The 111,441-nt window shown below is 47.5% G+C and carries 89 protein-coding genes (1 of these 89 cut by a window edge); 42 read left to right on the forward strand and 47 right to left on the reverse strand.

What is annotated here, in order from left to right; genetic code table 11:
- From gldE to F0P94_RS17675, 4 genes are all read left to right on the forward strand, one after another.
- Positions 1–28, forward strand: the final stretch of a protein-coding gene (gene gldE, locus F0P94_RS17660; RefSeq protein WP_191907092.1) for a gliding motility-associated protein GldE. The gene continues 1,304 nt to the left of window position 1, outside the view; 28 of the gene's 1,332 nt are visible here — the last part of the coding sequence; the start codon falls outside the window, past its left edge; its stop codon occupies positions 26–28.
- The gene (gldD, locus tag F0P94_RS17665) at positions 3–644 is read left to right on the forward strand and encodes a gliding motility lipoprotein GldD (protein WP_150905529.1); all 642 of its coding nucleotides are present in this window, start codon (positions 3–5) and stop codon (positions 642–644) included. The genes gldE and gldD overlap by 26 nt, the downstream gene beginning before the upstream one ends.
- Before the next feature lie 82 nt (positions 645–726).
- On the forward strand, positions 727–1,239 hold the full coding sequence (locus tag F0P94_RS17670) for a hypothetical protein (RefSeq protein ID WP_150905531.1): 513 nt from the start codon (positions 727–729) through the stop codon (positions 1,237–1,239).
- Between the two features lie 186 nt (positions 1,240–1,425).
- Positions 1,426–2,058: an HD domain-containing protein gene (locus F0P94_RS17675; protein WP_150905533.1), complete on the forward strand. Its 633-nt coding sequence runs from the start codon at positions 1,426–1,428 to the stop codon at positions 2,056–2,058.
- Between the two features lie 23 nt (positions 2,059–2,081).
- Here the strand turns inward: F0P94_RS17675 and F0P94_RS17680 are convergent, their stop codons facing one another.
- The gene (locus tag F0P94_RS17680) at positions 2,082–3,761 is read right to left on the reverse strand and encodes a T9SS type A sorting domain-containing protein (protein ID WP_150905535.1); all 1,680 of its coding nucleotides are present in this window, start codon (positions 3,759–3,761) and stop codon (positions 2,082–2,084) included.
- Positions 3,762–4,348: 587 nt separating this feature from the next.
- Here F0P94_RS17680 and recG point away from each other — a divergent pair.
- Positions 4,349–6,445 (forward strand): ATP-dependent DNA helicase RecG, encoded by a 2,097-nt coding sequence (recG, locus tag F0P94_RS17685; protein WP_225307272.1) that lies wholly within the window; start codon positions 4,349–4,351, stop codon positions 6,443–6,445.
- A gap of 385 nt (positions 6,446–6,830) precedes the next feature.
- On the opposite strand, the gene F0P94_RS17690 is transcribed toward recG, so the two are convergent.
- A complete protein-coding gene (locus F0P94_RS17690) occupies positions 6,831–7,037 on the reverse strand; it encodes a hypothetical protein (RefSeq protein ID WP_150905537.1) in 207 nt (68 codons plus the stop codon).
- Between the two features lie 311 nt (positions 7,038–7,348).
- Between F0P94_RS17690 and F0P94_RS17695 the strand changes: the two genes are divergently transcribed.
- Positions 7,349–8,809, forward strand: coding sequence for a hypothetical protein (locus F0P94_RS17695; protein ID WP_150905539.1), 1,461 nt, complete (start codon positions 7,349–7,351; stop codon positions 8,807–8,809).
- A 110-nt stretch (positions 8,810–8,919) separates the two neighbouring features.
- On the opposite strand, the gene F0P94_RS17700 is transcribed toward F0P94_RS17695, so the two are convergent.
- Entirely contained in the window at positions 8,920–10,077 is a 1,158-nt protein-coding gene (locus tag F0P94_RS17700) for an NHL repeat-containing protein (protein ID WP_150905541.1), read from the reverse strand.
- A gap of 437 nt (positions 10,078–10,514) precedes the next feature.
- On the reverse strand, positions 10,515–11,837 hold the full coding sequence (locus F0P94_RS17705; protein ID WP_150905543.1) for an NHL repeat-containing protein: 1,323 nt from the start codon (positions 11,835–11,837) through the stop codon (positions 10,515–10,517).
- Between the two features lie 378 nt (positions 11,838–12,215).
- Between F0P94_RS17705 and F0P94_RS17710 the strand changes: the two genes are divergently transcribed.
- A complete protein-coding gene (locus F0P94_RS17710) occupies positions 12,216–12,962 on the forward strand; it encodes a DUF6252 family protein (protein WP_150905545.1) in 747 nt (248 codons plus the stop codon).
- A 282-nt stretch (positions 12,963–13,244) separates the two neighbouring features.
- The gene (locus tag F0P94_RS17715) at positions 13,245–13,754 is read left to right on the forward strand and encodes a DUF6252 family protein (protein WP_150905547.1); all 510 of its coding nucleotides are present in this window, start codon (positions 13,245–13,247) and stop codon (positions 13,752–13,754) included.
- Between the two features lie 88 nt (positions 13,755–13,842).
- Here F0P94_RS17715 and F0P94_RS17720 read toward each other — a convergent pair whose 3' ends face one another.
- The 6 genes from F0P94_RS17720 to F0P94_RS17745 form a co-directional block, all read right to left on the reverse strand.
- Positions 13,843–15,627, reverse strand: coding sequence for an acyl-CoA dehydrogenase family protein (locus F0P94_RS17720; protein ID WP_150905550.1), 1,785 nt, complete (start codon positions 15,625–15,627; stop codon positions 13,843–13,845).
- A gap of 32 nt (positions 15,628–15,659) precedes the next feature.
- A complete protein-coding gene (locus F0P94_RS17725) occupies positions 15,660–16,022 on the reverse strand; it encodes a four helix bundle protein (protein WP_150905552.1) in 363 nt (120 codons plus the stop codon).
- A gap of 37 nt (positions 16,023–16,059) precedes the next feature.
- On the reverse strand, positions 16,060–17,238 hold the full coding sequence (locus tag F0P94_RS17730) for a thiolase family protein (RefSeq protein ID WP_150905554.1): 1,179 nt from the start codon (positions 17,236–17,238) through the stop codon (positions 16,060–16,062).
- Between the two features lie 303 nt (positions 17,239–17,541).
- A complete protein-coding gene (locus F0P94_RS17735; RefSeq protein WP_150905556.1) occupies positions 17,542–19,944 on the reverse strand; it encodes a 3-hydroxyacyl-CoA dehydrogenase/enoyl-CoA hydratase family protein in 2,403 nt (800 codons plus the stop codon).
- Positions 19,945–20,268: 324 nt separating this feature from the next.
- Entirely contained in the window at positions 20,269–20,703 is a 435-nt protein-coding gene (locus F0P94_RS17740; RefSeq protein ID WP_150905559.1) for a MarR family winged helix-turn-helix transcriptional regulator, read from the reverse strand.
- 274 nt (positions 20,704–20,977) lie between these two features.
- Positions 20,978–22,738, reverse strand: a complete 1,761-nt coding sequence (locus F0P94_RS17745) for an AMP-dependent synthetase/ligase (RefSeq protein ID WP_150905561.1) — start codon at positions 22,736–22,738, stop codon at positions 20,978–20,980.
- Positions 22,739–22,891: 153 nt separating this feature from the next.
- Between F0P94_RS17745 and F0P94_RS17750 the strand changes: the two genes are divergently transcribed.
- The 6 genes from F0P94_RS17750 (at position 22,892) to F0P94_RS17775 (ending at position 28,155) form a co-directional block, all read left to right on the forward strand.
- The gene (locus F0P94_RS17750; RefSeq protein WP_150905563.1) at positions 22,892–24,043 is read left to right on the forward strand and encodes a formimidoylglutamase; all 1,152 of its coding nucleotides are present in this window, start codon (positions 22,892–22,894) and stop codon (positions 24,041–24,043) included.
- A 181-nt stretch (positions 24,044–24,224) separates the two neighbouring features.
- The gene (locus F0P94_RS19755) at positions 24,225–24,944 is read left to right on the forward strand and encodes a hypothetical protein (RefSeq protein WP_262714331.1); all 720 of its coding nucleotides are present in this window, start codon (positions 24,225–24,227) and stop codon (positions 24,942–24,944) included.
- A gap of 50 nt (positions 24,945–24,994) precedes the next feature.
- Positions 24,995–25,246: a cytochrome b5 domain-containing protein gene (locus F0P94_RS17760; RefSeq protein WP_150905565.1), complete on the forward strand. Its 252-nt coding sequence runs from the start codon at positions 24,995–24,997 to the stop codon at positions 25,244–25,246.
- Between the two features lie 102 nt (positions 25,247–25,348).
- Complete coding sequence (locus F0P94_RS17765) at positions 25,349–26,203, forward strand: hypothetical protein (protein WP_150905567.1); 855 nt, start codon at positions 25,349–25,351, stop codon at positions 26,201–26,203.
- 115 nt (positions 26,204–26,318) lie between these two features.
- Positions 26,319–27,122, forward strand: coding sequence for an N-acetylmuramic acid 6-phosphate etherase (gene murQ / locus F0P94_RS17770; protein WP_150905569.1), 804 nt, complete (start codon positions 26,319–26,321; stop codon positions 27,120–27,122).
- 466 nt (positions 27,123–27,588) lie between these two features.
- On the forward strand, positions 27,589–28,155 hold the full coding sequence (locus F0P94_RS17775; RefSeq protein WP_150905571.1) for a hypothetical protein: 567 nt from the start codon (positions 27,589–27,591) through the stop codon (positions 28,153–28,155).
- Positions 28,156–28,237: 82 nt separating this feature from the next.
- On the opposite strand, the gene F0P94_RS17780 is transcribed toward F0P94_RS17775, so the two are convergent.
- The 5 genes from F0P94_RS17780 to era form a co-directional block, all read right to left on the reverse strand.
- On the reverse strand, positions 28,238–28,459 hold the full coding sequence (locus F0P94_RS17780) for a hypothetical protein (protein ID WP_150905573.1): 222 nt from the start codon (positions 28,457–28,459) through the stop codon (positions 28,238–28,240).
- A gap of 191 nt (positions 28,460–28,650) precedes the next feature.
- Positions 28,651–28,959 carry a hypothetical protein gene (locus F0P94_RS17785; RefSeq protein WP_150905575.1) on the reverse strand — a complete coding sequence of 103 codons (309 nt, stop codon included), beginning with the start codon at positions 28,957–28,959 and terminating at the stop codon, positions 28,651–28,653.
- Positions 28,960–29,322: 363 nt separating this feature from the next.
- On the reverse strand, positions 29,323–29,526 hold the full coding sequence (locus F0P94_RS17790; protein WP_150905577.1) for a hypothetical protein: 204 nt from the start codon (positions 29,524–29,526) through the stop codon (positions 29,323–29,325).
- A gap of 77 nt (positions 29,527–29,603) precedes the next feature.
- On the reverse strand, positions 29,604–30,917 hold the full coding sequence (der, locus tag F0P94_RS17795; RefSeq protein ID WP_150905579.1) for a ribosome biogenesis GTPase Der: 1,314 nt from the start codon (positions 30,915–30,917) through the stop codon (positions 29,604–29,606).
- Positions 30,918–31,271: 354 nt separating this feature from the next.
- A complete protein-coding gene (era, locus tag F0P94_RS17800; RefSeq protein WP_150905580.1) occupies positions 31,272–32,162 on the reverse strand; it encodes a GTPase Era in 891 nt (296 codons plus the stop codon).
- A 370-nt stretch (positions 32,163–32,532) separates the two neighbouring features.
- Here era and hemH point away from each other — a divergent pair, with 370 nt between their 5' ends.
- Positions 32,533–33,567, forward strand: a complete 1,035-nt coding sequence (gene hemH / locus F0P94_RS17805; RefSeq protein ID WP_150905582.1) for a ferrochelatase — start codon at positions 32,533–32,535, stop codon at positions 33,565–33,567.
- 83 nt (positions 33,568–33,650) lie between these two features.
- Here hemH and F0P94_RS19760 read toward each other — a convergent pair whose 3' ends face one another.
- From F0P94_RS19760 to glmM, 3 genes are all read right to left on the reverse strand, one after another.
- Positions 33,651–33,884 carry a hypothetical protein gene (locus F0P94_RS19760; RefSeq protein ID WP_191907095.1) on the reverse strand — a complete coding sequence of 78 codons (234 nt, stop codon included), beginning with the start codon at positions 33,882–33,884 and terminating at the stop codon, positions 33,651–33,653.
- A gap of 75 nt (positions 33,885–33,959) precedes the next feature.
- A complete protein-coding gene (locus F0P94_RS17810) occupies positions 33,960–35,102 on the reverse strand; it encodes a cysteine desulfurase family protein (protein ID WP_150905583.1) in 1,143 nt (380 codons plus the stop codon).
- A 455-nt stretch (positions 35,103–35,557) separates the two neighbouring features.
- Positions 35,558–36,946, reverse strand: coding sequence for a phosphoglucosamine mutase (gene glmM, locus F0P94_RS17815; protein ID WP_150905585.1), 1,389 nt, complete (start codon positions 36,944–36,946; stop codon positions 35,558–35,560).
- Positions 36,947–37,188: 242 nt separating this feature from the next.
- Between glmM and mazG the strand changes: the two genes are divergently transcribed.
- The 9 genes from mazG (at position 37,189) to F0P94_RS17860 (ending at position 45,700) form a co-directional block, all read left to right on the forward strand.
- Positions 37,189–38,001, forward strand: coding sequence for a nucleoside triphosphate pyrophosphohydrolase (gene mazG / locus F0P94_RS17820; RefSeq protein ID WP_150905587.1), 813 nt, complete (start codon positions 37,189–37,191; stop codon positions 37,999–38,001).
- 506 nt (positions 38,002–38,507) lie between these two features.
- Positions 38,508–39,368, forward strand: coding sequence for a MotA/TolQ/ExbB proton channel family protein (locus F0P94_RS17825; RefSeq protein ID WP_150905589.1), 861 nt, complete (start codon positions 38,508–38,510; stop codon positions 39,366–39,368).
- A gap of 21 nt (positions 39,369–39,389) precedes the next feature.
- On the forward strand, positions 39,390–40,004 hold the full coding sequence (locus F0P94_RS17830) for an ExbD/TolR family protein (RefSeq protein WP_150905591.1): 615 nt from the start codon (positions 39,390–39,392) through the stop codon (positions 40,002–40,004).
- Positions 40,005–40,008: 4 nt separating this feature from the next.
- Positions 40,009–40,548 (forward strand): ExbD/TolR family protein, encoded by a 540-nt coding sequence (locus F0P94_RS17835; protein ID WP_150905593.1) that lies wholly within the window; start codon positions 40,009–40,011, stop codon positions 40,546–40,548.
- The gene (locus tag F0P94_RS17840; protein WP_150905595.1) at positions 40,538–41,356 is read left to right on the forward strand and encodes an energy transducer TonB; all 819 of its coding nucleotides are present in this window, start codon (positions 40,538–40,540) and stop codon (positions 41,354–41,356) included. The genes F0P94_RS17835 and F0P94_RS17840 overlap by 11 nt, the downstream gene beginning before the upstream one ends.
- 282 nt (positions 41,357–41,638) lie before the next feature.
- Positions 41,639–42,448: an energy transducer TonB gene (locus F0P94_RS17845; protein WP_150905597.1), complete on the forward strand. Its 810-nt coding sequence runs from the start codon at positions 41,639–41,641 to the stop codon at positions 42,446–42,448.
- Positions 42,449–42,685: 237 nt separating this feature from the next.
- The gene (locus F0P94_RS17850; RefSeq protein WP_150905599.1) at positions 42,686–42,940 is read left to right on the forward strand and encodes a hypothetical protein; all 255 of its coding nucleotides are present in this window, start codon (positions 42,686–42,688) and stop codon (positions 42,938–42,940) included.
- Between the two features lie 141 nt (positions 42,941–43,081).
- Positions 43,082–44,041 (forward strand): PstS family phosphate ABC transporter substrate-binding protein, encoded by a 960-nt coding sequence (locus tag F0P94_RS17855; protein ID WP_225307273.1) that lies wholly within the window; start codon positions 43,082–43,084, stop codon positions 44,039–44,041.
- 54 nt (positions 44,042–44,095) lie between these two features.
- On the forward strand, positions 44,096–45,700 hold the full coding sequence (locus F0P94_RS17860) for a tetratricopeptide repeat protein (RefSeq protein WP_150905603.1): 1,605 nt from the start codon (positions 44,096–44,098) through the stop codon (positions 45,698–45,700).
- Between the two features lie 412 nt (positions 45,701–46,112).
- On the opposite strand, the gene F0P94_RS17865 is transcribed toward F0P94_RS17860, so the two are convergent.
- The 15 genes from F0P94_RS17865 to F0P94_RS17935 form a co-directional block, all read right to left on the reverse strand.
- Positions 46,113–47,165: an RluA family pseudouridine synthase gene (locus F0P94_RS17865; protein WP_394349691.1), complete on the reverse strand. Its 1,053-nt coding sequence runs from the start codon at positions 47,163–47,165 to the stop codon at positions 46,113–46,115.
- Between the two features lie 118 nt (positions 47,166–47,283).
- The gene (locus F0P94_RS17870; RefSeq protein WP_150905605.1) at positions 47,284–47,913 is read right to left on the reverse strand and encodes an OmpH family outer membrane protein; all 630 of its coding nucleotides are present in this window, start codon (positions 47,911–47,913) and stop codon (positions 47,284–47,286) included.
- A 24-nt stretch (positions 47,914–47,937) separates the two neighbouring features.
- Positions 47,938–48,618, reverse strand: a complete 681-nt coding sequence (locus F0P94_RS17875) for an OmpH family outer membrane protein (RefSeq protein WP_150905607.1) — start codon at positions 48,616–48,618, stop codon at positions 47,938–47,940.
- Positions 48,619–48,635: 17 nt separating this feature from the next.
- On the reverse strand, positions 48,636–51,149 hold the full coding sequence (gene bamA, locus F0P94_RS17880; protein WP_150905609.1) for an outer membrane protein assembly factor BamA: 2,514 nt from the start codon (positions 51,147–51,149) through the stop codon (positions 48,636–48,638).
- Complete coding sequence (locus tag F0P94_RS17885; RefSeq protein ID WP_150905611.1) at positions 51,146–51,889, reverse strand: isoprenyl transferase; 744 nt, start codon at positions 51,887–51,889, stop codon at positions 51,146–51,148. The genes bamA and F0P94_RS17885 overlap by 4 nt, the downstream gene beginning before the upstream one ends.
- A gap of 57 nt (positions 51,890–51,946) precedes the next feature.
- A complete protein-coding gene (gene porG, locus F0P94_RS17890) occupies positions 51,947–52,708 on the reverse strand; it encodes a type IX secretion system protein PorG (protein ID WP_225307274.1) in 762 nt (253 codons plus the stop codon).
- A 51-nt stretch (positions 52,709–52,759) separates the two neighbouring features.
- Positions 52,760–53,683, reverse strand: coding sequence for a DUF6089 family protein (locus tag F0P94_RS17895; RefSeq protein WP_225307275.1), 924 nt, complete (start codon positions 53,681–53,683; stop codon positions 52,760–52,762).
- Between the two features lie 143 nt (positions 53,684–53,826).
- Positions 53,827–54,705 (reverse strand): NAD kinase, encoded by an 879-nt coding sequence (locus tag F0P94_RS17900; RefSeq protein WP_150905615.1) that lies wholly within the window; start codon positions 54,703–54,705, stop codon positions 53,827–53,829.
- A gap of 2 nt (positions 54,706–54,707) precedes the next feature.
- Positions 54,708–56,132 carry a POTRA domain-containing protein gene (locus F0P94_RS17905; protein ID WP_191907096.1) on the reverse strand — a complete coding sequence of 475 codons (1,425 nt, stop codon included), beginning with the start codon at positions 56,130–56,132 and terminating at the stop codon, positions 54,708–54,710.
- Between the two features lie 13 nt (positions 56,133–56,145).
- A complete protein-coding gene (locus tag F0P94_RS17910) occupies positions 56,146–56,811 on the reverse strand; it encodes a CBS domain-containing protein (protein ID WP_150905618.1) in 666 nt (221 codons plus the stop codon).
- Between the two features lie 96 nt (positions 56,812–56,907).
- Positions 56,908–57,666 carry an alpha/beta fold hydrolase gene (locus F0P94_RS17915; protein WP_150905620.1) on the reverse strand — a complete coding sequence of 253 codons (759 nt, stop codon included), beginning with the start codon at positions 57,664–57,666 and terminating at the stop codon, positions 56,908–56,910.
- A 36-nt stretch (positions 57,667–57,702) separates the two neighbouring features.
- Complete coding sequence (locus F0P94_RS17920; RefSeq protein WP_150905623.1) at positions 57,703–58,272, reverse strand: anthranilate synthase component II; 570 nt, start codon at positions 58,270–58,272, stop codon at positions 57,703–57,705.
- A gap of 126 nt (positions 58,273–58,398) precedes the next feature.
- Entirely contained in the window at positions 58,399–59,058 is a 660-nt protein-coding gene (locus F0P94_RS17925) for an outer membrane beta-barrel protein (protein ID WP_191907097.1), read from the reverse strand.
- 54 nt (positions 59,059–59,112) lie between these two features.
- Complete coding sequence (locus F0P94_RS17930; RefSeq protein ID WP_150905629.1) at positions 59,113–59,631, reverse strand: CvpA family protein; 519 nt, start codon at positions 59,629–59,631, stop codon at positions 59,113–59,115.
- Positions 59,632–59,696: 65 nt separating this feature from the next.
- Positions 59,697–60,158, reverse strand: coding sequence for a GatB/YqeY domain-containing protein (locus F0P94_RS17935; protein ID WP_150905631.1), 462 nt, complete (start codon positions 60,156–60,158; stop codon positions 59,697–59,699).
- A gap of 304 nt (positions 60,159–60,462) precedes the next feature.
- On the opposite strand from F0P94_RS17935, the gene F0P94_RS17940 reads away from it, so the two are divergent.
- From F0P94_RS17940 to F0P94_RS17965, 6 genes are all read left to right on the forward strand, one after another.
- The gene (locus F0P94_RS17940; RefSeq protein WP_150905634.1) at positions 60,463–61,194 is read left to right on the forward strand and encodes a pyridoxine 5'-phosphate synthase; all 732 of its coding nucleotides are present in this window, start codon (positions 60,463–60,465) and stop codon (positions 61,192–61,194) included.
- A 152-nt stretch (positions 61,195–61,346) separates the two neighbouring features.
- On the forward strand, positions 61,347–62,390 hold the full coding sequence (gene mnmH / locus F0P94_RS17945; RefSeq protein ID WP_150905637.1) for a tRNA 2-selenouridine(34) synthase MnmH: 1,044 nt from the start codon (positions 61,347–61,349) through the stop codon (positions 62,388–62,390).
- 139 nt (positions 62,391–62,529) lie between these two features.
- Positions 62,530–63,582, forward strand: coding sequence for a selenide, water dikinase SelD (gene selD, locus F0P94_RS17950; RefSeq protein ID WP_150905640.1), 1,053 nt, complete (start codon positions 62,530–62,532; stop codon positions 63,580–63,582).
- Positions 63,583–63,589: 7 nt separating this feature from the next.
- Entirely contained in the window at positions 63,590–64,375 is a 786-nt protein-coding gene (locus tag F0P94_RS17955) for an alpha/beta fold hydrolase (RefSeq protein ID WP_150905642.1), read from the forward strand.
- A gap of 429 nt (positions 64,376–64,804) precedes the next feature.
- The gene (locus F0P94_RS17960) at positions 64,805–65,518 is read left to right on the forward strand and encodes an SAM-dependent methyltransferase (RefSeq protein WP_150905645.1); all 714 of its coding nucleotides are present in this window, start codon (positions 64,805–64,807) and stop codon (positions 65,516–65,518) included.
- A gap of 399 nt (positions 65,519–65,917) precedes the next feature.
- Positions 65,918–67,207 carry a pyridoxal phosphate-dependent aminotransferase gene (locus F0P94_RS17965; RefSeq protein ID WP_225307276.1) on the forward strand — a complete coding sequence of 430 codons (1,290 nt, stop codon included), beginning with the start codon at positions 65,918–65,920 and terminating at the stop codon, positions 67,205–67,207.
- Positions 67,208–67,580: 373 nt separating this feature from the next.
- Here the strand turns inward: F0P94_RS17965 and feoB are convergent, their stop codons facing one another.
- Together feoB and F0P94_RS17975 are read right to left on the reverse strand one after the other, a co-directional pair.
- Positions 67,581–69,737, reverse strand: coding sequence for a ferrous iron transport protein B (gene feoB, locus F0P94_RS17970; RefSeq protein WP_150905647.1), 2,157 nt, complete (start codon positions 69,735–69,737; stop codon positions 67,581–67,583).
- 3 nt (positions 69,738–69,740) lie between these two features.
- Positions 69,741–69,974: a FeoA family protein gene (locus F0P94_RS17975; protein WP_150905649.1), complete on the reverse strand. Its 234-nt coding sequence runs from the start codon at positions 69,972–69,974 to the stop codon at positions 69,741–69,743.
- A gap of 453 nt (positions 69,975–70,427) precedes the next feature.
- Between F0P94_RS17975 and F0P94_RS17980 the strand changes: the two genes are divergently transcribed.
- Positions 70,428–75,665 (forward strand): T9SS type A sorting domain-containing protein, encoded by a 5,238-nt coding sequence (locus tag F0P94_RS17980; protein ID WP_150905652.1) that lies wholly within the window; start codon positions 70,428–70,430, stop codon positions 75,663–75,665.
- A 125-nt stretch (positions 75,666–75,790) separates the two neighbouring features.
- On the opposite strand, the gene F0P94_RS17985 is transcribed toward F0P94_RS17980, so the two are convergent.
- The 3 genes from F0P94_RS17985 to F0P94_RS17995 all read right to left on the reverse strand — a co-directional run bounded on the left by F0P94_RS17985 (position 75,791) and on the right by F0P94_RS17995 (position 81,492).
- On the reverse strand, positions 75,791–78,277 hold the full coding sequence (locus F0P94_RS17985; protein ID WP_150905654.1) for a bifunctional UDP-N-acetylmuramoyl-tripeptide:D-alanyl-D-alanine ligase/alanine racemase: 2,487 nt from the start codon (positions 78,275–78,277) through the stop codon (positions 75,791–75,793).
- A gap of 140 nt (positions 78,278–78,417) precedes the next feature.
- Positions 78,418–80,637: a M43 family zinc metalloprotease gene (locus F0P94_RS17990; protein ID WP_150905656.1), complete on the reverse strand. Its 2,220-nt coding sequence runs from the start codon at positions 80,635–80,637 to the stop codon at positions 78,418–78,420.
- A 240-nt stretch (positions 80,638–80,877) separates the two neighbouring features.
- The gene (locus F0P94_RS17995) at positions 80,878–81,492 is read right to left on the reverse strand and encodes a T9SS type A sorting domain-containing protein (protein ID WP_150905658.1); all 615 of its coding nucleotides are present in this window, start codon (positions 81,490–81,492) and stop codon (positions 80,878–80,880) included.
- A 533-nt stretch (positions 81,493–82,025) separates the two neighbouring features.
- Between F0P94_RS17995 and F0P94_RS18000 the strand changes: the two genes are divergently transcribed.
- A complete protein-coding gene (locus F0P94_RS18000; protein WP_225307277.1) occupies positions 82,026–82,955 on the forward strand; it encodes an EamA family transporter in 930 nt (309 codons plus the stop codon).
- 16 nt (positions 82,956–82,971) lie between these two features.
- Here F0P94_RS18000 and F0P94_RS18005 read toward each other — a convergent pair whose 3' ends face one another.
- The 3 genes from F0P94_RS18005 to F0P94_RS18015 form a co-directional block, all read right to left on the reverse strand.
- Positions 82,972–83,181, reverse strand: a complete 210-nt coding sequence (locus F0P94_RS18005; RefSeq protein WP_150905662.1) for a hypothetical protein — start codon at positions 83,179–83,181, stop codon at positions 82,972–82,974.
- 128 nt (positions 83,182–83,309) lie between these two features.
- The gene (locus F0P94_RS18010; RefSeq protein ID WP_150905664.1) at positions 83,310–85,913 is read right to left on the reverse strand and encodes a DUF5686 and carboxypeptidase regulatory-like domain-containing protein; all 2,604 of its coding nucleotides are present in this window, start codon (positions 85,911–85,913) and stop codon (positions 83,310–83,312) included.
- A 193-nt stretch (positions 85,914–86,106) separates the two neighbouring features.
- Positions 86,107–87,216: a PAS domain-containing sensor histidine kinase gene (locus F0P94_RS18015; protein WP_150905666.1), complete on the reverse strand. Its 1,110-nt coding sequence runs from the start codon at positions 87,214–87,216 to the stop codon at positions 86,107–86,109.
- A gap of 298 nt (positions 87,217–87,514) precedes the next feature.
- Here F0P94_RS18015 and carB point away from each other — a divergent pair, with 298 nt between their 5' ends.
- Positions 87,515–90,328, forward strand: a complete 2,814-nt coding sequence (gene carB, locus F0P94_RS18020) for a carbamoyl-phosphate synthase large subunit (RefSeq protein ID WP_150905668.1) — start codon at positions 87,515–87,517, stop codon at positions 90,326–90,328.
- Positions 90,329–90,672: 344 nt separating this feature from the next.
- Here the strand turns inward: carB and F0P94_RS18025 are convergent, their stop codons facing one another.
- Together F0P94_RS18025 and F0P94_RS18030 are read right to left on the reverse strand one after the other, a co-directional pair.
- Complete coding sequence (locus F0P94_RS18025) at positions 90,673–91,860, reverse strand: efflux RND transporter periplasmic adaptor subunit (RefSeq protein ID WP_150905671.1); 1,188 nt, start codon at positions 91,858–91,860, stop codon at positions 90,673–90,675.
- Between the two features lie 13 nt (positions 91,861–91,873).
- Complete coding sequence (locus tag F0P94_RS18030; protein ID WP_150905673.1) at positions 91,874–96,274, reverse strand: CusA/CzcA family heavy metal efflux RND transporter; 4,401 nt, start codon at positions 96,272–96,274, stop codon at positions 91,874–91,876.
- Between the two features lie 343 nt (positions 96,275–96,617).
- Here F0P94_RS18030 and F0P94_RS18035 point away from each other — a divergent pair, with 343 nt between their 5' ends.
- From F0P94_RS18035 to F0P94_RS18055, 5 genes are all read left to right on the forward strand, one after another.
- Complete coding sequence (locus F0P94_RS18035) at positions 96,618–96,995, forward strand: endonuclease domain-containing protein (RefSeq protein WP_150905676.1); 378 nt, start codon at positions 96,618–96,620, stop codon at positions 96,993–96,995.
- Positions 96,996–97,133: 138 nt separating this feature from the next.
- On the forward strand, positions 97,134–97,880 hold the full coding sequence (locus F0P94_RS18040) for an FkbM family methyltransferase (protein ID WP_150905678.1): 747 nt from the start codon (positions 97,134–97,136) through the stop codon (positions 97,878–97,880).
- The gene (locus tag F0P94_RS18045) at positions 97,877–98,152 is read left to right on the forward strand and encodes a DUF4834 family protein (RefSeq protein ID WP_150905680.1); all 276 of its coding nucleotides are present in this window, start codon (positions 97,877–97,879) and stop codon (positions 98,150–98,152) included. The genes F0P94_RS18040 and F0P94_RS18045 overlap by 4 nt, the downstream gene beginning before the upstream one ends.
- Positions 98,153–98,199: 47 nt before the next feature.
- Positions 98,200–100,650: a YfhO family protein gene (locus F0P94_RS18050; RefSeq protein ID WP_150905682.1), complete on the forward strand. Its 2,451-nt coding sequence runs from the start codon at positions 98,200–98,202 to the stop codon at positions 100,648–100,650.
- 275 nt (positions 100,651–100,925) lie between these two features.
- Positions 100,926–101,885 (forward strand): 1-aminocyclopropane-1-carboxylate deaminase/D-cysteine desulfhydrase, encoded by a 960-nt coding sequence (locus F0P94_RS18055; RefSeq protein WP_150905684.1) that lies wholly within the window; start codon positions 100,926–100,928, stop codon positions 101,883–101,885.
- 161 nt (positions 101,886–102,046) lie between these two features.
- On the opposite strand, the gene F0P94_RS18060 is transcribed toward F0P94_RS18055, so the two are convergent.
- On the reverse strand, positions 102,047–103,210 hold the full coding sequence (locus F0P94_RS18060; protein ID WP_150905686.1) for a hypothetical protein: 1,164 nt from the start codon (positions 103,208–103,210) through the stop codon (positions 102,047–102,049).
- 132 nt (positions 103,211–103,342) lie between these two features.
- Between F0P94_RS18060 and F0P94_RS18065 the strand changes: the two genes are divergently transcribed.
- Positions 103,343–103,963: a DUF4230 domain-containing protein gene (locus F0P94_RS18065; protein WP_150905688.1), complete on the forward strand. Its 621-nt coding sequence runs from the start codon at positions 103,343–103,345 to the stop codon at positions 103,961–103,963.
- Positions 103,964–104,090: 127 nt separating this feature from the next.
- Here F0P94_RS18065 and F0P94_RS18070 read toward each other — a convergent pair whose 3' ends face one another.
- The 3 genes from F0P94_RS18070 to F0P94_RS19765 form a co-directional block, all read right to left on the reverse strand.
- Positions 104,091–104,576: a regulatory protein RecX gene (locus tag F0P94_RS18070; RefSeq protein WP_150905690.1), complete on the reverse strand. Its 486-nt coding sequence runs from the start codon at positions 104,574–104,576 to the stop codon at positions 104,091–104,093.
- Positions 104,577–105,113: 537 nt separating this feature from the next.
- A complete protein-coding gene (locus tag F0P94_RS18075; protein ID WP_150905692.1) occupies positions 105,114–105,773 on the reverse strand; it encodes a DsbA family protein in 660 nt (219 codons plus the stop codon).
- A 373-nt stretch (positions 105,774–106,146) separates the two neighbouring features.
- Positions 106,147–106,815, reverse strand: a complete 669-nt coding sequence (locus F0P94_RS19765) for a hypothetical protein (protein WP_191907098.1) — start codon at positions 106,813–106,815, stop codon at positions 106,147–106,149.
- A gap of 207 nt (positions 106,816–107,022) precedes the next feature.
- Between F0P94_RS19765 and F0P94_RS18085 the strand changes: the two genes are divergently transcribed.
- From F0P94_RS18085 to F0P94_RS18095, 3 genes are all read left to right on the forward strand, one after another.
- The gene (locus tag F0P94_RS18085) at positions 107,023–107,310 is read left to right on the forward strand and encodes a hypothetical protein (protein WP_150905696.1); all 288 of its coding nucleotides are present in this window, start codon (positions 107,023–107,025) and stop codon (positions 107,308–107,310) included.
- Positions 107,311–107,652: 342 nt separating this feature from the next.
- The gene (locus tag F0P94_RS18090) at positions 107,653–109,743 is read left to right on the forward strand and encodes a M3 family metallopeptidase (protein WP_150905698.1); all 2,091 of its coding nucleotides are present in this window, start codon (positions 107,653–107,655) and stop codon (positions 109,741–109,743) included.
- A gap of 221 nt (positions 109,744–109,964) precedes the next feature.
- The coding region (locus tag F0P94_RS18095; RefSeq protein ID WP_150905700.1) for a PKD domain-containing protein at positions 109,965–111,441 on the forward strand (1,477 nt) is incomplete at its 3' end.

The following is a 111,441-nucleotide window of genomic DNA, read 5'->3' on the forward strand; positions in this document are numbered from 1 at the left end:
ACATGTTGCTCCCGATAAAATTTCCTAAGTCCTTCCCCCTAGTTTTTAGTGCCTTTTCCTTACTGTTTTTCTCTGCCTGCGAACCGGAATATACCCCCAAACCCAAAGGCTACAACCGCATAGACCTGCCCGAGCCCAAATACCAGCCGCTAAAGGAAAAGCACCCGTACTATTTCGAATACTCGGCCTATGCCAAAACCCTCCGCGATTCTTCCGGCATTAGCGAGCCGCACTGGATAAACGTGTACTACCCGCGCCACAAAGCCAACGTGCAGCTCACTTACAAAGCCATAAACAACGATCCGAAAACGTTTTATGCCTTGGTAGAAGATGCCCGTAAACTTACCTCCAAGCACGAAATAAAAGCGTACGGCATTGAGGAAGCGCAACTCAAAACGCCTAAAGGCCTTACCGCCTTCGTGTTTGAGCTGGAAGGCGAAGTACCCAGCCAGTTCCAGTTCTACGTTTCCGATACAACCCGCCACTTCCTCCGCGGCGCCCTCTACTTCCGCACCGCCACCGCCAACGATTCCCTGGCCCCGGTTATCGAGTTCATTAAAAAAGACGTGATCCACATGCTGAACACGCTCGAATGGACGGATGTAAAAACGGGAGAAACGCTGGGAAGAACTAGGAAGAAGTAAGAATTAAATTAATGATTGTTATTGCAGCTTTTATATCAACAATGTATTTAATATATTTAGCTGTCTATAACTATTATTAAAAATGAATGCATCAATACCAAATAAAAGCTTGCTATCTTCCTTAATCTGCATCTTAATGATTGGATTAATGTCCTGTAATAAAGAGGATGATAATGAAGTTACCCCATTAGACAAGAAAATCGTATTCGACCTGTACTCTAATAATCCAGGTTATAGCTCAGGAGCAGATACAACTATCTATTCAACAAACGTGTTGATGTTGGACAAGAAGGATTATGCCAATATCACTTCCGCTAAATTGGTTTTAAGTAATCTTTCTACGCAGAGCTATATGGATGGATCTGATATCAATGCAAAAATTATAGTGGACTTGGTTGATCTTACACATAACCAACCAATTCCAGGTTCGGCTATTCAGACCGATAATATTCCTGCTTCAGCAGTTGTTTCTTCAGTAGATTTTCTAAATAACATACCTTCCACACCATTTAACTTAGGTATCAGGATAATTAACCCAGATCCAACAAAGGTTTCCTGGAGATTGTATGCTGCAAGTTTAGTGCTCCAACGATAAGATCCCCAAAATCAACATTCCGTCTACCATCATTGATGCAAACGTCAACAAAGGCACAGGAATTTACTGTAGAGACGTAAAATTTTACGTCTCTACGAATTAACCCGTAAAATCTGAAATTTATGGACAGGATAAGGTTTTAAACCTCCGCCACAATTGCTATTACGATATTAACCTTCCTCAACCATGCCAAACGCTAGCCTGAACCCGGAAAAAGTATGGCGAGAACTAGCCGGAAATTACACCTCAGATCAGGAACTTATCGAAACGCTCTGGCAGGAACTTCAGCAAAATTACAGCGAACAGAACCGGCATTACCACAACCTGAACCACCTCAGCTTTATGCTGGAGCAGGCGAAACGGTACGAGAAACAGCTCAAAAACCCGGATGCCGTTACATTTGCGATCTTCTTCCACGATATAGTTTACAACTCCAGCCAAACCGACAACGAAGAAAGAAGTGCAGCTTTGGCTGAAAAACGCCTACTGGAATTAACCGTTCCGGAGGCAACCATTATGCTTGTTAAAGAAGCAATTCTGGCTACCAAAACCCATGCGCTTCACCTGAATTCCGATATTAATTTTCTGCTTGATTTTGACCTGGCTATTTTAGGTACTGATTGGGAAACGTACCAGGCTTACGCCAAAAGCATTCGGGAGGAATATGCGCACGTACCGGAAGAAGCTTACAAAGCAGGCCGTAAAAAGGTATTGCAGCATTTTTTAGCCATGCCCCGAATCTTCAAAACACCAATTTTTCAAACTTTACTGGAAGCCAGAGCGCACCACAACCTGCAGGCAGAACTGCAAATCCTGTAGCAGCCGGAGAGTTGGCGCTTCCGTTAATTCACCAGTATTTTGCTTCTTACCAGATACTGGCCCGCACCTGAAATTTGCAGAAAATAAACGCCGGGAGTAAGGGTTGGCAGCTTCACCTGCAGCCTTGTAGAGGGCGTGTCCAACTGCCGGCTTTGCAGCAACCTGCCCTGCAGAGTAACGATCTCAACGTTTAAAGTAGTCGCTACTACATGTGGCAGTTCAACGGAAAGCTCCTGGCCTGCCTGAGCCGGTTGCGGATAGATCTTTACTGCGGTAGTTTCGTTTTGCTGCTTAACCGCAATGATGCCCGAATACTCGAATGACGCATCCAGATCCACCATTTTCAACCGGTAGTACGCCAGGCCGGCCGCAGCCCGCGCTTCGAATTTATAATTCCGCACGACATTCGAATTACCTGCTGCGTCTACCGAGCCGATTGCTACAAAATCTACCCCGTTAAGCGACTGCTCCACCAGAAATACCCTGCTGTTCTCTTCCTGGGCGGTCTGCCATTTAAGAATTACGTTGCCATTGCTGGTGCTCCCGGTAAAGCTCAGCAACTTAACCGGCAAAGGCGACATAAACCGGCTGGCGCTGCAAAAAGTAACTTCCTTGCCAATGCTGCTCTGGCTGCTCAGGTTATCGATGTTGCCACTGGTCCTGGACTGGTCACAGATATCGATGTTTCCGGCAAATTTACCGTTGGCAGTAATGGTAGAAACGCCCTTAATCACGTACATGCCACCGTTGCCGGTTATCAGGCCATCGTTCCAGAAATTATTGTAAATGTCAACCAGCCCGCCATCGTTATTTTCAAATTTAGCGCCCTGCTGATTTCCCTGATAAAAATCGCGCATTACCTCTACCGTACCAATATCATTTACAAAAGCCGAACGGTTATCCAGATCGCGCTTAATGGTCATCCTGCCGGAATTATAAACGTAGGAAACCGGATTGGTTTTAAAATCCTGCCCGACACTCATAGCGCCCTTATTGGAAACTTTATTCTTGCCGGAACCGGAATTCACAACCATGCTTCCCAGCATGTTCATTTCGCCCATTGGCTCATTTGAGATAGCTCCCTGGTTAACTGTCACCTGTCTTTCTACGGTAATAACGCCATAGTTCTGCAAAACCGCCTCTATTCCGCCATTCTGCAGTTTAAGCTCTCCCTTAACCGTAGCTACTGCTCCTTCATAATTAATAAAGGTATTTCCATTCTGGTCCAGATTGTTGTTCAACGTCAGGGATCCATAATTATAGATCTGGCTCAAAGAATTGGCGGCAATTGCATTAGTCAGGGTGGCGGTGCCATAATTCCGGAAGGCAGCGTTATTTCCCCAGAAGTTCAGACCGGCGATCTGCAGGGTACCGTTATTCGTCACAACCGAGTTCAGGGTAATGGAAAGTGTATTATTAGCATCCGTCAAGCTACTGTTAGGATCTATAGTAAGCGCCCCGGCAATGTTCTGATTATTGCCTATCGTAAAGCCTTGGTTCAATCTTACCTTATGCCGGATAACCACATTGTCGCACGAAGAAGGTACAATGCCGCCAACCCAAGTAGACGCGGTAGTGAAATCCCCGTCTTTGGCCGAATAGATGGTTACAGGTTTAGAACAACTGGCAACACAGATAAATGGCAGCGATACGTTTAACACTAAAAGCAGCAGAAAGCAAACCCGGTTTACGGCCTTTTTCATTTGTGAATCTGATGATAATATGTTTTCCTACTTCTAAAAAGTGATTGGTTATTCTCTATTTCCCTTAACAGTTACTAAGCAGGCCACACGTACTTAGCAACAAATGAAATATTTAAAAATTTAATATTATTCTTGTTTAAAGATTATTGCGGTTGCAAATCTATAAACTTTAAAACATATAATACAATTAAATAAAATTATTTTTTAATTTAATATGTGAATTATACCATAAACTTTCCAACATGCTTATAAGAAACCTAATTCAAACTTTAATCTTTTCAGATTTTATTCATAAAAAAGCCTTATAAATCCCTATTCAAACTCGTCTGCACGATCAATCAGTACGTATTCAATCTTCTACCGGCACTCGTATCAAGGCACCTTTACAAGCAGCGTTCCTTTTGTTAAAACTTGAAAACCAGTTGCATTTTCGCTAACTTTACAGAGCGTAAAAGATGAGGGCAGAAATGCATTCGTTTTTTTGCTTCAGAAGCATAGCATTTTCTAAGAAGAACTGAGGTTTAAGAAAACTTCTCAGAACGGTGTTTTGTTAAGAGGAACTTTACCAGTAGCATTTTTCTTCCGTTTTGTCGTCTAATTTCTTCCATACCAAAATAGAATTCCTGAAGGGCATGGGGCCGCAACGCGCCGGCCTGCTGCAGCTCGAACTGGGTATTTTCACCTTTGGCGACCTCATTCAGCATTACCCTTTCCGGTATTTAGACCGCACCCAGATTTACAAGATCGGCGAGCTGCACGAAGACCTGCCTATGGTGCAGATCAAGGGCACGCTCAAACGCAAGCAACTTATTGGCGAAGGCCGCAAACAGCGCCTCTCGGCCGTACTCGTGGACGATACCGGCGAAATAGAACTGGTATGGTTCAAGGGCGTGAAATGGCTCGATAAAACGCTGAAGAATTTCACCGAATACCTTGCCTTCGGCAAACCTACTTTGTTCAACAGCAGCCTGAATATGGCGCACCCGGAAATGGAAGATACTGCCGAGCTGAAGCACGAAAGCAGCTTTTTGCAGCCGGTGTACCATACTTCCGAAAAAATGAAGGTCCAGCGGCTCGACTCCAAAGTCCTGAGCCGGATCATGCAGGTGCTGGTGAACATGGCCAAACCGCACATTCAGGAAACCCTGCCGCAAAACCTAATTGACCAGTACAAGCTGATGTCGAAACAGGAAGCCCTGGTAAACATCCACTTTCCGGAGAATGCCGATAAATTACAAGCTGCCCGTTTCCGGCTGAAGTTTGAAGAGCTGTTTTACGTGCAGCTGAAACTGATGCGGCAGAAAGTGGTGCGCAAAGCCGACCTCAAAGGCCAGATCTTTAAAAATACCGGCGCGCTTACCGAGTTCTATAAAAACCACATGGTCTTCGACCTGACCAATGCGCAAAAACGGGTACTGAAGGAAATTCACAAAGACCTGATTTCGGGCAAGCAAATGAACCGCCTCTTGCAGGGTGATGTAGGCTCGGGCAAAACCATTGTGGCTTTTCTGAGCATGCTGATGGCTACAGACAACGGCGCCCAAGCCTGTTTGATGGCCCCCACCGAAATCCTGGCCGAACAGCATTACACCGGCCTGAAAGAGTACGCCGACAAGCTGGGCATTAACCTGGGCAAACTGACCGGCTCCACTAAAAAATCGGAACGCAATGTAATTCACGAGCAGCTGCAGAACGGCCAAATGCAAATGATAGTAGGCACGCATGCGCTGCTCGAGGACGTAGTGCAATTCCAGAATTTAGGCCTTTGTATTGTTGACGAACAGCACCGTTTTGGCGTAGCGCAACGCTCAAAACTCTGGCAGAAAAATCCGCGCATTATTCCGCACGTGCTGGTAATGACGGCCACTCCTATTCCGCGCACCCTGGCCATGACGCTTTACGGGGACCTGGACGTTTCGGTGATAGACGAATTGCCGGCCGGAAGAAAGGAAATTGTAACCGTGCACCGCTTCGACAGCAAACGTTTGCGGGTTTTCGGGTTTATGCGCGAACAGATAAAACTGGGCCGGCAGGTTTACGTGGTTTACCCGCTTATTGAAGGCTCCGAAACCATGGATTACAAAGACCTGACCGACGGCTACGAAAGCATTACGCGCGCCTTTCCGGAATACCAGGTAAGCATTGTGCACGGCAAAATGAAACCCGCCGATAAAGATTTTGAAATGCAGCGCTTCGTACGGAACGAAACCCAGATCATGGTAGCTACTACCGTAATTGAAGTGGGCGTGAACGTGCCCAACGCCAGCGTAATGGTAATAGAAAGTGCCGAACGGTTTGGACTGAGCCAGTTGCACCAGTTGCGGGGCCGCGTAGGCCGGGGCGCCGAGCAAAGCTATTGCATTCTGATGACGGATTATAAGCTGGGGAAGGATACCAAGATCCGCATCGAAACCATGGTGCGCACCAACAATGGTTTTGAGATTGCCGATATAGATCTGAAGTTACGCGGGCCGGGCGACCTGATGGGAACGCAACAAAGCGGGGTTTTGGATCTGTTAATTTCGGACCTTTCCAAAGATGCCAAGATTCTGCAGGAAGCCCGTTTTGCTGCCCAGGAACTACTGGACGAAGACCCTACGCTGGAAAAACCGGAAAACGAAAATATCCGGCTGCACATCCGTTCGCTAAGCAAGAATACCGTTAACTGGAGCCGGATCAGTTAAGCAGAATGGTAAGGTTTCTGGCTGAAAAAGTCAGCCACTCTAGAATATAGCGCAAGCATCCGCTTGTGCTTGCGTAATTACCTTGGTCTGCTATTAGAAAGCACAAGCGGACGCTTGCGCTATATTCTGCCAAAAAATTTATTTCATGAAATCAGGTATTTAAGACTTGGTTTAAATAGATTTTAATAAAATTGCCAGGCTCCGAGGACGGGTTCAGCTATTGAGATAGCCTTAATCATAAAGCGCAAATTCGAAAACAGTTCATGAAAAGCGTAATGCAGAAAACAAAAAATCCGGCTCCAGATCCGTTTGCTAAGTGCAAATGCGGTAAGCTGGAGCCGGATAAATTAAATGGCAAAAAGAATAAGTTAATAATACTCCTTAATTAGTTAAGGTGCAGGGAAGTTTTTTCGAAATGGATAGAAACCGGCGCTTGCTTCACCTCTATTGGCTTAGGAGCCTCCAGATTCTGGGTAAAGAATTCCGGCTGTCCGGCGCCGTCCGGAATGTGAAGGGCGATTGATTGCTCCTGAGCAAGCTTGCTTAACACCACCAAAACGGCTAAAACTAAAACTTTGAGTACAAATTTCATAAGGCTTGTTCACGTAAATTCAACAGAGAGCTATACTGATTCAACTACCTAAAGTTACGTACCGGCGCAAAAATAGTCATAACAGCCAGGTTATCTTTTTGTTAAACAAACTATTTTTTAATTTCTTCCGGCTATCAGCTAAGCTTTGTCTTGTTATTGTTATACTTTTAAACTTCTTATACCGTTTCCAACCTGCCGACCCGGCGCCAATTACCAGCTAAAAATATCCTGAAAACGCAGGTTCATTTCTATCCGTAAAGGCTATCTTTGTACAGACTCTTTTGCCTTCTCTAAATTTATTTATCTGAACTGTGAATTTTAGATTATTAGTGGTTCTTTTCGGTCTGCTTGCCCTGACCGGAACCAAATTCAAAACCTTCGCCCAATCCAGGATCAAGTCTGTTCCTTTTGTGTACGTTCCGGAAGCCTCCGAAGACCGGTACAACCAGCGCCTGAAACATAAAACGCTGGCCATTAACGAAACAGACTTCGTGATCCTGAGCAAGAAAGCAGATTCCGAGTATGCCATCGAGCGTTATGACGCAAATATAAACAAAGTTTGGACATCAGCTATACTTTTAAATCCGGGAGAAGAAATTGAGGCTTTTTCGAAAACTGCCGATGTGGTTTATGTGCTTTCCCACCGCTCCGACAAAAATGTTGGCTCGCAGATCCTCACCGCCCAGCTGGTAGACCTGAAAACCGGGCGGAAACTGGAACAGAAAAAGATTTTCGAAGCCCCTTCCAAAAGCCGCCGCATCGGGGTAAGTGTTTCGGAAGATGGCAGCAAAATTGTCGCCTTCCAGTACCTGATGCAGGAAGACCGCATCAAAGCGATCAGCGCAAGTGTGTATGATGCCCGGCTGCAGAAATTAAAAGACCGCACCTACAACCTCCGCGATATTTCCACGAACTTTTCGGCCGGCCTTAAGCTGGATAACCAGGGAAACCAGTTCCTGACTATTTTGAGCGACGACAACACCAAACTTTCCGTACGGCGCTACATCAACAATTCGGAGGAAGCCAAAGCGATGTCGGTACAATTGGGAGGCATGTTTGGCGGCCGTAAAGTTTATGTTTTCGAGCTGCAATATTTCTTAACCCAGGAAGGCCTGCTTTATGCCGCCGCTACCTGCCTCGATCAGGGAACAGCCGAGTACCATAGCCTGAAAGTGGTAAAGTTCGATTTTACTGCCGGCGAAATGGCTTTTGCGCCGGAATTCAAATTCACCCCGGAATACCTGGCCAGCCTGAATAAATTTTATCCGGACGGCAAGCCGGTAACCCGCCTGGAAGACATCGCACTTTCCCAACTCATTTTAACGCCGGAAAAAGACCTGATCATTATTGCCGAAAAGAAATACATGGAAGGCGGCGAAAACTCGAACTATGTAGCCAGGGAGTTACACCTGTTCACCTACGACGAATACCTGAACCTGGCCTGGCGCTCGGTGATCATGAAAAACCAGGTAGCCCCGTCGGACGAAGGCTTCAGCGGCATTTCGTACCTGGCCTCTTACCACGACGGCGCGCTTAATATTTTAACCCTGGAAACCCTGAAAGGCAAAACAGACCTCTACAGCCGTACCATTAACCCGAAAAACGGTGCCGGCGAAGTAATTGTCCCCCTCGGCCTGAACGTAGCCAACGACAAAGCAGTAGCTTACATCAAAGATTTCACCGCCTGGCTGGGACCCAAAACGTTAATTACGGTAAGCCGGCCGACTAAGAAATCGGCTACGCTGCAGTTGAATAAGATCAGTTTGAAGTAGGTTTTTGTCCGCAGCCTGGGCAACAGAAATCTTAAGCGGTATTACTAAAAAGCCGGTTAACATGTCGGCTTTTTAGTAATACCTGGGTTGCAATAACTGAAGAGAACTACTTAAAGAGACCACTTTTGAATCCGGTGATTATCCATATCGGCGATATAGATGAAACCCTTATTATCTAAATAAACATCACCTGGAAAATTCAGTTGATCGATAGCATTGCCTGCTCCGTTTCCACCTGCCACGGTTATACCCACAGTAGCCCCTGGCGCCCATTTTTGAACCCGGTGATTATATTTATCTGCTACATATACATTCCCTTTTTGATCGATGGCAATTCCTGATGGCCGGTTCAACTGGTTCGCTCCTCCGGCTTCTCCGTTGCCACCTGCAACCGTAGTTCCATTTGTTGCATTAGGGGCCCACTTCTGAACACGATTATTGAAGTAATCGGCAATAAATATATTGCCCACGTCATCTAATACTACATCATGCGGAAAGAATAGGGTATTTGCGCCTGAACCAATACCGTTTCCGGCAGCAACCGTTTTACCGGTACCTGCTCCCGGGGCCCATTTCTGAATACGATCGTTGTTTGAATCGCAAATAAATATATTCCCGGCCGCATCTACATAACCTCTGAAAGGATATTTTAATTGATCAGCGGCGGCTCCAGGGCCATTCCCGCCTGCCACCGTTACTCCGCTTGTAGCCCCTGGCAACCATTTCTGGATCCGCTGATTCTGTTCATCCACCACAAAAATATTTCCCTGAGGATCTACAAATACCCCGTGCGGATAATCAACCTGATTGGCAGCAGCACCGGCACCGTTTCCTCCTGCCACGGTTTCAATAATCTTGAATTTAGCCCTGAATTCCAACACCGTAGAATTAACCGGCAATCCATTGGAATCTAATAAATACGCTTTCAAAGTTTGATTAGGTTCTGAAGCCCCAAGCACCCAGGAGACAGCCGCCATCCCATTCTGATCGGTGGCCACTTTTCCTGAACTTACCGAGCCATTCCCTGCAGTTACTATAAATTCGATATACTTATTCTCCTGGGGTATGCCAGTGGCATTAACTAGTTTTACCTGTAGTAATTCTGCCAGAGGTTTTGCGGCAAAACCAGTTTGATTATCGCCGGAAACTTTGCTTAAACTTAAAGTTGGGGAAGGCTCTGGTTTATCATCTTCACAACCTACCAGAAAAAGTAAGAATAGCGCTGCTATTGCAGGTAAGTAGCTTTTTAAATTTCGGATCAAGCGCATGTAAATTATTCTGTATTTTCGCCAAAATTAACGACATCCCAACAATAACAAAAGTATATTACTGCAGATAAATAATTATTGGCAAAGGAACCTTGCCTGATGTTTTTCATCTAGCTCTTGAGTAAAAGTTTGTGCGTTAGCCCGTTTAAATGATCAGCGCACTTAAAAGGCGGTTTTATATTAAAGCCAAAGCAGTTCTTAACCTGGAGCACATATCAAAGATTTCACCGCCTGGCTGGAACCAAAATCTGATGGCGGTAAGCCGGCCAACTAAAAACCGGCTACGCTGCAGTTTAATAGGATCAGGTTGAAGCAGGCCTTTAGCTGCAGTTGATCGTGTGCATTAAATTATCGAACTCTTAAAAAAAAAGAAACGCCGGCGATTAGTCCGGCGTTTCTTTTTTTTTAAATAAAACTTTGTAAAAGCACCTTAAAATTTACGGCAGCCACTTCTGAATGCGATGATTAAATGTATCTGCTACAAAGATGTTACCGTTTGCATCAACAAAAACACTGGAAGGGCGGCTAACTTGATCTGGAGCCGTTCCAGTTCCCTTTCCGCCGGCTACGGTTACGCCGGTACCAGCTCCGGGTGCCCATTTCTGAATGCGATCGTTATTGTAGTCTGCTATAAAAATATTTCCGTTTGCGTCTACAAAAACACTTGCAGGAGTATTAAGTTGATTTGCAGCAAAGCCGGATCCATTTCCGCCAGCTACGGTTACGCCGCTGGTAGCCCCGGAAGCCCATTTTTGAATGCGATGGTTATCGGTGTCTGCTACAAATATATTTCCGTTTTTGTCTACAAAAACGCTATTAGGAGCACTCAATTGATTTGGAGCAAAGCCATCCCCGTTTCCGCCAGCTACAGTTACGCCCATAGTAGCTCCGGGAGCCCACTTCTGAATGCGATCGTTAAAGTAGTCTGCTATAAAAATATTCCCGTTTGTGTCTACAAAAACACTTACGGGATAATTCAATTGATTTGCAGCAAAGCCTGATCCATTTCCGCCGGCTACGGTTACGCCGCTGGTTTGGCCAGGAACCCACTTCTGAATGCGATGGTTATTGAAATCTGCTACAAATATATTCCCGTTTGCATCTACAAAAACACCTAAAGGGAAATCCAATTGATTTGCCCCAGAGCCTGCCCCATTTCCACCGGCTACGGTTACGCCGCTGGTTTGGCCAGGAGCCCACTTCTGAATGCGATGGTTATCGGTATCTGCTACAAAAACATTCCCGTTTGCATCTACAAAAACGCTGCCAGGATAATTCAATTGATTTGTACTACTACCAATTCCATTTCCGCCGGCTACGGTTACAGCTTTAAATTTTGCCGTAAATTCAGCCACCGTAGAAGAAACAGGCTGGTTGTTTGCATCTAATATATAAGCTTTTACACTTTGGGTACTGGCTGCCATGCCAAGTACCCAGGTCACCTCCGCCTCGCCATTCTGATCGGTAATTATTTTGCTCGTACTTAAAGATCCATTGCCGCTAGCCACAATAAAATCCACGAACTTATTCGCATCCGGAGCCCCGGCCTGGTTCAGTAGTTTTATTTTAATCGGATTAGCTAAAGGCTGTCCGGGAAAGCCTACCTGGTTATCTCCTGAAACCTTTTCTAATTTGAAAACTGGATTGGGCGAGGGAGTTGGAGACGGTATGGAATCCGGTTTGTCGTCTTTACAACCAATAAGAAAAAGAAAGAAAAATGCTGCTAAGGCAGGCAGGTAATTTTTTAGAGTTCGGCTCATACCAATGTCAATTATTCTATGTTTTGCCCAAAATTAAGGACATTTCAACAATAACAAAAGCATATTACTGCAGACGATAATTAATTATTGGCCGAGGAACCTTGCCTGATGTTTTTCCTCTAACCGTTGAGTAAGGGTTTGTGTGGTAGCCCGTTTTAATGATCAGCGCACTTTAATGGTGGTTTTATAGTAAAGCTGGACTTGTTTTTAATCCTGCGGCCTAAATAAAAGATTTTACGGCCGGGTCCAGCACCAAAAACATTGCTTGCAGAAAGCCAACTAGCAAAAAAAGCTGCTTCGCTACAATTGTCTGGAATTACTTTCAAATATTGGTTACATTTACCCGAACATTGAACAAAAGAATTAATTGTAACCTCTATGAAAAACATTTTCCTGCTATGCCTATTCCTGTTCGGAAGCATTCTGGTAAGCTGTAAAAAAGACAAAGACGATCCGAAACCTACTACCGGCAGCATAAAAGCTACCGCTACCCCAGCCGGGGCAGCTACCAACATGCGCCTTACCCGAGACAATACTACGATAGAAATTGCGCCCAACAGTTCCGGCGTTTTTCAGGCCGATAATTTACAGGCCGGCAACTATTCGGTTACGTTTACTCCTGAAATTGGCTACCAGGGGCCGCCAGCCAGCAATATTACGGTTACTGCCGGCAACACCACCGATATGGGCACGATAGGTTTTGTGCAGCCGGGCAGCCAGTTCATCGGCACCATGTCGGCTAGCGTAAACGGCAAAACCTGGAACTCTGCACTACATGGCGGTACAGTAGACGGATCGGGAATGGGTTTGACTATTTCCGGTGCCGCCGTTAGCTTAACGGGTACTACTGAAACAATTATGCTGAACCTGCCAAATATCACTGGTCTTGGCACTTACTCCGCTCCATTCGATGCTTCGGCCGTTTATATGGTAGCTTCGATTACCGGCACCCCACTGACCTGGGTTTCAGGCAGCAATTGCACCATAACCATAACAAATATCGATCAGGTAGAACAGAAAATTTCCGGCACCTTCAGCTTTACGGCCAATCCTGCCCCGGGCTCTTCTGCTTCCGGCAACAAAACCGTAACCAACGGCACCTTCACAAACCTGGTTATTCAGTAAAACAGTAACCTGTAGCAACAAAAAACCGCAGTTTAAAATTAAGCTGCGGTTTTTTGTTGCTATAATATAAAAGAAAGAGGTTTGAATTCGCCCGTATGAGCCGATCCTGTTAAAGTTAAAGCTTTAATATCAGATAGTTGCCGAACCAGTTCGATACCGGGATCCCAGCCGTCTCCACAATTCACCAATTACATTCTTATCTTTTCCTTTAGATTTTCAACCTTAAGATTGCAATAACAACCACTATTAGCTATTATTGCAGTTGTTATTTTATCAGTTATTATGAAAACAAATATTTTACGCTACTGTCTGCTTGCTGCAACAATAATTTTAGCGCCATCCTGTAAAGATGACAAAGAAGACAATAAACCGAGTAACAACACACCGGCTCCGGTGGTACCTTTAATAAGTAAGATAAACGGTGCCAATTGGGCTTCCGACCAGGTAGTGGCTCGCTTTCAAATTATAGGCGGAGAAAAGGTTATTACCGTAACGGCTGCCAGCGGCAACATTACAATGTCTTTAATAGCTCCGGAGGCGGTGGGCTCCTATAATAGCACGACAACTACTGTGTTAAGCGGCACTATTGTGGAGAAACAAGCAACCAGTGAGCATATGTGGACTACCGAAAATGGCGGAGATGCAACAATTGCCATTACCAAACTGGACCGTACCAATAAGAAAGTTTCGGGTACCTTTACCTTTACAGCCAAACCAATGTCGAGCGGCACTGCCCTCGGCGATAAAAAGGTTACCGACGGCTCGTTTACGGATATCACCATCCAGAATTAATTCTTTCAGGAACCAAACTTTTAACCAAACAAAAAGCCGGCTGCTTTCGCAGACCGGCTTTTTAAATTTTACCCAATCCCTTTTTTACTTAAAACGCATAGCGATTTTCAGCAATAAGTTTGGCAGCAACTCTTCTCCGCGCTTCTTTGGCATTGAATAATTCTGAAGTTTTAGTGAAGCGCTTCAGACCAATAAACAGCATTTTCTGTTCGTCGCCTTCGGCCATGGCACCAATCGCTTCCTTGCCGGCCAGGTAAGTCGTATTAATGGCTTCTTCCAGGTACACGCGCAGCATGTCTATTTGCAAGGCCGCCGCTTCTTCGCCCTGGCTTTGTACGATCTTTTCCACGCGCAGCAACAACGATTCGGCTACGTAAGTTTTAATGGCCATATCCGCAATGTTCATGAGCACTTCCTGTTCTTTGGCCAGGCTCATCATGAATTTCTGCACCGCGGTGCCGGCCGTCATTAAAATGGCTTTTTTCAGGTTGCGGATCACTTTTTTCTCCTGGCTGAATAGCGTTTCTTCTTCGTCGCCGAAATCCGGAATGCTCATCAGTTCGTCCTGCACGGCTTTGGCCGGACTCATCAGATCCAACTCCCCTTTCATCGCGCGTTTCAGCAGCATGTCAACCGTAAGCATGCGGTTGATTTCGTTCGTACCTTCAAAAATGCGGTTGATGCGCGAATCGCGGTACGCCCGGTCCATTGGGTAGTCGGCGGAGAAGCCGTAGCCCCCGTAGATCTGCACGCCTTCGTCCACCACGTAATCGAGCACTTCGGAGCCTTCCACTTTCAGAATGGCCGCTTCCACGGCAAACTCTTTGGCCGCACCCAATAAAGCTTCGTTGTAGCCCTGGCCGGCCGCTTTTAGCTCTTCTTCTTTTAAGTAGATGTCGTTGCCACAACGGTACAAGGCTGATTCCAGTGCGTAAATTTTAATAGCCTGCTCCGCCAGTTTATGACGAATAGCACCGAATTTGGAGATCGGAATTTTGAACTGGATGCGTTCGTTGGCATACTGCACGCTCAGATTCGCTACCTTTTTAGCCGCGCCCAAGGTTGCCGCTGCCAGCTTAATGCGGCCTAAATTCAGGATATTGAAGGCAATTAAATGGCCTTTACCGATCTCACCGAGCACATTTTCTTTCGGCACTTTGCAATCGGTTAAGAACACCTGGCGGGTAGATGAACCTTTAATACCCATTTTATGCTCTTCCGGTCCTAAACTCAAGCCTTCGGTGCCTTTCTCCACAATGAAGCCGGTAAATTTATCGCCGTCTACCTGCGCAAAAACAATGAATACATCGGCAAAGCCGGCATTCGTAATCCACATTTTCTGGCCGTTCAACACGTAATGATCGCCCTCCAGCACAGCTTTGGTTTTAGCTGCTAATGCATCCGATCCCGAGCCCGGTTCGGTTAAGCAGTAAGACGCCATCCATTCGCCGGAAGCCAGTTTGGGCAGGTATTTTTGCTTCTGCTCTTTGGTTCCGAAGTACAAAATGGGCAGCGTTCCGATACCCGTATGCGCGGCAAAAGCCACCGGGAAAGAATGTCCGCCGCCGGCCGCTTCGGTTACTAAAAGCGAGGTATTGAAATCTTTGTCGAAGCCGCCGTATTCTTCCGGAATGGAAATGCCGAACAAGCCTAATTCGCCAGCCTTTTTCATCAGGCTTTCCATCAGGCCTTCTTCATGGTTATCTAAGCGGTCCAAAACCGGCGTAACTTCCGAATCCACGAACTGATGCGTGGTTTCCGCCATCATTTTCTGTTCTTCGTTGAAATCTTCCGGGGTAAAGATATCGGCCGCCTGGGTTTCCTTGATGAGGAATTCGCCGCCTTTTAAGGTTCTATTCTGGGTAGTTTCCATGTTTTTGAGACTTAAGATATAAGACACAAGATTTAAGACTTCTCTTTTCTAAGACGATCTTTAAATCCGTTTATCATTTTTTGGATTTTCTGTAATTGTGTTACTAATTCAGCTAAAACTGAATCGTTTATAAAACCGAAAGCTTGAGCAAGAATTAACTGCGTTTCTAGCTCAAAAGCTGAACCTAGGGCAATATTTAAATATTGCAAAAATTCCTTATCTGAATTTCTACCAGCTCCTTCCGCTATATTAGATGGGATAGAAACTGATGCCCTATTTATTTGAGACGTAAGACCATACTTTTCATTTGGAGGGAAATTGGCAGTAACTTTATAAACTGATTTTGCCAATTCCATTCCTTCTTGCCAAATCTTTAATTCTTTAAAATTGTGCATTCCAAAAGTCTTAAGTCTTGTGTCTTACGTCTTAAGTCTATCTCAGCAATTCATAAATACCAGCCACACCCTGGCCGCCGCCTACGCAGGCCGTAACCATGCCGTACTTCTTATTTCTTCTCCGAAGTTCGTGGAAGAGTTGCACGGAAAGTTTCGCGCCGGAACAGCCCAGCGGGTGGCCCAACGCAATGGCGCCGCCGTTCACGTTCAGCACCTCCGGGTTGATGTTAAGCTCGCGCATCACGGCAATAGACTGGGAAGCAAACGCTTCGTTCAGTTCGATCAGATCGAGGTCTTCGAGTTTCATGCCGGCCATTTTCAGCGCTTTCGGAATTGCTTTGATCGGCCCCATGCCCATGATTCTTGGGTCGATGCCTTCGGTGGCGTAGGTAACCATGCGGGCAATCGGTTCCAGGTTCAGTTCCTTGATCATGCGTTCTGACATCACGAGCACAAACGATGCACCATCGGAAGTCTGCGAGGAATTACCGGCCGTTACGCTCCCGTTTTGAGCAAAAACCGGTTTCAGTTTGCTTAGTTTTTCTACGGAAGTATCGGCTCTTGGACCTTCGTCAGTGTCTACTACGTAGCTTTTTGTTTTCTTCTTGCCGTTTTCATCGAGGTAGGTTTCTTCCACGTTTATCGGAACGATCTGGTCTTTGAAATACCCGTTCTGAATGGCGTTGATCGCTTTTTGGTGGGAATTAAAAGCAAACTGGTCCTGATCTTCGCGGCTAACGTTATAATCTTTCGCCACGGCTTCGGCCGTTAATCCCATGCCTAAATAATACTCCGGGTGCGAAACCGAAACCTTGTAATTCGGTACCGTTTTCCAGCCCACGGTGGGTACCAGCGACATGCTTTCCGTACCGCCGGCAATAATACAATCAGCCATACCGGCGGTAATTTTAGCCACCGCCATGGAAATGGTTTCCACGCCGGAGCCGCAGTAGCGGTTCACGGTTTGCCCGGACACGTTGATGGGCAGCGACAACAGCGAAATCATGCGGCCGATCTGCAAGCCCTGCTCCGCTTCCGGAACGGCATTACCGACGATCAGGTCATCGACTCTTGCCGGGTCTAACGAAGGCACTGAAGCGAGCAAATGTTTGATCACATCGGCCGCCAAATCATCGGGACGGGTGAACCGGAATACGCCGCGCGGCGCTTTGCCAACAGCAGTACGAAATCCGGTTACGATATATGCTTGGTTCATTTTTCTTAAATTGTTAATTGTTTATTGCTGATTGTTAATTGAATTCGCTTAGTATATCAGCAGTAACTATTTTTTATTTATGCTTTTATGCTCTTCCGGATTTGCAATCCGGAAGTTTGGAGTTGCGGATCTGTGATCCGCTTTTACCTGCTTTAAGCTGTTGCAATCTATGCCGGCGGCAGTTTTGCGGATTGCAAATCCGCGGCTCCGGTCCTTTCGGATTACAAATCCGAAAGAGCAATTAGCTGAGAGCAGCTTATTACTTTTTTGAGGCTAAAACTATGACGTTTGCAGCCATTTAATTTAATTACGCAGCGGCTTACCAGTGGTCAGAATGCTTTGGATGCGTTCCAGCGTTTTGCGTTCACCGGTCAGCGACAGGAAGGCTTCGCGTTCCAGGTCCAGCAGGTATTGCTCGGAAACTTCGGTTGGAGCCGAGAGATCGCCGCCGCACATGATCCAGGCCAGTTTTTCGGTGATCTTTTTATCGTGCTGCGAAATGTAACCGCCTTCGTACATGGCGTGCGCGCCGGTCAGGAACATGCCTAAACCACTGCGGCCTTCTACTTTAATATTAGTGCGTTGCGTAGGTTTGGTGTAACCGGTTTCGGCTAAACGAATGGCAGCAGCTTTGGCATCGGCGATCAGGCGGTTCTGGTTAATCGAAATTTCATCGCCTGGCCGTAGGTAGTTCATATCCATGGCTTCGTATGCCGAGGTTGCCACTTTCGCCATGCCGATGTTCAGGAAAGCGTTTCGCAAACGGTTCAGCTCCGGGTCGCCTTCTTCGAAACTTGCGGCGGTGCGAAGGGTCATCTCTTTGGTACCGCCACCGGCCGGGATTAAGCCTACGCCGAATTCAACCAGACCAATGTATGTTTCTGCAGCAGCTTGTACGTGGTCGGCGTGGAGGGTTATTTCGCAACCACCGCCCAGGGTTAAACCGTGCGGGGCAACTACTACCGGAATGGCCGAATAACGCACGCGCATCATGGTGTTCTGGAACTGTTTGATCATGAGGTTGATCTCGTCGTATTCCTGTTCCAGCGCGTTCATGTACAGCAAAGCCAGGTTGGCACCGGCGGAGAAATTCGGGGCATCGTTGCCAATCACCAGGCCGCGGAAATCTTTCTCGGCCAAGTCGATGGCTTTATGAATGCCCTGCACCACTTCTGAGCCCATGGTATTCATTTTGGTGTGGAATTCCAGGTTCAGAATGCCGTCGCCAATATCCATGATCGTAGCGCCTTTATTTTTCCAGATTACGTTGTTGCTCCGGTAATTATCCAGGATGATGAAGTTTTCGGTGCCCGGAACCTGGTTGTAGGCTTTGGAAGGAATATCGTAATAGAGACGTTTGCCGCTTTCACTTTTATAGAAGGTTTCGGGACCGTTCTGCAGCATTTCGGTAACCCAGTTCGCTGGCTTATAACCGGCTTTTTCCATGTTGGCTACGGTTTCTTTCACGCCCAGCGCATCCCAAACTTCAAACGGACCCAGATCCCAGCCGAAACCGGCTTTCATGGCATCGTCGATCCGATAGAGTTCGTCGGAGATTTCCGGAATGCGGTTCGAGGCGTATTGAAACAAACCGTAGGAAGTTTCGCGGAAAAAGTCCGCGGCTTTGTCGGAAGCACCGGCAAAAGCTTTCAAACGCGAACGCAAATCTTCGATCGGCTTGATGGTTTCCATGCTCTGGAATTTCACCTTGCTTTTCGGGCCGTATTCCAGCGTGTTCAGGTCTAAAGTCAGAATCTCGGTAGCGCCGCTTTCAGTTTTGGTTTTCTTGTAAAAGCCCTGTTTCGATTTATCACCGAGCCAGTTGTTTTCCACCATTTTCTGCACGTAAGCCGGCAACTGGAACAAGTCGCGGCTTTCGTCTTTTTCTCCGGTCTGGTACAAGCCTTGGGCTACTTTCGCCAGCGTATCCAAACCAACTACATCCAAAGTCCGGAACGTAGCCGATTTTGGGCGACCAATGGCCGGGCCGGTAATTCTATCGATTTCATCTACGTTCAGGCCGAGTTTGTTCATGACCTGCAGGCCCTGCATGATGGCGTAAATACCGATTCTGTTCGCAATAAAAGCCGGGGTATCTTTCGCTAAAACGGTGGTTTTTCCGAGGTACAGATCGCCGTAATGCATTAAGAATTTCACCACTTCCGGATCGGTTTTCGGCGTGGGAATAATTTCCAGCAGTTTTAAATAGCGCGGCGGGTTGAAAAAGTGCGTACCACAGAAGTGCTTCTGAAAATCTTCGGAACGGCCTTCGAGCATAAAATGGATCGGGATGCCGGAGGTGTTGGAAGTGATGAGCGTGCCCGGTTTCCGGAATTGTTCTACCTGCGCAAAAACCTGTTGCTTGATCTTCAGGTTTTCTACCACCACTTCAATGATCCAATCAGCGCTGGCAATGTCCTTCATATTGTCGGTGAAGTTGCCGGTGGTAATGCGTTTTGCGAAATCCTTTTTGTACAGCGGCGCCGGGTTGGAATTGATGGCGGTTTGCAAGGCGGCATTCACGATCCGGTTACGCACCTGCGGGTTTTCCAGCGTCAGGCCTTTTGCCTGTTCTTCCGGAGATAGTTCGTTGGGAGCAATGTCGAGGAGCAGCACCTGCACGCCGATGTTGGCGAAATGCGCCGCGATCCGCGAACCCATGACGCCGGAGCCGAGCACCGCTACTTTATTGATGATTCTTTTCATTGGTAAGATTTTAGTATCTGGATTTTAGATAGTAGACTCTTTAATTTTTTGAATGTGTGCATGTGTAAGGATGGACTCTGAAGGTTAACTGTTTCTGGAAGGTTTAGTTTTGCAATTTGACCCCTCCAAAATCCTTCTCTCCTTTGCCGAGATAGGCTCCCTAATTCAGGGGCGAACTTTTTCTACCTCTGTTGCCAACTTTACTGCAGCTAGCCAACGAGGTCCTTCGCTGTCACGCAGGATGACAGCAAGAAGAAGCTTCTGCCATTTTAACATTTCCTCATTTTCTAAATTTCACATTAGCACATTGAAAAAATTAGCACCTTAATAAATGCTTTTGCTTTCAATTAACCCGTTGATGCGGCTGATGACGCTGAAGAAACAATCGAGGTCTTCTTCGGGGATGGTTTCGCGCACTTTCTGGTTGAATTTTTTTACCGTTTGGCGGGAAACTTCTCGCTTTTGCAGGCCGACTTCGGTGAGCATGATCCTTACCGAACGTTTGTCTTTTTCGTCGGCCATTTTGTAGATGAGGCCTTTTTCCTCCATGCTTTTTAAAATGCGGGTCAGGCTACGGGCTTCCAAACCTAAAAGCGGGGCAATTTTGGTAGCCGGCGTTCCCCCCGCGGGATCGATGTTCAGGAGGACGAAGCCGATGGCAGTGGTGATATCGTGCTTGGCGGCCTGTACGTTGTACATGCGCGAGATGGCGTGCCAACAGACTTTAATGTTGTAATCTACGGTTTCTTCGGGTTTCATAGCGGCAGGTAGCATCAAAAGGTTTATACCAAATATAACGAAAATTTGTTATGCTTGCATACTAAATAAAGAAAATATTTTTTTTGATCAGGATTTTCAGGATTCATTTGATTGCCAGGAATTCCGATAATGATTTTTCGCAAAATGGTTTATCGCAATATGCTAGGGCAGGAACAAGCCCGGCCCATACATGAAATCATAGGACTCATAAAAATCAAATAAATCATAGTTCAGACAAAAAAAACCCGGCGCACACGGCACCGGGCTTTGCTTCTTAACTATACATGCCTTCTATCAGATGGCGGTAATTGGCTGAAATCACTTTCCGTTTTACTTTTAGCGACGGGGTTAATTCGCCGCTTTCGATGGTCCAGGGATTCAGCACCAGTTCGAATTTCTTGATCTGCTCGTATTGGGCAAAACCTTCGTTAAAGCCGGCAATTTCCTTTTTGAATTTCGCGATCACTTCCGGCTTCCGAATCATTTCAGCATCAGTGGTGTAGGGAATTTCGTGGATCTTGCACCAATCCTGCAGGCCAGTGTAAGAAGGTACGATGAGCGCCGACGGGAATTTCTGGCCTTCGCCCACCACCATGGCCTGTTCGATCACGAGGCTTTCTTTGAGCTTGTTCTCGATCTGCTGCGGGGCCACGTATTTGCCGCCCGAAGTCTTGAACATTTCTTTTTTACGGTCAGTAATTTTCAGGTATTTGCCTTGCTCCAGGTGCCCAATATCGCCGGTATGGAACCAGCCTTCGCTGTCGATCACTTCGGCGGTAAGTTCGGGTTTGTTGTAGTAGCCTTTCATCACGCCCGGTCCGCGGGTCAGGATTTCCCCATCCGGAGCAATTTTCACTTCCACGTTATCGATCGGCGGGCCAACCGTGCCGATCACGTTGTTTTCGGGCTCGTGGCGGTTTACGGCAATTACCGGGCTGGTTTCGGTTAAGCCGTAGCCTTCCATTACCCGGATATTCGCCGACCAGAACACGCGCGCCAACCGTGGCTGCAGCGCCGCCCCCCCCGAAACAATAGCAATTACGTTTCCGCCGAGGGCTTCGCGCCACTTATTAAAGATCAGTTTGTTGGCCAGCGCCAGCTGCATGTTGTAGAAGAAGCCCTGGTCTTGCTGCGTATCATATTTCAGGCCTAATTCAAGTGCCCAGAAGAAAAGCTTACGCTTCACACCGTCCAGTTCAAGACCTTTGGCCACGATCTTGTCGTACACTTTTTCGAGCAGGCGCGGTACCGTGGTAAACACGTGCGGCTTTACTTCCTTCAGGTTATCGGCAATGGCTTCCATGCTTTCGGCGTAGTAAATAGAAACCCCGAAACTCATGTATAAATAAAGCAGCATGCGCTCGTAAATGTGGCAAAGCGGCAGGAAACTCAAAGCCCGGTGGTGCTCGTTTACCGGCACGTAAGGCGAAGCGCCTTTCACGTTGCTGATAATGTTGTTGTGCGTAAGCATTACGCCTTTCGGGTTACCAGTGGTGCCGGAGGTATAAATAATGGTTAACAGGTCTTCGGGCGAAATAGCGGCTTTTAAAGGTTCCAGTTGTTGCGGATCTTCGCCTTCGGCCAGTTTTAAAAGCTCTTTCCAGCATTTTGCACCGGGCACGTCATCGAAGGTATAAATTTCCAGAATGCCGGGAATATTGGCCGTGGCCGCCATTACTTTGTTGTACAAATTGCGGTCCGAAACGAATACCACTTTTACTTCGGCATCGTTGAAAATATAGCGGTAATCTTCCTCGGTAATGGTAGGATACATGGGCACGCCCACCGCCCCGACCTGCTGGATCCCGTAATCGACAAACACCCATTCCGGCCGGTTCATAGACACAATGGCTACTTTATCGTTCTTTTTCAAACCCAGCTTCAGCAAACCAAGGCTCACTTTATTGGCCTGATCTATGGTTTGCCGGGTGGTGTATTTCTGCCACTGGCCGTTAATTTTAGAAGCCATGCAATCTGGCTGCGGGTATTTCTGCAACTGAAGCGGGAGAATATCGAAGGCGCGGGTAAAATCCATGGGAAGCGTTGTTAGTGAACTGTGGGTATTCTACTTCTAAATAAAACGAATTTCATTCGGAAAAACCAATATTTAGCGGCTTTTCTGCATTACGTCCTTAGCGGGCATTCCGGTTTTATTTTCTTAAATTTGAAGCTGTCACTTTAGTAACGTATGAACTTAGGAATCCTGTTCCAGCCTTTGCCCGAAGAATTTGAAATTCAGCCCACCAGCGATCTGAAATCGGTAGCGGCGCAAATCGACGGCTTCATTTATAAATTTCCGGACTGGCAGGAGGCCGATATTGCCATCTTCGGCGTAAACGACAACCGCGGAAAAACGGTACATAACACCGGCGAAAACCCCGCCGATGTGATCCGCCGGAGCTTTTATAAATTAAAGAAAGGCACAGGCCGTTACCGGCTTACCGACCTGGGAAATTTAAGCCCGGGCATTACGCTGGAAGAAACGCATTTCCGGATCCGGGAAGTAGTGGAAACCTTAATTGCCAATAACACCATTCCGGTAATTCTGGGCAGCAGCCACGACCTGGACTACGGGCAATTTCTGGCCTATGAAACCTGGGGCCGGCCGGTGAACCTGGTGATGGTAGACAGCGCCCTGGACATGACCGAACACGCCGGCGCGGCCGAAAACCAACTGCACCTGCACAAAATTTTAATGCACGAACCGAATTATTTGTTCAGCTTCAGCCAGATCGGGCACCAGAGTTATTTAACCGAACCGGAAATGATGGCCGTACTGGAAAAACTGAATTTCGAAACCATCCGGATAGGCGAAGTGCACAAAGACCTGCCAAAAACCGAACCGCTGATCCGCCACGCCGACCTGATGAGTTTTGATGTTTCAGCGATCCGTTTTCAGGATGCCCCGGGGTATAGTCCGGCCAATCCGTTCGGCTTAACCGGCGAGGAAGCCTGTCAACTTGCCTGGTACGCGGGCTTGAACGACCAGTTAACTTCCTTCGGGGTTTACGAATACGACCCAACTTCTGACGCCCACGGCTTAGGCGCGAGCACGGTGGCTACCATGGTCTGGTACTTTATTGAAGGCTATTACCAGCGCAAAAACGAACTGGATTTCACGAGTAAAAAATTCACCAAATACCAGGTTGCTTTCCACGACAATCCGCACAAAATGATCTTCTACAAAAGCAACGTAAGCGACAAGTGGTGGCTGGAAGTAGAAAACCTGACGCCGGAAAAAGACAACCACATTGTGCCCTGCACTTACGAAGATTACCTGCAGGCTACCAACGGCGAAGTGCCGAACCGCTGGATCCTTACGCAGGCGCGGATGGGATAATTAATGTGCTAATGGTTTAATGTGCTGATGTGGTAATGGTTGAATTGTTGATTGTTGATTATTGATTGGAATGACTGATAAGTGGCGAGTTCAAAGAATAAACAGCGTAGATGTGAATCATTTTCAAATCTCCAAATTTTCAAATCTTCACATTCCCGCATCTTCAAATTTTCAAATTGAAATGAAATTTCACTTAATACTTTTTCTGCTGTTTTCCCTGCCTTTTTTTGCTTTGGAACTGAAAGCACAGGAAATGCCATGCAAATATCCGCTCAATGTTTCGGCCGATTCGCTGGTGAATTTTGTGAAGCATGACTTTGCAAGACGTACCGGCAAACCACCGCAAATTGATCCGGAGGACTGGCAGATGTACTTTTACGACAATACCCGGGGCATTAATTTTTCGGTTGCTTATGCCCAGGCGCAGGACTTTTTAATGAAGCGGTTAGGAAAGTCGGTTTACTGCAATTACGTAGACCTTACGCTGAACAGCTTCGAGATAAATGCCAACAACAGCGACGAATTCTACCTGACCTTTATGCTGCAATTGCCGGGCCTGGAAAACCCGAAACAGCAGGGGTATATGCAGTACCAGTACGAAGTTATTCCGATCAAATTCACCATGAACCTGCAACCGGATAATTGGCTGTCCATCACCTACCCTACCAACGTTCCGGATTGCGGCGGTCAGCCGGATTGCGGTTTTAAGATCACCAAAGACAAAGCTCTTTCCATGGCGCGGGCCAATAATATTATTACCAATTCCGTAGACTATTTGATCGATACCGACGGGAAAGACTGGCTGCTGAAAACTTCCTCCGACGGCTGGAATAAAATAAACCTGTACCGGATAAACCTGCAGACCGGCGCGATTTCGGATAAACAGGTTTTTAACCGGTAAACTACTTTTTCCTTCAAAACAATAGCATTTTAGCTGCCAACCTTTTCACCTTGGAAACCGAATACGAGCTTTTACCGGAATACACCAAAAACCAACTGGCATTACGCAACGGCCAGGACCGCGACGAGATCTGGGTCGGTTATAAAGGCCTGATCTACGACGTAAAAAAATCGCGTTTGTGGAGCCGGGGCAATCATTACGAACATTGGGCCGGCCAGGACTTAACCGCCGAACTGAAAGACGCCCCGCACACCGAATACGTCTTCGACAAATTCACCGTGATCGGCCGGATTAAAAATTAAATAGTTGCATAGTTAAATGGTTAAATTGTTGATGGCTTTTCTAATAACCTACAATTTTCCCCCTTTAACTATTAAGCAATTTAACAATTTAACCATTTAACAATGATCTTAATAGCAGACAGTGGCTCTACCAAAACGGACTGGCGACTACTTACCAAAGACGGCGAAGTTGGTCAGCTGAAAACAGTTGGCTTTAACCCGGATTACCAGCGCACCGATGGCATTTACCAGGAGCTTAAGGATAGTTTGCTGCCGCAAATGGTAGGCAAAACGCCCGAAAAAGTCTATTTCTACGGAGCCGGCTGCAGCACGCCTAAAAAGGTAAAAGAAGTTTCCGATGCCCTTTACATGGCCTTTCCTACGGCGGAGATTCAGGTAGAGCACGACTTGCTGGCTGCTGCACGCGGCCTTTGCGGCACCGAACCGGGTTTGCCCTGCATTCTGGGCACCGGCTGCAATTCGGCGGTGTATGATGGCGAAAAAATCACGGCCAACGTTCCGTCTTTGGGCTTCTGGCTCGGCGATGAAGGCAGCGGAGGTTTTTTAGGTCGTCAGTTACTTATTTATTTCCTGAACAAAGAATTACCCGCCGATCTGCTGGAGGAATTTGCCCAGGCTTTTCCGGAAGTTAATTACTCGGAAGTGATGGAGCGCGTGTATCGCAAACCCTATCCGAACCGCTACATGGCTTCTTTTGCTACGTTCATCGCGCCGCGCAACAAGCACCCGTTCATTCAGCAATTGCTCCGCGACGGATTTCAGCTGTTTTTTAACCGGCAACTCGGCACCTACCCCGAACACAAAGAGCTGCCGGCCCACTTTGTAGGTTCTATTGCCTATTACAATTCCGATATTTTAAAAGAAGTAGCCGCCAAAAACCAGATCACCATCGGCCGGATCCTCCGAGGCCCCATGGAAGGCCTGATTCAGTACCATCTTCAATTGTTAAATGGTTAAATTGTTTAATTGTTGATTGGTGAGTCAAGAGTACTCCCATTGTTCATTTAATCATTTATACATTCACACATTCTGGCAATAGCATATTAGCACATTAAATAATTAGCACATTAAAATGAGCACCACCGAAACCGCCTCGCACTACGATCACCTGGAAAAAATGTCGGTGCACGAATTGCTGGTTAATATAAACAAGGAAGACAAAACGGTACCCTTAGCGGTAGAAAAAGCCATTCCGCAAATCGAAAAACTGGTAGAAGTTATCGTAGAAAAACTGAGCAACGGCGGGCACTTGTTTTACATCGGAGCGGGCACCAGCGGTCGTTTGGGAATTGTAGATGCTTCGGAATGTCCGCCTACGTATGGTGTGCCTTTCGACCTGGTGCAGGGCATTATTGCCGGCGGCGACGGCGCCATTAGAAAAGCCGTGGAATTTGCCGAAGATGATTTTGAGCAGGCCTGGAAAGACCTTCAGCAAGCTGGTATCACAGAAAAAGATGTGGTAGTAGGAATTGCCGCTTCCGGCCGGACGCCATACGTAATCGGCGGTTTGCAGGCCTGTAATGAAAACGGAATTGCTACTGGTTGTGTGGTTTGCAATGCTAATTCTAAAGTAGCGCAAACGGCACAATTTCCGGTAGAAGCAGTAACCGGACCCGAGTTTGTGACCGGCAGTACCCGCATGAAAGCCGGCACCGCCCAGAAACTGGTACTGAACATGCTTACCACAAGTACCATGATAAAACTGGGCCGCGTAAAAGGAAACAAAATGGTAGACATGCAACTCACCAACCTGAAACTGGTAGACCGCGGCGCCCGCATGCTGATGGATGAGCTTCAGATTTCGCATGAGGAAGCGGCTGCTTTACTGGAACAACACGGGAACGTGCGGGCAGCTATTGAAGCTTATAGAAGCTAGCTTTTTGCTAATTGGAAGGCAACCACCCCCAACCCCTCCTTGAAAAAAGGAGGGGAGCTTTTTTCTTCTCTGCTTTTCACTTTATTTTCTGCTTTACCTTATCCTCTCTATTATAAATTCACAAGTTTCATTTAGGTAGAAAACTTCATTCAACGGTAATCAAGCTCCCCTCCTTTTCAAGGAGGGGCCGGGGTGGTTATCTAACAAAAGGGAATAACGTCCTTTCGCGCGTAGCTCCCGATAAAAATTAATCGTACTTGTATGTCAACGTTAGCACACCAAAACTTGTCTTATAGCTTAATTCTTATCGTGCAGCTTCAAAAGGTTCCTGTATGACGAAGGGAAAAACGCTACTACTTTCAGCTGAAAACTCCGAACGAACTTCCGGATCTAATTCTGTAATAATTCAAATAACAATTCCCTTCCAATAAGAGTAAATAAAACTGCACCTCAAACTTCAGCCTTTATGCACACCATTGAGCCTTTCTATAACTGGATAGAAATTTATTCGGCTTCAGAAGACCCGCGTTCCCCGCTGTACGAAGCCGAGAACGACCTCAATCACTATACCCACGATATTTACGGCTACTACATTCATCCGCAATGGGATGCGATCGGCTCGGAAACCCTGTTCATCAAGATCCTTTTTGCTGATTACGAGGAAGGCTACGTAATAATGGAATTTATAGGAGAATGGAACGATGCTTTGCACAACGACATCATGCACCTGAAACGCAACATTGTGGATCCGCTTGTGCAGGAAGGGATAAAGCACTTTATACTGGTGGGGGAAAACGTTTTCAATTTCCATGGTTCCGACGACAGCTATTACGAGGAATGGTTTGACGAAGTGGAAGAAGGCTGGATCGCCGCTATCAACTTCCCGGAGTTCGTGTTGCGCGAAATGCAGCACTACAACCTCGATTCATACATCAATTTCGGAGGCAGCCTGGAAGAAATCCCGTGGCGTACTTTAGACCCGCGCCGCCTGTTCCTTCGCATCGATAACCTGATCCAGAAACGACTTGCTTAAACTGAAATCATCAAGCATAAAAAAAGGCGCCGTTTCGGGCGCCCTTTTAAGAACAAAACACTTCAACAATTAAACAACAATATTAGTGAGCGGCATTTTGAATGCTGTCGGCTTTCTGCTCGCCGGCATCTTCTACTGCATCAGCGCCAGCTTCGTTACCAGCATTTTCCATTGCATCAGATTGTGCTTCGGCAGACTCTTCTACCTGCTCAGCAGCCTGGTCAGCTTGTTCTTCTTTTTTAGACTCGCAGGAAGCAAATGTAAACATACCGGCGGCAACAGCTAAAAATAATACCTTTTTCATTCGGGGTAATCAGTTAAAATATAAATGGATGATTTTATAAACCCGCTAAATTCCTAAATACAAGAACATTCGGCGGGTTAGTTGCAGTTAATACGCTTTCCTGAAAAAGGTAACCCACCCGGACTAAAATAAAAAAGGCTTCGCTTTGCAGCGAAGCCTTTTACAAACCGGTTAATTCCGGTTAATAGAAATTACTGACCAGTAGTAGTGCCAGTTGTACCAGAAGTAGTACCGGTAGTAGTTGTACCAGTAGTGCCAGTGGTAGTAGTGCCAGTAGTAGTACCATCGGTAGTAGTACCGGTTGTAGTAGTACCAGTAGTTGTACCATCGGTTGTAGTACCAGTTGTGTCGGTCATAGTACCTTCGGTTTCGGTACCCATGTCTTCAGTACCGCCTGTAGTAGACTCGGTAGTAGTGTGTGTTTCTTCAGTTTTTTTAGTTTCGCAGGAAGCGAAAGTGAACATACCGGCAACTACAAGAAGGGATAATGCTTTTTTCATTTTTTGTTTTTTTGTTAAAGTTTAATTGTTCCGTTTTGTTTCTGTTCAGCCCTACAATCGTTAAAAACGTGATTTTTCCGGGCGAACAGTGGTTAATACTAAGAAAAAAAAAAGGTAACCCGGCTTTTTAAAAATATTTCAGACTTTTTTTAAAGGAGCAGAAGCCTGCTTTTCAAGCCGGGAACCTGGCGTTTTTATCTACTTTTCAGGAGTTCACTTTTCATTGGTTAAACCACCTTATAACCCGTAAATAAGAAAGGGATATACCTGCCATAAAACAAAAAGCCCTGCACAAGTGCAGGGCTTTTTGTTTTGCCGGAGCCAGCCAAACGCTGGCTTCCTAAAGCTTTACTAAACTAATAATTACTGAGCTGGAGCAGTTACAGTAGTATCAGTAGTAGTAGTAGTTGTAGCAGCAGTGTCTACAGTAGCAGCAGCAGTGTCAGCAGACATGTCAGTGCTTTCAGTTGTAGTTTCTGTAGTTGTAGTTTCTTCAGTTTTTTTAGACTCGCAAGAAGCGAAAGTGAATAAACCAGCTACTGCTAAAAGAGATAAAACTTTTTTCATTGTGTTGTTTATAAAATTAGATTTAGAGTCGCAAAGGTAAACGAAGTTTTCTAAACCAAACAACACCCTGAAAAATTTTATTTCTTCTTATAGATCACGTTGATCGGAACTCCCTCAAAGCCAAAGTGTTTGCGGATTTTATTTTCCAGAAAACGGGTGTACGATTCGCGGATATACTGCGGCAAATTGCAGAAAAACGCAAAAGTAGGGTTGTGCGTCGGGATCTGGGTTACGTATTTGATCTTCACGAACTTCCCTTTTATGGATGGCGGCGGGTAGTTTTCGATCTCCTTCAGCATCACTTCGTTCAGCTTGGAGGTGGAGATTTTCATCCGTTTGTTTTCGTAAACCTCGATCACTTTCTCGATGGCCTTGTGCACGCGCTGCTTCGTTAGTACCGAGGTGAAAATGATCGGCATGAAATTGTGCGGCGCCAGTTTTTCGTAGATCATCTCTTCGAATTCCTTGGCCGTGTTGGTGCCTTTATCTTCTACCAGGTCCCACTTGTTCACCAGAATTACCACGCCTTTTTTATTCTTGATGGCCAGCCCGACAATGTTCACGTCCTGGGCTTCAATACCGCGCGTGGCATCGATCATAACCACAGCTACGTCCGACTCTTCCAGCGCCCGGATAGAACGCATTACGGAGTAGAACTCGATGTCTTCGTGCACTTTGGTTTTGCGGCGAAGACCGGCCGTATCGATCAGAATAAACTCTTTACCGAAGGATTTGTAGCGCGAGTGAATGGAATCGCGCGTGGTACCGGCAATGTCGGTTACAATGTTGCGTTCTTCGCCTAACAGCAGGTTCACAAACGAAGATTTACCTACGTTCGGGCGGCCCATGATGGCAATTTTCGGAATGCCTTCGTCCGGATTCTCTTCGTCTTCCGTTTTAAAGTGCTTCACTACTTCGTCCAGCAGATCGCCGGTGCCGGAACCGCTTTGCGACGAGATCGGGAAAACCTCTTCGCCTAAACCCAACGCATAAAACTCGCCGGCCTGGTGTCCCCGCTGGAATGTATCGGCTTTGTTGGCTACAATGTAAATTGGTTTTTTGGAGCGGCGGAGTACGTTCGCAAATTCTTCGTCGAGGCCGGTAACGCCGGCTTCCACGTCTACCATAAACAGAATTACGGTGGCTTCGTTAATGGCCAGTTCTACCTGCTTCCGGATCGATTCTTCGAAAATATCATCCGAACCGTGTACGTAACCGCCGGTATCTACCACGGTAAAGTTTTTGCCGATCCACTCAGCATAACCGTAGTGGCGGTCGCGGGTTACGCCGCTTTCATCGTCCATGATGGCTTTGCGTTGGCCAACCAAACGGTTAAAAAAAGTTGATTTGCCGACGTTAGGCCGGCCTACAATTGCTACAATGTTTGCCATTGTGGTAAAAAATTTGGTAATGTTTCAGCCCCTCATTCTTCGTAGGAGTATCCGAATTAAGTAAAATGGTATTCCTGTTGCCTGAAATTCTACAACAGAACCAAGTGTGGGCTTGCAGCCCGGTAATATTTTATTGTCTGAATCAGGATTTTCAGGATTAACAGAATTTTCAGGATTTAATATTTGAAATTCTGTTAATTCTAAAATTCTGAAAATTCTGATTCTGACTTTTCAGGCCTGAAAGCCTAGTATTTTTTACTGCTTATTATAAGGGTTAGGTATCACTTTTATCAGTCTTTTTTACTCTTCAAAGAAAAGTCCTGTGTCTAGCGTCTTGATACTTGTGTCTAAAAATCAACTTCCCTTATACCCAAACCGCGATAACGATTTCGGATCACTGCGCCAGTTTTCTTTTACTTTCACGAAAATTTCGAGGAACACTTTTTTCTGGAAGAAATCTTCGAGATCTACGCGGGCCTGTGAACCTACCTTTTTCAGCATTTCGCCGCCGTGGCCAATGATGATGCCTTTCTGGCTCCGGCGTTCTACGATGATTTCAGCGCGCATCCGGATAATATTTTCGTCTTCCTTAAATTCCTCGATCACTACTTCGCAACTGTAAGGAATTTCTTTTTTGTAGGTCAGGAAGATCTTTTCGCGGATCATCTCGGCCGCAAAGAAACGCTCGGGCTTGTCGGTTAGTTCATCTTTGGGGAAATAAGCCGGGTGCTCGGGCAAATGCTTCAGAATAAGCTCAAAAACCTTGTCGGTATTTTTCTTATTAAGCGCCGAGATCGGGATAATTTCTTCGGCCTGCACTTTGTCTTTCCAGTAATTTATCTTTTCCAGCACCTCATCGGAAGTAGCCTGATCCGTTTTATTGATGAGCAGCAGGATCTTCGCTTTTGATTTCTCGAGGCGTTTGATCACTTCGTCTTCGTCCCATTTTTCGTAGATATCCGTCACGAACAGCACCACATCCGCATCTTCCAGACTGCCGCGCACAAATTCCATCATGCTTTCGTGCAGTTCGTATTTCGGCTGAATAATGCCCGGCGTATCGGAATACACGATCTGGAAATCGTCGCCGTTCAGAATACCCATAATGCGGTGGCGCGTGGTCTGGGCTTTGGAGGTAATAATCGAGAGGCGTTCGCCAACCAGCACGTTCATCAGGGTCGATTTCCCAACGTTGGGTTTCCCGATAATGCTGACAAATCCGGCTTTGTGAGGCGTTTCCAAAATAGTAGTTAATTAGGTTTGAACTTGCAAAGATACGAATTTCGATGGTTCGATTTATCGATATTCGTAGGTTCGACTTTTTTAGAGAAAATGGATAGCGTTTTAAAGCCTGTTTGGACTATGTAGGGACAGGTCGCGACCTGTCCGCACGTTATCTGATTAATTGCCTGAACACGATCTTTAAGATTCAAAAGATTGACAGGATTTTTGATAAGCGGGTAAGGATAGAGATTATATTTGTTTGATAAGATCGGGAATGCGTGATCAGGAATGTGTGCGGACAGGTCGCGACCTGTCCCTACTGTTTTTTGGTGCTGGGTTTGGGGTCAAAACTAAATACCTATCTTTACAGTTTAATCCCGAAAAAGAAAATATGGCAACTACTCCCCTTACGGGCGTTTTACTTATAAATTTAGGCACGCCCGATTCTCCTGAAGTTCCGGATGTGCGCAAATACCTCCGCGAATTTTTAATGGACGGCCGCGTGATCGATATGCCGGCGCCGCAACGTTTTATGCTCGTAAACGGCGTTATTGCGCCGTTTCGTGCGCCGAAATCTTCGAAGGTTTACAAAGAGCTTTGGGACGAACGCGGCTCACCGCTGCTTTACTACAGCCAGGATCAGCAGAAACTGTTGCAGGAAAAACTGGGCAAAGATTATCACGTGGCCTTAGGCATGCGGTACCAGAACCCGAGCATCGAAAGCGCTTTGGAAGAACTCCGGAAGAAAGATGTAGATAAAATAATTGTGATCTCGCTTTATCCGCAATACGCTTCGGCAAGCACCGGCACTTCTACCCAGAAGGTGATGGATATTGTAAGCAAGTGGGAAGTAATTCCGAGCATTTCGTTCATCAACCGTTTTGCCGACGATCCGGGCTTTATCAAGACCATTGCCGCCATCGGCCGCAGTTACATGGAGAAAGAAAAGTTCGATCACTATGTTTTTAGCTACCACGGCATTCCGGAACGGCAGATCTTAAAGGCATCGAACGGCGGCTATTGCCAGCTTTCCGATAAATGCTGCAGCACCTACAACAAGAAAAACCGCTACTGCTACCGCGCCCAATGCTACGAAACCACCCGTCTTGTAGCCAAAGAACTCGGTTTGCGCGAAGATCAATACACGGTGGCGTTCCAATCCCGGTTACAAGCGCGCATCAAAGACCCTTGGATCAAACCTTACACCGACGAAGTAATTGCCGAAATGCCGAAAAAAGGAATTAAGCGCGTGTTGGCCTTCAGCCCGGCGTTTGTGGCCGATTGTTTGGAAACTACTGTTGAAGTTGGGCGCGAGTTCAAGGAAATTTTTGAGGAAGCCGGCGGCGAACACTGGCAATTAGCTGAGAGTTTAAACACGCACCCGATCTGGATCGACACGCTGAAAGATATGGTGCTGCGGAGTTAGTTTCTTAAAGTATAATTGTATAAATCAAAAGACCCGGCATCTTCCGATGCCGGGTCTTTTGATTTTATTTACAGCCAACCTGTTTACTTCATTAAGGTCCCTATTAACATCATAACTCCAGCTAAGATTATTAAAATGAGCGCTTTAAACATATTGCTTGTAGATCGAATGGGAAAGTAAACTCCAAAAAAGATGAGCACCCCTAAAAAAGCAGGTATTAAACCTCCTGCAACTGAGTCATACTCACTTAAAGCTCCACCTAATATTCCACCTGCAACTAAATAGATTGTCAGGAACACATCACTTCTATACACCATCTAAGTAATAAATTAAAGTGAAAGTCCCGGCCTCTTCCGAAGCCGGGACTTTTTTATGCTGAAACGCTATTGTTTCTAAGCGTGAATGTTCTGGTACATTTTGGCCAGCGTAGCGGCAGCGTAATCGATTTCTTCCGGCGTATTGTATTTACTGAAAGAGAAACGTACTGCACCGCGGTTCGGATCTACGCCCAGAGCCTGCAGCACGTGGGAACCGACATTGGTTCCGCTGGTACAAGCACTGCCGCCCGAAGCTGAAATTTTATTGATATCTAAGTTAAAGAGCAGCATTTCGTTCATTTCCGAAGGCGGCAGGCTTACGTTCAGCACCGTATATAAGCTCTTATCCGCAAACTCCGAATTCCCGTTGAACCGTACGTCTTCGATCTGCTCTTTCAGTTTGGTGATCATCCGGTCTTTCAAACCCTGAATGTAGGTTTGGTGTTCAGCCATGTCGCGGTAAGCAATTTCCAGGGCTTTGGCCAGACCGATAATGCCGTACACGTTCTCGGTACCGCCGCGCATGTTACGTTCCTGGGATCCGCCATGAATTAAAGGCTGCACTTTCACATTTGCATCTACATATAAAAAGCCAACGCCTTTCGGGCCGTGGAATTTATGCGAAGAACCCACCAGGAAATTTACCGGCAAGGTTTGCAGGTCGTGTTTGTAGTGGCCCATGGTCTGCACGGTATCGGAATGGAAAACGGCATCGTACTTTTTGCAGATCTCCCCTATCGTTTGAATGTCGTTCAGGTTGCCGATCTCGTTGTTGGCGTGCATCACCGAAACGATGGAGCGCGGATTATTGGCCAGCAATTCTTCCAGGTGATTCAGATCCAGCGTACCGCGTTCGTCGTGCTTCAGGTAGCTGAGTTTTACGCCGTCGTGCTTCTCCAGATTCTCCATGGTGTGCAGCACGGCGTGGTGCTCCATCCGGTCGGTAATGGCGTGCTTGATTCCCAGGGTGCGGGCCGTGCAGGTAATAGCCGCATTATCCGCCTCGGTACCGCCGGAAGTAAAGAAAATTTCGGAAGGCGAAGCGTTTAAGAGCGTGGCTACCGTTTTCCGGGCGCCTTCTATGGCGGCGCGCACCTGCCTTCCGTGCGCATGAATGGAAGAAGGATTGCCGAAATGTTCGAGCATAAAGGGCGCCATGGTATCGAAAACTTCCTTATCTAAAGGAGTGGTCGCCGCATTGTCGAGGTAAACACGCATATATTTTAATTAGAAATTAAAAATTAGAAATTGTTAAATCAGCAATACTGAAACAGAATTTCAAAATGAAAGATTTACAAATATAAGGGTTTCAGTTCTAAATGGTTCCTTTGTTGGCTATTTACTGCCGAAAAGCTACCGTTTTTGTCTGAACTATGATTTATTTGATTCTTATGATTTTCCTGATCCTATGGCGCCATGAATCCAATATGCCATGATTTTTGATTTTCCATTCTAGGATTTTGACTTCCCATTGCAGGATTTTGATTTTTCCCAATTGTACGGGCCGGGCTTGTCCCCGCCCCACGCATATTGATCCCCAAATTATTGCTTCCCCACATCATTCCAAATAGCCAAAACGCTACACAATTAAAGCAAAAAAGCCCGCCACTTTGCAGCAACAGGCTTTCCTAAGTAAAAATTTCTAATTTCTAATTCTTAATTTCTAATTAAAATCAGGCTTTCTCCGAAATTATTTCCTTGATATCGCCGATGATCTTATTCGCAAGATGCTCAGCGGTAGAATTGGTATCGGATTCAGCATAAATACGGATAATAGGCTCGGTATTCGATTTACGCAGGTGTACCCACTCTTTATCGAATTCGATCTTTACGCCATCTATTGTGTTTACCGGTTGCTTTTTGTAGCGGTTCTGCATTTGTACCAGCACCTCGTCTACGTTTATTTCCGGCGTTAATTCGATCTTGTTTTTAGAAATATAGTAGTTCGGGTAAGAAGCCCGCAAACGCGTCATGCTCAGGTTTGCTTTGGCCAGGTGCGTCAGGAACAAGGCAATTCCCACCAGCGCATCGCGGCCGTAGTGCAGTTCCGGGTAAATAATACCGCCGTTGCCTTCGCCGCCGATTACCGCGTTCTGCTCTTTCATCATTTTCACCACGTTCACCTCGCCTACTGCTGAAGCAAAGTACTGCCCACCGGCTTTTTCGGTTACGTCGCGCAGGGCACGGGTAGAAGAAAGGTTGGAAACCGTGTTGCCCGGCTTATTCTTCATAATATAATCGGCCACAGCCACCAGCGTATATTCTTCGCCGAACATGCTGCCGTCTTCGCAGATCAGCGCCAGACGGTCTACATCCGGATCAACTACAATGCCCAGGTCGAACTTGCCTTTTTCCAGCACGCGGGAAATATCGCGCAGGTTTTCCGGCAACGGTTCCGGATTGTGGGCAAAATTACCGTCCGGCTCGCAGTACAGTTTTTCGATCTGGGTTACGCCCAGTGCTTCCAGCAGCATCGGCACGGCAATTCCTCCGCTGGAGTTTACCGCATCTACTACTACCCGGAAATTTTTAGCTTTAATGGCCTCTACGTCTACCAAAGGCAGACTTGTAATGGCTTTAATATGTTTTTTCAGGTAATCGGCAGTAGAATATTTGCCGAGTTTGGTTACCTGTTCAAATTCAAAGTTTTCGCTTTCGCCGATCTCTAATACCAGCTTGCCTTCCTCGTCGTTAATGAATTCGCCTTTATCGTTCAGTAACTTTAAAGCGTTCCACTGTTTCGGGTTGTGGCTGGCTGTAAGAATAATCCCGCCGCCGGCTTTCTTGGCCGGAACGGCTAATTCCACGGTTGGCGTGGTAGATAAACCTAAGTCAATTACATTTATGCCCAAGCCCTGCAGCGTTGCCGCTACCAGCTTGCTTACCATTTCGCCGGAAAGCCGGGCATCGCGCCCAATAACAATCGTGTTGTTCTGCGTGGTTTGCAGCACCCACGTTCCGAAAGCAGCAGCGTATTTTACTACATCAACCGGCGTTAAGGCTTCACCTGCCTTACCCCCGATCGTTCCTCTGATTCCTGAGATTGATTTTATTAAAGCCACGAATTCTTCTTTTAAATAAATTAACTGCAAAAGTAATGATTCAATATCAAACAAGTAAGAAAAACTTAAGCTCTTTTACTTCCGCGCTTAGTTTCTCATTTTCCAGTCGTTAACTTCAGGTTTTCACCATAACATAATGCTTTGAACTGCGCTTCCTGAAACCGCCAAAGCGTACGGTTCATGCCTGAAAAACTACGCACTATTTTCCGGAACCTCAGCCACTTTCCGCTTATATTTGTAAAATGGAAAATACAGTTTTTGCCGATTCTCCCCGCGGCCGCCAGCTCCAGGCGTTCAACCGCCTTTTAGATATCCTCGACGATCTCCGCGAAAAATGCCCCTGGGACCGCAAACAAACCCTGCAGAGCCTTCGCCACCTGACCATAGAAGAAACCTACGAGCTTTCCGATGCCATTATGCGCAACGATATTCCGGAACTAAAGAAGGAACTCGGCGACATTATGCTGCACATGGTCTTCTACGCCAAAATTGCTTCCGAACTGAAAGCCTTCGACCTGGCCGATGTACTCAATGCCCAGTGCGACAAGCTCATCTTCCGGCACCCGCACATTTACGGCGACGCCAAAGCCGAAACCGAAGAACAGGTGAAACAAAACTGGGAGCAATTAAAATTAAAGGAAGGCAATAAATCGGTGTTAGGTGGCGTTCCTGTTTCATTACCGGCACTTGTTAAGGCCATGCGCATTCAGGAGAAAGCCCGTGGCGCCGGTTTCGATTGGGAGAAAAAAGAACAGGTATGGGAAAAAGTAGAAGAAGAACTCTCCGAATTCAAATCTGAATTTAATATGGTTGCGCCGGAAGAGTTGGACCGCGAAAAAGCCACCGGCGAGTTTGGTGACCTTTTATTTTCCCTGGTAAATTTTGCCCGGTTCATCGATATAAACCCGGAAGAAGCCCTGGAAAGAACCAACCTGAAGTTTATCCGGCGCTTTCAGTTTCTGGAAACCGAATCGGCCAAAGACGGTAAAAATCTGCGGGATATGAACCTGGAAGAAATGGACAGTTATTGGGAGAAGGCAAAAAAAAGTGAATAAATACATTCCTTGGAACCAATAAGCAGCTAATTTAAGTTAAAACACTGTAACTCAAGCAGTAAACCTGCTGCCAGTTAACTAAAAGCAGGTTTGAATACATCTTTTTCAGCAAAAAAAGGAAAGAGACTGCAACGAAACCGAACTTTTTTCCATCAGGGAACGGTATAGGGCAGGTCGGAAACCAACAGGCTAGTTCTGCCAGCAAGCAATAAAACGCACGATGAAGAAAATTAGAAATGGGGACCAGAGCAGCATAGCATTATAATTTGTATGCATGCAGAATTATTAAATTAGTATTAAATTTTATAAGTTTATGCCCCAATACCCGATTGAATTTGGCGGAAACTCTGAATTTGATTAGGTTTGTACGGGTAGAATAGGCGACTAAACGATTTAAACGGGGAATTTACCCGGATATTTATGGAAGGACCGCTTGTAGTACCCATAGATTTGAAAAACAAACAACTAAAACAACCAAAACAATTAAACTTTAATTTTTTACAACAATGGAAAAAAAGATTGCAGTAAGCAAAGATGCAACTACAACCACTAACGAAGGCAAATCTAGCGGTCTTTTCGCAACACTTGCTATTCCAATCGCGATTATAGCGTCGATTGCAATTTATATGTTCATTTTAGGTAACCCAGCCAACTTCGAAGGCGGCGACCCGAACAATCACCCACTTCCAGGTAACGTATTAGGCATCGTTTATAAAGGCGGTTTCATTGTACCTATCCTGATCGCCCTGCTTGTAATGGTGTTGGCTTTCGCTATCGAGCGTTACCTTACTATCAGCAAAGCCAAAGGCTCTAAAGGTATTGAAGGTTTCGTACGTACCGTTCGCATGAAACTGAACCAGCACGACATTAACGGCGCTATTGCTGCCTGCGACGCTCAGAAAGGTTCTGTTGCTAACGTAGTAAAAGCCGGTCTGTACAAATACAAAGAAATGGCTGTAGACACCAACCTGCCAAAAGATCAGAAAGTACTTGCTATCCAGAAAGAGATCGAAGAAACTACTGCCCTTGAATTGCCAATGCTGGAGAAAAACCTGGTTATCATTTCAACCATCGCTTCCATTGCAACCCTGGTAGGTCTTATCGGTACGGTACTTGGTATGATCAAAGCGTTCTCGGCTCTCTCCGCCGGTGGTGCTCCCGATGCAGTAGGTCTGGCAAACGGTATCTCTGAAGCCCTTATCAACACGGCCCTTGGTATTACCGGTTCTGCTATCGCTATTATTGCTTATAACTTCTTTACAAGCAAAATCGACGAATTAACCTATTCTATCGACGAGGCTGGTTTCTCTATCATCCAAACGTTTGCTTCCCAGGAAGGAAACACTGTAAAAGCTTACAACGCTTAATCAAGTAACTGCAAAGAAAATATGCCTAAAGTTAAAGTACATCGGACCAGTCCTTCACTGGACATGACTCCCATGGTTGACTTGGCGTTCTTGCTGGTAACATTCTTTATGCTTACCGCAACACCTTCGCAGGAAGAAAAGTTGATTGTCGATACCCCTTCTTCTATTTCGGAAATTAAGCTTCCCGAAAAAGACGTTATAACCATAACAATTGGAGGTGACAACCGCGTTTTTTACGGCGTAGATGGCCAGCCGACCAGATTAAGGCTGCTCGATAAAATGGGCGCCAAATACAACGTGACCTTTACCGACGAGGAAAAGCGATCTTTTGAACTAATGAACAGTTTCGGCATGCCAATGGCAAACCTGAAGTCTTACCTGGCCATGACGCCGGAGCAGCGCAAGAAGGTAGCCCAGCCTGGCATTCCTTACGATTCCCTTACGAATGAATTGGGCGACTGGGTGCTGCAAACGCGTCTTACCAACCCCGATGTGGTAGTGGCTGTTAAAGGCGACGTAAGCACCACCGTACCAACGGTTCAACGGGTTATTGAAGTTCTGCAGGAGAAAAAGGTAAACCGGTTCAACCTGATTACCGACCTCGAAATGAAACCGTCTAACTACAAAAAGAGATAAGAAGATGGCAGAAATACAACCAAAAGGTGACGGCGGCGGCAAAGGAGGAAAGAAACGGGCTAAGAAAATGTCGACCAAAATCGACATGACACCCATGGTAGACTTAGCATTCCTTTTGCTTACCTTCTTCATGCTTACCACCACCTTCAACAAGCCGCAGACCATGGAAATAAACATGCCTGTGAAGACGGAAAACAAGGATGAACAAAACGAGTTGAAGGCTTCTGAAGCGTTGACCGTGATCCTGGGCAAAAATGACAAGATTTATTATTACCAGGGGCTGAACGACGGACAGAACCAACCAGACTTGAAAACCACCGATTATTCGGACAAAGGTATCCGGGAAGTTTTACTTGACCTGAATGCCCGTATCCCGAAATTAACGGTGCTGATAAAGCCGGTGAAAACCGCGCGCTACAAAAACGTAGTGGATATTCTGGATGAAATGAACATTACGAATACCCGCCGTTACGCGCTGGTAGATATGAGCCCGCTTGACGCTAAATTAATGGAAACTGTAACCGGAGCGCCAGATGGAAAATAAGAATTATGCGAACGCTACGCTCGACGACATTGTTTTTGAGGGGCGAAACCGGGAGTACGGAGCCTATGTGCTTCGCCAGGTTTACAACAAGCACGTAACCCGTGGCTTATTCATAGCCATTGCTGTGTTTATCCTTTGTCTGGCCGCACCGGTAATTTCAAAACACCTGTTCCCGGAAGAGGAAGTAGTGCAGGAAATAGTAACTGTTGATGTGAACACGCTGGCAGAACCGCCACCGATCGACAAAGCTACCCCACCACCACCGCCACCACCAGTGGAGCCGCCACCGCCACCAGTAGCCAAAACCATTAAGTTTACGCCACCGGTAGTTAAAAAAGACGAGGAGGTTCGGAAGGAAGAAGTGCCGGATATCGATAAGATTAAGGAAGCCCAGGTGGACGTAAAAACCCAGGAAGGTGACCCGAACGCCAAGCCTGACCTTTCCGGCCTGGAAGGTAACGGTAACGCAGTAGTTCAGGAGGTAGTGGAAGAAGAAATTTTCCTTGCCGTAGAACAACCTGCCGAATTCCCGGGCGGAAATGCCGAAATGTATAAATGGCTGCAGAAAAATATCAGATACCCGGATTTAGCACGACGCAGTGGTATTGAAGGCCGGGTAATGGTACAGTTTGTAGTAGACCAGCAGGGCCAAATCTCCGATATCAACGTTTTACGTGATCCGGGAGGAGGAACCAAAGAAGAAGCTATCCGCGTAATGAAAGCTATGCCGAAGTGGACTCCGCCTAAACAAAATGGCCGCTCTGTAAAACAGCGCATGGTAATCCCGATCAGCTTTAAACTGGGCTAATACAAGCCTGTTAAATAAGTGATCCAATAATGAAAAAGCCCCGGAAAACTCCGGGGCTTTTTTTATGCCCAATCGGCAAACGCATGAGCAGATTAGCATTAGCAAAATAATTTTAGGCCTTATAACAACATTGCCTTAAACACAGGCGTTTTCTATTTAAAGCAGGCAGGTTCTGGGGCAAACAAAAATGCAGGCGTTTACGGATGCGGATAAGTGGGTTTGCAAGGGACTGGCAATGGCGCGATTTCGTTACCTATCTATAACCTTTAACCGATTCGCCAAATGAAAACCATCAACTATGCTTCCGCCTCGCTCGACGACATTGTATTCGAAGGGCGCAACCACGCTTACGGCGCGTACCTGCTCCGTAAAACCTACCACCAGCACCTGGAACGCGGCTTTCTGGCTGCGATATCGGTTTTCATGCTGCTCATTGCTATTCCCCTGGTTAAGAACCAGCTTTTCCCGCAACCTTTTGTCATTGAACCGCAACCTGTTCAGCCCGGCACTTCTTTTATTGAGATAGAGCTTCCGGATATTAAACCGGTAACGCCACCGGTAGACCAGCCCTTAACTCCGCCTCAGAAAATAGAGACCACCAAATTCACAACCCCCGTGGTTACCGCTACCATTACCAAGCCGAGCGAGATACCTACGCAGCAAGCGCTTAGCCAAACCAACGTGGGCACCACCACCCAAACCGGCGATAAAGAAGGCATAGCGCCAATAGAAACGCCCGTAGCAGGAACCGCACCCGCTTTGCCGGCAGCGAACACCGAAGTGCTTACCCACGCCGAACAAATGCCGGAATTCCCCGGCGGGTATGCGGCTTTGCAAAAATATCTGTCTTCCGAGATGAGGTATCCGGCGCTGGCTTCCAGAAACAATGTGGAGGGTACGGTAATTTTATCTTTCGTGGTAAATGCGCTGGGCGAAATCTCTGATATCCAGGTGTTGAAATCCTTAGGCGCCGGTACCGACGAAGAAGCCAAACGGGTTATAAAATCGATGCCGCGCTGGAATCCGGGAAAAAATAACGGCATTGCGGTTAATGTACGCTTTGTAATCCCCGTCAGATTTGCCCTGAAATAAAAAACAGTATGCTTTAAGCAGAAAAACTCTGGGCCGGAAACGGTTCCGGAGTTTTGTTTTTTAATCCTGGTAAGGTATTTCCGGAGATGCCAGGATGAAGCCCTGCTTTTTGCAAAAGAAACAAAAAGCTAAAATTAACGTGAAGCATAATAGGGCAGAAAAAAGGCAATTTAAAGCCGGCTTCTTTTAACTTTACGCTGTAAAAACAGTATCCTTTTCCTAAAAAAAGTAAAACCCATGTTCGAACCCTCTCACCGGAATCCGGAAAGCAAATACACCCGTTTCCTCCGCATCTTTACCTTAATCATGACCCTGCTGTATCCGGCGCTCGGCATTTTCCTGATCTTTTCTTCCCAGGAGCAGGTGCGGCTCGATGAGAATATAAAGTTGATCCTGGGTATTGTGCTGCTCATTTATGGCATTATCCGCTTTGTGCGGGTGTATAAGCAACATTTTAAGCCGCGCCGCGACCGGTTCTCAAACGAAGAATAATCTGCCTGGTGAAACGTTATAGTAAAGAAACAAAAGGTGTTAGCCCGCGGCGACCGAAAACAATGTTTCCGGCGCTGCCGTGATTTGCCTTTAATTATTAGATTTGTGCCACCAACTTCCGGCAATTACGTTTTAGCCACTATGAAAAAATTTGCTGCATCTTGCATGCCTTTCCTTTTAGGCAGTTTTTTAACCCTCTCGCTGGGCAGCTGCAACCAGGATCAAAAGACAGCCGGCACGCTGGACACCCCTACTTCCGGCACCATTAAGATCAGCGCCGACGAGTCTTTCCAGCCGGTAGTAGAAGCGCAGCTCAGCGTATTCCACCGCAATTATAAAAATGCGAAAGTAACGGCTTCCTATAAACCCGAAGGCCAGGTAATTCAGGACCTGCTTCAGGACAGTGCCCGGGTAGTAATTGTATCGCGCCAGCTTACGCCCCCAGAACTGAAGGTTTTTGAAAATGCAAAGATCACCCCGCGCGTTACCCGCATTGCCTACGATGGCGTGGCCCTGATCCTGCACCCCGAAAACCGCGATACCCTGCTTTCCTTACCCCAATTGAAAGAAATTTTCACCGGCAAGGCAAGCTCCTGGAAACAAGTGAACCCGGCTTCGACGCTTGGCGACATTACCATTGTTTTCGATAATAATAATTCCGGCACCGCCCGCTTTGTACAGGATTCCATAACCGGCAAGCAGCCGCTTTCCCAGAAAGCCTATGCCTCGCAGTCAAGCCCGGCGGTTATCGATTATGTAGCCCAGAACAAAAATGCGATCGGCGTGATCGGGACCAACTGGATCAGCGATTTTGATGACAGCACGGTAGTCGGTTTTATAAACCGGATAAAAGTAGTGGCCGTGGGCCGAAAAACCGCTCCCACCGATCCGGACAGTTATTACCAGCCTTACCAGGCTTACCTTGTGCAGGGCAATTATCCGTTGCGGCGCGAAGTTTTTACCATCAGCCGGGAAGCCCGGGCCGGACTTGGCACGGGGTTTGTCTCCTTCGTTTCCGGCGATAAAGGCCAGCGCATTATGCTTAAAGCCGGCCTGGCGCCTGCCCGCGGAGTAGTTCGGCTGGTAGAAGTAAAAAAATAACCCTTTTTTTCTGTAAATAATTAATAATTGCTAATACACCCAAAAACAAACAACATGACAAAGAACTGGAAATATGCGCTCCTGATTACCGGCATTTTCTCCACCTCTTCTGCTATTGGCCAGACCTTGCAGGATGGCAGAAAGGCAATGGAAAAAGACCAGTACCAGGATGCTAAGAAGATCCTTTTAAAAGTAGTTAAAGCCGATAATAACGAAATTAACAATATTGCCCTCGGCGATGCTTACCTGAAAGCCGGCCAGCCGGACTCAGCCGTTTTCTACTACAACCAGGCCGCTTCCAAAAATGCGAAGTCTGCCCTGGGTATGGCCGCGGCTGGTAAAGCGGCCCTGGTTAGAAATGATTTAACCCAGGCCGAAAGCAAGTTTGCCGATGCATTAAAACGCTCTAAATCGAAAGATGCCGAAGTACTACTGACCATTGGTTCTGCTTACATCGATACCGATAAAAACCTTGGCCGTGGCATCGAGAACCTCAATAAGGCCCTTGCCCTGAATAACAAGAATGCGGCAGCTTACGTGAAACTCGGCGATGCATATTTGAAGCAAAACGACGGCGGTAAAGCCATGTCTGCTTACGAGAATGCCATTCGGGCCGACAACAACTACATTCTGGGCCACTTGCGCAAAGGGCAGCTGAGCGTGCGTTCCCGTAACTACAACGAAGCACAAACTGCCTACACTAGCGCAATCCAGATCGACCCGAATTACGCACCGGCGTACCGCGACCTGGGCGAACTTTACTACTTTGTAGGCAAATACGACTTGGCGCTTCAGAATTACAAAAAGTACGTGGAGATGGCCGGCAAAACCCCGGAAACCCGCGCGGTTTACGCTTCCTTCCTGTTCCTGACCAAAGATTATAAAGGTACCATTGCCGAAGCCGAAGAGGTTCTGAAAAAAGACCCGAATAACCTTACCATGAAGCGCCTGCTGGCTTACTCTTACTACGAAACCGGCCAGTACGATCAAGCCCAAGCTGCTATGCAGGATTACTTTAAAACTGCTCCGGCCGACAAGCTGCTTTCTTCCGACTACGAGTACCAGGGTAAAATTCTGGCCAAAGCCGATAAAAACCAGGAAGCCCTTACCAGCCTGAACAAAGCCCTGGAAATGGATTCTACGCGCGCCGACCTTCGTTACGATATTGCCCAAATCTACGTAAAGCAGAATAACCTGCCGAAAGCGATCTCGATGTACCGCAACAAACTGAAAACAGGCAAACCAACCAATACTGATTATTACTACCTGGGCTCCTTGTACGATCAGTCTAAAAACTACCGTTCAGCTGACAGCTTATACGCCCTGATTACGGTGAACAACCCTACGTATGCGCAAGCCTACCTGTGGAGAGCCCGCTCGAACTCCAACCTCGATCCGGAATCGAAACAAGGCCTGGCCAAACCGCATTACGAAAAATACATTGAACTGGCCTCCGCCGATAAAGCTAAAAACAAAGACGGTTTAGTGGAAGCAAATTATTACCTGGGCTATTACTATTACCTGAAAAACGACAAAGCTAAAGCCAACGCTCACCTGAAAGAAGTACTGGCTTTAGACCCGACCAACAAGCAGGCCAAAACCTTGCAGGGCGTACTTTCCGGCGCTGATACCAAATCGAAAAGCAAAAGCAAGAAGTAAGAAATTGCTTATTCATGTAAAAAGCCCGCCTGAAAAGGCGGGCTTTTTTGTTGATGTAATTTAACTGCCGTTGTTGGTAAAAACACCAACAACTTCTTTTGAGCAATTTCACTAAACAATTTCGGTTGTTGGTGAAAACACCATAGCCGTCAGGTCAAGCCAATTTATTGGGTCATCCGAACGAAGTTGAGGGAACTATCGCATACCGCCGAGCGAAAGGCATTTATTGCTACGCTCAAATACCATAGTAGTACCAGATAGTTTCTTCGGCTTCGCTCAGAATGACCAACTTTTTAGCCTACCGACTATATTGACAAAACATTATCAGGCCTGAACGAACTTCCGGAAAGTGCTGAATAGCTTCTATTTTCACGAATTATGAAACGGTACCTAAACCGGCATAAAAACTACCCTAATCTGCATACAACTCCCATTTGGCAAGCGCCTGAACGAAGTCTTCGGGAAATTCAGAGGAAAACTGCAGGAATTCTTTTGTTTTCGGGTGAATAAAACCTAAGGATTGGGCATGTAGGGCCTGGCGGGGAATAATTTTAAACGCATTCTCTACAAAAGCCTTATAGGAACCGGTAGGCTGCCCCTGCAGGATCTTGTCGCCGCCGTAGGTGGCATCGCTGAAAAGCGGATGGCCCAGGTATTTCATATGCGCCCGGATCTGGTGCGATCGCCCGGTTTCCAGGTTGCATTTCACCAGCGATACATACTTAAAGGTTTTTATTACCTCGTAATGCGTAACAGCGTGTTTGCCTTGCTCCCCGTTCGGATACACGCTCATTACCCTCCGGTCTTTCAGGCTACGCCCTACGTGCCCCGTAATGGTTCCTTTCTTCTCCTTCGGCACGCCCCAAACCAAGGCATAATAGGTTCTTTCTATGGAATGGTCGTAGAACTGCCGGGCCAGGTAGGTCATGGCAAATTCAGTTTTAGCAATTACCAATAGGCCGGAAGTGTCTTTATCGATGCGGTGCACCAAACCGGGTCGGATAGTGCCATTGCGGCTGGTGGGCAGATTATTTAAATAAAACGAAAGCGCATTTACCAAAGTACCGGTCCAGTTGCCGTAAGCCGGGTGCACTACCATGCCCGCTGGTTTGTTTACCAGCAGCAATTCCTCGTCTTCGTAAACAATATTAAGGGGAATATCTTCCGGAACTACTTCGGTATCGCGCGGCGGATCGGGCAGCGTAATGGTAATGACATCGAGGGGCTTTACCTTATAACTCGATTTTATAGCCTTGTTGTTAACCAGAATGGTATGCGCTTCAATGGCATTCTGAATCTTATTCCGGGTGGCATGCGGCAGTCGGTCCATCAGAAATTTATCTATCCGGAGCAGGCTTTGCTTCTTATCGATTACAATGCGGTAATGCTCGTATAATTCATCCGAATCCAGATCATGGTTTTCGTCCAGAAGGTTATCTTCTTCCAGCGGTTCGGCGTCCATCATCATAAGGGTATGGTTTTTAAACTGAAAAGTATAGCGTTTGGGGGCTTCAGCGGGTTCTATAAAAAGGAAAGCCGGCGCAGGTGCGTCGGCTTTCCGGGTATTGTTCCAGGAAAAGAAATTACTTCTTTTTCCCTTTAGACTTCGATTTTGAATCTTTGGCCGGCGTTGTTGCAGCAGGCGTAGTTGCTTTAGGAGTTTCGGCTGGCTTCTGGCCCGGCGTTACACCCATTTTCTTTAATACCAGGTCAGAGATGTTGCCATCTTCCGGACCGTGTAAAAGCACCGGAGTAGTACCGTAACCGGCATCGGAGTTGAATACATAGGTGTAACCGTTCTCTTTGGCTACATCGTCGATGGCTTTCTGCAGTTTATCCAGCACCGGTTCCATTAACTGCTGCTGCTTTTTCTGTAAAGAAACATCGGCATTTTTCTGGAACTCCTCAATGGAAGTACGCAGGTTCATCAGCTCTTTTTCTTTGTCGGCTTTCACCACATCGGTCATAGTGGCAGCACCTTTCTGGTACGCCTGGCCTTTGGTTTCGAATTCCTGGTATTTAGATTTTAACTGGTTTTCAAGTTGGGCGCTGTAAGCTTTCAGGTCGGCTTCGATCTGCTTGCTTTCCGGCATCTGGCTCATTACATAATCTACGTTAGTATAGCCGATTTTAATAGGGGCTGCAGTTTGCGCATAAGATACGGCGCTCATAAAGAAGAACGCGATTGCAGCAATTAAATTACGTTTGTTCATTTTTGCTTTTCAGGTTTGTGTAGGTTACTTTTTAGTTTTACTTTTTGTGTTTTGTGCAGGTGCTTTCCGTACCGGCGTTTTTTGTTCAGAATTTTCTTCGTCCTGAATACCTTCGATTGCCCGGCTCGGCAGGTCAGACGGATCTTCTTTCAGTGCGCCCGCCGGCCTTGCGCCCGGCGTATTCTTTTCCGGAGAGGCCAATCCGAGTTCTTCCAGCACAAATTCAGTATAATCGTGCACCGGGTTGGTATAAATCATTGTCAGGTCGCCCGATTTATCGAACATGATCTGCAGGCCTTTCTTTTTCGAAACTTTTTCAACCGCTTCAAACAAATTGTCCTGCACCGGTCTTATCAGTTCAGCCCGTTTTTTAAAGAGCAGGCCCTCGAAACCGAATACTTTTTTCTGAAAATCGCGGGCTTCTTTTTCTTTCGCTTCAATTTCAGCCAGCCGCTTTTTCTTCATTTCATCGGTAAGCAGCACTTCTTCGGCCTGGAATTTTTTCCGGAGTTTTTCCGCTTCCTGAAACAGGCCGTCTGCCTCTTTCTGCCAGTTAGCCGAAAACTGGTCGGCTTCCTGTTTGGCCGAAGCGTAGGCAGGCATTTTGCTTAAAATAAATTCGGAATCGATATACCCGAACTTCTGAGCAAAGGCCGCCGGAGCTGCCAGCAGAAGTACAAAAAGTATACCTAAAATCTTTTTCATATTGTTAACTGAGAAAATTATCTTATTTGCTGGCCGATCATGAAGTGGAAACGTCCGCCTCTTGGGCTGCCGGAACCATTTACCCCCGGAATAACCGGATAATCGTCCAGGCCATACCCGTAATCGAAACCAAGTAAGCCGAAAGCTGCCATGAAGATCCGGGCACCCACCCCTACAGAACGGTAAAGTTTATAAGGATTGTATTCGCGGTAGTTAGCAAAGTTATTACCTGCCTCTGCAAAACCTAGAACAAAAACCGTAGCGCTTGGGTTCAGTGTGATCGGGTAGCGAAGTTCCATCACGAATTTATCGAAGGCCACACCACCCGCATCGCTTGGAGTAACGCTGGCGTCTTCGTAACCACGTAAGCCTACATAATCGGTTCCTACAATAAAGCCGCCTACGCCTAAACCACTACCGCCTAACTTAAAGCGCTCGAACGGCCCAATTCCCAGTTTTTTATCATAAGTGCCAATAAAGCCGAAGTGTGCCCGGGTGTTAAGTACCAGCGCCCGTTCTTTGCCCCCGATAATAGTGGTAAACCAGGAAGCATCGAACATCCATTTGTGGAACTCGATCCACTCGAAGTTGCTGGTCTTGTTGCCGAACAGTGAATACGGCGGCGTCAGGTTGGCGCTTAAGCTTACCGAAGAACCGCGCTTGGTAAAGATCGGGCTGTCGTAGCTGTTCCGGGAAATCGTGTTGTTCAGGGAAATACTGTTGGAAGTACCGTTGCTGAACCCGCTGATCGAATAATTATTAAGAATGTACTGGTAGTATGACAGGGAATGCGACAGCACAAAATAGTCGTCCGGCCATCTTAAGCGGCGGCCCAGCCCTACCGAGGCGCCATTGATCTTAATAAGCGGAGCGTCCGGATTATTTTTGAATTCTGTATAACTGGCCTGGCGGGAAATAGTTTTGCTTAAGCTTACCGAAAGCGAGTTCGGTTTACGGCCTCCCAGCCATGGTTCGGTAAAGGAAATAGAATAAGACTGGTAACGGAAACCATTCGCCTGCACGTTCAGAGCCAGTTTCTGACCATCGCCGGAAGGTACCGGAGTCCAGTTTCTTAATTTACCGGCTTTACGCAGCGAGAAGTTATTGAAAACGAAACCGGCCGTGCCCACAAAACCCTGCAGACCGCCCCAACCACCGGATAGGGTAAACTGATCGCTTGGTTTCTCCACTACGGTGTAATTAATATCTACGGTACCATCGGCCTGGTTCGGAACCGGGCTCATGCCAATCTGCTCCGGATCGAAATAACCCAGGTTGGCGATCTCATTCCGGGAACGGATCAGGTCGGCGCGGCTGAATTTCTGACCAGGAACCGTTCTCAGTTCCCGCAAAATCACATGGTCGCTGGTTTTGGTATTGCCGGCTACCCGCACTTCTTTAATCCGGGCCTGGGCGCCTTCCGAAATACGCATTTCAATGTCAATGGAGTCGCCTTCTACCAGTACTTCCACCGGATCGATGTTGAAGAACAGGTAACCGTCGTCCATGTAAAGGGAAGTGATATCCAGGCCGGTAGGGTTATAGCTCAGGCGTTTGTCGAGGGTTTCTTTGCTGTAAACGCTACCCTTTTTAATGCCTAAAACGCTGGCCAGGTAATTGTCTGAATACAGGTAGTTGCCCGTCCAGGTAATATTGCGGAAGAAATATTTACGGCCTTCGTTAACCGTTATATAAACCTTAATGCGCTCATCCGATACTTTTTCGATGCTGTCGGATACGATCTGGGCATCGCGGAAGCCCTGGCTGTTGTAGTAATTGATAATGGCTTTTTTATCGTCTTCGAAACCGCTGCGCAGGAATTTAGAACTGGTAAAGATCTTGTAGAACTTTCTTTCCTTGGTGTTCTTCATCTGCTTCTGCAGCTTGCTTTCAGAAATGGCTTCGTTGCCCGCAAACGTAATTTCCTCGATCTTAACGCGTTCGTTCTTATTAATATCGATGTTCAGGATAACGCTGTTGGCCAGGGAAGAATCGGGTTTCTGGGTAACGTCTACCTTCACGTTCATAAACCCTTTATCCAGGAAATATTTACGAACGGTATTTTTGGTATTGTTCACCAGGGCATCGGTAACCACCTTGCCACGGATCAGCTTGATTTTTTCGCGCAGATCGTCGGCCTGGCCTTTTTTAATGCCGGAGAAAGTGAATTTAGAAAGGCGCGGACGCTCGGTCAGGTAAAAATCGAGAAAAATGAAACGGCCTTCTACTTTGGTAGCCGAAACTTCGATATTCCCCAGAATGCCCTGATCCCAGAGCTTGTTGATAGCCTTGCTGATATCTTCGCCCGGAATGGTGATCTGGTCCCCAACTTTTAAGCCGGTAATAGAAATCAGGGAAGCCGGATCAAGGAACCGGGTGCCGCTTACGGTAATACCGCCGATCTCATATTTCTGGGGGTTTGTGTAATCCAGGTTTAGCGTCTGGTTGCCCTGCATCCGGATTTGGCTGAAAGCCGGAAAACTCAGAAAAAGCAGGATCAATGCCCCAAAAACGTTATTCAATATCTTCATTTTATAAGTTGTTCGCTCGTTTTACCAAACCGGCGTTCCCGGCCCTGGTAGGCAACAAGCGCTTCGTACAAGTTTTCTTTTCTAAAATCAGGCCAGAGCAGATCCGTAATGTATAATTCGGTATAGGCCAGTTGCCAAAGTAAAAAATTGCTGATTCTTTGTTCGCCGCTGGTCCGGATAAGCAGTTCCGGATCTGGCATGCCGGTGGTAGCTAAAAAGGAGCCGAAGTTCTGTTCATTCACTTCTTCCGGCAAAAGCGTACCGTTCTGAATGGCTTTCCCGATCCTGTTTATCGCCTGGGCAATATCCCAGCGTCCGCTGTAGCTTAAAGCCAATACCAGCGTCATGCGGGTATTGTGTTGGGTTGCCTCAATGGCTTCTTCCAGTTCCTTGCGGCAGGAAGCGGGTAAGCTTTCGGTATTGCCGATTGCGTGCAGCCGGATATTGTTTTTCATGAGGGTGGCGGTCTCTTTGCCGATGGTGGAAACCAGCAGCTGCATCAACGCATTCACCTCGTATTGCGGACGGTTCCAGTTCTCGGTAGAAAAAGCGTAGAGCGTTAAGTATTCGACCCCTAACTCGGCTGCCGCCTCTACCGTTTCGCGCACGGCGGTAATGGCGCTCTGGTGCCCGAAAATACGGAGACCGCCGCGCTTTTTAGCCCAGCGCCCGTTGCCGTCCATGATAACGGCCACATGTTTAGGTAAATTGTGTTGATCTATTTTTTCCCGAAGACTCATCCATCCAGTATTTCCCCGCAAGTTATGAAAACCGCAGGAATTTTGTAAATAAAAGTGCTATTCCAATGGAGTTGGGTTACTCCGGTAGACTTTCGGGCACCGGATCTTGTAGAAAGTATACGATAAGGCAATGCCATTATAGAAGTACCAGTCGCTGTTGTGCGGATTGGCCAACCCTCTGGATTGCTCCTCACCTAAATTATCGTAAAGGTCGGTAAAAATTTTCCGGGCGCCGATCTCGGCCCCGATGTTCCAGTGATACGAAAGGGCAAACTTCACCCCTACTCCGGCCGGAATACTAATGGAAAGGATATTGCGTTTCTCGGCCTCGCCTCCCTGACCGGTTGTGGTTATCTGGCTGCCAATGGTACTGCCACCAACCACAGCCTGGGCATCGGACTCGGTTTTAGTAGAACTCAGGAAGCCGGCCAGGTTTACAAAAAAGTATGGCGTCCAGCGCTGCTGGCGGCGCAGGTCGTAATAATCCAGGAAATTATATTCCAGGCCGCCGGCCAGTTCAACCAGACTGCCGGACATCCTCGCCTGCCGTAGCTGGTTTAACGGAATCTTAAAGTAATTATCGCTGGCGCCGGTTGCCCCTACCAGTAGACTGGCCCGCAACGTTACCGGGTTGGAAATATCGCGCCGGTAAAAAACCATTGCTGCCGGGCCATTGTTGCCAAAGCGGTATTTCGGCGAGATTTCCCCTTTATAATTTACCCCGCCCAAGCCCAGGCCTAATTCGCTGGTGCCAATATTCTGCGCCTTAGCCGGCATAAAAAAAACACTCCCTACCCAGGAAAAGGTAAGGAGTGCCATAATAGTATGAAGTTGTTTCATGCAGTAGTAAACGCCCCGAATGCTCAGATATTATCTGAATTTCGGGCTTCTTCCTTTTTGTGGTAAAATGTAGGTCAGGTTAAAACCGGTCACAATATACCAGTCTTTATCGGTACGGTCGCCACGCTGGTCGTTATATTGCCCCCAGCCTACCTGAGGACCAAGTGGCTGCTCACCGGAACGGTCAGCTAAAGCAGCAGATAAGGGATTATTTGCTGCCAAAGCAACCGGATCAGCGTAAAATCCGCTTACGTCATCCAGGTAATCGGTAAAGGTTTTTCTCCAGCCAATTTCGAAGCCTAAGTCCCAGTTTTTATCCAGTTTGTACTTAACGCCTAAACCGAAGGGGATAGCGATCTGAATTCTTGAATACGGGTCATCATAATTGCCAAGCGGATCAGAGGAATCATCTAAGTTTTGTCCTTCAGTACCCAGTGGCTGAAGCGCAACAAATTCGCCTCTGTATTCAGCTTTCGGGTTATGGGCAAAAACGGCTACCCCGGCAAAAGCATAAGGAGAGAAATCCGGACGTTTTAAATAATTACCGCGGTTCTCGAACAGATCGAAGGTACCAACAAAGCTCAGTTCCTTAATGTCGTTCCGGAAACTCAGGTTACGGATAAAACGTGGTCTGTTTTCCGCTTCGTCTACAGAGGCACTTTTAGCATCGTCGCCGGTAATCCGGCCCCAGGCCAGGGCCGCTCTTACGGAGATCCGGGGAGTAAAACGACGGGTGTACGATACGCCGATATTCGGGCGGGTAGATTTAAAACGCAAGCTCGTGAAATCCGATTCCGGCACAATATCACCGAAATAGTTCATAGCATTCAAGTGAAAACCTACTGAGTTATAGGCCTTTCTTCTGCTGAAACGCTGCGCATCGGCATCGGCAACAGAGAGCACTACCATCAGAAGCGCCATTGCGGCTCCGGAGCAAAAGTTCTTCATATTCATAAAGTCTGTATATTTTTCTTTATACGCGGTATAATTATTCCAATTTAAAACACGGCCAAAATTAAGAATTTAGTTCGTTAATTAACAAGCCTTTAACAAAGTTTTTTTTCTATATTCTAATTTTCAATATTTTCCTCCCTGTTTTACTCGTTTCGCTTATCCAAACCCCAGTTTAATTTGGTACGCAAAGTCGATAAAAAATTCACCTGATTGATCTTTACCAGCCGGGCGTTAAAATTTTCGCGGCGCACAGCAAGTTGCACACCCGTTTCCACAATTTTGGAACGCGAGTCCAGCGATACCAGGAAATTATTGCTTCGGCCTTCTACCTCAAACGAAATTACACTTTTATCGGGCACCACCAATGGCCGTACATTCAAATTATGAGGACATACGGGAGCAATAACGAAATTGTTTGTCTGGGGCATCACTACCGGGCCACCGCAACTCAGCGAATAGCCGGTAGAACCTGTGGGGGTGGCAACCACCAATCCATCGGCCCAATACGAGTTCAGGTATTCGCCATCTATATACGTATGAACTACGATCATGGATGAAGTATCGGTCTTAGAAATTGTAAATTCATTCAGACCAAAATTTACCCCATCAAAAAGCTCTGCATCCGAGTCGGCCCGGATCAAAGAACGTTCATCGATAACAAAATGTCCTTTAAATAAAGCATCGAGCGCCAGCGGCACTTTATCGTAGGCCACGGTAGCCAGGAAGCCCAACCGGCCGGTATTTATGCCCAAGATCGGGATCTGCCGGGCGCCTACGTAGGTTACCGTATCGAGCAGGGTACCGTCTCCGCCAATGCTGAACACGTAATTTACACCTTTTAAATCGTCGCCCCGCGAAAAGGAACCTACATTTTCGGGTAGCTTCAGGCGGTTCTCCAGGTAAGTCTTAAAATATTCGACAATAATTATTTCCGTATTCCGGCTGGCCAACTCGTCGAAAAGCCCCTGCATAAACGGCAGGATCTCCTCTTTGAATGGTTTGCCGAGTATTGCAATCTTCATAGTTAAAAAGGAAAGGTCGTGTGGATGTACAAACCGGTCCGTCCTTCGCGGTTTACCGAATACTCGAACGTAATTACGCGGTCGTAATACGTAACCAAATGTAAACCCATACCGGTTGCCATGTTCAAGCGGTTCGTTAAAAAATTGGTTTGCTCAAAGCGGTTCTCCACCGTATAGCCGGCATCGGCAAACCAATTCAGGTACAAGGTAACAGGAATACGGTTAAATTTCGGATTCCGGATGAATTTTAATTCAATTTGGTTCAGATCGAGGAGCGGATGTGAAAGCCCCTGCTTTAAAAGTCCGTAGTGCTGCCCTCCTATTACGTACAACTCATAGCCCCGGATGTAGGACGTATATCCCAAGGCAATATTATCGGCATAAGCCAGGTTGGAAGCCAGGCGGCTTTGCCCTTCCAGGGTGTAGCTGTAGTAAAACCGTTTTCCTAAAGGAATGTACCGGCCGTACTTCGCAAAGGCGGTGGTATTATGCTGGTTATTGTTCAGGCCTAGTTGCTGGGTTAAACCAAACTGCAGAAAATGCCCGGCCAGCGGGTAAGCAAACGTGTTCCGGAAGTTCAGGGTGCGGGCTATTTCTAACTCCAGGTATTTGCGGTTCAGGATATTGCTGAAAAATTCCGGGTTTAGTTGATAGACGGAATCTGATATTTCTTCCTGGTGGTAGGAGGCCGTTAAAGTGGTTTGTTTCTGCACGTTTTCCCGAAGGATAAGCGAACCGGTGGCATAGCGTCGCTGGATCGGAAAAACCTCGTCCTGGTGCAGGGTGAGCAGTCTATTTTTTCCGGTGGTATAGTCGAGGGAATGGCTTTGGTATATGGAGCCGCCAAGGCTGAAGCCTAAATTCCGCTTTTTATTGAAATAGGGAACGGTGTAAAATAACTCGTATTTGCGGTTGAAGCCAAGCTGGATGTTTGCTTTCAGGAGTTCGTTGCGGCCCCGGAAATTATACTGCACCAGGTGCAGCCCGTAATCGATGCGGTTGAAATCTTTTTTTTCGAGCCAGGCATTTATGTTGCGGTCGGCGAGCGAAAAAATAGGGACCGGAAAAAGATACCAGCGTTCCTGCACTTCGAAAATAATGGTAACCCGGCCGGCCTGGCAAACGGTTTCGTAGCGCACCCAATGAAAAAGCTGCAAATTGTAAAGCCGGAGGCGGTTCTTCTCCAGTCTTTTCTCCAGTTCTCCGGAAGTAAGGATCTCGCCTTCCACCAGGTCGAGCTCGGCCCTGAGCACGCGTTCTTTCGTTTTCCGGTTTCCTACAAAAACCACCACGGCAATCTGCAGACTATCGGTTTCGGAGCACAGGCGAAGTTGCGAAGGCGCTGAGGCAACGCTTCCAGGCAACCGCAACGTGGTATCGGGTTGGGCAAAAAAAGTCAGGAAAAGGGCAAGAAGGCAGTTCAGCACTCGGAAACCAGCGTTACATATTCAGGTATCGCAGCAACAGGTCGTAGCGGTCTTTATCGGCCTGGTGATCGGTTGTCTCCTGAAACTGGGCAATGATCCGGTAGTCGAAACGCTCGAGGGTAGCTATGATACGGGTAAGATCGGTGGTGTTGATTTTCAGCGTAAGCTTTATTTTGTAAGGGTCCAGCTCGTCGGGCGAAACGTAGGCGCTCAGAATTTTGGCATCGTTGCTTTCTACGTGGCGGCTGATCTGGCTCAGGGAATAATCGCGTTCGGGCATGGAAAGCACCAGAATGCCACCCTGCCCCTGCAACGCCGACATCTGCCCGAAGGCCGCAATGGTATCGTTTACGGTAATTACCCCGAAAAACTCCTGGTGTTCGTCTAAAACCGGCACCACCTGGATCTTATTTTTAATGGCCACCTCCATTACCCGGTAAAAATGCTGGTTGTACATCACGTACGCATCCTCGAAGCTGAGCTTCACATTTTCCAGGCTCTGGTAATTCTGATCTTTCTCGATGATATCGTCTTCGGTGATCAGGCCCAGGTAGCGGCGGTTTTTGACTACCGGCAACTGGTTTACCCGGAATTCTTCCATCCACTTCACGGCCTTCTCCGTGGAGTCAGAGAGTTTGAGCGGCGGAATCATGGGGTTTATCAGTTCTTCGGCAATCATATTCTTGTGTAATTCAATTCCGCAAAAACGGGCAGGTGTAATACCTGAACAGCCTCAATAAGGTTATGACTTTTTATACGGAATTTGCTACCGTTCTTACGGATGTTGGGCTAAGTATTTGGCCAATATGCGGTTAAACTCCTCGGGATGCTCCATCATGGGGGCGTGTCCGCATTTATCGATGAAATGCAGTTCGGAATTTTTAAGCAGGCGGTTAAACTCGTGGCCGACCATTGGCGGGGTAATGGTATCGTTTAACCCCCAAACCAGCAGCGTTGGCTTATCGATCTTGGTAATATCCTTTGCCATGTTGTGGCGCTGAGCTGATTTGGCAATGGAAATGATCCGGAGGCACTTGGAGTTGCTGTTCGTAATATCGAAAACCTCGTCTACCAGTTCTTTGGTGGCTACATTCGGGTCGTAAAAGGTGTGCTTGGTACGCTCTTCCACAAAGCCGTAATTACCCCGTTTCGGAAAGGTGCCGCCCATGGAATCTTCGAACAAACCGGAGCTGCCGGTAAGCACCAGCCGCTTTACCATTTCCGGATTTTTCAGCGTATACACCAACCCCACGTGGCCACCCAGCGAATTTCCGAGCAAGGTCAGGTTTTTAAGGTTCTTAAACGCTACGAAATCTTCGATAAAATTGCAGAGCCCGGAAACGCCGGCCTTTATAAGCGGCATCTCATAGATAGGCATGAGCGGAATAACCACCCGGTATTTATCGGAAAAGCCATCGACGACGCCCTGCCAGTTGCTTAACGCCCCAAACAAACCGTGTAAAAGCAATAAAACTTCGCCGCTGCCTTCGTCTATAAATTGATATTCGCCTTCCTGTTTAACCGTGAGTTCCATCTCAAAAAAAATCTAATGCTGCCGGAAAATATACTGCTAACCGACAATTTTTGCAATACTAAGCCAATTTCGGAGTATATCCAAACCGTAGGTGGTAAGCAAAGCCTCCGGGTGAAACTGCACCGCCCAAACCGGATGTTCCACGTGGCAAAAAGCCATTAATTCTCCTTGTTTTGTTTGGGCCAGTGGCTTCAGGGTTTCGGGCAGTTCTGTAAGCAATAACGAATGATACCGCGTAACCGGCATATTTCCGGGTAAATTTTGAAACAGCGATTCGTTTAAGCAGCTTATTTCCGAAATTTTGCCGTGCATGGGCTTAGTGGCTTTCTGAAGTTTCGCCCCGTAAAATTCGCCCAAGGCCTGGTGCCCTAAGCAAATTCCTAATATCGGCAGTTTGTTGTGGTAGTGTTGAATTACTTCCATCAGCACGCCGGCCTCCTTTGGTTTCCCCGGTCCCGGCGAAAGAATTATTCCTTCGAACTGGTGCTTTTGAATTTCAGCTAAGGGAACATCGTTGCGCAATACCAGCACTTCCTGCCCTAATTGTTGAAAATAGTCGCGGAGGTTGTAGGTGAAAGAATCGAAGTTATCGAGGAGGAGCAGCAAGGTTTGATTTGGAGATTTGGGAATGTGAAGATTAATAGCGTAAGGTTTAAACCCTATGCTACTGTGGAACAATTATTTGCATGTAAAACCTCAAACAACCCTTTCTTACGTTTAATAGAGAAACCTCTACCTCGCAATTTTGTAATTTAAATTCAACGTTAATAAGGCCGAACTATACCTGTTTTCAACCTTAAAAGGCTCCATCTTCGGAAAAGTATTCGAAATACCCTGGTAATACTTGATCATAGGCGTAACCTGGAATTTATCATTTTCAAAAACCTTATAGCCTGCACCAACAATACCACCAAAAATGAAATCTGCAGTTGTATGGGTTAAATCAGTTGGAACACCTATTTTGCACCCGCTTATCGGTTTCGGATAATCGCGAAATGCTTTTACATTGTAACCGCCAAAAACTCCGATGGATGTCAGAAATTTATTTGAATTACCTAAATGAAAATTTACGGTGAGTGGAATAATCAAGTAATCTCTTTTGACTGTCATCTCTTTTCTAATGCCATCTGTATATTGATAGCATTCAGGCGTTGGTTCTTTATCTCCTTGCCTTAAATAATGAAAGCCGACAGTTGCTGAAACGCTTTGATTGAAATAATAAGTAGTATTCAATCCGCTATAATAGGTATCTCTCCTGTTTTCAAAATCGAAGGCGCTATACTTATTACTAGTTGATGAAATCACCCCGGTTTCGATACCAAAAGAAAAGTGCTGTGCATTTAAAATGGTGGAAATGAATAGTAAGAATAGCAGGCTAAGTGTATTTTTCATAAGTATCATTTACAAAATATTCAAAAATCACCTGATTGCTGCAATGCTATTCCCTTAAAACAACCCCTTCAAAACACTTAGCAAAGTCTTGGCAAACGGTAGGGCAAGACCAATTAAATCCAGTGCAAGCGGCGTAGCTTTTACTACGTACGGATAAATTACGGAAGTCTGGGAAGCGTTTTCGGCAATACTTACGCCGGCCATCTGGGAAACGTGCAGCAGCAAACCGATGGCCATACACCATTTCAAAGCACCGATTCCGGCACCCAAAACGTTATCGAACAAGCCCAGCGGGGTAAGGCCGATTACTTTTTTAAGCGCAATGCCTACCATTCTTACGCCCAAAATGATCAGGGCAAATACTACCAGGAACGTAAGCAAAGGCAGCAAGCCGAACACATCGCCGATAAAACTTTTCATTACCGGAATGGCCGCGTTCAGGAGTTTCAAGCCGCCCAAAACGCCGATAATTAAGGCCAAAAGAGAAACAATTTCCAGCAGCAGTCCTTTGCGAAAGCCCATAAAAGCGCCATACGCAAGCGGTATTGCCAGAAACCAGTCAAATGTTGTCACGTCAAGAAGAATGTAATAAACCTCACAGGTTTTTGAAACCTGTGAGGTTTTGATTAATTAATAAATTAAGCGTCGGTGTTGTTTAAAAGGGCGTTCACCGCGTTTGAGATCGCTTTTCCGTCGGCTTGGCCGGCCAGCTCGCGCGCGGCCACGCCCATTACTTTCCCCAGATCCGAAGGCCCTAAAGCACCTACCCGGTTTATGATCTCGAGCAGTTTAATGCGAAGGTCGCCTTCATCGAGCTGGGCCGGCAGGTATTCTTCGATCACCGCAAGCTCAGCCAGTTCAACTTCTTCCAGGTCGGAACGGTATTGTTTTTTATACACTTCTGCCGATTCGCGGCGCTGCTTGGCGGCTTTATTCAGTAATTTCAGTTCCTGATCGGGTGTCAGGGCTTCGGCCGCGCCTTTTTCGGTTTCGGCCAGCATGATCTGGCTTTTTATGCTCCGCAAGGCCTGCAGGCGCACTTTATCTTTCGCCAGCATCGCTTGCTTAATGTCGGCTTCAATTCTCTCTTTTAAGCTCATAGTTTTTATAATTTGGGAATTTGAAGATTCGGAAACTTGAGAATGAATCTATTTCCGAATCTCAGATCATTTAAATCTAACAATTTAACAGTTCAGCCATGAAACCATTTAAGTACTTTTCCGGCCGAAACTGCTACCATTTCGGCAAGTACGGAGAAAGCCGTGAAAGATATAAAGAAAAAAGGCCGTAATTTTGAATTCGATATTTCGACTGTTCGATTTTCGATTATTCGACTATCTTCAAATTTGTTTTCGTATTAAAAAATCGAACAATCGAATATCGAACATTCCAACCTACGAATTCATGGCTAAACTGAGCGTAAATATAAACAAAATTGCCACCATCCGGAACGCCCGCGGCGGCAACAACCCCGACCTGATAAAAGTAGCCCTCGATTGCGAACGGTTCGGCGCTCAGGGCATAACCGTGCACCCGCGTCCTGACGAACGCCACATCCGCTACCAAGACGTACTGGATCTGAAAAATGTGGTAACGACCGAGTTCAACATTGAAGGTAACCCAACCCCGGATTTCCTGGAACTGGTAAAAAAAGTAAAGCCCGAACAGGTAACCTTAGTGCCCGATGCGCCCGACGCCATTACCTCCAACGCCGGCTGGGACACCGTAAAACACCAGGCTTTCCTGAAACTCACTATCAAAGAACTTAAGGACTTGGGCATGCGTGTTTCCATATTCGTAGATCCGTTGGCTGAAATGGTGGAAGCCGCCAAAGAAACCGGTACCGACCGCATTGAACTTTACACTGAAGCCTACGCCAAAAACTACCACCAGAACCGCGAAGCCGCCATTGCACCCTATAAATCGGTAGCCATGCTGGCCCAAAAACTAGGCCTTGGCTTAAACGCCGGCCACGACCTGGACCTGGACAACTTGAAATACCTGCACCAGAATTTACCCGGCCTGCTGGAAGTTTCGATTGGGCACGCTTTGATCTGTGATGCGCTTTATTATGGTTTGGAAAATACCATTCAGCTTTATTTGCGGCAGCTTGACCCCACCCCTACCCTCCCCTAATTCAGGGGAGGGAGTCTTTTACTGAAATTTCAGAGACTCTGTTTTAAAATCACAAATTGCCAAGTTCAAGCAAAGATTGCTTCAAAATTAAAAAACCTGCTAACCGAGTCCTCCTCCCCTGTTTTTAGGGGAGGGCCGGGGTGGGGTCCAATATGCCGATCAATAGAATTCCTATTTCCGAAGTTCTTTCTTTAAAAGAACACCTGCCGCTGCTCGATATCCGTTCGCCGAAAGAGTTTGCGGCCGGCCATATTCCGGGCGCCTTAAGTTTTCCGCTTTTTTCCGACGAAGAACGCCACCAGATCGGCACGGCTTACAAACAGATTTCGCAGGAAAAAGCGGTGCTGATGGGACTGGATTTTTTCGGGCCGAACATGAGCGCTATGGTAAAGCAGGCAAAAAAGCTGGCGCCGGGAAAAGAAGTGCTGCTACATTGCTGGCGCGGGGGCATGCGGAGCCAAAGCGTAGCCTGGCTTCTGGACCTGGCCGGTTTCAAGGTGCATCTGCTCGATTTCGGGTATAAAAGCTACCGCCATTATGCACTGGAACAATTCGGAAAGAAATACCGCTTGCTTTTAATTGGCGGGGCAACCGGCAGCGGCAAAACCGAAATCCTGACTGAACTTATTAAGCTGAACGAACCGGTGATCGATCTGGAAAAACTAGCCAACCACAAAGGCTCGGCTTTCGGCACCATCGGTATGCCCCCGCAGGGAACCATCGAGCAATTCGAAAACGACCTGGCTCTGGAATTAGCTGCTTTAAACGTAAGCAAAACTACCTGGCTCGAAGACGAAAGCATCAGTATTGGAAAAGTGAACGTTCCCAAGCCATTCCACGAACAGATGCGCGCCGCCCCGGTCTTAAAACTGGAGATTCCGCGGGAAGTCCGGGTAAAGAAACTGGCGGAAGAATATTGTAAAGTTAAAAAAGAGGTTCTGTCTGGTTCCATCACTAAAATCCAGAAACGTCTGGGTGGCCTGTCTACCAAAGAAGCCTTAGCTGCCATCGAAGCCGGCGATATGGAAAAGATGGTGGAGATTGCGTTGGTTTACTACGACAAAGCTTACCAGTTCGAGCTCGACCACAAAGAAAACATTCAGATCATAAACGTACCGCTTGAAACAACCAATGCTGCTGAAAATGCGGAAATACTGCTGAACGTTGCGAAGAAAAATGGTATGCTTTTGAGGTAAAAGACTGAATGCTGGTGCGAGCCTCCGGCTCGTACCTATGCTACTTTTTTAAGAGCTAAACAAGGAATTAAAAGCTGAATTAAATAGATACGAGCCGGAGGCTCGCACCAGCAAACACAAAAATTTTAAACTAGAATTCATGTCAGATATAGAAATCTCCGAAATAAAACTTACTCAATACAGCCACGGCGCGGGCTGCGGCTGCAAAATCTCGCCGAAAATCCTCGACCAGATCCTGCATTCCGCCATAGAAATCCCCAAAGATAAAAACCTGCTGGTTGGCAACGATTCGCGCGACGATGCGGCGGTTTACGACATCGGCAACGGACAAGCCATTATCAGCACCACCGATTTTTTCATGCCGATTGTGGACGATGCCTTCGATTTCGGGCAGATCGCCTCGGCAAACGCCATTTCCGATGTGTATGCCATGGGCGGGAAACCGCTGATGGCGATTGCGGTTTTAGGTTGGCCGATCGACAAACTGGCGCCGGAAGTGGCAAAGCGTGTAATTGAAGGCAGCCGGCATTTGTGCCACCAGGCCGGTATTCCGCTGGCCGGCGGCCATTCCATCGATTCACCGGAGCCCATTTTTGGGTTGGCCGTTACCGGGATGGTGCAAATTGAAAACCTGAAACAGAACAACACGGCTACCGAAGGCTGTGAGCTTTACCTGACCAAACCGCTCGGTGTAGGCATTTTAACCACTGCGCAGAAAAAAGGCCTATTGCAACCGGAACACGCCCAGATCGCGCCAAAGCAAATGATGCAGCTGAATAAAATCGGCGCGGAATTAGGCAAACTCAAGAGCGTAAAAGCCCTGACCGATGTAACCGGTTTCGGTTTACTGGGTCACTTAAGCGAAATGTGCGAAGGCAGCAACCTGAACGCCGAAATAGAATTCGGCAAAGTGCCGAAAATTGCCGAAGCCGAAGAATATCGTTTGCAGAAAGCCATTCCCGGAGGTACCAACCGCAACTTCGACAGCTACGGCCATAAAGTCGGCCCGCTTACTGACGAACAGAAACATTACCTCTGTGATCCGCAAACTTCCGGCGGTTTACTGGTGGCCGTGCAGCCGGAAAACCGGGAAGAAGTTCAGGAAGTTTTTGCGAACTTTGGCCTGCAATTAGAAGCTTTCGGAAAACTGACCGCTGCTACCGGCGCAACCGAACGCATTCAAATAAAGTAACCCTATTATGAATCTACACTTCCGCACCCTCGGCGAAGGCCGCCCTTTCGTAATTCTGCACGGCCTTTTCGGCACTTCCGATAACTGGCAAACGCTGGGCCGCCGCTTTTCCGAAACGCACAAAGTTTACCTCGCAGACATGCGCAACCACGGCCGCACCGAACACAGCGCCGCGTTCGATTACCAGCTCATGGCCGACGACATAAAAGAATTTGTGGAAAGCGAAAACCTGCAGGACCCGATCATCATGGGCCACAGCATGGGCGGCAAAGCGGCGATGCAATTCGCGCTGCAAAACCCGGAGCTGCTTTCGGAGTTGATCGTAGTAGACATTGCGCCAAAATCTTACCCGCCGCACCACGACGAAATCATTGCCGGCCTGAAAGCCATTGACCTGGCCAGCCTGAAAAGCCGGAACGAGGCCGACGAACAATTGAAAGCTTACGTGCCGGAAGCCGATACGCGTTTGTTCCTGCTTAAGAACCTGTACCGCAAAGAAGACAACACCTTCGCCTGGCGCGCAAACCTGCAGGCCGTAGAAGAAAACATCGACAAGCTCACCAACAACATTCAACTGGCTTCTTCCTTCCCGAAACCGACCCTGTTTATTCGCGGCGGCCGGTCCCGGTACATTAAACCCGAAGACACTGCCACCATCAAGGAATACTTTCCGGCCGCCAGAATAGAAACCATCGAAGAAGCCGGCCACTGGGTACACGCCGAAGCCCCGGAGAAGTTCTACGACATTGTAATGAATTTTCTGAAGCAGGTTTTAGACACAAGTATCAGGTAGCAAGACACAAGACTTTTTTAGCATAGAATGATAACTTTTTAGGTACAAAATGAAAAAGCTCTTCCGGATTTGCAACCCTACAACACAAAAAAGCTCTTTCGGATTTGTAATCCGGAAGTTTTGAGTTGCGGATTTGTAATCCGCCTGGCACTAAAGCTGGCTATAAAACACTAAACTATTCGGCTTAAAAGTCGGTTTGCAAATCTTTCTAACACTTGCTACGGGATTTAAAACCCTAAAGAGCAGTGCTGAAAACAGTAGTGTTTTGTGTAAAGGTCCTTTAAAATAAAATACCCCTACACTACCTATCATTCAGGAAGAATCTTGTGAATTCTGTGCTTCGAAGTCAGAAGATTCTTTCAGAATGACAATTAAAGTTACCTCTTTTATTACCTATCTAATGCTTTTTAAACTTTAACCTTCCTTCTCTTGAACAAAGGCACTCTCTACCTCATTCCCACGGTTTTAGCCGAAGACACAGCCAAGGAGGTCATTCCGCCTCAGGTTATCAATTGCGTAGCCGGCCTCGATTATTTCCTGGTAGAAAATGCGCGCACGGCCCGCCGGTTCGTGAAAACCATTTCGCCGGAAAAAGTGATCGAGCAGCTGCAGTTTACGGTGGTAGATAAAGACACTCCGGCGGCAGAAGTAAAGAAAGCCCTGCAACCTATTTTAGAAGGAAGAAACGGGGGCGTCATTTCCGAAGCAGGTTGTCCAGGAATTGCCGATCCAGGGGCGGAACTGGCCAAATATGCGCATCAGTTCGGGATAAAAGTGGTGCCTTTGGTGGGGCCTTCGGCTATTTTGCTGGCGCTGATGGGTTCAGGTTTTAACGGACAGAGTTTTGCCTTTCACGGTTATATTCCCATCGATAAAAAGCAGCGCTTTCAGGCCATCAGGAATTTAGAAGCGGAAATGCTGAAACGCGACCAGACCCAGATCTTCATGGAAACCCCTTACCGCAACAACCAGCTTCTTTCCGATTTAATGAGCACGTTAAGCCCGGGAACAAGATTGTGCATAGCCGCCAACATTACCGCGCCGGACGAATTGCTGCAAACCAAAACCGTAGCCGAATGGAAACAAAAACTGCCCGACCTGCACAAAATCCCAACGGTTTTTCTGATCTACAAAGGCATTTAAAACGATAGGATTTCGGGCTTGAAAAGTACTGGTTTGCCTTTATTTGACCTGCTTTTGTTTGAACTAAGATTTATAGGATTGAAAAGATGAACAAGATTTTTCGCAAAAAATATTACTACAAACCCGGAGCGGAAGCAGATAAGGAAAGTTAAAAGGTAGCCGAAACTGCTGCTTTAAACTTAGTCTTCATTTCAAAACTTTTACCGTGCTTTGATCGCAATTCTCTCCTTTTAACTCAGCCCGCTTTTTTCCGGAATTTGAATATTTCTCCCCGGAATAAAATCCTGTCCATCTTTTCAATCCTTAAAATCGTGTTCAGACAATTAAAGTCAGCGCAATATCAGCTAGTGAATTTTTCAGCATAAACCGAAAGCTTGCCAAAACTGGTAAGCTTTTTTTATGTTCTATCCTTACCACCCATCTTCTTTTGCCATGACCAGATTAAGCCAGCTTGCCGAAACCCTCATCGGCTCCGAAATTGTCCGTTTAGGCAACCAGATCAGCGCCCGCATCCGCAATGGCGAAAAGATCTACAACTACACCATCGGCGATTTCGATCCGAATATTTTTCCCATTCCCTGGGAGCTCGAAGCCGGCATCATCGACAGTTATCAGCACCATTATTCCAATTATCCTCCCGGCGAAGGTGTAATGGAACTCCGGCAGGCGGTGGCCCAATTCATCCAGGAACGGGAAGGCCTGACCTACGACATCTCCGAAATCCAGATCGCCAGCGGCGGCCGGCCGCTGATTTATGCCCTTTTCCGCACCGTAGTAGATCCGGGAGACAAGGTAATTTACGCCGTGCCATCCTGGAACAACAACCATTACGTGCACATGACCGGCGGTGCGCATTGCGTAATAGAAGCCTTGCCGGAAAACAATTTCATGCCTACAGCTGCCCAACTGGAACCTCACATGCAGGGTGCCGCCTTACTTTGCCTCTGCACCCCGCAAAACCCGACCGGCACCACTTTCAGTCAAGAAGAACTAAAAAAGATCTGTGACCTGGTACTGGCCGAAAACAAACGTCGCGGTCCGGAAGAAAAAAAGCTCTACGTCATGTTCGATCAGATCTATTTCACCCTGACCTACGGCAATACCCAACACTTTAACCCGGTTTCCTTACGGCCGGAAATGAAAGCCTATACCATTTTTATTGATGGCATGTCGAAAGCGTTTGCGGCAACCGGGGTACGGGTGGGGTGGTCCTTGGGGCCGGCAAACGTGATCAGCAAAATGAAAGCCCTGCTCAGCCACATCGGAGCTTGGGCGCCCATGGCCGAACAGAAAGCAGCCGCCGGTTTCCTGCTGCAGCCAGACGCCATCAATACTTTTCTAACCGAATTCAAAGCCAGACTGGAGGAACGTTTGTGGGCCGTGTACCAGGGCATCATTGCCCTGAAAGAAAATGGCTACGCCCTGGATGCCATTACGCCCCAGGCCGCCATTTACCTCACCATCCGAATGGATCTCGTGGGTAAAATCTATCAGGGCCGGAAATTAGAAAACCAAGGCATGGTTACCGATCTGCTTTTAAGCGAAGCTAAACTGGCCCTTGTGCCGTTCTACGCCTTCGGCGCTAGTCCCGATTCGCCCTGGTACCGCCTGAGCGTGGGCACGAGCAAAACCGAAGAAATCCCCGAAATGCTCTCGAAACTGGAGAACTTCCTGGCAAAGCTACAGTAATTTTGAAAGTTGGTTTAAATAAAAGCGCCTGCAGTAAAAATTGCTGCAGGCGCTTTTGTTTAAAGCAGAACCGTTTCATTGTGGCTGAATTCCCAACATGTCGCAAGTTTAGGCGCAGCCGTAACTTGTGACTAAATCATGGGTCAGTTTGCAACTGACCTTGCCTGCAAGGCAAACATTTAGTCTGCTTTGGGATACTGAAATTTTTGATCAGCAGCTTCCGCCTTTACAAACTAGCTATCAAAAAAGTCACAAGTTACGGCTGCGCCTAAACCTGCGACATGCTTTAACCTTTAATCTTGCTGCGCAATCTCAGTTGCTAAATCATTGCTGCAATAGAAAAAAAGCGTCTGTTTTTAGCTGTTGGGTTGGGTCACGAAAGCCAGGAATAAACCGCCCAGGCCGAAAGATACGCCAGACCGCTCATGTACAGCATTTGAATAATCGGCCATTTCCAGCCTTTGGTTTCGCGGTACACTACGGCAATGGTACTCATGCACTGCATGGCAAACGCATAGAAAAGCAGCAGCGAAAAGCCACGCGCCGGGTTGAAGAACATTTCCCCGTTCTCGTCTTTTTCCATGGCTAATTTCTGCTGAATGGTGGCCTCTTCTTCGTCGGCGCCAACGCTGTAAATGGTGGCCATAGTGCCTACAAAAACTTCGCGGGCGGCAAAAGAAGTCAGCAGGGCAATGCCGATTTTCCAGTCGTAGCCCATCGGGCGGATGGCCGGCTCGATGAAGTGACCGAATTCGCCGGCGTAGGATGACTCGAGTTTGTAGGAAGCAATTTTATTGGCGGTTTCTTCTTCGGTCAGGTTCAGCTTTTGGGCTTCAGTTAAAGCCGTTTTTTCGGCATTTTCCATAGCGTTTCCGGGGCCGTAAGTAGCCATTACCCACAGAATAACCGAAATGGCCAGAATTACTTTACCGGCCTGGAAAACGAACGCTTTTACTTTTTCTACAATCGTTAAACCCACGTTTTTCCAGCGCGGCATTTTGTAGGTCGGGAATTCCATGATGAAGAAACTCCGCTCTTTGGTTTTCAGGAAGAATTTCAGCGCCATGGCCGAAAGCAAAGCGGCCACAAACCCGAGCAGATACATGCCCATGAGTACAATGCCCTGCAAATTCAGGAAGCCAAAATAATATCTTTCTGGAATGATCAGGGCAATGATAACGGTATAGATCGGGATGCGGGCCGAACAACTCATAAGCGGCGTCACGAAGATCGTGATTATGCGGTCTTTCCAGTTATCGATGGTGCGCGTACTCATAATGGCCGGCACGGCACAGGCAGCGCCGGAAATAAGAGGCACCACGCTTTTACCGCTCAGCCCGAATTTGCGCATGATCTTGTCCATCATAAACGTAACGCGGGCCATGTAACCGGTTTCTTCCAGAATGGCAATAAAGGCAAACAAAATAGCGATCTGGGGAATAAAGATCAGAATCCCGCCGAGGCCGGCAATAATGCCTTCGGTTAAAAGATCGACCAGCGGGCCGCTGACGCGCTCATGAATAAAGCCGTTCAAGGCCCCGATGCCGGCGTCGATCAGGTCCATCGGGTAGCTGGCCCAGGCAAAAATGGCCTGAAACATCAGGAACAATACGGCAAAGAAAATAAGGTAACCGAAAACCTTGTGGGTAAGAACTTTATCGAGCTTGTTGCTGAACTGTTCGTTCTTTTCTGCTTTCACCACCCGTACCGAATCGAGCAGCAACCCGTTTATAACCGTGTAGCGCTCAATGGTTTCGGTGGCCTGCAGCGTGTTCGAATCGAATTTATTTTCCTTCAGCAGGTCTTCGATGTAGCTTTTATCGTCGTCGGAAAGAAAGCTTAATTTTTTGTACTGGTGCGCGTAATGCAGCGCCAGGTAATCGTTTTTCAGTTCGAAGTAATACCGGATCTGGCGCACCAGCGTGAGCAGCTCTTCGGGAATTTTATAAAAAGGCTGGTTTAAGCCGGTCAGTTGCTGCGAAGCCAGAATTTTAAGCGCCGCAATGCCAATGCCTTTGCGGGCGTTCATCGGAATAACCGGCACGCCCAAATCCTGCTGCAGTTGCTCTACGTTTATCTGCACGCCGTGCTCTTCTGCCACGTCCATCATGTTCAGGGCTAGCACCAAGGGCAAACCAAGATCGGCGAGTTGGGTAAAGAGCAGCAGGTTGCGTTTCAGGTTCGAAGCATCGGCCGTTACAATGATCAGGTCGGGGTAAGCTTCTGACTTTTTGTTGTGGATCAGGTCGATGATCACCTTTTCGTCCAGCGACTTCGGGTAAAGCGAATACGTGCCGGGAAGGTCGATGATCTGCGCTTTGAGGCTGGGCGTAAGCTGGCTGATGCCGGTTTTTTTATCGACGGTAACACCGGGGAAATTGCCTACTTTCTGGTTTAAGCCGGTTAGTTGGTTAAAGAGCGAGGTTTTGCCGGAATTCGGGTTTCCGATCAGCGCGATCCGGGGAACCCGGTTCTGGGGCGAACTTTGGCGCGCCCGTATTTCTTCCGGGGAAATGAGGACTTCTGGCATAGACTAACCTTTCAGCAGAATGGTTTCTGCTTCATCTAAACGCAGCGAAAGGGTGTAATCGTTCACGATAATAGTAATGGGGTCGCCGAGTGGGGCGCGGCTGTTGAGTTTAACCGTTGTACCCGGAATGCAGCCCATCTCGAGCAATTTCAACCCCATTTCCGGATCTTTCAGGCAACAAATAGTACCCGATTCCCCAATCTTTAAATCCCGAACGCTTTTTTCTTCTCTCTGCACCGCTGCTTATTCTTATTTAGACTCAGTATAAACAGATGCAAGATACAACGGGTTTCTTTTTATTCCAAAAAGGGTAGCGTTTTTTAGAAGCGGAGCCTGGATCTAAGTCTTATACCCTGGTCTGCTTCCCTACCAACAAAGCCCTCATTTTTAATTACCTGTTGCAGAGTGCTTACTACAAATGCTATCCAGCCCTGTGATTTCCACGCCTGGCTTTTTATTACCAAAACTATACCTTTCCGGCCAGGAATAGAACATCTCCGCTAAGCATATTTCGAGGAACAGAACCTGCCGCCACTCATAATGCAAGACTGAATTAATGTTCTACAAATAAACCAATCAGGCCGCTTTAATTCAAAATATCTTTCGTTTCCTAAATTTTCTTTGGCATTCCAATAAAACTATAATATATTTAGAAGCCTTAATAAATTTCCAACCAACAACTTATTATTTATGAGAAAAACTCTACACGCTTCACTCAGGGCGCCAGTTCTCTTATTTAAAGGAAGAGCAAGCCGTTTTCTAACGCTGCTGCTGCTTTTCCTTTTCAGCGCTTATCAGGGGGCCTTGGCCCAGACCACTACTATTTCTACGGAAACCGGCACTAATTTTACTGGTGGAAACGGAGTAGGCGGCAATGCTGCCATTACGTTTGTAGTGGAAAACACCAATAACTACGACATTATTCTTACCGGTGTAGATATGTATTGGGAAACCACTTACAATGGCACCATTCCAACCCTTTGGTATTCATCAACCTCTCTTTCCGGTGCCCCAACCATTGCTGCACCGGACTGGACAAGTATTGCCACGGGTCCTGCGGTAGCTGTAACCTCAAACGCTTATTATCCGGCTTTAACCAATCTTACTTTCGTTATTCCGGCTGGTACACAATATCGGTTCGCGCTACAAACCTCACTGGGCGTAAATTATAGCGGCGCTTCTCCGGTGCCATCACCGTCTGTTTTAAGCGCAGGCGGTGTAAATTTAAAAGTTTACGATGCGACAGTTGGTACAGCCGCAGTAGGCTTCGGAGGCGCTTTTCCAAATCCGACGAATACTCCGCGTGCTTTCACCGGCCGAATTCATTTCAAACAGGCAACCCCTTGTGTTACCCCACCTAACGCTGGGCAAGCTGTCAGCTCCGTTGCCACTGTTTGTCCTAACACTAACTTCCGGTTAAGCCTTACAGGCACCAGCGGCGGAATGGGCAACACTTTAGGTTTGACTTACCAGTGGCAGTCCTCTGCAAATGGCACCACTGGCTGGACTAACATTGCCGGCGCAACCGCCAGTTTCTTAAATACCACGCAAGCTACTACCACCCACTACCGCGCACAATTAACCTGCAGCGGACAAACAGCCAACTCGACTCCGGTACAGGTAACAACTACCGCTACCCCGGTATCCGGAACCTTCACCATCGATAAAAACGCACCGGCTTCGGCTACAAGCTTCCAGAGCTTTGCAGCAGCTATCGGTTCTATCGAGTGTGGTGGTGCGAGCGGCCCAATTGTATTCAATGTGGCTACAGGCTCCGGCCCATATAACGAAAATATGGTTATCCCGGCTATTCCAGGCACTTCTGCTACTAATACTATCACCATTAACGGCAACGGAAATACCTTAACAGGTGCAGTAAGCACAAGCGCTGCCCTACAACTTAACGGCGCTAAGTATGTTCGGGTAAATAACCTGACCATTGAAGCCCTGCCAACGGCTACCTCCGGTCAGGTGGTGCATTTAACCAATGGCGCGGAAAACAATATTTTCACCGGAAACACCATCCGCCACACCGGCAGCCTTACTTCTACCGCTACTTCTTATGCGGTTTATATTTATACGGGCAGCAACAACAACAACACTTTCCAGAACAACACCATTATTGGCGGTTACTATGGAATTTATAACTACAGTGTTTCAACTACTGCCACCCAGAACAATAACCAGTTCATTGGCAATACACTCCGCGACCAATACTATTATGGTATTTACAACTACTATACCACCGGTACCTTAATTGAAGGAAACGATATCAGCCGGCCTACCCGGACCAATGCAGGTTTTTACTATGGTATTTACCTGAGCACCGGTAATATTAATGTGGATATTGTAAAGAACCGCATCCATAATACTCACGGGGCAGCCTCTTCCCTTACCGGAGATGTTTACCCGATCTACATTACCGGATCCGATGCTCCAACCGGCTCGGAAAACATCATCAGCAACAACCTGATCTATGATATTAACAATACCGGCTGGATCTATGGCATTTATTCCGGCGGAAGTGATGGTTCCCATTTCTACCACAATAGCATCAGCATTAATAATTCTGCCAATACCGGAACGGTTCGTGGCTTCTACCAGACCACAGCTGCTACCAACGTAAGGTTCATCAACAACATTGTGAGCATTGTAACCGGCACTTCCGGCACCAAGCACGCCCTGTATTTTGGTACCACTACTTCCACTATTACTTCGAACAACAACGTGCTGTACGTAAGCGGCGGTTCCAGCTCCAGCGGCATTGGCTACTACTCTACCAACCGCGCAACCCTGGCCGACTGGCAGACAGCTAACGGCAATGCTTACGACCAGAATTCTGTTTCTGCTAATCCGCAGTTCGTAAATCTTACTAACGGCAACTTAATACCTACATCGGGCGCTGTGAACAATATCGGACAGCCGGGAACCGGCGTGCTACAAGATGTTACAGGCGCTACCCGCAGCACCACAACTCCGGATGCCGGGGCTTATGAATTTACACCGGCCGCTATCGACGCGGGCGTTTCAGCTATTTCTTCTCCGGTATCGGGCTGCGGCATGACCAGCCAGGAAACCATTACCATCACCATTCAGAATTCTGGTACTACGCCGATCTCCGGATTTCCGGTAAGCTATACCATTAATGGCGGCAATGCGGTTACCGAAAATTATAGCGGAACCATTGCGGCAGGCCAATCTGCCACTTACAGCTTTACCACAAAGGCTAACCTGGGCACAGCCGGCACTTACACCATTGTAGCTCAGACGAACTTAAGCGGCGATGGATTAGCTGCTAACGATGCCTTTACCAAAACGGTAACTGCAATTCCAAGCATTTCCACCTACCCGTACTTCGAGAACTTTGAAGCCGGAAACGGCGGCTGGGTTGCTGGCGGAACAAGCTCCTCGTGGGCATTGGGTACCCCAGCCAAAAGCGTTATTAATTCTGCCGGCTCCGGTACCAAATCCTGGGTAACCAACCTGACGGGAGACTATAATGCCAGTGAGCAATCGCAGGTGGTAGGCCCTTGCTTTAACCTTAGCTCTCTGGTTCAGCCGATCATTACCCTGAAGATCTGGTGGAACATGGAAAACAATTACGAAAAGGCGGCCCTGCAGTCTTCCATTGATGGCGGCGTTACCTGGCAGCATGTGGGCGCTTTCGGCGACCCGAACAACTGGTACAACAACAACAGTACATTTGGGCCAGGTGTAGGCGGCGGCGTGAAAGAAGGCTGGAGCGGAAATGCCACTTCCAACAATGGTTCCGGTGGCTGGTTAACCGCCAAGCACGCCTTAACCGGCCTGGGCGGACAATCTTCCGTATTGCTGCGCATCGCTTTCGGCTCCGATGGTATTGTTCAGGACAACGGCTTTGCCTTTGATGATGTGAGCATCTTTGAATCTCCGGCCAACGATGTTGGTGTGGTAGCCCTGACCGCTCCGGCGCTTTCCGGCTGCGGTTTCACCACTACCGAGCAGGTGTGTATTAGCATTACGAACTACGGTTCGGCAGCCACTACTTCCTTCCCTGTTTCTTATCAGATCGGCAACAACCCGGTTGTAACCGAAACGGTAAGCACCCCGATTGCTCCGGGCGCTAGCCTGAATTACTGCTTTACCACCCGCGCCAACTTGGCTGCCGGCGGTAACTATAACTTCACTTTCACTACCAACCTGGCAAACGATGGCGACCCAAGCAATAACACCTTGACCAAGGTAGTTGCCAACCCGCTCATCAACGTGTTCCCACATACCCAGGATTTTGAAACTTCTACTGCAGGCGCACCGGGCACCTTGCCGGCCGGCTGGAGCATTACACCTGCTACCGGTTTCCGCTGGGAAGTAGAAGACGGCCCGACTTCCTCAACCGATACCGGCCCGAACGTAGACCATACAACCGGCGCAGCAGGCGGTAAATTTGTTTACACCGAAGCTTCTTCCGGCTCAACCGGAGACATTGCCGAACTGATCTCCCCATGCATTGACCTGACAGGCTTATCAACCCCTGGCTTTGAATTCTGGTACCACATGGCCGGCACTGCCATGGGCTCGATGGATATTGACGTAACTACCAACAACGGCACTACCTGGACCACGCTGCATACCTTCACCGGCCAGCAGCAGACCAGCGAGTCTGACCCTTGGTTGAAGCGCACCATCAGCCTGGCAGGTTATACCGGCATGGTAAAGATCCGCTTCAAAGGAACCCGCGGCAACAGCTTTGAAGGTGACATGGCCATTGACGACGTACGCTTCTACAACATTGGCGCAGTAGATCTAGGTATTACTTCCTTTACCCCATTAACCAAGATCTGCGGCTTTACCAACAACGAGCAGGTTCAGGTAATGATCGATAACCTGGGCGGCCTGAATGCCACCGGCTTTACCATGTCGTACACGGTAGACGGCGGCACTGCGGTAACAGAAACCTTTACCGGTACGCTGGCCCCGAACTCTCCAACTACCTTCACCTTTGCCCAGGGCGCGAACCTTTCTGCCCCAGGCCCGCACACAATTGTGGTAACCATTACCGGCAACGGCGATCCGAATGCTACTAACAACACCATTACCTACACCATTACCAACGCTACTTTAACGGGTATGCCACCGGTAATCGACTTTGAAACCGCTACCACCGACCTGTCGATTATGCGGGTAGTAAAAGGCACCAAAGGTAATGTGACCGAAGGAACTGGCGCCAGCTTTGGCACAGGCACCAAAGGTATGATTATGGATGCCACTTCAGCTACCGGCTGGACCATTCCTGCCGGCACGGTTAACCCGTGGACCAATAACCTGGATAACTTTGCCGGCACGTACCTGTGCTTTAATCCGACCAGCAACGGCCAGAACGACTCACTGTGGCTGTACTTTGATCTGAAGCAGCTCTACAAAGGAGCCAGTGCCAACACCAACTTCCGCGTAACCGTGAACGGTACCCCGGTTGGCGGCAACCAGACCACTCCGGCCAACACCTACCGTCCGCCGTTCTCCGGCACCGGCGGAACTACCAACTGGACCCCGATCAAGATCAGCCTGCTGCAGTATGCCAACCTGCCAAACATCCAGATCGGTTTTGAATCGAGCGTGTCTGAGCCGTATGCTAATGGCACAGGAACTGCTAACCTGATAGACAACATCCGGATTCGCAGAGTGGCTGCCTCTCCAAGCGGAGTAAGCAAAGGTTTACTGGCCGGACAGGTGAATGTTTATCCGAACCCATCGGCTGGTATCTTCCAGGTGAGCCTGCCGGAAGGCAAAGTTTACCAACTGGAAGTAACCGACCTGACCGGCAGAAGAATCCTGAGCAAAGAAACCAGGGACAACACAAGCCTTGATCTCAGCAAAGCTGCCAAAGGTATTTACCTGCTTAAAGTAACTACCCAGGGTGCTTCTACCATGAAGAAGATCATTGTGGAATAAACTTCCTGATAGTACCTTAACTGAAAAGCCCCGGCAAGTTGCCGGGGCTTTTTGTTTAAAAGGACATCAGCATAAAGCATCAGAAAATTCAGCTTCAATGGCTACCTCCCCGATGGAAACGCTATTTATTCGGCATAAAAAACCCGTTTTACCCGGGGGCTTACGTTCGTTAAGAGCTCGTAGGGAATGGTGCCTATCCTTTTGGCCAGTTCGGTAATGGAAAGCTCCGGCCCGAAAACGGTTACTTCATCGCCTTCTTCAATATCTTTCAAACCACTTATGTTTACCATGCACATATCCATGCAAACGTTCCCGATAAGGGGCGCTCGCTGGCCTTTGATCAGTACTTCGCCGGTACCATTGCCGAAGCGGCGGTCGTAGCCATCAGCGTAGCCAATGGCCAGGGTGGCAGTTCTCAGGTCGGTTTCGGCCACACCTTTGCGGCTGTAGCCTACCGTATCGCCTTTCTGCACTTCCTTTATCTGGGAAATAGTGGTTTTCAGGGTACCAACGGTTTGCAGGGCGCTTTGCTCCGTACCGGTAGCTTCCACGCCGTACAAGCCAATGCCCAGACGAACCATATCGAGGTGGTGTTCCGGGAAACGCACGATACCCGCCGAATTGAGAATGTGTTTGATGACCGGGTAGCCTACATTCGTTTCAATCTGAAGCGCCATTTGCCGGAACAGGGCGATCTGCTGTTGGGAGAAATCGTTGTAAATGGCTTCGTCGGCGCCGGCCAGGTGACTGAAAACGCTGGCAATTTTAACCCGTTCGTCAGTTTTCAGCAAATCGCACACCGTTGCCAGTTCTTCTTCCACAAACCCCAGGCGGTGCATGCCGGTATCGAGTTTCAGGTGAATATGAAATTGAGCGGATTTTTCGGTTTGAATGAACTCCAGAAAACTGCGTAGCTGGCTCAGCGAATAAATTTCCGGTTCCAGGTGATAACGTAGTAACTGCACAAAATTATCCGGCGCGGTATTCATGACCATAATCGGCAAACTGATCCCGTTTTCGCGCAGGGAAACGCCTTCGTCGGCGTAGGCCACGGCCAGGTAATCGACGCGGTGAAACTGGAGCAGGTTGGCAATTTCGTAGGAACCGCTGCCGTACGCAAAAGCCTTTACCATAACCATAATTCTGGTTTCGGGCTGCAGTTTGGCGCGGTAGAAATTGAGGTTGTGCACCAGGGCATCGAGGTTTACTTCCAGTACTGTGCCGTGCACTTTTTTGCCAAAAAGCCCTACTATTTTCTCGAAGCCGAAAACCCGCGCCCCTTTTACCAGAATGGTTTCGTTGTGAAACTGGTCGGCTTTGAAATGGGCCAGGAAATCGGCGGTAGTTTCGTAAAACTCGGTGCCGGCGCGGAATTTCTCTTTATTACGGCTGATCACTTTTCCGATCCCGATCAGACGGTTTACCTGCCGGTTATTCAGGGCGGCGGCCACTTCGGAATACAGCATTTCTTCGGTTAAACCCGATTCGAGCAGGTCGGAAAGAATAACCGTTTTCTGCTGGTGCCGTTTCTGGTTTACGAGCAAGTCCAAAGCGGTGGAAAGGCCGGCCAGATCGTTATTATACGTATCGTCGATGAGGTAGCAGTTGTGAATGGCTTCCTTCATTTCCAGGCGCATGGCCACGGGCTGCAGCTTATCGAAACGCTGCTGCATTACTTCCGGGGACAGGCCGCGCCAGGCCAGCACCGCCAGGCAATGCAGCGCGTTCTGCACCGAAGCCGGATCGGTAAACGGAATTTCCAGCCGGTAATCTTCTTCCTGAAACTGATAGGAAACCAGGGTTTTATCGCCGGAAGGAATAGCCGCAAGGATCTGCAGATCGGCCGGGCCTTGCATAGACCAGGTAAAGGTTTTTATTTTCAGCTGCTTTACTAGTTTATCGAGCGTTTTTTCTTCGGCGTTGTAAAACAGGATATCCGCGTCAGAAAAAAGACGAAGCTTCTCGGCAGTTTTCTGTTCCCGGTTTTCGAAGCCTTCGTCGTGGGCCGGGCCTACGTTCGTAAAAATGCCGATGGTGGGCCGGATGATCTTTTGCAGTTTCTCCATTTCGCCGGTTTGGGAAATGCCGGCTTCGAAAATACCGAGGGTGTGGGTTCTGGCAATCTGCCAGACGGAAAGCGGCACACCGATCTGGGAATTATAGCTACGCGGGCTTTTCACCACTTTTTCGTCCGGACTTAACAGTTGCGCGAGCCATTCTTTTACGATGGTTTTGCCGTTGCTGCCGGTTATGCCGATCACGGGTAAGAAGAACTGCTCGCGGTGGTATTGGGCAATTTGCTGCAGGGCATCCAGGCTGTTTTCCACTTTCAGAAAATTGGCTTCCGGGAAACTCATCTCCAGTCCGTCTTCGTCTTTCACGCCCGGAATGGCATCTTCCCGTTCCACCACAAACTGCCGCACGCCCCGCGCATACAAAGCCGAAACGTAATCATGCCCGTCGTTGAAAGCGCCCTTAATGGCAAAGAAAAGCGTGCCGGACGGTTGGGTTATTTTGCGGCTGTCGGTAAGCAGGTGGTGTACCGTTTGCTCCTGCACAAACTGCATAACAACGCCTTCGGTAATGGGAGCAAGTTCGGAAAAGGTCAGCATAGCGTTTCGGGAAATGAGTGGCAGCAAAGGTACGAAACCGGCAGCGAGGTTGAATGGTTTTGGAATTGGTTTTGTGGAAACGTTGCCAAACAAAAAAGCCTGCTGAGGCAGCAGGCTTTTTTGTTGATGTGTTAGGAAAATTATTGAATTATTATCTGCTCTTTAATTATTTCATTTCCAGAGTTTATATGAAGATAATATAGGCCTTTAGGTAGGTTCATGGTTTCAATGGAGTTACTTTCACTAGAAAGCTTTCCTTTGCGAACAACTTTACCTTGATTATTAAACAAGTTGTAATCAGCTAAGCTTTGCATTGTTTTAATTGATTGGCCCTGAACTGAATTTTTTTTTTCGGCAGTAATATTGACAATATCAGTAGCTGGATTTGGATAAATTGAATAGTTGGTTCCTGCTGAACTAAATCGGCAACCACCTCCTACGCAAACAGTAACAAGATTTGATACAGTTGTACCACAAGCATTTGAGGTTGAAGTTGAAATGTTGTAATTTCGATTAGGAGTACCAGGTGGAATGGTAACGGTATAGTTGAATAAATAACGACCAAATCCATATTGGATAGGATCTCCAATCATATCAAGAATCCAGTTAGATGGATATACCAAATTAAAGGTTCCAGTTCTTATATCTCCACCCGTTAAGGTCAAATTAAATTGTGAACCTGCACTTGCATTTATTTTCGTGGTTCCAGTAAAATTTGGAGTTATTGGACTTCCTACCCAGAAACTATATTCAGCAGGGTCGGAATAATCATTACAAGAAGGACTATAAGCATATACCTTTAAATTAACGTATCCTGAATAATTAGCATCCGCAACTATTAATGTAACTTGAGAATTTGCAATAAGTGTCCTTATGTGTGTGGCTTGATCAAGTATAGAAGGTTTCTTTGGACTACCCCAATTATCAGAACTCTCTTTTATATTTACAGCATGACCAGGGTAAATTTCGAATTTATAAGAGGTTACATTAGCAGGATGCGATGCCTGAATTGAGATTCCTTGGTCAAACATATTGACAGGAGGACACATAATTGTAGGAACCCCAGAAACTGTTGGAGAGGGAGACAATTTTGACTTTATACCTGTAATCGTAAGTGAACCATTTCGAGTTACTGCAGGATTACAAGAACTCGTAGCAGTTACTGAGATTGTAGCAGGAAGGCTTGGATTAGAGTTTTGCTTAATTTTAATTACACTCTCGTTTGCACTCCCAATTACCGACCAACCTGAAGGCAATGACCAGCTATACGCAGTATTTGGTAAGCTTTCCGTAGTGTAGGTTAGTTCACCCAAGCAATCCACATCGGTCTGGCCACTTATAGTTAAAATGGAAGGCATAGTATACGTAGAATTACAGCCGATTAATTTCCTTCCCCCGTATTCTAATGCAGCTTCCATTCTCCTTTTTTGACCTTCAGTAAACATGAGACTACATGATTGATCTGTATAATCCATGAAATTCATGAACATAGTACCATTTGGTAAAGACTTATCGCAAGCTTGGGTGTTTGTGGGAAATGAAGGGCAATTATAGTTAGGTCCCTGCTGTTTAGGAGTATCACTTACTTCATCATCATCATTACAGTCTGGATAACCATTGGCATCATGGCTTTCTCCAAATATATGTTTTAGATTAAGCCAATGTCCAACTTCATGGACGGCTGTACGACCTAAATTAAAGTTGGGTAGAACTGTTCCTTGAGTGCCGAATACTTGGTAATCTAAAACCACACCATCTATTCTTGGGTCACCCAAAGGCGGTGCCCCGTAACCATTAAAACCAGCCTCTAAATCACAGACCCAAATATTAAGATATCTATCGCGATCCCAAGCTGCACTAGAATTCATTGGGCTGAAGCCTATCTTATTTATATCTCCTATATTACGTTTTTCAAATACACTTAAACTAGTAGATGCTCTTAAAATACTTGCTAATTGGAACTGTATCTGAATATCAGCTGCAAGAGAAACAAATGCTGCAGGAACATTTGCAATATCCGAATTAGATTTAGAAAAATCCCGGTTTAATGCGGTAATTTGTGAATGTACCTGCTGATCGGTTACATACCCCATAGTGGGTCCAGGAGAAACAATATGTACTACTACAGGTATAGTAATGGTTCCTAGTCTGCGTTGTGATGCAGGTGAATAATTAGCAATGTAGGCTTTTGTTTGTTTCTCAAGCTGATCCAATCGGCTTTTATAATCCGGATCAACTTTAAATTGTTGAGTTAAAAACTCCATTGTACCACAGGGTTCCGGTGTAGTTTGCGCTTGACCAATTTCGCAATTGATGAGCAAAGAGCATCCCATTAGAAATTTAAGAAATTTCTTTTTCATTGGTTTGTTTGTTAGATGAAAGTAAATGCCTACTCTTTCATGGATTTTCAGCGTTCTCCATTTGAAGTAAGATTTACATGCAGGTTTTTAGAGCGGGTAAGATGTGCGTAAGATTATAACAAATAAGCATAAAAACAATACACTAATCTGTTATTAAATTGTAACTTTTTAACAAAACGTAAAAAAGCCCCACAGCAATGCTACAGGGCCTTAATCAGGAAACAGTCACTTTATTAAAATTTATTTCGAGAGGATCAGCCGTTTATTTTCTACCAGTTTATCCTGGTTCCAGAGGCCGTAAAAATAGATACCGGCAGGCAGGCTGCTCAGGTCCACTTCCAGGTCTTTGCCGGCGGCAGGTAACTCGGCAGCCGAAATGGTTTTTACCGTCCGGCCGATAGCGTTTGTAAACCTCACCTCGTATTTTTCCGCGCCGGAAGTTTGCAGCGCCAGTTTTAAAAGCCCGGAAGCCGGGTTGGGATAGGCAATTAAAACAGTGCCTTTTTGCTGGTCTTCGCCGAGGCCGGTTGGGCCGGCCAGTACCCGGATAGTACCCGTCATGGCAGGGTGCGCCGTACAGTGGTAGGCATAGGTGCCCGGCGTATTAAAAACCTGGGTAAAAGTGGGGTTGCCGGAACCTAAGGTAAAGGTGGCCCAGGCGGAAGGCGTGCTGTTCGACATAGTTGGGTGGGTGCCGGAAGACCACTGCCAGGTAACGCTTTCGCCAGCATTAATGGTAACCTGGTTCGGGCTGTAGGCAAAGTCGGAAATGGTTACGGTGGCATTGGCGGCCTGTACATGCTGGCCTAAAAAGAAGCAGGCCAGAAGGCCGAAAAGAGTAGCGGTTTTTCTCATAGTTACAGTGCTTTTAAGGACGTTTCAGATTTAACAGCCAAAAATAAGGAGAAGGCAACTATTGTTCAAAGTAAATGTTGCTCAGCCAGAATAAGTTAGCCCTGAACCGGTATAATGGCAATCTGACAGAGAAGTAAGTAAAAGGATATTGGTATCTGGATATTGGTATCTGGACTAAAAGTATACAAGATTCTATCACTCGACCCAATACAAAGTCGAATTCCCTTTCAAGCTAATCAATTATTTTAGCCTTGCCCCTTAAGTAATGGGATCAAATTAATTTCAACTACTACAATTGTCATTTTGTAGAAAATTTATGGGTTTCCAGCTTTGAATTCACAAGATTCTTCCAGAATGACAGAAAAGAAAGGAATGTTAGTGAGTAAAATAAATTTGTCCATTTACTTAAAAATTACAGGCACTTTTCCATCTCAGGCAGTTGCAAACCCATCAAGTACATCTGCATTGGAAAGCTTTAGGCCATTACTGCCGTATACCCTACCTTTGCAGCCATTTTTACTATCGTTTTTATTTTGAAGATCAATCGTTTTTACGCGGCGGCCATGGCTGCTTTTATTATCTGGGGGTTTGTGCCTTTGCCTTTACGAGCTTTAAGCGGCTACCCCAGCGGACAGATCCTGTTTTTCCGGATCCTGGTTTCAGCGGGGCTTTTGCTGGTGCTTTTAATCTCCGCCAAACGCCGGGAAGCCGTAGAAACGGTAACCCGGTTCCGGAACGGTGAGGTAAAGGAGAAAAGGAATCTGGTATTGTTTACCGCCGCCGGCGGCATGCTGCTTCCCCTTAACTGGCTGCTTTATATTTATGTGATCAACAACGTTTCCATTCAAACGGCTTCGTTTGCGTACTTACTCTGCCCTATTTTAACGGCGGTACTGGGCTTTTTGCTTTTAAAGGAGAAGCTGAATCGGAACCAGTGGCTGGCTATCGGCCTGAGTGTGATAAGCTGCTGCCTGATCGGGATCGGGCAGGTAACCAATTTATTGTTCAGCATTCTGATTGCGGGCAGTTATGCCCTGTACCTGATCACCCAGAAAGTGCTGAAAGATTATGACAAGATCGTGCTGCTGGCTATGCAATTGCTGCTGGCAATTTTGCTTATCGGTCCGTTTTACAGCTATTTCCAGGGAGAAGGGGAAGCCTTGCCTGGACTTCACTTCTTTGGTTTTATTCTGATATTAAGCGCCGTTTTTACGGTGCTGCCGCTGTTTCTGAACCTGTACGGGCTAAAAGAGCTAAGTTCGGGCACCATCGGCATTCTGATGTACCTGAACCCGATCATTAACTTCCTGTTGGCATTTTTGTATTACAAGGAAGAAGCAACGCTGCAGCAAGGTCTGGCTTATGCCTTGATCTTCGTCTCCGTTATTTTGTATAACCTGAAGATCAGGAAAGCCGGCGCATTGCCATCTTCCTCCGGAAATTCAGAGATCTGTTGCTATTGAACTTGCCGGCCGGTTATTACACCGACATGCTCAGCAGCAGGTTCTCAAAGAAAGAAGATTTTGTCTTCGGGGCTCCGTTAGCCGGCAGTTTATTCCCGGCTAACGCGCGGGGAGCAGAAAAGGCAGCCATGCTGCTGGTTTCTTCAGCGGAATTACTGAAAGAAGTGTTTAATAAAGTTGCCTTGGCAGCGGTGCGCCAGGCGCGGTAGTTTGAAGAAAAAGCCATCGTCGTCAGTTTTAGATTTTAGAATTCGTTTGAACTGAATAACGCCGGTACTTTTCAAAGGTTCAGCTTAAGCAGGCCACTGAACACGAATCAAAAGTTACTATTCGAATAATCCTATTCGTTTAGTTTTAAAAGCCAAAGCCTACCCGAAAACCGGACCGTACTTTTTCGCCTTCCTGGAAACCGGTATAGAAATCGGCCCGCAAAATTTTGAAGATGTGCTCTAATCCGATACCCACTTCCACATAGTTTCTGGACTCGATGGTATTCAGGTAATTGACATTGAGCACTTCCTGCAGCTTGCCGCGCCGGATAAAGGGAAGTTTGTTCAGGATGAACCCGTTGAAATGGTGGCTGAAGTGCGCTTCGAAATACCGGTTATTGGTGCTGTAAAGGTAATAATCGAGCAACTGGAAACCGCCGAAGCCGCCGGCGTAAACGGTACGGTTGCCCGCAAAATGCCGGTAATCCATGAGCCACATGCTTTTGTTGTTCACGAAAGTACCGCCCGTTACCCAGTAATTCGAACTTCCGAAAAGGCCCAGCTCCACTTCGTCGCTAATCAATAAAGCTACCCGGTCGTAATTTACGTCGGAGCCCAGCAGGTTTTTGAAGCCTTTGGTATAGCCCAAGGTAAAAGCCGGGTATTTGGAAGCCAGGTTAATTTTGCGGTTCGGGCGGCTGATGTACTGCTGCCCCGGCCGCCACTGCAGGTTCAGGTTCAGGGTAAGCGCCTGGTTGCGGCCAAAGGACGCATCGGGCAGCTCGGCATTCACGGGCAGATTGGGCGTGAACGCGCGGGTAGCCCGATCGCTGAACGTAAAATTGGTGCTGTTAAATAACTCGTGCCGGTCGGCAAACTCCAGCAAACCGATAATGTTCAGCCCGTTCACGATCTCGGTTCTTTCTTCCAGACGGGCGTAACGTTTCTCGTAGAGCTTCATGTAGTTCCGTTCGGCCAAAAGGGTATAAACCGTATTCCAGAAAGTAGCGATCGGGTTGTTGCTGTTGAACTGGCTCACAAACTTTCCGCCTTCTACGGTAAAAGTACCATTCTTAACGGGGTTGTAGTAATAACTTGATTTCAGGTTGGCATAGAACTTTTCGCTGCTGAAACCATACCGGGCGGTAGGAATAACTTCGTAATAACGGCGGTCTTCGTAGCGTTTGCGGTACTGAAACCCGGGGTTTACCACCAGGCCTTCTACGGTATTGAATTGCAGAAAGGAATTGTATTCCAGGGGAGCCAGCAAAGGATCTACGCTGAAGGACTGACGGGTAAAGGAATGGTAATAGGTGTAGCCGCTCAGAAACAAACTGGAGAAGCTGAATTTGTTGCGGATCTTATCTACAGAATCTTTGTAAGGTTTCGATTCTACAATAGCCTGCAGGCTGTCTTTGGTTTTGTAGTCTTTAATTTCTTCCTCGGATAGCGGAATAGGCCTTTCTTCTTCCCAATAGGTGCTGTCTTTTTTATTGGCGCCTTCTTCCACGGCTAACAGCTCGTTGTTGAAATGCTTTTTATCGAAGAGCTGCTCCTGCTCCGCGGCTATTTTCTTCCGGACTTTTCTTTTGGGTTTGGCTACAGTAACGGGTTCGGGTTTTGGCGCCTCAGCCATAGCGTTTTGAATTTGTTCGGAAGCCTGCTTTGCCCTTTGCGCGGCCACGACGTAGGCTGCCGGCTGCACCTGGTATTTCGAATAAATTACGTTCACGTAGCCATTCCCCTTAAAACCCAAGCCCGAAAACCGGAAAACCAGCTTCTGGGAGATCGGCATCCAGACGCCGGAATTATTGATGGGCGCAAAAACCTGGTTTACCTGCACGGAATCCAGAAATTCGAGCTGGGTGTTTTTGTTCAGGGTCAGGTTCAGGCTTTGCAGCCGCCATTCGCCGTCTACCAGGTACACGTAGCCTTTAAAAGCAGGGTCGTTTTTGCGGATGGGCGTAACTTTTATTTTATGAATGTGGCGGCCGTTTTCCTGGGAAGTACCCATAAGTTCGTAGCGGTAAAACAAAAAAGCGTTGGCTGCCAGCGGCGACACAAAGCCGCGCGGCGTGAGGCCTTCTACTTTCAGCAGGTTTTCGTAAAAATTAAAATTGAAATCGGTAGCTTGGTTGAAGCTGATGGTTTTGTTGCTGCCGCTCATTTTGGAAGAGATCAGTTTTTCGCGGAATTTATCCGGCTGCTTAAAGCTCAGTTCTGACACCGATTCCGACAAGTATACAATACCGGGTTTAATATCGGTTACCTTTACCAGGCCCAGCACTTTTTTGGGTACTTCGGTCAGGCGCTGCAGGTTTTTTATGTACACCCGGCACTGGTAGGCTTCCGTTTCTTTTAAGTGATATTTCCGGCGGTCCATGGCGGCTTTGATCATGGCATAGGCCGGGTCTTTGGCGTTGGCTTTCACCACCACTTCGCCCAGGTTATACGCTTCCGGCACCAGTTGCACGTTATGCTCTTTTTCGCCTTCGCCCAGGGTAATGGTATGCACCTGAGCTTTGTACCCGATGTACTGGAACACGATTTCGTAGGTACCGGCCGGCAATTTGAACTGGTAATTTCCCTGTTCGTTGGCGGTGGTGCCGTTGGTGGTATTGCGCACGTAAATATTAGCAAAAGGCAGGGCTTCGTTATTCTCGCCGGTGATGCGGCCATATAGGGTGCCGGCCCAACCCGAACTGCTGCCCAGCCAAAGAAAGCTTATCAGTAAAAAAAGGTATTTCATAAGGCAGGAATAGCGCGTGTAACCGAAGCGGTAGCTAACATAACATTCAGCTAATATATCATAATCCTATCAGGAATAAACACTTCGCTTTTTTTCTTTGAAGAAACGAATGCGCTTGGTTGGGAAATTTTCGAAACGGGACCGTTACTTTTTCCGGCCAGATCCCTACCATTTCCTTTTTATACAGGCATCTTCATTCTTTCGGAAGTTCTACAAAGAAAGTACTTCCTTCGTTTTCGCGGCTGCTGAACCAGATCCTGCCGTTATGCAGTTCAACGATAAGCTTAATAATACTCATGCCTAAACCCACGGCAGGTTCGCCCCGCAAGCCGGGCCGGCGGGCTTCGGTAAATCGGTCGAAGAGCAGGGGCTGCAGCGCGTCCGGAATACCGATGCCGTTATCCATGATGCGCAACTGCACGGCTTCCGGTTTGTCTTCGAGTTCTATTCTTATAATGCCGCCGTCCGGGGTAAATTTGATAGCATTGGAAACCAGGTTATTGATCACCTGCATGAGCTTTACATCGTCTATCATGGCAAAGATCTGGGGCTGACTGGCTTCTATTACAAACTTTTTGTCCATTTCTCTTTCGGCTGCCCGGAAGGTATCTATTATATCCCCGATCTTCGCCACCAGATCCAGGTGTTGCCGGTTAAGCTCTACTTTGGAAGACTCGATAAATTCGTGGTTCACCAGCGTGGTAATTAGCTCGAGGCTGCGCTGACTGGTTTCCTGAATGAGGCTCAATTTGTGAGATAGCTCCTGAAACTCGCGGGTATTTTCCGGCGAGGCAATATTGCTGCTCAGGCTAAGGCTGCGGATCAGGTTCAGAAAGCCGGAAAGGTCATGCGTTAGAATTTCCAACACGGAATTCTTCCGGGCCGCGTACTTTCTCAGCACTTCCAGGTACTGTTTTCGTTCGCTTACATCCTGCACCCACCCGGAAATGCTAAAACTCCCGTCTTCGTTGCGGATCAGGTACAATTCGGCGTACAGCCACTTTAACCGGCCATCCGGAAACTGCAACCGAAACTCGAAGGTTTTATGATTGCTGCGCCGGGGCGCTTTATACCAGTTCCAGCAACGCAACACATGCCGGCGGTCCTGGGGCACAATGGCTTGCCACAAGCCGCCTGCACCTACCGTAAGTTCTTCCCGGTTTCTTTCCCAGATAAATTCGTAAGCCGGGCTCAGGTAAGTAAACTGCTGCGCGGGTACGTCGAAAATAAAAAAGGCGTTTTGGGTATGTTCAGCCAGTTGTTCCAGCAAAAAAATATTCTCCGGATTGGCGCTCAGGTTCATGGTAAGGGTATGGGTCAGTTAAATAAACAGCGGTTTATCTGAAAGGTTAACCGCTTATACGCAACAAACTAAAAAAGTCTGAAGCGGCGGACCGGTTCCCGGAATTGTTTTCAGAACCACCCGGGAAGAAAACTTTCGGCCGGCGCAAAAACGGTATGACTGCCGCTGAAAAACCCAAAACCTTGCGTTTTGCCCGGCAAGTTTTGAAACATTCAAATAAAATCCTGATTATCATTCTATTTTTTCGTGAAAATAAAAATCACTCCCTAACTTTGGGCAATTTATACCTATACCACTCATGCCCAGAGACACCAGTATCCGTTCCGTTTTAATTATTGGCTCCGGCCCTATTGTAATTGGTCAGGCCGCTGAATTCGATTATTCCGGCACCCAGGCCGCCCGCTCGCTCCGCGAAGAAGGCATAGAAGTTACCCTCATCAATTCCAACCCGGCTACCATCATGACCGACAGCATAACTGCTGATAACGTGTACCTGAAGCCGCTCGAGAAAAAATACATCATCGAGATCCTTGAAAAGCACAAAATAGACGCCGTTCTCCCAACCATGGGCGGCCAGACCGCCCTGAACCTGGCGATTGACTGCGAAAATGCGGGCATCTGGGAAAAGTACGGCGTAAAAATTATCGGGGTAGATATCAAGGCCATTGAAACCACCGAAGACCGCGAGAAATTCCGTCAGAAAATGATCGAATTGGGCGTGAATGTTTGCAAAGGCAGAACGGCCCGCTCATTCCTGGAAGGCAAGGAAATTGCCCAGGAAATTGGTTTCCCGCTGGTTATTCGTCCGTCTTATACCTTAGGTGGCGCTGGCGGCGGTTTCGTGGAAAAGCCGGAAGATTTCGACAAAGCCCTGGCTGCTGGTCTGCACGCTTCGCCGGTACACGAAGTGCTGGTAGAGCAAAGCATTTTAGGCTGGAAAGAATACGAACTGGAAGTACTCCGCGACAACAACCAGAACATCATCATCATCTGCTCCATCGAGAACTTCGACCCGATGGGCATTCACACCGGCGACTCCATTACCGTTGCGCCGGCCATGACCTTGCCGGACACCGTTTACCAACGCATGCGCGATTTAGCCATTAAGATGATGAACGGGATTGGCCAATATGCCGGCGGTTGCAACGTGCAGTTCTCGGTAAACCCGGAAGACGACACCATTATTGCCATCGAAATTAACCCGCGCGTAAGCCGTTCTTCGGCCCTGGCTTCCAAAGCTACCGGTTACCCGATCGCAAAAATTGCCGCAAAACTGGCTATTGGTTACAACTTAGATGAGCTGAAAAACGCCATTACCAAAACCACTTCCGCTTTCTTTGAACCGGCTTTAGACTACGTAATTGTAAAGATCCCGCGCTGGAACTTCGATAAATTTAAAGGCACGAATAAAACCTTAGGCCTGCAAATGAAGTCGGTAGGCGAAGTGATGGGCATTGGCCGTACCTTCCAGGAAGCCTTGCAGAAAGCCTGCCAGAGCTTAGAGATCAAGCGGAACGGGATTGGCGCCGACGGCAAGGAAATGACCAATTACGATCAGCTGATCGATAGTCTGACCAACGCCAGCTGGAACCGCCTGTTCAGCATTAAAGATGCCATGAAGTTTGGTATTCCTACTAATACGATCCGGAAGATCACCAAAATTGACCCGTGGTTCCTGAACCAGATCGAGCAGCTGAACGATACCGAGAAGGCAATGGGCCAATACACGCTGGAAACCCTGCCGGAAGAAATGCTGCGCAAAGCCAAGCAGCAAGGCTACGCCGACCGCCAGATCGCCCACATCCTGCGCTGCCTGGAAAGCGAAGTGCATAAACGCCGCATGGAACTGGGCATTAAGCGCGTGTACAAACTGGTAGATACCTGCGCCGCCGAATTCGAAGCTAAAACGCCTTACTACTACTCTACTTTCGAAGGCGAAAACGAATCGGTAGTGTCGGACAAGAAAAAGATCGTGGTGCTGGGTTCCGGTCCGAACCGCATTGGTCAGGGCATCGAGTTTGACTACTCCTGCGTGCACGGCGTACTGGCGGCGCGCGAGTGCGGCTACGAAACCATCATGATCAACTGCAACCCGGAAACCGTTTCCACCGACTTCGATATTTCGGATAAGCTGTACTTCGAGCCGGTATTCTGGGAGCACATTTACGACATCATTCAGCACGAAAAACCGGAAGGCGTAATTGTGCAGCTCGGTGGCCAAACGGCCCTGAAACTGGCGGAAAAACTGGACCGCTACGGCATCAAAATTCTGGGAACGAGCTTCCAGAGCTTAGACTTAGCTGAAGACCGCGGCGCGTTCTCTACCCTGCTGAAAAACAACAACATCCCGTATCCGCCGTTTGCCTCTGTAACTTCCGCCGAAGAAGCGATTGAACTATCCCGTCAGCTACGGTTCCCGCTTTTGGTGCGCCCAAGCTACGTACTCGGTGGCCAGAGCATGAAGATCGTGATCAACGAGCAGGAACTCGAAGCGCAAGTAGTAGATATTCTGAAAGACAATCCGGGCAATAAAGTACTCCTCGACCACTTCTTAGACCGTGCCATCGAAGCCGAAGCCGATGCGATCTGCGACGGCGAAGACGTGCACATTCTGGGTATTATGGAGCACATCGAGCCGGCCGGCATCCACTCCGGAGATTCTTACGCGGTACTGCCGCCATTCGATCTTTCGGATAACGTGATGAAGCAAATTGAAGACCACACGAAGAAGATTGCGCTGGCTTTGAATACCGTGGGCGTAATTAACATTCAGTTTGCCGTGAAAGATGAAGTGGTTTACGTGATCGAAGCGAACCCACGGGCTTCGCGCACCATGCCGTTCATTGCCAAAGCCTACCGGGAACCGTACATTAACTACGCAACCAAAATCATGCTGGGCCACGCCAAGGTGAAGGACTTCAAGTTCAACCCGCATAAAGAAGGTTACGCCATTAAAGTACCGGTATTCTCTTACAGCAAATTCCCGGATATCGAAAAAGAGCTTGGTCCGGAAATGAAATCGACCGGCGAAGGCATTTACTTTATCGATGACCTGCAGGATGATTATTTCCAGAAGGTTTACGCCGAGCGGAACTTGTATCTGAGCCGGTAACCCCACCCAACCCTCCCCTAATTCAGGGGAGGGCTTTTTTTTGATCAGGATCTTCAGGATTTGAGGATTTGCAGGACAATTGTTTTAATGAAATTCATGGCCATGTAGGGACATGGCTTGACCTGTCCGCACGCATTCCCGATCAGGTTTTGCTGCTGCTATTTAAATTTGATTTTGAACGCAATTCATAAAATCGTGTTCAGATAATTGGACGCAATAACGTGCGGACAGGTCAAGCCCTGTCCCTACGTGGGTTTTACTTTTTCAGCCCAAAACCCTACCGTTTACCCATGCATGCCGATCAAAAAGTCCTCCCCTGTTTTTAGGGGAGGATTTAGGTGGGGTTACTCTTCCCCTACATTCAACTTCTTCGCAAGCACGTGGTACGCGCCTTTGGTTACAATTCTGGCATTAGCAGGCACATTTTCCGTTAATTTCACTTCGGTATAGCCATTTTCCGTAGCGCCTATTTCCACCGGAACCATTTCAAACGTGCGGTCGGTTTTGGCTACGAAGATCACGTATTTTCCTTCGGCCTGCACAATGGCATCTTCGGGCAAGGCAGTAACGGTTTGCGCGTTTATTTCTACCAGCGCGGTTACGTACATGCCGGGCAATAATTCCGGATCTTCTTTGTCTAAATGCGCGTGCACCCGAATGGTTTTATCGGCTTCGATGCTGCGGCCTACTAAATAGACCGAAGCGGGAATTTCGTGGCCGGGCAGGTTGGGAAAGGTGAGTTTTATTTTCTGGCCCTGTTTCAGTTTGGCAATATCTTTTTCGAAAACGGTGAGCTCGGCGTGCATGTGTTCGGTATTTACCAGTTCAAACAACACGTCCTGCGGACTTACAAATTTACCGGTATTCACCAGCACATTTTTTACGAAACCGTTGATGGGCGAATAAATGCGAATGGTGCTGGAAATGTTTACGGCCGTAAGCTTATCCGGGTTGATGTTGAGCAGCGCGAGTTGTTCTTTTAAGGCGGCGGCGCGGTTGCGTAATTGCTGGTATTCCGAAGTGGTTTGCTGGAAAGTTTTCTTCGAGCTAATGTTCTCTTCGCTAAGTTCTTTCTGGCGGGCAAATTCCAGCTCCTGGTAGGCCAGCTTGCTTTTGGCGTCTAAATATTCCTGCTGCAGCGTTACATACTCTGGGTTTTGCAGCACAGCTAAAATTTGCCCTTTCCGCAGTTTCATACCCTGCAGCAGGTCAGTCTCTTTTACAAAACCGCCCAGCGGCGCACTCACGCTGATCAGGTTTTGGGGTGGCACGTCCAGTACGCCATTCAGGCGGAGCACCGTGCTGATATTTTTTTGCTCTACTTGTCCGAAAGCAATGCCGGAACTTTTAAACTGGGCATCGGTCAGGGTAACTTCGTTAGGGTTTTCCGGGGCAGCAACCGTTTCGGTTTCGGCAGGTTTTTCTTCTTTGGTTGATGAGTTACAGCCGGGAAAAACGCTAAGGCAAAGCAGCAAAAAAGCCGGGGCGGCGACTTTCTTCAGGTTCAGGAAAGGTGAAAAACGGTATCGCATAGGGGTAAAAAGTCTAAAGTTGGCCGCAGATAAATTCCAGTTCGGTTACGGTTAAGTTGTAGCGCAGCAAACGTTCCAGGTAAGTAGTTTGAATTTCGAGGGCCATACGCGCGCTTTGCAGGTATTCCACGTAGCCAATTTCACCGGCCCGGAAGCTTTTATCCGAAAGCCGCAGCACCAGTTCGCTTTGTTTCAGGGCCGATTGTTCGTAATAATTCAAAGCCGTTTTTTCTTTTTCGAAGGCCTGCAAAGCCTGCATCAATTCGCCCCGGAGGGTATGCTGTTGTTGAATAGCCAGATTTTCGGCTTGCTTCCGGTGAAATTTGGCGGCCTGCACGCGCGCGGCGTACGGCTTCCACCAAAGCGGCAGCGCAATGCCCGCCGTTACGCCATCGAAGCGGTCGGCGCCGGTAAAGGTTTGCTCTACGCCGTTCACATTCATCGGCCCGCGCAAGCTCTGGTTGAAATACCCCACGGTAAGGTCAGGTAAGGCACGGGCTTTTTCCAGGGAATACAGTTGACGCTGCACTTCAATTTGCTGGGTCGCTAAATTCCAGGCCGGAGTCTGGCGCAAAACCGAAGTATCGGGGTTGAAGGATAAAGGTCGTTTCGGCAAGGCTGGAAGCTCAATTTCTACAGGTTCGGACGTATTCAACAGGGCTTGCAAACGGGCTTGCCAAGCAGCTATATCGGCTTGGTTTTGCGGGATCTGTGCCTGCACGTGCATCAACTGGGTTTCGGCGGAAGCTTTTTCGAGCAAATACGTTTCGCCGGTTTTAAAGCGAATTTCCGCGGCGCGGGCAAAAAGGGCGTACAAACTATCCTGCCGCTGCAAAAGTTTGCCTAGTTGTTTGAAATACACCAGCTGGTAATAGGCATTTTTCACTTCGTACGTTAGTTCCTGCTGCGTGCGCGCCTGTCGGAGTTCGCTTTGCTTTATTTCCGCTTTTGTCAGACCAATTTGCCGGGAAATTACCGTCGGGAATGGAATGCTTTGCGAAATATCGAAACGGGTATCGTTCAGCGGCGTATTCACTTGTCCGTATTCTACATCGAAACGCGTTTTCCCCAGATCAGAAGCCGTTTTTCGCAAAGACCGCTGCGCCTGAATTTCCATTTCTGCAGCACGTAAACCGGCATTTTGCTGTTTGGCCAGTTCGATCAGTTCCTCGAGTTTTAGCGGCTTATTCCCTGGCGTTTTTTGCGCAGGAATTTGATTTTGCGCCTGACTTTGGGTGGCAAAAACGCTAGCCAAAAGCAGTAAAAAACTCAAAGCCGCCGGTTTCTTTTTACCAAAGTCCATGCGTTCGAAAAGGATGTATAAAATGGGCAATACAATTAAAGTCAAGGCGGTAGCGGAGATCAGACCGCCGATTACTACCGTAGCCAATGGCTTCTGTACTTCGGCGCCAGAAGAACCGGAAAGCGCCATTGGCAAAAAGCCCAGCGAAGCTACCATGGCCGTCATCAGCACGGGGCGCAAACGTACGGATGTTCCGGTTAAAACAATGCGGTGCATATCTTTCATACCGGCAGCTTTTAGTTGATTGAAGTAGCCAATTAAAACAATTCCGTTCAGTACGGCCACGCCAAATAACGCAATAAAACCTACACCGGCCGATATACTGAAGGGCATGCCGCGCAAATAAAGCGCCAATACCCCACCAATGGCCGACAGCGGAATGGCCGTAAAGATCAGCAGGCTGTGCTTGAACGACCGGAAGGCAAAAAACAATAGCATAAAAATAAGCGCCAAAGCTAAAGGAACGGCTACCGCCAGACGGCTGCTGGCTTCCACCAGGTTCTGAAACTGACCACCGTAGGTTACATAGTAGCCCGTTGGCAGTTTGATTTTCTGATTGATGCGCTGCTCAATTTCCTGCACCAGGCTTTGCACGTCGCGGTTGCGGACGTTAAAACCTACCGTGATGCGGCGTTTCGTATCGTCGCGCTGGATCTGGATCGGGCCTTCTTTAAAGGTCACTTCGGCCACAGCCGTAAGCGGGATCTGGTTGCCGTCGGGCAGGGTTACGGTTAAATTCTGCACGTCTTCGATGCGCTGCCGGCTGGCTTCTTCCAGACGTAAAACCAGATCGAAACGCCGCTCCCCTTCGAAAACCAATCCGGCAATTTTACCGGCAAAAGCGCTTTCTACGGTAGCATTTACAGCTTCCACGCTCAGGCCGTAGCGGGCCAGCTGGTCGCGATTCAGTTTTACCACGATCTGCGGCAAACCGGTAATCTGCTCTACGTACAGGTCGGTGGCGCCGCTCACTTTCGAAACTTCCTGCCCTATTTTATTTGCCACCCGGGAAAGTTCATCGAGGTCGTCGCCGTAAATCTTAATAACCACGTCCTGCCGTGCGCCGGTCATGAGTTCGTTGAAACGCATCTGAATGGGTTGCTGAAAACCGAACGAAACGCCCGGCAAGGCTTCCAGTGCTTTACTCATTTTAGCGGCCAGCTCTTCGCGGCCGGTCGCCGAAGTCCATTCCGATTTATCTTTCAGCACAATGATCAAATCGCAGGATTCAACCGGCATCGGGTCGACGGGAATTTCGGAAGAACCAATTTTACCCACCACTTCCTTTACCTCCGGAAAATTCTTGAGCAGTATTTCGGCAGCTTTCTGGGAAGTTTCGATGGTTTGCGACAAGGAACTGCCGTTTACTAGCCGCGTTTCCACCGCAAAATCACCTTCATCCAGCGTTGGAATAAATTCGCCGCCCATGCGTAAAAACAGTAACAGCGCTACGGCTAATAATCCGGCGGCCAAGCCTAAAATCAGAAATTTCAAACGCAAGGCTTTGGTAATGATCGGTCGGTACCAGGTTTGGAGCTTTTCAATAAGGCGGTCGGAAATGTTGCGTTTGTGCTCGGTTTCTTTGCTTAAAAACAGCGAAGAAGCCATCGGCACGTAGGTTAAGGAAAGCAGGAACGCCCCGATAATGGCAAAGGAAACGGTTTGCGCCATCGGTTTGAACATTTTCCCTTCAATGCCGGTGAGAGACAAAATGGGCAAATACACGATCAAAATAATCAGCTGTCCGAACGCCGCAAAGTGCATCATCTTCTTTGCCGATTCTGCCACTTCGCCGTCCATTTGCGCCTGGGTTAACTTATTTACGCCGGTATGATACTGTTTTTTAATCACGATGCCATGGATCACGCTTTCCACAATAATTACCGCGCCGTCCACGATTAACCCGAAGTCTATTGCCCCCAAGCTCATTAAATTGCCGGAAACGCCGAACACGTTCATCATGGAAATGGCAAACAGCATGGAAAGCGGAATAACCGAAGCTACCACCAAACCTGCCCTTAAATTTCCGAGCATTAAAACCAGCACAAAAACTACGATCAGCGCGCCTTCAGTGAGGTTTTTTATTACCGTTTGAATGGCGTTGTCCACCAGTTTGGTGCGGTCCAGGTAGGGTTCAATGATCAGGCCTTCTGGCAGCGTTTTTTCAATTTCGGCAATGCGGGTTTTCACTTCCTGAATTACTTTGGAAGAGTTCGCACCTTTCAGCATCATCACGATCGCACCTACCACTTCGCCTTCGTTGTTGTAGGTCATGGCGCCGTAACGTACCGCGTGGCCGAACCGTACTTCGCCTACGTCGCGCACCAGAACCGGCGTGCCGTTCGGCGTGTTTTTCACCACCATTTTACCCACGTCTTCCAGGCTTTGCGCCAGGCCTTCGGTGCGGATAAAATACGCGTTCGGTTTCTTTTCGATATAAGCGCCGCCGGTATTCTGGTTATTCTGCTCCAGGGCATTATACACGTCTGATATACTCAAACCCAAAGCCCGCAACCGGTCCGGATTCAAAGCCACTTCGTACTGTTTCAGGTAGCCGCCAAAACTACTGACATCGGCAACGCCTTTAGTTCCGAGCAATTGCCGCCGCACGATCCAGTCTTGAATGCTGCGCAGTTCGGTAGCGTTGTATTTGCTTTCGAAGCCTTTTTTCGGCCTTAAAATGTACTGGTAAATTTCGCCGAGGCCGGTGGTTACGGGGGCCAGTTCCGGAGAACCAATGCCCGGCGGGATCTGATTTTCGGCTTGTTTCAGGCGTTCGTTTATCTGGCTGCGCGCCCAGTAAATATCGGTTTCGTCGGTAAATACAATGGTTACAATAGAAAGCCCGAAACGCGAAAACGAACGAATCTCGGTAATGCCCGGCACGGTAGCCATGGTTACTTCCACCGGAAAGGTAATAAGCCGCTCCACTTCCTGCGCCGCCAAACTCGGGCTCACGGTAATGACCTGCACCTGGTTGTTGGTAATATCCGGCACGGCATCAATCGGCAGCTGCGTGACCGAATACCCGCCCCAACCGATCAAAGCCGCGATCAGCAGGCCGACGATCAGTTTGTTGCGGATGGAAAAATCGATGATCTTGTCAATCATGAGGGTAATGATTTATGCTGTAAAGGTAGCATAGCCGGCAGGCCAGGAAAAATGATATTTAGCATAACAGGCTAATTCAGAATTTGTCTAAACCCAATTAACCCCACCCCTACCCTCCCCTAAAAACAGGGGAGGGAGTATTTTTTCTTCACCGGGCTCATTTGAAAATGGTATGCGGATTTATCCGAAACCCTTCTTACATAGAATATATGGAATCCTTGAAAACTCTAGAACCTCTTTCATGCAAACCGATAAAAGCTTTATCCTGTTTCTAGCCATTGAGGAGGAGTAAAAGGAACAGAATTTACACGAGCCTTGTTGCAGCGCAAAATTCAGAATTTATATGCGCAAAGACCAAATTAAGAATCTGCCTCACCTCAAAACCAACCGGCAGGAGCTCCGCAAAAATCAAACATCGGCGGAAGAAACTTTATGGCTATGTTTACGCAGAGAACAATTAGCAGGAAGGAAATTCCGGCGACAGCATAGCATTGAGAATTACATTGTGGATTTCTACTGCGCATCTGAAAGGGTAATAGTTGAACTGGATGGAGCCCATCATACCGAAGGCGAAACTTATTTTAATGACGTTGTCCGCGATGCGCGCTTAAGGCAATTAAATTACCGAATACTCCGATTTCCAAATCAGGAAATATTCAACAAGCTGGAGCAAACGTTAGAAACTATTAAGGCAAATTTCCAAAATCAGGAAGCAGCGTAATTCTTACCTTTTCACCTGAAAGCTCTACCATTTTCACAAACCATTCCAAAATAAAAAGCCCCTCCCCTGTTTTTAGGGGAGGGGTTGGGGTGGGGTGCTAAATTCCGTACCTTTGCCCAAACGCTATATTCCGAACATTTGAAACTGCTGCGCAAACTTTTAGAGAAAATGCTGGGCTTTCAGGGCTACCTCCGCTTTGTAAGCAAAACCTACCTCATTATGGTGGGCGCCGGCCTGATGCAGAAAAAATACCCCGAGCTTTTCTTCCTGAAAAAAATTATCCGGCCGGGCTTTACCTGTCTCGATATCGGCGCGAACCTAGGCTATTATTCTACTTTTCTTTCGAAACTGGCAGGCCCGAAGGGGCAGGTTCTGGCGGTGGAACCTATCCCCTTGTTTCAGGGGATCTGGAAAGAGAACGTAAAAGCCAGCGGGGTAGATAATTTAGAATTACTGCCGTATGCGCTGGGCGCCGAAAATTCCGTTATACAAATGGGCACACCGGAACGCAACGGTTTGCTGCACCACGGCATGACAAAAGTGGTAAGTTCGGCAGAAGAAAAATACGCGCACTTCTACGAGGTGGACATGAAAGTGCCCGATGAATTATTTGCCGGCCTGGAACGTTTGGATTTTGTAAAGTGCGATGTGGAAGGCTTCGAATTTCAGGTTTTCAGCAATATGCAAAAGACGTTGACCCGACATAAACCCCTGATCCAGACCGAACTGAACGGCGATGCGAACCGAGACAAGGTGATCGGGTTACTGGCAAAGCTGGGCTACCAGGTGCATGTCCTTTCGGCAGAAAATAAATTAAAACCCTGCCATGGTGCGGAAATTGCATCGCACCACGGAGATTTTTATTTTAAACCTTTTAACTCATGATCAAGTTTTTAATTGAGCTTTTTTTAATATTCCTCTTCATCCGCTTAGTAGCGCCTTTCCTGCTGCGCTGGCTGTTGGGTTTATTCGTTAAAAAAGCCGTAAAGAACGGAGGTTTTTATACCAACATGCGGCCGGAACAAAGGCAGCAGCAAAATTACCAGCAGCAACAGCCAACCGGTAAGATCAAGATCGATTATATTCCCGAAGACAAAGCCCAGCCTAAAAAGGATTTTACCGGCGGCGAATACGTGGATTATGAAGAAGTAAAATAATTGTTCTATCTTTCACGCGTTATTTGCCCAGACGCTTCTGAAAGAATATGAACTCAAATTTTTCGTTTAAACACCACGTTTTGCCGCATCTGGTGGCAATTTTGATTTTCTTCGGCTTAACGGCCACTTACTTTTCGCCTGTACTTTTCGATAAAAAAGGATTGCCGCAAAATGATATTCTGCAGCACCGCGGCAGCTCGGAAGAAGCCCGCGAATTCCGCGAAAGAACCGGCGAAGAAGCCCTCTGGACGAACTCCATGTTCAGCGGCATGCCCACTTACCTGATCAGCACCCGCTTTTCCGGCGACCTGTTCCGGTTCGTGCACCAGGCCATTACCTTAGATCTACCGGCTTTAGTTGCCAACATCTTCCTCACGCTGGTTTGCGCCTACATCCTGTTTGCGGCTCTGGGCATGAGCACCTGGCTGGCCATTGCCGGTTCGGTGGCCTTCGCGTTCACTTCCTATAATATTATTCTGCTGGAAGCCGGCCACAATACCAAATCCCTGTCTATTGCTTACATTCCGCTGGTGCTTGCCGGCCTTATTATTACTTTCCGGCGCGGCATGCGCAATTTCTGGATCGGGGCGGCCCTTTTTGCTTTCGGCCTTACCATGCAAATCCGGGCCAACCACTTACAGATCACTTATTACCTGATGCTGATGATCCTGATCTTCGGGATCGTGGAACTAATCTATGCGGTAAGGGAAAAATGGCTGGGCGATTTCTTTAAACGGGTTGCTATTTTAGGCCTTGGGGCGGTATTAGCCGTTGGGGTGAGCTTTGGCCGTTTGTATGCTACCTATGAATACAGCAAATATTCTATCCGGGGAAAATCGGAGCTGAAGAGCACTGCGGCCAAACCGCAAAGCGAATCGGGTGGCCTGGACCGCGACTATGCCTTTAACTGGAGCTACGGCGTAGGCGAAACCATTACCCTGCTTATTCCTGATTTTTACGGCGGGGCCAGCCAGCATGCCGTTTCAGAGAATTCAGAAACCTATAAAACCCTTTTACAAATCGGCGCGCCGGAAGAACAGGCCAAACAACTGATCCAGGGTTTGCCGCTTTACTGGGGCGACCAGCCGTTTACCAGTGGTCCGGTTTACGTAGGGGCTATTATCTGCTTCCTGTTCGTGCTGGGCTTGTTCGTGGTGAATAAACGCATCCGGTACTGGCTTCTGGCGGCTACAATTCTTTCCATTATGCTGGCCTGGGGCAAAAACTTCGAAGCGTTCAATTACCTGATGTTCGATTATTTCCCGGGCTACAATAAGTTCCGGGCAGTTTCTATGACCCTCGTAATTGCCCAGGTGGCCATGCCGCTGTTAGGCATTCTGGCGCTCTACGAAGTGCTTTATGGCAAGAGCAAAATCGACTACAAGAAAAGCGTGCTTTATTCGGCCGGCATTACGGCGGGCTTTGCCTTCTTAGCCATGATCGTGGGCAGCATGTCTGATTTTACCGCGGCAGCCGATCAGCAAATGGTGAGCGCGGGCTGGCCTTTGCAAGCCGTAAATGCCCTTAAAGAAGACCGGGCTTCCATGATGCGCGCCGATACGTTCCGGACCATTATTTATATTTTACTGGCCGCCGGTGTGCTGTTCCTTTACCTGAAAGGCAAGCTTTCGGCTACCATGGCTTCGTTAGCGGTTGGTTTATTGATCCTGATCGACCTCTGGAGCCTGGACAAACGCTACCTGAACAACAGCAAATTCCAGGCCCAGATCATGGAAGCGCATTTTGCCCCTTCGCCGGCCGATGAACAGATCCTTGCCGATAAAGACCTGAGCTACCGCGTACTGAACATGCAGAACCCGTTCAACGACGCGCGTACTTCCTACTTCCATAAATCAATCGGTGGGTACCACGGGGCGAAATTACGCCGCTACCAGGATATCATCGATCAGCACATTGCCCAGAACAACGTTAAGGTACTGAACATGCTCAACACCCGCTATATAATAACCGGCGATCCGAAAATGCCGGTGCAGCGGAACCCGGAAGCGTTGGGCAATGCATGGTTTGTAAGCAAAGTAATTCCGGTGCACAGCCCCGACGAAGAAATTGCCGCGCTCAAAAACTTCGATCCGGCTACCGAAGCGGTAGTAGATGTGAGTAAATTCCCGATCGATAACCAGGCTTTTAACCCGGCCGGTTCTACCGTTAAACTTACGGGTTATTCGCCGAACGAACTTACCTACGAGGTAAATGCCGCCCAGCCTGGCCTGGTGGTTTTCTCCGAAATCTTTTATAAAGACGGCTGGAATGCTTACCTGGACGGAAAACCTTCGCCGCACATCCGGGCTAACTACATCCTTCGGGCTATGAAAGTACCGATCGGCAACCATAAAGTCGTTTTCAAATTCGAACCGAAGGAATACACCATAGGCAATACCGTTTCCCTGGTTTCTTCTATCCTGATGTTTGCCGTAATGATCGGGGCCGTAGTTTTTGCCGTAAGATCCAAGCCCGATCCGAACCAGCCGATCGTTTAAAACAGTATCGTTAATAATACGAAAACCGGTTGGCGCCATGCCGGCCGGTTTTTATTTTTAGAAGGTATCTTAAAGTTACGCTACCATGAGAAGAGTCCCCCTTTGGAGGGAGTAGGGGGAGGATTTTACGTTTTCTGATTTTCAAAAATGATCCGATAAATCTCCTGTCCTCCCCCTACTCCCTCCAAAGGGGGACTCCAAAAACTTGCGAAACGACCCTCATAAAGAGCTTCAAAACACCTTTAGTTTTTCACCCGAATTCCCTACCCATTTCCATGCCCCTGAATAAAGCCTGCTTACAGCAATTTTTCGAAACCACCCCGCACGTTCCGGTACAGCGGCTCGAAAGCGCTTTGCTGCAGAAAAAAGGCATAACCTTGCTGGTACGGCGGGAAGACCTGCTGCACCCGGAAGTTTCGGGGAATAAATGGCGCAAACTGAAATACAACCTGCTGGCTGCTGCCGAACAAAACACCGACACCCTGCTCACGTTTGGCGGCGCTTTTTCGAACCACATTGCTGCCGTTGCTGCCGCCGGAAAACTGTTCGGTTTTAAGACCATCGGCCTGATCCGGGGCGAAGCACATTTCCCACTAAACCCTACCCTGCAAAAAGCGGTTGAAAACGGCATGAAACTGCATTACCTCGACCGGGAAACTTTCCGCCGGAAAAACGATCCGGATTTTCAGGAAAAACTCAGGCAACAATTCGGAAATGTTTACCTGATTCCGGAAGGTGGTACCAATAAGCTGGCTTTGCAAGGTTGCGCTGAGATCATTTCGGAGACAGAAGAAAGTTTCGACGTTTTATGCTGCAGTGCGGGAACGGGAGGCACGGCGGCGGGTTTGTTGATCGGGCTGAACGGTACCAAAGAACTGCTGGTATTTTCTGCGTTGAAAGGCGATTTTTTGCAAGCGGAAATAAACCAGTTAACGACAAATTACAACGGTAAAATTTACGCCAACTGGCAGCTGCAAACAGATTACCATTTTGGCGGCTACGCGAAAACCAAACCCGAGCTTTTCAGCTTTATGCAGGATTTTGAGCAGCAATTCGGGATTTTACTGGAGCCGGTTTATACCGGAAAAATGTTCTTCGGCCTCTTCGACCTGATCCGGCAGGATTCCTTTAAGCCAGGTACTACCATTATGGCCATTCACACCGGCGGCTTACAGGGCAGGGCTGGCTTTTCAGGGCATTTCCCTACCGTTTCCTCTCCAAAAGCGATCTCATAAATGGCTGTCATGTTGAGCGCTAGCGAAACAACTTGTCGCTGGTTAGCAGAAGCTTTATTTCCGGCCTTGGTGCTGAGAGCCGACGAGGTCCTTCGCTATCGCTCAGGATGACTGCCATTTTTATTTGACGGGAATATTTAGATGACATCATTTTTTTGAGTTCACCTCCAGTAAAACCGGCTTTTCAGCCAAAGCCCTAAACCAATGCCGGAGAAGATCAGACACAGAGGCAAAGAAGGCGCAAGGAAACGGTTATCCCAGTCCGGAGCTAATAGCATAATGATTCCCATTTGAAGAAGCCAGAAAGCTGCCGCAAACGCTTTCAGCCAGCTCGCGGTCTTTAGTTTCACCCAACCCCGAATTGCCCAGGCATACACAAACAGAATCAGCAGGGCGTTAAACCAGTTATGGCCGGTGCTGTAATACGGGCGCACCATACTCAGGTAATAAAATAGCTTGAGCGCGCTAACTTTAAAGAAATAAACCCAATCCTGCCGGACAACCTGCCAGAGCCCCTTTAGCGGCGACGTTTCTTGCGGGATTGTCAGGGGCATTTCCGGCGTAACTACTAAGTCCTGATACCCCTGAATGATATAGCCGAGTGGGTATTGCCAGATAATAACCTGTCCGCCCATATTTTTCAGCAGGTAATCGGCGAGCCAGAACCAAAGGGGCAACAGCAATAAACTTCCAGTTAGCAACCCGAACCCAAGCCGTTTATGAAAGCGTCCGAATTTCACCGTAAGGGCTAAAAGGGTAACCGGGATCAGTAAAAAACCGTTGGGGCGGGTCAGGCTGAGCATGAGCAATAAGACCGGAATAACCATCCATTGCCAGTAATGCCTCATGGTAGTGAGTACGTAAACCAGCAGCAATGACAAACTCAGGAAAACCGATTCGGTAAGCACGTAGAAATTCCAGCGTTGCAGTTCAGCCCAGGTTACCCAAACGAAAACAGCACAAAAGGCTGCCCAATAATTTCCGGAGATCTTTTTTACGGTGGCGTAGAAAGCTATGGTTGCCAGACCGGAGAGCAGTACCTGGAAACCGATCAGGGCTTTCAGACTGTTCAGCTGCAGAAAAAAACTGATGAGCAAGGCATAAAATCCGTAGCTGCTCCGGTAACCGAAAAGCCCGCGCTTGCCCTGGATAAATAATTCGGCCGACCCGATAAAATGCCGGCTGTCGTACACTATTTTTACGCCCAGCGAATTATAAAGATAAATCTGCATGCCGGCCCAGACCACAGCTAATACCAGCCATAACCGCCTTTCGGCAGGAGACGTAATTCCGGGTTTGGCTGGCTGGTTTAAAACGGGTTTCATAAACGGGAACCGGGGCGGCTTGAAGCGGTAAAGCTATCAATTTTCCGGCTGCTTTTAAGTCCGGGCTGCCAATTGTAAAAACCTTTGGCTTTTTCTGCGTAAGGAAATCAGACTTTTTTCGTTCAGAACCATATGCTTTTATCCCGATTACTGCGTTTCCTGCTGCCCTGGTTCCTGGTTATTTTCCTGATGGTTTTCCTCTGGAAAAAATGCAAGCCCGAATGGCTGCAGGAAAAACCGAAAGTGGAAGTAACCCACAATACCGTGCTGACTAAAATTGAACAGCTGGGCAAGCTGGAACTGGTGCGTTATAATTTTAAAGATGTGGTGGAATACAAAAAAGACATCATGTTCCTGCCTGATTCCAGGAGCGTGCTCATCGTAGCCGGCGAAGCAGTTGGTTGCCTGGACCTGCAAAAAATTAAAAGCCAGGATCTGGTCTTTGAGGGCGATTCTACCCTGATCGTGTACCTGCCCAAACCGGAGATCTGCTACAGTAAAGTAGACCATTCCAAATCGAAGATCCTGCTCATGGAAAACACGTATTTCCGCGATGCGGAAATGGTGGACGACGCTTATAAATACGCCGAAAAGAATATTGCCCGGAGTGCCAACCATTCCGGAATCTTGCGCCAGACCGAAATAAACGCCGGAAAAGTTTTAAAGCCAATGCTGGAAAGTTTTTCGGGCCGGAAGGTTATTTTGCGCAAGCAGGAAGATAAGCTCAGACTCCTGCCCCGGAAAAAAGAGTAGTGCATGACAAGTTAATTTTTAGAAATTGGGATTACAAATCCCACGGCTCGGTTAGGACGGAATTACAAATTCCGTCAAGCACCCCGTCATGCAAATTCTATAAATTAAATTGGTCGGGCGGTAGGTTTTATTTCTTTTCCAATTCCAAAATTCCCTCCTGAATGAGGTCGGTTTCGTAGCCTTTGCTTTGCATGAAGTACAACAGTTTCTGTTTCCGGGCAAAGGGGTTGCTTTCTTTTTCGGTGCGCATTTTCTTTTCCAGCACCTGCAGCAGGTTTCCCCAATAGGTTTCCGGATCGATTTCCTTCATCCCTTTTTTAATGCAGTAATCCGAAATGCCTTTGCCTTTCAGGCCCTGCAGGATTTTCCTTCGCCCCCACTTTTTAATGCCGTATTTGCCGCGCACGTACGAAGCCGCATACCGTTCCTCGTCGATCATTTTTTCGGCGCACAGCCGCACGATCAGCTCTTCCACTTCGTCGGGCGAAAGGCCGTAGGTGTAAAGCTTGTCGCGCACTTCCTGCTGGGTACGCTCCTGATAGGCACAATAGGAAGCCGCTTTCAGAAGGGCTTCTTTGGGGGTGTAGGATTTATTTTTCTTTGGAGTCTGCACTTTTTAGAGTTGAATGGATATCGTTCCGGTGGCTGATTCTAAACAAAACGGAGGCTTAAATCATTCGTTTGGAAGTACGTTGGAAGCTTATTTTAAGGAGATATTTCCGGGTTACCCGATGAATTTATTTATCCCTACTTAGAGTGGAGAAGAAAATTCAAATGAATAGCTCAATCATTCTCTTGGCCTCTCCCTACCCTTCCAAAGCCAGGGCTCTTTCATTCTAATAAAAAATTTACTTTGGCCTGTGTCGCACAGGCCAAAGCACTGCAGCTATAGGTATCCTTCTACCTTTAAATATCCTACTGTAGCCCTTTTTGAGGCTGTCGCCTCACTGAAGTTACAAACTTCAGGGTTATTGGCTGGTCCAAGTTCCCGCTTCGCTCAAACTTGAACCAGCAGGTTGAGAATGAAGCAACCCTGCTTCCAAAGGGAGATTTCGTTTAACTACCACTTTAATCAAAGTACAATTTCCCTGTATTTTCAGCATAAGTAAAACAGCTAAATGGCTATCCTTTCAGGCCGAAAAAGGAAGTGCTATGAATTTTCTTTTTGCCCGATCTTTCCTTCCAGAAGCTGGTTTAAAGTAGAAGTCAGGTCTTCGTAAGATTGATATCCCTGGCTGAGCAGGTACAGCTGTTCGTCTTTTTCAATCACCACGGCCGGAAAACCATCTATCCCCCAGTTCTGCACCAGCTGGAATTCTTTTTCGGCAGCTTCCCGGTACTTTACATCGTTAAACTTTGCACGGAAATCGGCTTCTGAAATGCCGGCTGCTTCAGCTAATGGCAAGTACACGTTTACGTTGTTCAGATCTTTGCCTTCGAGGAAATGCAGGTTCTGGATGCTGTGGGCAAAATGCACCTGCCGGTCCGGAAACTGCTCTTTGAAAATAGCAAGCGCAATGGCCGGCGGCAGGGAATTGCTGATGTAGGTTCCGTTTTCCAGCACTTCGTTTAAATAAGCATCGCCGAATGTAATGCCGGTAACCTGTTTTAAGCGCGGCACGGCATTTTTAATGTAACCCGCCATTTCTTTGATGGGGCCAACGCGCGTGCCCGTGATCATGCCGCCGCTCAGCACTTCGAAAGAAAGTTTATCATGGAAGGCGGCTTGCACTTTTGCTACCACCGGTGCAAATCCGAAGCACCAGCCGCAAAGGCCGTCGTACACGTAATAAAAAACAGGTTTCTGCATAAATATTGGCTTTAGAAGTGGGTCAAATTTATTTAATAAAATTCAGAAACCACCACGGACATTTAAATTACAATTGGTACCCTCCCTGCCGGCTTCCTGGAGCAAATTCCGGGAATTTAGATGCAATTCCGGGGCTTTCCGGACTAAAAAAGCAGTAAAACTGATGCAGCAGGCCGAAAAACCCTGTCAGTATTGGATTATTTTGGGTAAAAAAGCAATTTCTATAAAACTCTAAACCTATATATGCGTTTATATATTCGATTGAAAGGTAATAGGTTAGCGAGCTTTCCTCTTTTTAAGGAGTTTGTTACTGCCGCCGGCCGAATTGTTTAACTATTAATATTATTTCAAAAATGGCACCAACCAGAAGAACTCAAACCAACATTATTCCGGAAGCTGTAACCAAAGTAGTGAACAAAGTTGTGCGGAAAGTAGAAAAAACGGCCAGCGACCTGACCGGCTCAAAAAAAGCTTCCGGTACTTCAACTACAAAATCCGGAACCAAAAAAGCCAGCGCGACCAGCGCTTCTAAAGCCAAATCTACTGGCACAAAATCAGCCAGTACAAAATCTTCCGCTTCAAAGGCAACTGCCTCTAAATCTACGGCGGCCAAATCCGGCACCAAAACGGCTTCTTCTGCTAAGGCAACATCAGGCAAGTCCGCAACTGGTGCAAAAGCTTCGGCAACCAGTACTAAAAAAGCCAGCGCCGGCACTACCGCAAAAAAAGCTTCGCCTGCTAAATCGACTGCTTCTAAAGCCACTACGGCAAAGTCTTCAACGGCAAAATCGGCCACCTCAAAATCTGCTACCGGCAAAGCTACGGGCAGCAAATCGGCCAGTGCCTCGAAAACCAGTGGCACGAGCAAAAGTGCAGGCGCTACTAAAAGCACCGGCACCGCTAAAAAAGCAAGCTCCGCCAAAACTACCAGCAGCGCCGGCAATACCGGAACGCGGTCGGTAAAAGTTAAATCGGCTTCCGGCAACGGCCAAACTACCAGCAAAGCCGGCGGTACATCGGCTTCGCCTAAACGTTCGGCCACGGCCGGGGGCAGCAAAAGAGCCTCGGCAAAATAATTTCTTTAGCAATTAACGCTTTTAAAAACCGGCTTTTTAAAGGCCGGTTTTTTTCTGCCTTAAAAAGCCTGCAAAACCAACTTTAATAAATTGTATCCGTTTCAAAACATATAAAAAACACTATTCATCCGGAAGTTAAAACCGGGATCCATTTTTAAACAAACTGAACCATTATGAGCAAGGGAAAAGACAAAACCGAAGAAATTGCCGATGTAATTGCCGATGCTGTGGGCGAAGCGGCTCGTAAAGGCACTAAAAAAGTGGTAAAAACGATAGAGGAAAAGGCGGAAAAACTGGTTGAAAAAGTTGTGCCGGGCGTTGGCGACACGGGCAAAAAGACAACCACAAAAGCCAGTTCAAAATCGACTTCCGGCACCAAGGCTTCGGCTAAAAAAGAAACGTCCGGCAAAAAAGAAACGGCTAAGAAAGATTCCGGAAAAAGCAAAAAGGACGATAAATAAGCTTAGATCCGCCTTTACTTCCCCCATTACCCAACCGGCCCCCAAGCCGGTTTTTTTGTTTAAAGTGTACCGTTTTTCACTTCGGCTTCCTATTCGCAAACAGAATAAATTTTACCAGGTTTTCTCGTTTAAAGTGTACCATTTTTCACCGGCTCCGGCAAATCAGCACGTTCATTAGAAGACGGGTACCGTTCATTTTCGTGCAATTAAATTCCTTCAAATTAGCTCCAAAGCTTTAAAACAGCTTTTCCAGTGGCTGGCAGGTTGCTTGCCATGCTCCATTGTTATATTGTCAGCACAAAATAGTATCTTGCAATAATTTCAACCTAAAACTCCCTGATTATGAACGCACCCCATACACGCATCCCTTTTCGGAGGGGCATAACTTTACTGCTTGCGCTGGTCATTTCGCTTAGTGCAACTGCCAAAGAGAAACCAAAAAAATCCGGGAACCCGCTGCTTTATGGTTTTAACCAGGTAGTAGATTATAAAAACGCTACCAAAACCGATGTAAAAACTGCTGCCGAAGCCGTAATTGCCGAAACCAAAACTTCGCTGGCAAAAATCTACAAGGTTAAGCCAAAGAAACGCACCTTCGAAAATACCATGCTGCCGCTCGATAACCTGTACGACCGCTGCGGTCAGGTTTTGGGGGCTATTGAGATTCTTGCCAACGCCAGCCCCGATTCTGCCATCCGCAACCAGACCCAGAAAAGCATGGCGCAGATAAGCAAATTCGGCAACGAGCTAAGCCTGGACGAAAAGCTTTACCAGGCCGTAAAAGATTATTCTAAAACCAAGGAAGCCCAGGCTTTAACGGGTTCCCGCAAAAAATACCTGTCCGAAACCATTTCCAATTTTGAACGCAACGGTTTTGCCCTGAGCCCGGAAAAACGCAAAGAACTGCAAAAAATTAACGACCGCATTTCCGACCTGAGCCTGGCTTTTAACACCAACATCGCCGAATACAAAGACCACCTGCTGGTGAGCGAAGCTGCAATGAAAGGCGTACCGGAAGATTTTAAAAAGAGCCTCAAAAAGGAAAGCGACAAGTACATCATCGACCTGAACGGCCCGGCTTACAGCACGTTTATGAAATACGCCGAATCGGATGAAGCACGCAAGCAACTGTTCGTAAAATTCTACAACCGCGCCGCCGATAAGAACCTGGATGTACTGAAAGCCCTGTTAGCGGAACGTCAGAAAATGGCGCAATTGCTGGGCTTTAAAACGTATGCTGCTTACGCAACCAGCAACCGTATGGCCAAAAACCCGGAAACCGTATGGGATTTCGAAACCAAACTGGTAAGCAAGGTAAAACAGAAAACCGAGCAGGATGTAGCCGAATTATTAGCCGTAAAACGTGCCTACCTGAAAAACCCGAATGTGCAGGAGCTGAACTCCTGGGAAGCATCTTTCTACAACAACATTTTAATGAAAGACAAATACCAGCTCGATGCCGAAAAACTGAAAGAATACTTCGAACTGAATAACATAATAGACGGCCTTTTCCAGACTACCCAGCATTTGTTCGGTTTAAAATTCAACGAAGTGAAAGATCCATCGGTTTGGCACCAGGATGCCCGCATGTTCGAAGTGAACCGCGATGGCAAACTGATCGGCCGTTTCTACATGGATCTGCACCCGCGCGAAGACAAATTCACCCATGCGGCCTGCTTCCCGGTAGTAAGCGGCAAAAGCACGCCGCAAGGTTACCAGATCCCAACGGCTGTTTTATTGTGTAACTTTAATGCACCAACCCCGGGCAAGCCCGCCTTAATGAGCCATAATCAGGTAGAAGTTTTCTTCCACGAATTCGGCCACGTAATGCATATCATGCTTACCCAGGCCGAACTTTCTTCGCAAAGCGCCAACGGTATAAAACTCGATTTCATAGAAGCGCCTTCGCAGATCATGGAGAACTGGGCCTGGAATTACGACGCCCTGAAACTGTTTGCCAGGCATTATAAAACCGGCGAAGTATTGCCAAAAGAATTGCACAACAAAATGCTGGCCTCCCGCAACGTAGGTTCCGGCATTGCCGCTTCTGCCCAGATCTTCTACGGCACCCTGGACATGACCCTGCACGATAAATTCGACCCGAACGGCACCGAAACCACCACCGATGCCGTGAAACGCGTACAGAACAAGATCATGCCTTATCCTTTTTTAGACGGAACCAACATGCACGCCGCTTTCGGCCACCTGAACGGCTACGGCGCGAGCTACTACGGTTACCTCTGGAGCAAGGTGTACGCGGCGGACATGTTCTCGGTATTTGAGAAAAACGGCGTAATGGACCAGAAAACCGGCTTCCGCTTCCGCGACCTAATCTTAAGCAAAGGCAGCACCGAAGAGGAATTTGAACTGGTAAAACAGTTCCTGAACCGCGAACCAAACCAGGAAGCTTTCTTTAGATCCCTGGGCCTGTAAAAACAGTACCTTTCTGCGCTTGAAAACTGAAAAGCCCTGCCGGATTGGCGGGGCTTCTTTTATGCTCGAAACTGTTTTGCAGACGTTAAGCGCCGCAATTCCTGTTCCCTTACCACCACTCTTAACCCCACAGATTTGCTGGTGAATAACATTGCAAATTCAAACCTTGTTCTTAATTTTACCCGGGGATTTCTTATTGTAACTTTTTACCTGCCGGATCTGTGAAGAAACTTTACGTATTTCTGCTTTCCTTTTTATTTATTTTTTACGCCAATGCCCAATGCCCGGTAGCCAATAGCTGCACGCCCGGCACTGCTCCGGCCGGCAATCATATCTTTGGCATGGGAATCCTTAGCGTAACGATCGGCAGCGGACCAAACGGTTTCAGCAATACAACCGGCGGCGTTACCGATGGCTACCAGGATTATTCCTGCACCAAAAAGGCTACAGTTTCCGAGGGAGTTCCTACTGCTATTTCCATTACAACGAATCCGAATGTAAATGAAAATGTACGGGTATGGGTGGATCTGAACAACAACGGTACTTTCGAAGTGGCTACGGAGTTACTGTTTTCTTCCAATAATGCGATAAACCATAATGGCACGTTCACCATTCCAGTCTCGGCTTCGGTGGTAAAAAACCAGGTGCTGCGGATGCGGATTTCTGCCGATAATTTTTCTTCTCCGGTTCCTACCCCCTGCTCCACTCCGGTTTATTCCCAGGTAGAAGATTACGGCATAACGGTACAATCCAACACGAATAAACCAACGGTAAATTTTTCGGTAAATAACCCGATTACCTGCTCGCCAACCGTGCAATTCCAGAGCTTGATTCAGAATGGGGCTACTTCTTATTTCTGGGAATTCGGCGATAATACGACCTCCACGGCTGCCAATCCTTCGCATACTTACGGGACTACCGGTACTTACACCGTGAAGCTGAAAGCCTGCAATGCAGCCGGTTGTGATTCGCTGACGAAAACCAACTATGTAACTTATCACACCAATGTACCGGTTGCGACTTCCTGTACGCCAATTACCACAAATCACTGCTGCGGCTACGGCATTACCAAAGTTACTTTTCATACGTTAGTGAATGCTTCGGCCAACGGGAGTGCGGGTTATGAAGATTTTACCTGTTCCAAGTCGGTAACGGTACAGGCCGGGCAGAACTATAACCTTTCTTTGGAGACAAGCACTGCGAACAATCAGGATACCTGGGCTTATATTGATTTTAATAATGACGGTACTTTCAGCAACAGCGAATTGGTTTTCACGAAACTTAATGCGAAGAACCCATCCGGCAATATCTTTATTCAGGCAGGGGCACTACAAAATGTACCCTTAAGGTTTCGCATAATTTCTGATGAACAGGGAGCTGCCACAGGCCCCTGTTCTAACCGGACCAGCGGCCAGGTTGAAGATTATTCGCTTACAGTTATTGCTCCGCTTCAAAAACCCGTTCCATACTTTTCTTCAAATCACGTTGGTTTCTGCGATACCCTGGTCCAGTTCACAGACTCCAGTTTGTTTGCCCCCTCATCCTACACCTGGGATTTTGGTGATGGTTCTCCCAGATCGCATCTGCAAAACCCATTGCATAACTACGCTGCCTCCGGTGTTTACACAGTGAAACTAACCACTTGCAACAGTTTAGGCTGCGACTCTATTACCAAGACCAACCTGATAGCTATAAATA

Source organism: Adhaeribacter soli (genome assembly GCF_008727925.1).
In the GTDB taxonomy this organism is placed as follows: domain Bacteria; phylum Bacteroidota; class Bacteroidia; order Cytophagales; family Hymenobacteraceae; genus Adhaeribacter_A; species Adhaeribacter_A soli.

Excerpts from the sequence above, each read along its gene's own strand:
- gldD (WP_150905529.1), top strand. The coding sequence starts at position 3 with ATGTTGCTCCCGATAAAATTTCCTAAGTCCTTCCCCCTAGTTTTTAGT.
- F0P94_RS17670 (WP_150905531.1), top strand. The coding sequence starts at position 727 with ATGAATGCATCAATACCAAATAAAAGCTTGCTATCTTCCTTAATCTGC.
- F0P94_RS17675 (WP_150905533.1), top strand. The coding sequence starts at position 1,426 with ATGCCAAACGCTAGCCTGAACCCGGAAAAAGTATGGCGAGAACTAGCC.
- F0P94_RS17680 (WP_150905535.1), bottom strand. The coding sequence starts at position 3,761 with ATGAAAAAGGCCGTAAACCGGGTTTGCTTTCTGCTGCTTTTAGTGTTA.
- F0P94_RS17690 (WP_150905537.1), bottom strand. The coding sequence starts at position 7,037 with ATGAAATTTGTACTCAAAGTTTTAGTTTTAGCCGTTTTGGTGGTGTTA.
- F0P94_RS17700 (WP_150905541.1), bottom strand. The coding sequence starts at position 10,077 with ATGCGCTTGATCCGAAATTTAAAAAGCTACTTACCTGCAATAGCAGCG.
- F0P94_RS17705 (WP_150905543.1), bottom strand. The coding sequence starts at position 11,837 with ATGAGCCGAACTCTAAAAAATTACCTGCCTGCCTTAGCAGCATTTTTC.
- F0P94_RS17710 (WP_150905545.1), top strand. The coding sequence starts at position 12,216 with ATGAAAAACATTTTCCTGCTATGCCTATTCCTGTTCGGAAGCATTCTG.
- F0P94_RS17715 (WP_150905547.1), top strand. The coding sequence starts at position 13,245 with ATGAAAACAAATATTTTACGCTACTGTCTGCTTGCTGCAACAATAATT.
- F0P94_RS17720 (WP_150905550.1), bottom strand. The coding sequence starts at position 15,627 with ATGGAAACTACCCAGAATAGAACCTTAAAAGGCGGCGAATTCCTCATC.
- F0P94_RS17725 (WP_150905552.1), bottom strand. The coding sequence starts at position 16,022 with ATGCACAATTTTAAAGAATTAAAGATTTGGCAAGAAGGAATGGAATTG.
- F0P94_RS17730 (WP_150905554.1), bottom strand. The coding sequence starts at position 17,238 with ATGAACCAAGCATATATCGTAACCGGATTTCGTACTGCTGTTGGCAAA.
- F0P94_RS17735 (WP_150905556.1), bottom strand. The coding sequence starts at position 19,944 with ATGAAAAGAATCATCAATAAAGTAGCGGTGCTCGGCTCCGGCGTCATG.
- F0P94_RS17740 (WP_150905559.1), bottom strand. The coding sequence starts at position 20,703 with ATGAAACCCGAAGAAACCGTAGATTACAACATTAAAGTCTGTTGGCAC.
- F0P94_RS17745 (WP_150905561.1), bottom strand. The coding sequence starts at position 22,738 with ATGGATTTTACCCGCGCCTTCGATATTCTCCCGCTTCAGTTGCAGAAA.
- F0P94_RS17750 (WP_150905563.1), top strand. The coding sequence starts at position 22,892 with ATGAACTTAGGAATCCTGTTCCAGCCTTTGCCCGAAGAATTTGAAATT.
- F0P94_RS19755 (WP_262714331.1), top strand. The coding sequence starts at position 24,225 with ATGAAATTTCACTTAATACTTTTTCTGCTGTTTTCCCTGCCTTTTTTT.
- F0P94_RS17765 (WP_150905567.1), top strand. The coding sequence starts at position 25,349 with ATGATCTTAATAGCAGACAGTGGCTCTACCAAAACGGACTGGCGACTA.
- murQ (WP_150905569.1), top strand. The coding sequence starts at position 26,319 with ATGAGCACCACCGAAACCGCCTCGCACTACGATCACCTGGAAAAAATG.
- F0P94_RS17775 (WP_150905571.1), top strand. The coding sequence starts at position 27,589 with ATGCACACCATTGAGCCTTTCTATAACTGGATAGAAATTTATTCGGCT.
- F0P94_RS17780 (WP_150905573.1), bottom strand. The coding sequence starts at position 28,459 with ATGAAAAAGGTATTATTTTTAGCTGTTGCCGCCGGTATGTTTACATTT.
- F0P94_RS17785 (WP_150905575.1), bottom strand. The coding sequence starts at position 28,959 with ATGAAAAAAGCATTATCCCTTCTTGTAGTTGCCGGTATGTTCACTTTC.
- F0P94_RS17790 (WP_150905577.1), bottom strand. The coding sequence starts at position 29,526 with ATGAAAAAAGTTTTATCTCTTTTAGCAGTAGCTGGTTTATTCACTTTC.
- der (WP_150905579.1), bottom strand. The coding sequence starts at position 30,917 with ATGGCAAACATTGTAGCAATTGTAGGCCGGCCTAACGTCGGCAAATCA.
- hemH (WP_150905582.1), top strand. The coding sequence starts at position 32,533 with ATGGCAACTACTCCCCTTACGGGCGTTTTACTTATAAATTTAGGCACG.
- F0P94_RS19760 (WP_191907095.1), bottom strand. The coding sequence starts at position 33,884 with ATGGTGTATAGAAGTGATGTGTTCCTGACAATCTATTTAGTTGCAGGT.
- F0P94_RS17810 (WP_150905583.1), bottom strand. The coding sequence starts at position 35,102 with ATGCGTGTTTACCTCGACAATGCGGCGACCACTCCTTTAGATAAGGAA.
- mazG (WP_150905587.1), top strand. The coding sequence starts at position 37,189 with ATGGAAAATACAGTTTTTGCCGATTCTCCCCGCGGCCGCCAGCTCCAG.
- F0P94_RS17825 (WP_150905589.1), top strand. The coding sequence starts at position 38,508 with ATGGAAAAAAAGATTGCAGTAAGCAAAGATGCAACTACAACCACTAAC.
- F0P94_RS17830 (WP_150905591.1), top strand. The coding sequence starts at position 39,390 with ATGCCTAAAGTTAAAGTACATCGGACCAGTCCTTCACTGGACATGACT.
- F0P94_RS17835 (WP_150905593.1), top strand. The coding sequence starts at position 40,009 with ATGGCAGAAATACAACCAAAAGGTGACGGCGGCGGCAAAGGAGGAAAG.
- F0P94_RS17840 (WP_150905595.1), top strand. The coding sequence starts at position 40,538 with ATGGAAAATAAGAATTATGCGAACGCTACGCTCGACGACATTGTTTTT.
- F0P94_RS17845 (WP_150905597.1), top strand. The coding sequence starts at position 41,639 with ATGAAAACCATCAACTATGCTTCCGCCTCGCTCGACGACATTGTATTC.
- F0P94_RS17850 (WP_150905599.1), top strand. The coding sequence starts at position 42,686 with ATGTTCGAACCCTCTCACCGGAATCCGGAAAGCAAATACACCCGTTTC.
- F0P94_RS17855 (WP_225307273.1), top strand. The coding sequence starts at position 43,082 with ATGAAAAAATTTGCTGCATCTTGCATGCCTTTCCTTTTAGGCAGTTTT.
- F0P94_RS17860 (WP_150905603.1), top strand. The coding sequence starts at position 44,096 with ATGACAAAGAACTGGAAATATGCGCTCCTGATTACCGGCATTTTCTCC.
- F0P94_RS17865 (WP_394349691.1), bottom strand. The coding sequence starts at position 47,165 with ATGATGGACGCCGAACCGCTGGAAGAAGATAACCTTCTGGACGAAAAC.
- F0P94_RS17870 (WP_150905605.1), bottom strand. The coding sequence starts at position 47,913 with ATGAACAAACGTAATTTAATTGCTGCAATCGCGTTCTTCTTTATGAGC.
- F0P94_RS17875 (WP_150905607.1), bottom strand. The coding sequence starts at position 48,618 with ATGAAAAAGATTTTAGGTATACTTTTTGTACTTCTGCTGGCAGCTCCG.
- bamA (WP_150905609.1), bottom strand. The coding sequence starts at position 51,149 with ATGAAGATATTGAATAACGTTTTTGGGGCATTGATCCTGCTTTTTCTG.
- F0P94_RS17885 (WP_150905611.1), bottom strand. The coding sequence starts at position 51,889 with ATGAGTCTTCGGGAAAAAATAGATCAACACAATTTACCTAAACATGTG.
- porG (WP_225307274.1), bottom strand. The coding sequence starts at position 52,708 with ATGGCACTCCTTACCTTTTCCTGGGTAGGGAGTGTTTTTTTTATGCCG.
- F0P94_RS17895 (WP_225307275.1), bottom strand. The coding sequence starts at position 53,683 with ATGAATATGAAGAACTTTTGCTCCGGAGCCGCAATGGCGCTTCTGATG.
- F0P94_RS17900 (WP_150905615.1), bottom strand. The coding sequence starts at position 54,705 with ATGAAGATTGCAATACTCGGCAAACCATTCAAAGAGGAGATCCTGCCG.
- F0P94_RS17910 (WP_150905618.1), bottom strand. The coding sequence starts at position 56,811 with ATGATTGCCGAAGAACTGATAAACCCCATGATTCCGCCGCTCAAACTC.
- F0P94_RS17915 (WP_150905620.1), bottom strand. The coding sequence starts at position 57,666 with ATGGAACTCACGGTTAAACAGGAAGGCGAATATCAATTTATAGACGAA.
- F0P94_RS17925 (WP_191907097.1), bottom strand. The coding sequence starts at position 59,058 with ATGAAAAATACACTTAGCCTGCTATTCTTACTATTCATTTCCACCATT.
- F0P94_RS17935 (WP_150905631.1), bottom strand. The coding sequence starts at position 60,158 with ATGAGCTTAAAAGAGAGAATTGAAGCCGACATTAAGCAAGCGATGCTG.
- F0P94_RS17940 (WP_150905634.1), top strand. The coding sequence starts at position 60,463 with ATGGCTAAACTGAGCGTAAATATAAACAAAATTGCCACCATCCGGAAC.
- mnmH (WP_150905637.1), top strand. The coding sequence starts at position 61,347 with ATGCCGATCAATAGAATTCCTATTTCCGAAGTTCTTTCTTTAAAAGAA.
- selD (WP_150905640.1), top strand. The coding sequence starts at position 62,530 with ATGTCAGATATAGAAATCTCCGAAATAAAACTTACTCAATACAGCCAC.
- F0P94_RS17955 (WP_150905642.1), top strand. The coding sequence starts at position 63,590 with ATGAATCTACACTTCCGCACCCTCGGCGAAGGCCGCCCTTTCGTAATT.
- F0P94_RS17965 (WP_225307276.1), top strand. The coding sequence starts at position 65,918 with ATGTTCTATCCTTACCACCCATCTTCTTTTGCCATGACCAGATTAAGC.
- feoB (WP_150905647.1), bottom strand. The coding sequence starts at position 69,737 with ATGCCAGAAGTCCTCATTTCCCCGGAAGAAATACGGGCGCGCCAAAGT.
- F0P94_RS17980 (WP_150905652.1), top strand. The coding sequence starts at position 70,428 with ATGAGAAAAACTCTACACGCTTCACTCAGGGCGCCAGTTCTCTTATTT.
- F0P94_RS17985 (WP_150905654.1), bottom strand. The coding sequence starts at position 78,277 with ATGCTGACCTTTTCCGAACTTGCTCCCATTACCGAAGGCGTTGTTATG.
- F0P94_RS17990 (WP_150905656.1), bottom strand. The coding sequence starts at position 80,637 with ATGAAAAAGAAATTTCTTAAATTTCTAATGGGATGCTCTTTGCTCATC.
- F0P94_RS17995 (WP_150905658.1), bottom strand. The coding sequence starts at position 81,492 with ATGAGAAAAACCGCTACTCTTTTCGGCCTTCTGGCCTGCTTCTTTTTA.
- F0P94_RS18005 (WP_150905662.1), bottom strand. The coding sequence starts at position 83,181 with ATGGCTTTTTCTTCAAACTACCGCGCCTGGCGCACCGCTGCCAAGGCA.
- F0P94_RS18010 (WP_150905664.1), bottom strand. The coding sequence starts at position 85,913 with ATGAAATACCTTTTTTTACTGATAAGCTTTCTTTGGCTGGGCAGCAGT.
- F0P94_RS18015 (WP_150905666.1), bottom strand. The coding sequence starts at position 87,216 with ATGAACCTGAGCGCCAATCCGGAGAATATTTTTTTGCTGGAACAACTG.
- carB (WP_150905668.1), top strand. The coding sequence starts at position 87,515 with ATGCCCAGAGACACCAGTATCCGTTCCGTTTTAATTATTGGCTCCGGC.
- F0P94_RS18025 (WP_150905671.1), bottom strand. The coding sequence starts at position 91,860 with ATGCGATACCGTTTTTCACCTTTCCTGAACCTGAAGAAAGTCGCCGCC.
- F0P94_RS18030 (WP_150905673.1), bottom strand. The coding sequence starts at position 96,274 with ATGATTGACAAGATCATCGATTTTTCCATCCGCAACAAACTGATCGTC.
- F0P94_RS18035 (WP_150905676.1), top strand. The coding sequence starts at position 96,618 with ATGCGCAAAGACCAAATTAAGAATCTGCCTCACCTCAAAACCAACCGG.
- F0P94_RS18045 (WP_150905680.1), top strand. The coding sequence starts at position 97,877 with ATGATCAAGTTTTTAATTGAGCTTTTTTTAATATTCCTCTTCATCCGC.
- F0P94_RS18050 (WP_150905682.1), top strand. The coding sequence starts at position 98,200 with ATGAACTCAAATTTTTCGTTTAAACACCACGTTTTGCCGCATCTGGTG.
- F0P94_RS18055 (WP_150905684.1), top strand. The coding sequence starts at position 100,926 with ATGCCCCTGAATAAAGCCTGCTTACAGCAATTTTTCGAAACCACCCCG.
- F0P94_RS18060 (WP_150905686.1), bottom strand. The coding sequence starts at position 103,210 with ATGAAACCCGTTTTAAACCAGCCAGCCAAACCCGGAATTACGTCTCCT.
- F0P94_RS18065 (WP_150905688.1), top strand. The coding sequence starts at position 103,343 with ATGCTTTTATCCCGATTACTGCGTTTCCTGCTGCCCTGGTTCCTGGTT.
- F0P94_RS18075 (WP_150905692.1), bottom strand. The coding sequence starts at position 105,773 with ATGCAGAAACCTGTTTTTTATTACGTGTACGACGGCCTTTGCGGCTGG.
- F0P94_RS18085 (WP_150905696.1), top strand. The coding sequence starts at position 107,023 with ATGAGCAAGGGAAAAGACAAAACCGAAGAAATTGCCGATGTAATTGCC.
- F0P94_RS18090 (WP_150905698.1), top strand. The coding sequence starts at position 107,653 with ATGAACGCACCCCATACACGCATCCCTTTTCGGAGGGGCATAACTTTA.